The sequence below is a fragment of the Pseudomonas sp. T1.Ur genome (assembly GCF_023516725.1).
GTDB lineage: Bacteria > Pseudomonadota > Gammaproteobacteria > Pseudomonadales > Pseudomonadaceae > Aquipseudomonas > Aquipseudomonas alvandae.
In genome coordinates this window covers 2,161,517-2,276,859 of the sequence record NZ_JAMGSN010000001.1, presented here as the reverse complement: position 1 = coordinate 2,276,859, position 115,343 = coordinate 2,161,517, and the positions used below count along the sequence as shown (strand labels likewise).

Below are 115,343 nucleotides of genomic sequence, written 5' to 3'. Positions count from 1 at the left end.
CTTTCCAAGGGCACTCGGATCTCAAGCGAAAGATCAAAGATCAAAGATCAAAGATCAAAGATCAAAGATCAAAAGATCGCAGGCTTCGCCAGCTCCTACAGAGCCCATCGGGAGCAAGCTCCCTCGCCACGGGTCCATCATGGTTCTCAAGTGCGCAGCGTCACCTACCAAAGCGCCACGTCATAGGTCACGTAGATCCGGTTGCTGTCGCGCCCCCGGGAAAAATCGGAGCGATAGACATAGTTGCGCAGTTTCACGCCCAGGCCTTTGAACGTGCCTTGCTGCACGACATAGGCGATTTCGGCATCACGCTCCCACTCCTTCACGGTGCTGTCGGACTTGCCGTCGTTGCCGCTGAGGTAACGACTGGTCAATGTCAGGCCCGGCATGCCAAGGCGAGCGAAGTCGTAGCCGTAACCGAGCATCCAGGTCTTTTCGTCTTCCTCGATGAACTTGCCGATCCCGACGTTGCTGAAGGAATACACGGTGGCGCCGCTGATGTAGGGCAGCCCCGCTTCGCCGCTGAGTTTCTGGTAGCCCGCGCTGAACGTGTGGCCGGTCACGGCGTAGGACAACAGGCCACTGAGCATCTCGTTGTCGACTTTACCGCCGTAGGCCGAGCCGGAATCGGCGCTGTTGAAATAGCGCAGGTCGCTGGTGAGCACGCCGGGGCCCAGCGGCAAATCGTGTTGGATCCCGGCGAAGTGCTGCCGGTAGAAGTTCTCCAGTTCGCCATGGAAATAGCTCAAGCGCAGGTTCTTTGTCAGCTTGTAGTCGCCACCGGCATAGCTGAAATCGCCTGACTGGTCGCCACCATAACCGTCGGGCACGATCGGCATGCTGTCGCTGGAGTCCCGTAGCTTGAAACGCTCCAGGTGCCCGCCGGTCAGCGTGAGATTGTCGATGTCATTGCTACTGATCTGGGTCCCTTGGTAAGTCTGGGGCAACAACCGCGCATCGTTGTAGATCAGCACCGGAGTTTTTGGCAGCAAGGTGCCGTATTTGACCGTGGTCTTGGCCAGTCGGGCCTTGGCGGTCATGCCCGCGCTGGCAAATTCGTCGGCGGCACGGCCATCGTCGTGAACCGGTAGCAGACCAGTGCCGCTGCGGCCACGCCCGGAGTCGAGCTTGACCCCGAGCAGGCCCAATGCATCGACCCCGAAGCCGACAGTGCCCGGCGTAAAACCCGATTGGTAGTCGAGCAGGAAGCCCTGGGCCCATTCGGTGCGTTCGCTTTTGGCGGTCCTCGCCGCCCGTGGGCTCATGCCGTGCTCATCACGAAAATTCTCGTTGAAGTACACGTTGCGCAGTTGCAGCTTGAGCTTGCTGTCATCGATGAAACCTTCGGCGCTGGCCGTGGCGAGGGGCAACAGCCCAAGGATCGGAAACAAAGCCCCGCGGGTAAGCAAAGTGTTCATGTCTGGCTACTCATTGTTTTTATTGGGTGCAGGCCAGCCCGCACCCGCGTGCGGAGGGTGCGTCAGGCAACGTGATGTCGGGTGAATCAGGCGAACAGCGTCAGCGCCCCGGTCAGCAAGGCCAGCGCGGTAATCACCAAGGAGGTGAGCACGGCCCATTGGATGGTGGCTTTCTGGAAGTCACCGAGGTCGCGGTCGACCATGCCCACCAGCAACAAGGTCGAAGCCACCAGCGGGCTCATCAGGTGCACCGGTTGGCCGAGGATGGACGCCCGGGCGATTTCGACCGGATGGATCCCATAGGCGGCAGCGGCGTTTGCGAGGATCGGCACGACCCCGAAGTAGTAGGCATCGTTGGACAATACGAACGTCAGCGGCATGCTGGTGATTGCCACCACCAGGGGGAACAGATGGCCCCAGGAAGGCGGAATCCAGTCGACCAGGGTTTGCGCCAGGGCGTCGACCATTTTCGTCCCGGAAAATATCCCGGCGAAAATCCCCGCCGCGAATACCAGCAGCACGACGGTCATGGCGTTGCCCGAATGGGCGAGGATGCGCTCCTTCTGGATGTCCAGTTGGGGATAATTGATGACCAGCGCCAGCACGAAGCCGATCAGGAACAGGATTGCCGAGTGCATGATCCCCATCACCAGCGCGACCATCACCGCGACCACCAGCAGCAGGTTGACGTAGGCCAGTTTCGGACGCTTGTGCGGGGTGTCTTCGAGGATCGCCTTGATATAGCAATCACGGCCACCGCTTTGCAGTTGGATATTGCCGATGCGCTTGCGCTCGGCACGGCCCAGCAGGAACGCCGTGAACACCACCCACATCGCGCCCCCGATCATGGTCGGCAGCAACGGCACGAAGTACTCGCCGGCATCCAGGCCCAGTGCCGCGATGGCGCGGGTCGCCGGGCCACCCCAAGGCGTCATGCCGCTCATGATGCTCAGCGACAACATCGCCACGGTCGCCAGGATCATCGGGTTCATGCCGATGCGCTTGTACAAAGGCAACATCGCCGCGCAGGTGATCATGTAGGTGGTCGTGCCGTCACCGTCCAGTGCCACCAGCAGCGACAACAGGGCCGTGCCCACGGCGATTTTCATCGGATCGCCATTGACCCGCTTGAGGATCTTGCGGATCAGCGGGTCGAACAGGCCGGCGTCGATCATCAGGCCGAAAAACAGGATCGCGAACAGCAGCAACGCGGCCGATGGTGCGACCATCTTCAGGCCGTCCAGCATCATCTTGCCGGTGGTGCCGCCAAAACCACCCATCACCGCGAAGATGATCGGCACGATCGTCAGAGCAACGATCGGCGACAGCCGTTTGGTCATTATCAGGAAGGTGAAGACCACCACCATGGCCAAGCCAAGTAAAGCGAGCATATGTCAGATCTCTTGTTGTTATTGAGTAGCTGATGCAATGACAAGGACTGCCTGGGTTATCCGGCCAGGCGCTGGGAAACCGTGGCGTAGACGAAACCTGAAAAGAGCCTGCGAGCGGTACGGACCACCGAGGCGCGGATGGTCTCACCCTTTTCGCCGGTGTAGGACAACACCACATCGATACCACCGCTGGGGTGCTCGATGCGCACCCGCTGCAAACGCGGCTCTCTGGCGCCACCGATGAGATTGGCCGCGACGCTGCCGTCGGTCACGCAGGCGGTCGCCAAGCCGATGGAGCCGGTGATCGCCAAGGCGCGATGACAATTGTGCGGCATGAAGTAGCGCACCTGGATCGTCCCGCCGCACTTTGGCGCCGACACCAGCACCGGCTTGGGAATCACCTTGTCGCTGACATCGCCCAGGCCCATGGCGAGCCCGGCTTTGAGTCGCAGGGATTCCAGGCGCTGCAAAAACGCCTTGTCCGCGTCCAGCTCTGCGGGGTTTTCGTCACCGCGCTTGCCCAACTGGCTCGCCTCGACGATCAGCATCGGCATGGCCATGTCGATACAGGTCACCGGGGTGCCGTCGATCAGGTCCAGGGATTGCCCGGTGGGAAAGAGCTTGCCCGTCTTGCTGCCCGCCGCATCAAGGAAGGTCAGTTGCACCGGAGCAGCCGTGCCCGGCACGCCGTCGATGGCGGTGTCGCCTTCGTAGCTGACCTTGCCTTCCGGCGTCTGGACCTCGGCATTGACGAACGTTCCGGTATTGAGGTTGCGGATCCGCACACGGGTCAGGTCGCCCGTTGCCTTGACCAAGCCTTGCTCGATGGCAAACGGGCCGACGGCGCACAGCATGTTGCCGCAATTGGGTGCGGTATCGACCCGACGCTGGGAAACCATGACCTGGACGAACAGGTAGTCAACGTCGGCATCGGCGTGCAGCGACGGGCTGACAATCGCCACTTTGCTGGTCTGTGGGCTGCCGCCGCCGATGCCGTCGATTTCCAGCTCATGGCCCGAGCCCATCAGATTCAGCAGCAACTCGTCACGTTCAGGGATCGCTGTCGGCAAATCCCACGCAAGAAACACCGGACCTTTGGAAGTGCCGCCGCGCATGAGTACACAAGGAATTCGTTGCATGAACAGTAACTCTTGTTGATCAATCTGGATAATTGATGTTCTGGACACAAGAGTGGCAGGGTTTAAAAAGTGATTCCAATGCAAATATCGGAGCTATTATTGCGTTTCACAAAAGAATTATCTTAGGATCCGACGCCAGTCAATCCCCCCATCCCACCGAGAGAAAACATGGAATACGAGCTCCAGGACATCCGATCTTTCGTGAAAATCGCTGAACTTGGCAGCTTCCACGAGGCGGCCGATGCGCTGCACCTGTCGCAACCCGCCTTGAGCCGACGGATGAAAAAACTCGAAGAGGGATTAGGCACCGCCCTGCTCGACCGCACGACACGAAAGGTCAGCCTCACCAGCGTCGGGCGTGATTTCCTGCCCAAGGCGCGGCGCCTGCTGGACGACTTCGACGATTCGATCCTCAACATCCGCGAACTGGCGGAGCGGCAGATCGGCCGCGTGACCTTGGCCTGCATCCCCACGGCGGCGTTCTACTTCTTGCCTTCGGTGATCCGGCTCTATAACGAGCGCTATCCGAAGATCCGCATCCGTCTGCTGGATCTCAGCGCCAACGAAGGATTGGAAGCCGTGCTACGCGGCGAAGCCGATTTCGGTATCAACATGATGAGCGGCCAACACCCGGACATCGAGTTCGTGCCCCTGGTCAACGAACCCTTTGTGCTGGCTTGCCGCCGGGACCATGAACTCGCAGCGCGCAGTGCCGTGACCTGGTCGGAACTCAGCGATTATCGGTTGATCGGGGTTGGACGCCTGAGCGGCAACCGCATGCTGCTCGACCACGCCCTGTCCGGCCTGAGCTGGCGCCCGCAGTGGTTCTACGAAGTGCAGCACCTGTCCACCTCGCTGGGGTTGGTCGAGGCTGGCCTCGGCGTGTCGGCGATGCCCAGCCTGGCAATGCCCGCCGGGGACCATCCCACGTTGGTCAGCGTGCCGCTGATCGAGCCGGTGGTGAACCGATCGCTTGGCCTGGTCTATCGACGGGGTGCATCGCTGTCTCCCGCGGCGGAGAAGTTTGTTTCGATTCTGTTGGAGCAGTGGCCGCAGTAGGGGCGGCAAGAACAGGACGTACAACGATGGCAACGCCTGCAATTGGGATAGCTGAGCGCTGTTCAGGAACAGTTCAGCCATACCATCACGCTATAGTGAACCGCCCTTTCCCCGGATGCGCATCCCGGATGCCGGATCGCGTCGCTCGATCGAATGTATGAACCTACCAGTCAGGAGACCCCATGAAGCTCAGCCACCTGTTTTATGCATGCGCGTTATCAGCCACCCTGGCGATTGGCAGTGAGGCATCGGCGCAAACCCTGCCTCCCACGGCTGTGGTCCGTATCGCGCAGCTGGAAATCGATCCGACTCAACTGGAGCGCTATACCGAGATCGTCAAGGAGGAGATGGAGATCTCCGCACGGGTGGAGCCTGGCGTGCTCGCTATTTACTCGGTGGCGGATAAAGACCATCCGCATCAACTCCATTTCTTCGAAATCTATGCAGATGAGCAGGCTTACCAGTCCCACATCATGTCTGCTCATTTCAAGCGTTACGTCGAGCAAACGCAATCGATGATCCGCTCGCGTCGGCTGATCGAGACGATGCCGGTCCAACTGAGTTCGAAATAAAACCGTCGGGGCAGCTTTGCTGCGCAGCAAAATCGCCGGGCCCGGACGAACGCCCAGGCCCAGCCAACACTCAATAATCCCAGGACCCCGCCACCCAGCGAAACGCATCACCGTTGACCGCCACCCGGCCCACGGAAGGAAACGAAAGGTGAGTGGCCACGAACAGCTCGCCGCTCGCCGCGGCTTCCTGCATCAGCCGTACGCGAACACGCACTGCCTCTTCGGGGTCATGCTCAAAGCCGTTCTGCCAATCGGGATGGTCGAAGGCCACCGGGAACAAGGCGTCGCCAGCAAACGTGAGCTTTTCGCGGCCAGACGTCACGTGCACGACACTGTGCCCCGGCGTATGCCCGCCCGTGCGCTTGACCACCACGCCCGGTGCCACCTCATATTCCTGCTCGAAGGTGTGCAGTTTGTCGTGGTACGCCTCCATGAATTGCTGGGCGGTCGTATGCAACACTTCCGGTATCGGCGAAGGCATGACGGTGCGCGAGAAATCGGGGTTCGCCCAGAACTCGACTTCGGTCGCACACACATGAATCTTCACATCGGGCCGCAAGCTGTTCTTCACCTCATCGACCAGCAGCCCGCCTATGTGATCCATGTGCATGTGGGTGATCACCACATCGGTGATGGAGGAAAGCTCGATACCGGCCGCCTCCAGCCGCTTGGGAAACAGTCCGGCGCGCGGGAAGCCGGGAAACTGCCCGCCCAGTCCGGCATCGACCAGCAGGGTCTGCTCGCCGCTGCGCACCACCAGCACGTTCAGCGCCCAATCGAACGCGTCGGGGCCCAGGTACATATCCTTGAACCAGGCGGCGCGGGCGGCAGGGTCGACGTTGGTGGACATGGTCGAGGTCGGCAGCGGCAGCACGCCGTCGCTGACCACCAGCACATCGATGTCGCCAACCTTGAGTGCATAGCGCGACGGAACCAGTTCCTCGGTCGCGGATGTTCCCTGGACTGCGTTTTTTTGCGCGGTGTCTTGCTGATGCATCGTCATGATCGCTCTCCTGTCTTGGATGGGGCGAATCCGTTTTTCCATTGCTGGAACAACGGATCACCTGGAGAACGAGTGTGCAGTGGGGGCGGTGCGCTCGATACCATACGAGGGTATGCCGCGCCCACATCTTGGCATGATCGTGTCAGACAAACGGCTGGTGATTTGCAAGATTGGGCAATCATCGGACCGGATCGTGCAAGCTATCGCCCCCAAGGCTTCCTATAGTAATCGGTGCCCAACCATCTGGAGCTGGTCCGACTATGAGCGCCCTCAATATCAATGGCCGTGAGCACACGGTCGACGTAGACCCTGGCACCCCGATCCTGTGGGCCCTGCGCGACACGCTGGGCATGACCGGCACCAAGTTCGGCTGCGGGGCGGCCTTGTGTGGCGCCTGCACCGTTCACCTGGATGGCCAGGCCATCCGGTCCTGCGTGACGCCGGTCGCGGCGGCGGTTGGCAAGAAGATCACCACCATTGAAGCAGCCACCGATGGCAGCGACCCGATCGGCAGCGCCGTACACGAAGCCTGGGTCAAGCACGACGTGGCGCAGTGCGGTTACTGCCAGAGCGGCCAGATCATGAGCGCCACCGCGTTCCTCAAGGCCCAGCCCAAGGGCAAGCAACCGACACCGGCCGAGATCGACTCGGCCATGGCCGGCAATATCTGCCGCTGCGGCACCTATGCCCGAATCCGCGCCGCGGTGGCCGATGCCGCCAAAGCCCTCGCCTGACAGGGAGTTCGCCATGCTCAACGAGATTTTTCCAACCGAACTTCCGCGCGCCTTGCAGCACCTGCTCGAGCGCGATGATGCGGACGGTCCCGCGACCCTGCCTCGCCGCAGCTTCCTCAAGATCGTCGGCATCGGCGGCCTGGCCTTGGGTGCGTTTGCGCATATGGCCCTGGGGCAACAGGCCAATGGCGCTGGCGAAGGACCACTCAAGCCGACCCAGCAACCTTCGGCCTTCGTGCAGATTGCGCCCAACGGCGAAGTGACGGTGACGATCAATCGCCTGGAGTTCGGCCAAGGTGTGCAGACCGGCCTGCCGATGATCCTCGCCGAAGAACTCGACGCCGACTGGAGCCTGGTGCGCACGCGCAACGGCAGTAACGACGCGGCCTACATGGACCCGGCCTTTGGCATCCACCTCACCGGCGGTTCCAATTCGATCAAGAACAGCTACACCCAATACCGCGAACTGGGCGCCCGCGCCCGGTCGATGCTGCTAGCCGCCGCGGCGGCGCGCTGGAACGTCGACGCCGCCAGCCTGACCACGCAAAACGGCACCGTGTTGGGCCCAGGCGGCCGCAAGGCGACCTATGGCGAGCTCGCCGAAGCCGCCATGGCGATGCCCGTGCCCGAGAACGTCACGCTCAAGGATCCCAAGGATTTTCGCATCATCGGCCAGGCCACCACCCGCCTCGACGCCAAGGCCAAGAGCAGCGGCCAGCAGGATTTCGGCATCGACGTGCACTTGCCGGGGCAACTCACCGCAGTGGTCGCCCGGCCACCGGTGTTCGGCGCTCGCATCGCCTCCCTGGACGACAGCGCCGCACGCGCCACCAGCGGCGTAAAAGCCGTGCTGCGCGTGCCGCTTGATGGCGGTGCCGAAGGCGTTGCAGTGATCGCCGACGGTTACTGGCAGGCGAAGCTGGGCCGTGACGCGCTGAAAGTCGAATGGGACGTGACCAAGGTCGAAAAAGTCGACACGGAAAAACAACTGGCCCAGTACCGCGAACTGGCTGGCCAATCCGGCCCCCTCCACTTCGATGCCGACATGAAGCCCCTGGCGTCGGCGCCGCACCAGTTGGAGGCCGAGTTCGTATTTCCTTATCTGGCCCACGCGCCGATGGAACCGCTGAACTGCACCGTCCAGCTGTCCGAGGGCCGCGCGCGGTTGTGGGTGGGCACGCAGTTCCCCGGTGGCGATGGCGCGGCGGCGGCCAAGGTGTTGAACCTCAAGCCCGAGCAAGTCCAGGTGAATGTGCAGACGGCGGGCGGCGGTTTTGGCCGACGCGGTGTGCCCACCAATGATTTTGTCGTGCAGGCCTGCGAAGTCGCCAAGGCCGCCCGCGCCGCTGGGCTCGATGCGCCGATTCGGACCCTGTGGAGCCGGGAAGACGACATCAAGGGCGGCTATTACCGGCCCATGCACCTGCACCGCGCGCGCATCGGCTTCGACGACAGCGGCAAGGTGTTGGCCTGGGAGCACGCCCTGGTCGGCCAATCCATCCTCACCGGCACCCTCTTCGCCGGGCAAATGAAAAACGGCATCGACCCCACCGCCACGGAGGGCATGCGCGATCCGTATCCATTGCCGATGCGATTGACCGTGCATCATCCCAAGCTCAACGTGCCCGTGCTCTGGTGGCGCAGCGTCGGCTCGACCCATACCGCTTTCGTGATGGAAACCCTGATCGACGAAATCGCCCGCACGACGAAGCAGGATCCAGTGGCATACCGGATGAAGCTGTTTGGCGAGCAGAGCCCGCGCCATCGCGACGCGCTGCAACTGGCGGTGGACAAGAGCGGCTACGGCAAGCGCCAGCTATCGGCCGGCCAAGCCTGGGGCGTGGCGGTACATGAGTCATTCAGCTCGGTGGTGGCCTACGTGGTCGAGGCGTCGGTGCAGGATGGCCGTCCGGTGCTCCACAACGTCACGGCAGGCGTGCATTGCAATCTGGTGGTCAACCCGCGCAGCGTCGAAGCCCAGGTACAGGGCGCCGCGCTGATGGGGTTGTCGATGTGCCTGCCTGGTGGCGCGGTGACGTTGAAGGACGGCGTCGTGCAGCAAAGCAACTTTGCCGACTTCAGCGTACCGCGCATCACCGACATGCCGCAGATCGCCGTGCACATCGTCCCCAGCGCCGAGCCGCCGACCGGCATGGGCGAACCCGGCCTCCCCGCCTTGGCGCCGGCGTTTGCCAATGCCATTGCCAGCCTGACGGGCAAGCCGCTGCGGCAGTTGCCGTTCAGCCTGGCTTGACGGTCCGGGGCACTCGATACGATCGTGCAATATCCTCCCACCATCCCCCATGTTGTGATTTGCCTGGCCTGACACTGTCAGGCCAGGCACTGGAGCAACGCTGCCAGACGCCCGACAATTCCATCCCGCTCCCAGAAGGGAGTCGTTGAATACGAGGCTAGAAAAATGCTTCTACACCTGTCGACCTGGTCTGAAATCGAGCAGTTTCTCAACCGCAGCCGCACCATCGTCGTTCCCATCGGCTCGAATGAGCAACATGGCCCGATCGGCCTGCTGGGCACTGACTGGATGTGCCCGCAAATCATTGCCAACCAGGCACAGCAATCGGCCGATATCCTGGTGGCGCCGACCTTCAATATTGGCATGGCGCAACATCACCTTGGCTTTGCCGGAACCATTACGCTTCGGCCATCGACCTTCATCGCCGCCGTGGGCGACTGGGTACGCTCGTTGGCCGCCCATGGCTTCGAGAAGATTTTTTTCCTCAACGGCCACGGCGGCAACATTGCCTCGATTGAAGCCGCGTTTTCGGAGCTTTACGCCGAGGCCAGTTTCGCTCGGCGCCCGGCTGGGTTTGCCTTGAAGCTGTGCAACTGGTGGGATCTGGAAGGCGTGGGTGCGCTGGCGAACCGGCAGTTCCCGACTGGCCATGGTGTCCACGCCACGCCTTCGGAGATAGCGATCACCCAATGGGCTTACCCGGAATCAATCAAGTCGGCACACTACAGCCCCCCAATCGCCCCCTCGGGTCCGATTCGCGAAGCTCACGATTTTCGCCTGCGCTTCCCCGACGGGCGCATGGGTTCCGATCCTGCCCAGGCAACCCCGGAAAAAGGTCGGGAATTGGTCATGCTGGCCGCCCAGGGCCTGGTGCGCGAGCTGGAGGCGTTCAGTCGGGAACCTGCGCCAGGTGGCGCCCCGACTCACAACAACTAACACCGGATAACGGGTGTTCGGCCTCCCCAGGCATCACTCTTGAGTCTCGCAACCGAACCTGGTCCATGGCCGATGAATCGGTTGAATCGATGACTCAAGAGGGATCCGAGCATGACCGAAGGTTATCGCGGTAATTGTCTATGCAGCGCTGACCACCTTGGGAACAGCCAGTTGTGCCAATTGATGGCCGAAGTGGTCAAGCAGGGCAAACCTGCATCCGAGCCGTTGCTGATGACGGTGAAGCCATTGCTCATGGCCTTTTATGAAGGACAAGTGCAAGCCGGGCGCCTAGGGCGCGACGAAGTGGATGACCTGGCCAGGCAGGCATTCAATTCACTTTATCAACGACGCCACCGCTACGACCCGAATGTTCCGTTCCGGGCCTGGCTGATCGAAATCGCACGCAGCACGTTGCTCCGCCACCTGCGCAACCAAAAAGGCACCGGGGTTACCGACCCCATGCCGATGGCCTCGGTGATCAACCTCCACCCAGCGTTGAGCTCGATCTGAATGACGTCTCGCCGTGTCATTTTTCCGGAAAGTACGAATGATCAGCATCGAGAAAGTGCTCTATACCAGCCATACGCACACTACGGGCGGCCGCGAGGGTTCGGGCCGCAGCCATGATGGCCGGCTCGATCTCAAACTTTCAGCCCCCGGAGCCCCTGGAAACGGTACGAATCCGGAACAGCTGTTCGCCGTTTGCTGGTCGGCGTGCTTCCTTGGGGCATTGCGCCACGCTTGCAATGCTCGAAAAATCGCCTTTCCAGCGGCGGCCGCGGTCGATGCGCAAGTCGACCTGGTCCATGGCGAGCACGGTTTTTTCCTTCAGGTACGAATGGAAGTGTCGTTGCCCGACGTCGAGCCGGAGATAGCACGACAGCTGGTGGATGCTGCCCACCAGAACTGCCCTTACTCAAAGGCCACGCGCCAGAACATCAACGTCAGCTTCAGCATCGCTTGACGCCTGAAGGCTGAGCTGGAGTGGCCAGGGAGCCGTACATCCGTATGGCAAAAAGGGGGCGTTTACGCGTAGGATCCTTCCTACAGTCTCGAACGTTTCCCTCCCCCCAGAGAGCCATTCTTGTGGAGATCGCCCCAGACGATTTGCACGACGCCTTGACCCTGCAACTTGCCTTTGGTCCTTTCTGCGTCACGCCGCGCAAGCGTTTACTCACCAGGGATGGCGCCCCCGTGGCGATTGGTGGGCGCGCGCTGGATCTGCTCGTCGCGCTGCTCGAGCGCCCTGGACAAGTATTGTCCAAGCGTGAACTGATCAAACTGGTCTGGCCCGACATGATCGTCACCGAAGGCAGCCTGCGTTTTCATATGACAGGGCTGCGCAAACTCCTGGGCGATGGAGAACAAGGCGCGCGCTACATCACGACCCAGGTCGGCGTCGGTTACGCGTTCGTTGCGCCCATCGAGCGATTGACTCCTGCTCAGCCTGGACCCGCCGCCCCGGTAGAAGTGCTTCACTGCGACAGCAATCGTTTCAGCCGTACCGTTGGAAGCCTGCCACCTCGCGCGGCGCTGATTGGCCGCGACCACGATATCCAGGTGGTCCTGGGTCGCCTGGCGCATCCTATCCTCCTGACCCTTGTCGGACCCGGTGGCGTCGGCAAGACCAGCCTGGCGGTCGAGGTGGGTCACCGGCTGGCCGCCGAACGCGATCAAACCGTGCGTTTCGTTGACTTCGCGCAGGTCGAGGATGCAAGCCTGGTTGCGTCCACCCTCGCAGCCTCGCTGGGCATCCCGGTACAGGCCGAGGACCCGGTGTTTGTCTTGCTGGCTCACCTGCGGGCCAGCCAAATCGTGTTGGTCATCGATAACTGCGAGCACTTGATCGATGCCATATCGACGGTCGTCGAGCAGATCCGCGAGACAGCGCCACACGTCACGCTGCTGGCAACCAGCCGCGAACCCCTGCGCACCCTTGGCGAACAGGTGCACCGCCTCAGCCCGCTGGGCTTTCCGGCCGAGGTGCAGGCCTTGACTGCCGAAGAGCTGCTGTCGTTTCCGGCGGTCGCGCTGTTCGTGCAACGGGCGTTATCGGGCAATGCAGCCTTGCGACTGCAAGCCAATGACGCGCGGATGATTGCCGATATGTGTCGGCGCCTCGAGGGCATGGCCTTGCCTATCGAACTCGCCGCCATGCGCGTGGCCATTCACGGCGTGCCCGCTACCCATGCGTTGTTGGGCGAGCGCTTCTCACTCGGTTGGTCGGGACGACGGACCGCGCTGCCACGCCATCAGACGCTGCGAGCGATGCTCGACTGGAGCTACGCCCTGCTCTCGGTGCAAGAAGAACGGGTATTTGACCGTCTCGCGGTTTTCGTTGGCCCGTTTTCCCATGAAGCCGCTTCGCAGATCCTGGCTGACGACTACATAGACCCGGTCACTGCCGCAGCCACCCTGGACGACCTGGCTTCGAAAGGCTTGGTGACCGTCGACCACAGCGGGACGACGGCAAGTTATCGGCTGCTGGAGATGACCCGAGCCTATGCCCGGGAGAAACTGGCATTACGCCCGGACGCAGAGATCCACACGTTGCAATTCAGGCATGCCGTGTACTTCATGGACCTGCTCAGCCATCTCGGCACGGAGCCCAATGAAGTCTTTGAAAAATCGGCGCGACTCGCCAATCAGTTGGGCAATATCAGGACCGCCCTGGAATGGAGTTTCGGCCCCCAGGGCGATCCGGGCCTGGCGCTTCCGCTGGCGGCGGCAAGCGCACCGCTGTTCCAGCACTTTTGCCTGATGACCGAATGCCGGACTTGGTGCTCTCGTGCGACCGAACTGCTCCAACTGGGTTATTTCGGCACGCCCACCGAAATGGAGCTGCAAGCTGCGCTTGGGCTGGTGCTGATGTTCACGCAGGGCAACAGCGAGTCCGCGCATCAGGCGCTCCTCAGGGCCCTGGAGATCGCCGAGACCCTGGGCGACCATGGGGCCCGCCTGAGGTTGCTCGGCCGCCTGCAGATTTTCGCCGAACGCATAGGCGATTTCCCCTCATCCCTCGCCTGGGCCGAGCGAGCCGTCGAGGTTGGCGAGCTCATCGGCAAGCCCGAGGCTATCGCAGTGGCAGCGTCGTTGTCCGGTATATCCCACCACCTGCTGGGCAACCAGCCACTGGCGCGGCAGGAGTTGGAAAAATCTCTGCGCAACAGCCTGCCTTCCGAGCGCAGCAGCACGCTCCACTACGGTTTCGACCATCGTAACCGCACCGGGCTCGCGCTCGCGCGCACGCTCTGGCTACTGGGTTTCGCCGATCAGGCCAGGCACTGGGCCAGTCAGGTCGAGGACCAGGCCGCCGCGCTGGATCATCCCGTGACTTATTGCATCGCGTTGGTCTGGACACTTGGCATCTATATCTGGACCGGCGACCTGGACCGGGCCAGCGCCGGCCTTGAGACGTTCACCCGTATTGCCGAGGCCAACGCACTGGGCCCCTATGTGGCGGCCGCCATGGGGCTGCAAGGCGCCATCGCGATACGCTCCGGTCAGCCAGGCAACGCGGTTGCATTGCTGGAAGAAAGCCTGGCGCGCCTGCGAGGCATGCGTTACGAACTCTTGACCACGGCGTTCGAAATCGCCTTGGTCGAGGGCCTGATTGCAGGCCAACGGTACGAACAGGCGCGGGCCCAGGTCGAGGCCACCTTGCATCACTGTCGCCAAAGCGGTGACGCCTACGCAGTGCCGGAGTTACTGCGCCTCAAGGCCACCGTCCTGCGGCTGTTGTCACCGGAAAACATTCATGCGGCAGAAGACACGTTGCGCGAATCAATCGCGCTGAGCCAGCAACAAGGCGCCCTGTCATGGGAGCTCAGGGCTTCGATGGACCTGGCCAGCCTGTGGCTGGAACAGACCCGAGCGAGCGAGGCCAGGGCATTGCTGGCTACCTGCAATGAGCGAATAGCGGAAGGCTACGACACGCTGGACCTGCGCCAGTTGCGAGCACTGCAGCAACGCTTGATAGCGGAAACGTTCTAACCCCGATTTCACCTGGCCCCGGGCGCCAACCGGGCTGACATTTTCACCAGATCCGCCAGGGAGCGGGCCTTCATCTTGCGCATGACCTTGCCACGATGGGCCTTGACAGTGATTTCGCTGATGCCCAGGTCCGAGGCAATCACCTTGTTCATGCGCCCCGCCACGACCATCGCCAGGACCTCTTGCTCACGGGGCGTCAAGGTTGCATACGCCGCGTGCAACTCACGCAGCCCCCCTTCCCGATCGAGCCCCGCGCGACTGCAATCGAGGGCCTCGGCAATGGCCGTGAGCAGTACCTCATCGTCGAAGGGCTTGGTCAGGAATTCCACTGCACCGGCCTTCATCGCCCGCACCGAACGCGGCACATCGCCGTATCCGGTGATGAAGATAATCGGCATTAAAGGGCGATCGCGGGCGATGGTGCTCTGCAAGTCCAACCCGTTGAGGTCCGGCAGATTGATGTCGAGGACCAGGCAACTGGGCACGCAAGGCCAGGGCTCGGCCAGGAACGCCTGCGCCGAGTCGAACAGTTGCGGCTGCCACTGCGCTTGCTCGATCAGCAACTCCAGGGACTCACGGACAGAAATATCGTCATCCACGACAAACACGACGGGCCTGTTGCTCGTTGCAGCCTGTCCATGTTCAGGGGCAGATCCAGGGTTCGCGTTCAACGGGACACCTCTTCTTGGCGTATATCGGTCAATTGACCGGGAGCGCGGCGCTGAGCGCCTTGAGCAGGGCCGCTTCGCTGAAAGGCTTCTTCAGGCATTCCACCGCCCCCAGGGCCAGCAGGTTCGGACCCAGGACGGCGTCGCCCAAGGCCGTGATAAAAATAATGGGAATCTCGTACTGTCGCGCGAGGAGCTCTTTTTGCAGGTCCGGCCCGGACATGCCCGGCATGGCGATGTCGAGAATCAGGCAGCGGGTGTGAGTCACATGGCGGGAGTCAAGGAAGGACTGGGCGGACGAAAATGCCTCCACCGCAAAGCCAAACTCCTTGAGCAGGTCCGGCAAGGCTTCGCGTACCGACTCGTCGTCGTCGACCACCGATATGAGCAACGGATTATCCATTGAAAACCTCTCTGGCATGCTCGACATGGGCGCTGGGGCCTGGTTCGTCCAGGCGAGGTACCGCGAAACGAAAGACAGCGCCGGGCCCCGTGTTGCTCACGCTGGCCCAAAGTCGGCCACCGTGCTTCTCGATGATCGAATGACTGACCGACAAACCGATCCCCATGCCTGAACTCTTTGTCGTATAGAACGGGTTGAACAAGCGCTCCGCGTCCTGCGGATCGAAGCCGACGCCATTGTCCCTGACTTCCAGGTAAACCTGATCGTCCTGCTGCCCGGTACTGATCTGCAGTCGCCTTGGGCGGTCGGCCACGGTGCTCATCGCCTCTTTCGCGTTCAGGATCAGGTTAAGGATCACTTGCTGCAGTTGTACTCGGTCGCCTCTGACCTGCGGCAGCCCGTCGGCGAATTCGGGATGCAACGCCACCGCGCTTCGCTGCAGTTCACCCAGCAGCAAGGCCATGACCTCGCGCGCCGCTTCATTGAGGTCGACCTCCTCCAGCGCGATGCTGTTTTTCGAGAACAGCAGCCGTAGCCGATCGATCACATCGGCGGCGCGATTGCCGTCGCGAATGGTACGACGGGCCGTCTCCAAGGCCCCGTTGACGTTCGGCGGATCCGCACCCAGCATGCGCAGGCAGGTGCTGGCATTGGTGATGATACCGGCCAGTGGCTGGTTGACTTCGTGAGCAATCGAAGCCGTCAACGCCCCCAGGCTTGCGACCCGGGCCAGGTGCGCAAGCTCCGAACGGACCTGACCGAGGGCGGCCTCCGAGGCACGTCGCTGTGTCACGTCCTGCAGCGCCGCGATGTATTCAAGCCCGCCCTCGTCGTCCTTCATCGCGTGCGCGACCAGATGCACATGCTTGACCGTGCCATCAGGCAACTGCAAGCGGTGCTCATGCTCGAAATCCTGCGCTTTCTTTCGTTGACGCCGGATCATCTCCTTGTAGATCGAAAGATCGTCGGGATGGATGCGGCTATAGATGAAATCAAAGGTTGGCTTGATCGTCGGGTCCAGGTCCAGGATTCGGTAGATTTCCTCGGACCAGGCGATCTCATCAGAGCTCACCCGCCACGAAAACGTGCCCGTGGAGCTGAGCCGCTGGGCCCTGGCCAGGAAGGCTTCGCTCTGGCGCAACGCCGCTTCGCTGCGAGCCCGATCGATCGCGATGCTCGCAAGATGAGTCAATTGACCGAGCAGGTTGAGCTGCATCGCACCGGGTTCCTTGGGCTCGCGATACAGGAGCGATAACACACCGGTCACGTGCCCGCAGGCAGAGGTCACCGGTATCGACCAGTTAGCCCGCAAACCGCTGGCCAGGGCGTTCGTGCGCCAGTTCCCCCAGCGCGTCTCCCGGATCAGGTCGGCACAAATGACCCGCGCGTTGTGAACCGCAACCCATGCGTCAGGCGATCGGTCGGCATCCTGGGGGTAACCCTCGAGGCCTTCCGCCAAGCCCTTCGGCACGTTCGGCGCGGCGTCCGGCAATAGGGCGGGCTTGGCTGCAGGCGTCGGCTGCCTGTACTTCAGTTCGGCGATCTGCACGACCTTGCACACTGCGTCATCGAAACAGGACTGCGCCAATTCGCACAGGGCTTCCAGTGTCAGCTTGAGCGGCGAACCGCCCGCGATCATGCCGAGCACGCGCTTTTCACCGGCCAGCAGGATTTCGGCGCGCTTGCGGTCTTCGATATCGGTGTTTTCCCCGTACCATCGAACCACACGGCCTGATTCATCACGCTCCGGCACCGTACGGATCAGGAACCAGCGGAACGCGCCGTCGAAACGTCGCAGCCGTGCCTCGAACTCGCCCGGCTCACCACAGGCCAATGCTTGCCAATAACCCGCCAGCGCGCTGCCATCATCCGGATGGATGGCCGCCATCCAGCCACTGCCACAGGCCGCTTCCAGGGCGATACCGGTGTAATCGCACCAACGCTGGTTGACGAAGGTGACATTGCCATCTGGCGCGGCGCTCCAGACAAAACCGGGCACTGCGTTGATGATGCTGCGCAATCGCCCTTCCGACGCACTGATCTCAGCCAGGGCGTTGGCAATCAAGGCCTTGTCGCGCTTCTGTTCGTCGATGTCCAGCGTGATGATCCACCAGCGAACGATGCGTCCCTGGCCATCGCGCATCGGCATGCCGTTGGCGACAAACCAGTGATAGGCACCGTCCGCACGACGAATACGCAGTTCCTGGCGGTAGGGTTCGCCCGTGGCCACCGCCCGTGCCCAGCTGTCGATGACCCCCGGACGGTCGTCGATATGGACGATGTCACTCGCCGCCCAGCCCCTCAGCGCCTCCAGCGTGGTGCCCATGTATTCGAGGTTGTGGACGTTGACGCACTCCAGCTCGCCGGTGGGCGTCATCAGCGAAACCAGCGCCGGGACGCTGTCGATCAGCGCCCGCAGGCCCGAGTCGACTGGGCTGTCGGACCGGGTGATCGCACTGATGTCTTCGATGTCGGCCCACAACCCACACCACTTGCCCTCGGCCAAGGAGCCAGGCAATGGATTGGCGCGAATGACAAATCGGCGATACACGCCGTCGGCGCGCCGCAGCCGTGCGTGCATGGCCAGTGGTTGGCCGCCGCGCAGGGTCGCTTGCCAGCGCTGGATCAGTTGAGGGCCGTCGTCCGGGTGCACGGACGAAAGCCAGCCATCACCCTTGGCTTCGTCGCGGCTGCGGCCGGTGAAGCTGCACCAGTATTCATTCACATAGTCAACACCGCCATCGGCAAGGGCGGTCCAGGCCAACCCCGGCAGACCCTCTATCACGCGGTCGAATGCGTTGTCCATACCGGCCTTGTCCTGCGGTTCCGTGGTGTGAGGATGCCCCGTAGGGACTGACCCGCCTATCATACTTAGGTGTCGCTCGAAGCAATCAGTGTAGCGGGACGCTGGCCAGCATGACGCCCCTCCCTGCGCCCCAACACTGACACCTACGTATAATGGAGGTGGCGCAGTGCTTTTTGATGAGATGGTTTTTCCCAATCTCATTCCAAGAGCGTCCCATGGCAACTTCAACCTCCCCCCAGAACGTCCTGTACACCGCGAACGTCCACACCACCGGCGGTCGAAATGGTCACTCGCGCAGTGATGACGGGCGACTGGACATCGCGCTATCAAGCCCCGGCACCGCCGGCGCCGGCACCAATCCGGAACAGCTGTTCGCCGCGGGGTGGTCCGCCTGCTTCGAAGGTGCGATGCAGCTCGCGGCGCGGCGGCTGAAAATCAACCTGCCAGACACTGTCGCCGTCGACGCACAGGTCGATCTCTGCCTGGAAGACGGCAATTATTTTCTCCAGGCGCGCTTGAACGTCAGTGTGCCGGGGGTCGATCGGGAATCCGCCCAGGCGGTGGTCGACGCTGCGCACCAGACCTGCCCTTATTCGAAACTGTCGCGCAACAACATCCACGTCGAAATCACCCTGGCCTGAACCGTCTCCAGAACATCCGTGCCGGACGGCTGTGTAAAGCGCTTGATACGCGCTGGCCGGCAAACCAAGGAACCCGACCATGAAAAAACTGACAACAGCCGCCGGTGCACCGGTGGTCGACAACAACAATTCACAGACAGCCGGCCCGAGGGGGCCAATGCTCCTGCAGGACGTATGGCTGCTGGAAAAACTCGCGCATTTCGACCGCGAAGTCATTCCCGAACGCCGCATGCATGCCAAAGGCTCGGGCGCCTTCGGCACCTTCACCGTTACCCACGACATCACCCGCTATTGCAAGGCCAGCCTGTTCTCCAGCGTCGGCAAGACCACCGACGTGTTCGTCCGGTTCTCCACCGTAGCCGGTGAACGCGGTGCGGCCGACGCCGAGCGCGACATCCGTGGCTTCGCCATCAAATTCTACACCGAGCAAGGCAACTGGGACCTCGTCGGCAACAACACGCCGGTGTTCTTCTTGCGTGACCCCCTTAAGTTTCCGGACCTCAACCACGCGGTCAAGCGAGACCCGCGCACCAATATGCGCAGCGCCAGGAACAACTGGGATTTCTGGACACTGCTGCCGGAAGCCTTGCACCAGGTCACGATTGTCATGAGTGACCGGGGCTTGCCCAAATCCTATCGGCACATGCATGGTTTCGGCAGTCACACCTTCAGTTTCATCAGTCCGGCCAACGAGCGCTATTGGGTCAAGTTCACCTGGAAAACCCAGCAGGGCATCGCCAACCTCACTGACGAACAGGCCGCCGTCCTGGTGGGCGATGACCGCGAAAGCGCCCAGAGGGATCTCTATACCAGCATCGAACAAGGGCAGTTTCCGCGTTGGACGCTCTATGTCCAGATCATGCCGGAAGCCGACGCAGGGGAATATCCGATCAACCCGTTCGACCTGACCAAAGTCTGGCCCCATGGTGATTACCCGCTGATGGAAGTGGGCACGCTGGAACTCAACCGCAACCCCGACAACTACTTCGCCGATGTCGAGCAAGCCGCCTTCAACCCTGCCAATGTCGTACCAGGCATCAGCTTCTCGCCCGATAAAATGCTCCAGGCGCGGCTGTTTTCCTATGGCGATGCGCAGCGCTATCGAGTGGGCGTCAATCACCACCAGATCCCGGTGAATGCACCACGCTGCCCGGTCAACAGTTATCACCGCGACGGCGCCATGCGGACCGACGCCAACGCGGCGAGCACCATTGGCTATGAACCCAACAGCCACGGCCAATGGGTTGAACAACCGGATTTTCGCGAGCCGCCACTGGCCCTGCACGGCAGCGCCGGGCACTGGAACCATCGGGAGGATAACGACTATTTTTCCCAGCCCAGGCAGCTTTTCCGGCTGATGGATCCCGAACAAAGACAAGCGTTGTTCGACAACACGGCGCGCTCGATCCAAGGCGCGTCGGCCGAGTCCAAGCAGCGTCACATCCAGCACTGCACGCAGGCTGATCCGCTATACGGCATGGGCGTCGCCCTGGCGATTGAACGACTGGGCTGACACCCCCTCCACCACGGCGGGCCTCTCGCAACCGATGGAGGCCCGCTCCTTCAGGCCAGGTAACCGCCATCCACCGTGAGGCTTGCCCCAGTGACAAAGGATGCGTCGTCACTGGCGAGGTACGCGGCCATGCTGGCGATTTCATCGGCGGACCCCAGGCGTCCCAGCGGGACCAGGCCGATGACATGTTCAAGATAGGGCGCGTCGCTCGGGTTCATGTCAGTGGCGGTAGGACCGGGCTGGATGTTGTTGACGGTGATACCCCGTGGCGCGAAGTCCAGGGCCAGCCCTCGGACCAGACCGATGAGCGCGGACTTGGTCATGGAATAGGCGCTCGACCCGGCAAAGCCGCTGCGTTCGCCGGCCACGCTGCCGACGGTGATGATCCGGTCGCCACGGCTCATGACCTTGGAACAAGCTTGTGCCGCTATGTAGGCGGCGCGCACGTTGACGGCGTACATATCGTCCAGAGCCTGGACGCTGAACTCGTCGACGGAGCCCAGGCCCAGGATCCCGGCGTTGTTGACCAGGATATTCAAGGCGCCGAACTGCGCTACGGTGGTTTCCACGGCGCGCTGGATGTCCTGGGCGACTTTGCTGTCCGCCTTGATGGCCAGTGCCCTGCCCCCCTCGTCCTCAATGCTGGAAACAAGCGCCCTGGATTGGCCATCGGAGCTCGAATAGGTGAAGGCCACCGCGGCGCCCTCCCTGGCGAACCGGCGCACGACTGCGGCACCGATGCCCCGTGAGCCGCCCGTGACCAGGGCGGTCCTGCCGGTAAAACGTTGCGATGTGATGATCATGTCCCGACCTTTCAATCAATGGGTATTGCCGGCGACCGGAAATCGATCAAGGCCAGGCCGAAGCCTGCCTTGATCGCTTGCGTCGCTACGGTTTGGCGTTACTTGGCGATAGCGGCCTCTTCGATCAGCCGCGCCACGGGTTCAGGGTGGGACACCATCACCACGTGGGAGGCGCCCTTCACCACTTCCACGTCCTTGGACTCGGCGCGCTTGGCCATGAACGCCATGGCCTGTGGCGGGATGTTCTTGTCCTCGTCACCATAGATGTACCAGGACGGAATGTGCTTCCAGGCTGGCGCTCCGGCTTGCTCGTTCAACGCCGCCTCGGTGACCGGGCGCTGGGTGGCCGCCATCAGGGTCGCCTGGTCGGCTGGAACGTCAGCGGCGAATTGCTCATGGAACTTGTCCTGCTGGATGTACAAGTCCTTGCCGCCGTCCGGCAAGATGACCGGGGCAGCCAGGGTCGGCCCGAGGGTGCTTCCAGGGAATTTCCCGGCCAGGCCCGCGACGGTTTCGCCGGCTTCGGGCGCGAACGCACTGACGTAGACCAGCGCCTTGACGTTGGCGTGATCGTTGGCCGCCTCAGTGATGACGTTGCCGCCGTAGGAATGCCCCGCCAGCACCACTGGCCCCTGGATGCTGGACAGCAATGCCGAGACTGAAGCACCGTCGCCTTTGACGCTGCGCAACGGGTTGGCCGCGGCAATCACCGTATAACCGTCTTTCTCCAGAATCTTCGCCACGCCATTCCAGCTCGAAGCATCGGCAAAGGCACCGTGCACTAGCACAACGGTCGGCTTGGTGGTCTGCGCGAATGCGCTGGCGCCGACCAACAGGCCGGCGCAGGTCAATGCGGCAATGATCTTCTTCATTGGAAACTCCTTGGACAATGGACGTCAGGACGGGTTATGGAGCGAATCGGGTAAAGACGAAATCGTTTCTGCACGCAGGCTTGATGGCAGGCAAAGCACGTCGGGTGCTTCGCCCGATCCCCAGCCAACGCACGTTCAGAGATGGTCCGCGTCGACCACCGCTTGAGCGAAGGCTTGGGGTGCTTCTTGCGGCAGGTTGTGGCCGACGCCGCCGTCTATCACGCGATGCTCATACGGCCCGGTGAATCGCTTGGCATAAGCCGAAGCCGGTGGGTGCGGCGCTCCATTGGCGTCGCCCTCGAGCGTAATGGTGGGGACACCGATGGACGGGAATGCCGCCAGTTTTTTCTCCAGCCCGTCGTATTTGGCCTCCCCTTTGACCAGGCCGAGTCTCCAGCGATAGTTGTAGATCGAGACGGCGACATGATCGGGGTTCTGCAATGCCGCGGCGCTGCGCTCATAGGTGGCGTCGTCGAAGTTCCACTTGGGCGAGGCGAGTTTCCAGATCAACTTGGCGAAATCATGGGTGTTCTTCTCATAGCCCAAGCGACCGCGCTCGGTGGCGAAATAGAACTGGTACCACCACTGCAGCTCGGCCTCCGGCGGCAGAGGCGCCTTGCCCGCTTCCTGGCTGCCGATCAGATAACCGCTCACCGCCACCAGCGCCTTGACCCGCTCCGGCCACAGGGCCGCGACGATATCGGCAGTGCGCGCGCCCCAGTCGTAACCGGCGAGGACAGCCTGCTTGATCTTCAGCGCGTCCATGAAATCGATCAGGTCACTGGCCAGGGCGGAAGGTTGACCATTACGCACTGTCTTGGCGGACAGGAACCGGGTGTCGCCATATCCGCGGGCATACGGAATCAGCACGCGATAGCCTTTGTCGGCCAAGGCCGGCGCCACATCGGCATAGCTGTGGATGTCGTACGGCCATCCGTGGAGCAGGATGATGACCGGCCCATCGGCGGGCCCGACCTCGGCATAGGACACCTCTAGCAGGCCGGCCTTGACATGCTTCAACGGGCCGAACGAGGTGTGGCTGCCGGGTGTGATCGTACCGATCGTGCCTGCCGGTACTTCGGCGGCGCTTGCCGGCGACGATGCAAGTCCCAGGGCACCCAGTTGCATCATCGCGAACACCAGGATCGACGGCGCGAGCAAACGCCGACGCTGCGGTGCGCTGGGGGGATTAGTCAAAGTCAGGTCCATGGTAGATCTCCCTTGGGGAAGGTGGCTGGCGGCGCCGAGGCTGGAGCCGCCGATGAATTTATCGAGTGCCCTGGGCGAGCGTTTTGTTTGCAGCGGCACGCAGCGGCCGGAAGGCCTCGCGCAACTCTTCGCTGAACAGTTGCGGCTGTTCCCAGGCAGCGAAGTGCCCGCCCTTGCTGGCTTCGTTGAAATACGACAGGGACGGATAGGCCCGCTGGGCCCATACCTTGGGCGCGCGGTAGATTTCGTGCGGGAACACCGTGATGGCCACCGGAACCTTGATGTCGGCGGTCTTCTGCGCCGCGGCGCTGAAGTTATTGTTGTTGTTCTCCCAGTAGAAACGGGAGGACGACGCGCCGGTGTCGGTCAGCCAGTACAAACTGATGTCGTCGAGCATCTCGTCGCGGCTGAGCACGCGTTCCGGCTTGCCGTCGCTGTCAGTCCAGGCGGCAAACTTTTCGTACATCCACGCCGCCGTGCCCGAGGGTGAGTCGGCCAGCAGGTAACCCATGGTCTGCGGCCGGGTCACCATCATTGCGCCGTAGGCGGCATTGCGACCGAAGAACGTACTCAGGGCGTTGTAGGCGTTGCGCTCCGAATCGCTCAGGCCCGCGGGGGCCGGGTCACCGCTGTTGATCGGTTTCACCAGTTCAGGCGGCACGGTCGCGGGCATATTCAAATGAATGCCGAGCAACCCTGCGGGGGCCAGGCGGCCCAGCGCGTCGGAAATCACCGAGCCGTGGTCGCCGCCCTGGGAGACGTAATGGCTATAGCCCAGGCGTTTCATCAGCACATCCCAGGCTTTTGCCACGCGATCCGGCCCCCAACCGAGTTCGGTCGGCTTACCGGAAAAACCATGCCCCGGAATCGATGGAATCACCACGTCGAACGAATCTTCGGCCCGCCCGCCGTAGGCGGTCGGATCAGTCAAGGGTCCGATGGTCTTGAGAAACTCGAATTGGGATCCGGGCCAGCCATGAGTGAGGATCAGCGGCATGGCATTCGGGTTGCGCGAGCGCACATGAATGAACTGGATATCGACGCCGTCGATGGTGGTGATGAACTCCGGTAACGCATTCAGCTTGGCTTCGGCCTTGCGCCAGTCATAGCCGTTGCCCCAGTACTTCACCAACGCCTGCACCTGGGCCAGTTGCACACCTTGGGAAACGTCAGTGACGGTCTCCTTGTCCGGCCAACGGGCGGCGGCGATGCGGTTGCGCAGGTCGGTGAGTTTCGCTTCATCGACATGGATGCGGTATGGACGAATGGCTTGCGGTTGGGTCGACGCCGTGCCGGAGGGTTGATCAACCGCCGGGGTGGCTGCCCATACGCCTTGGCTGCTGGCAAGCAATGCGAAACCGAACACGGTGCCTATGGCTGATGACGCCAGGCAGCGATGCCAGGCGGAAATGGAAGTAGCTGCGGGCATGGTGAATCTCCTTGGAATATGGCCCATGGGCCTGGCTCGTTGTCGGAGCCGCTCACCGTGCGCAGCGCATTCCTGGTCACGGTCAGCGGCGTCTGTCCGACTCACGCAAGCCCGATCAAACCACCGCGCCACCCATGCGACGATTGCACCAAAGTGTCGGTCGATACCTAGGTATCACCGGCATTGAGAACCGTCGTCGAGAACACCCTGTGGTGTGCCTGGCGGGAGCCGCCCTTCGCGGGCGGCTGCGGTGTCGAGCCTGGCCTTGCCTCAATTATCCTGGCCGCAATCCTGGGCAATCGCGCTGTAGTCCAGCGCCCGGATCGCGCCGGTGGAATCCAGGTAGGTCATGCGCGACTCGACGACGCCACAACCCGAACCCGCGCCTTGCTTGACCGACAGCACCTTGGCGATGTCCAAGTGATCGCCGTACATGTAGGCCTGCGGCTTGACGGTGTCCTGGGCGTTGGCTGCCACGGCGCCGAGGCTGAGGATGGCAAACAGTGAAGCGATGCTGAGGTGCTTGATGTTCATGGCGATGTCTCCGACGTTTGAGTGAATACCTGGGACGGCGTGTGCTGTCTCGATGGGGCTCATTTGACGCCGGTGAGGTATCTCGGGTGTGTCGCCGATGGGCTTGAAGGAATCGTTTCGTGTCTACAAAGGCTCTGGATACACAGCGATACATTTGCCTCGGGAGGACTTCGATCTTTTCCTGCGGGAAGTTTGCTTTATCATGGCGACCACTCTTTCCCGACCTGATGGAACCACCATGACTTTCGATTTCGACCTGGTGTTCGACCGCCACGGCACCGGTAGCACCAAGTGGAGCCGCTACCCGGCCGAGGTATTGCCGATGTGGGTAGCCGACATGGATTTCGCCGCGCCGCCAGTTGTCATCGATGCCCTGCGCAAGCGCCTGGAGCATCCGATGCTCGGCTACAGCGTGGCCCAGGACAACCTTCGCGCCGCCATCGTCGCCGATCTCTGGAGCAAATACGCCTGGCGCGTCGAGCCCCAGCAGATCCTCTTCCTGCCAGGGGTCGAGCCGGGCTTCAACATGGCCTTGCACGCGCTGGTGGAACCGCAGCAGAACGTCGTGGTGCAGGTGCCCAACTATCCGCCGCTGCGCAACGCCCCGGGGAACTGGGGCCTGAAGAAGGTGGAGCTGTCGTTCAACCCGCTCAACGGTGAATTCCACACGGACCTGACCGGGCTGAAAACTGCGTTGCACGGCGGCGGCGCACTGCTGCTGAGCAACCCGCACAACCCGCTGGGCAAGGTGTTCGGCCACCGCGAATTGAAGGCAGTGGCAGACATCTGTGTCGAGCAGGACGCCTGGATCATCTCCGACGAAATCCATGCCGAGCTGTGCTTCGACGGTCGCAAGCACATCCCCACCGCCACCCTGGGCACGGAGATTGCCGAGCGCACCATCACCCTGATGTCCGCCAGCAAGGCCTATAACATCGCCGGCCTGAAAACCTCCTTCGCCATCATCCAGAACGCCAAGCTGCGGGAACGGGTCAACAGCGCCCGGGCCGGCATGGTCGACAGCGTCAACGCCCTCGGCCTCGAAGCGACCCGTGCCGCCTACAGCGAAGCGGGCCCGTGGCTGGAGGCCTTGAAGGATTACCTGCAAGCCAACCGTGATTACCTGGTCGAGGCGGTAAAGACCCGTCTGCTGGGCATCACCATGACCGTGCCCCAGGGCACCTACCTGGCGTGGCTGGATTGCTCCGGGTTGGGGCTGGACGACCCGCAGGGATTCTTTCTCAAGGAAGCCAAGGTCGGCTTGAGCGCCGGGTTGGATTTCGGCGACGACGCCGGGCAGTTCGTGCGGTTGAACTTCGGCTGCCCACGGGCGTTGCTGGAGGAAGGGATTGCGCGGATGGAGCGGAGTTTGAAGGCTCGGGGCTGAATCACTGCTACCGCCGACTGTAGGAGCTGCCGAGCGCAGCGAGGCTGCGATCTTTTCGCCGATCAAGCCAGAGATCAAAAGATCGCAGGCTGCGCCAGCTCCTACGGTTCAGCGGGAGCAGGTTGCTTCGCCGCAAGGGCAATCCGTTCGACGGTGTCTCAGTCATGCATATCCGGCGTATGCACAAAGCACAACTTGTTCCCCTCCGGATCCCGGCAATAGGCGCCGTAATAATCCTTTGAGTATTGCGGCCGCAGGCCCGGCGCGCCTTCGTCGAAACCGCCCATGTCGAGCGCTATCTTCCAGGCGTCGCGCACGGCTTGCTGTGAGTCGGCGGCGAAGCTGACCTGCATGCCATTGCCCCACGTCGCCGGCAGCCCGTTGATCGGCACCTGGACGAACACCTGGGGCCAATGCCTGCCGGGCTGATGCCAACCTTCCCCGGGTGGCCCCGAGTCATCCTCGCTCGCCATGCGCACCAAGCCCAGGCAGCCAAGCACGGCATCATAGAATGCGACCATTTTCGGCAGGTCCCGCGCGCCAATCTGTATGTGACTGAACATGTTGTTTCTCCTGTTGAATCTTTCCTGGCATTTGAATAGACGGCCTTACCCACGTTCACCCGGACGTAGGGCCAGGCGACGAACCGCTGCCGGTCACGCTCATCGACCGACGGGAAACTCCAACCGAACTCTGCTGGAAAGCCTGAAGTCCACCCTCCATCGCAACCACTCGCCCTGGAGAATGATTATGGCCAATTACCCCACCCCACCCTTCCCCAAGCAACAACAACCCGTACCCGGCAGCCAGCAGAAAATGGACCCGTACCCAGACTGCGGCGAACAGAGTTACAAGGGCTCCGGACGCCTGGCGAACAAGATAGCGCTGATCACCGGCGCCGACAGCGGCATCGGGCGCGCCGTGGCGATTGCCTTCGCCCGCGAAGGCGCGGACGTGGCCATCTCCTACTTGAACGAACATGAAGACGCCAAGGAAACCGCGCGCTGGGTCGAGCAGGCTGGCCGCCAATGCCTGTTGCTGCCGGGCGACCTCGCCGACAAGGCGCAATGCCGCAAGGTCGTCGATGAAACCGTGGCGCGCTTCGGGCGTATCGACGTCCTCGTCAATAACGCCGCATTCCAGATGACCCATGAGAGCCTGGAAGACATCCCTGATGAGGAATGGGTCCGCACGTTCGATATCAACATCACCGCGATGTTCAGGATCTGCCAGGCCGCGGTGCCGCACATGAAAACCGGCGGTTCGATCATCAACACCACGTCGGTCAACTCCGACATGCCCAAGCCGACGCTGCTGGCCTACGCCACGACCAAGGGTGCCATCGCCAACTTCACCGGCGGCCTGGCGCAGATGCTCGGGCCCAAGGGCATCCGCGTGAACAGCGTCGCGCCAGGGCCGATCTGGACGCCGCTGATCGTCGCCACCATGCCCGAGGAAGAAGTGCAGAATTTTGGGTCCCAGACGCCGCTGGGCCGCCCCGGCCAACCGGTGGAAGTGGCGCCGATCTTCGTGCTGCTGGCGTCGGATGAGTCCAGCTACATTTCCGGCTCGCGGTATGCGGTGACGGGGGGCAAGCCGATCCTTTAATGCTCGGCACACCCCTTTTTGGCATGGCCTGGGGTGTAGGAGCTGCCGAGCGTAGCGAGGCTGCGATCTTTTCCTGATGCTTGGGTCTCAAGCAAAAGATCAAAAGATCGCAGGCTTCGCCAGCTCCTACAGAGGTAGCTTGCTAGTCATAGACGCGTTCCTTGCCGAGGATCACTCCTTGGCAATCACCGAGATCTTGCCGTTACGCTCGATGATCGCGAACTTGATCTGGTCCAGGGTCTCGATGCCCTGGCTGGAGCGTGCCGCCTCCATGATGTCTGCCTCGATCAGCCGGGCGTGGCGCATGCGCCCCTCCAAGATGCGCCCGTCCTCGACGATGATGGTCGGGCCGCCGTCGATCAGCCGGGACACCCAATCGGAGCGCAGCTTGAGCAACGAAAACCCGACATCGATGGCGATCAGCGTGACGATGACCATGAATGAGTTGGTCATCGAAAAGTCATCCCCCAGCAGCGCCTGCTGGGTCGCCTCGCCGATGATCATCAGCAGCACAAAGTCGAAGGTGGTGATCTCCGCCAGCGAACGACGCCCGGAGATCTTGAACAGCACCATCAATACCGCATACATCGCGGCGGCGCGCAGTACCGAATCCATACGTCACCTAAGGAAAAATGAATTGATTGAACATGACCACGGCGCCATGGGGCGTGGCGATGCGGGTGTGGTAGGTGCCAAGGCCTTCGCCGAGTAATGACAGGTGCAGGTTGGCCTGCCCCTGGCCGTCCGCCTGCAGCCAGACTTTCATGCCCGGTCCCGCAGCCGCCGAGCGCAGGGGCTGGGGCTGCACGCTCTGCACGTCGAACCCTTCCAGCCAGTCGCCCCCGAGCTCCACCTCCAGCACCGCGCCAGGCGTACCCTTCAGGCGAATGATCATCGGATTGGTCGAACCGTTGCGGTGGAATTTCTCGTATTCGACGCCAATGCCGCCGTCGGCGCTGTGCATTTCGCGACTGCTCAACGGGCCACGGGAAAACAACCCGAGCAAGGTGAGGATCACCAGCAGCACCAGCACGTACCAACCGACCCGCTCGAAACGCCAGACCTTGTGCTGGAACACCATGTCCTCGCGCACCGGGAACTCGCGGCTACGGTGGTCGTCCTGTTCCCATTTGTCGGTCATGAGGCTCCTCCCTATCGACGGTCGCCCGCCAAAGCGCGCTGGTGATAGCCCGGTATCTGCTGCAAGGCGTACTCGCTGGACAGCCGTTGCACCTGGCGCCGGTCACCGAAGAAGCGTTCCCGGCGACTGAACAGCGCGCGCTGCCCGTTCACCTCGAACGCCCAGGCAAAACACACCGTGCCGGCGGGGATACCGTCCTTGTCGTCCGGCCCGAGCAGGCCGGTGGTGGCCACCGCGACGTTGGCGTTGGCGTCGCGCAGGGCGCCGAGGGCCATTTCCTCGGCGACTTCGCGGCTGGTCAGGTTGAAGGTGTCGATGGTTCGTGGCTTGACCCCGAGCAGGCGCTGCTTGGCTTCGGGGGAATACACCACATAGCCGCTCTCGATCAGCGAACCGCTGCCCGGCACTTCAGCCAGCAGCGTGACGATCAGCCCCGCGGTGCAGGACTCGGCGGTGGTCAGGCGCAACTCATGTTCGCGCATGTACTCGATCAGGGAATGGGCAACAGTCATGGCATACAGTCCTTCATGGAGGCTGATGGGTTGACCCCCGCCGTTTCGAATCATTCCCTTTATCGCGCCGTCGCCCGGACCGGCCAAATAAATGAAACCCCTGGCCAATCCTGTACCTCATAACCGTATGAGCCTCATGCAGAGGCTGTCCTGATCAGGAGGTCGTCATGTCCGTGCTTTTCGTCAAACTGTTCACCCATCCCGAATTCGCCTGGGGGGACATTCGCGAGCAAGAGCAGGCTCATCCACACCATTACCTGGCGCATCTGCTGTTGCTCGCGTTGATCCCGGCGGTGTGCCTGTTCATCGGCACCACCTGGACCGGTTGGAGCCTGGCCGAGAACGAAACCGTGCGACTCAGCCACGCCAGCGCGCTTCAGCTATGCGTGCTGCTGTACGTGACCATCGTGGTCGGCGTGTCGCTGATGGGGTTGTTCATCCGCTGGATGTCGCGCACCTTCGAGGCCCGACCGACGGTCAACCAGTGCATCGGTTTCGCCGCGTACACCGCGACCCCGTATTTCCTGGCCGGGATCTTCGGCGTGTACCCAAGCCGATGGCTGGCGGTGGCGGTCCTGCTGGCCGCTTCGGTCTACTCGACGTTCCTGCTGTTCGTCGGCCTGCCCAAGTTCATGGGTTTGAAGAAGGAACAGGGCCTGCTGTATTCGGCCAGCGTCTGGGGTGTCGGCTTGCTGGTGCTGGTGACGATCCTGGTGGAAATGATCCTGCTGTGGTTCAACTATCTGCAGCCGGAATATCTGCGGGTTCCGGTAGGCTGAATGGCTTTTGAAGGTACACAATGTGGGTGGCGGCGGCGTAGCGAAGCGTGAGTTTTCGCAATCTTCGCGTAACCCGACTATCCTGCGACTTTTTGTATCCCGAATCGAGTCGGCAGCGCTGGACCGCCCCGCCGCCCTTAAGGCCAAATTTATATGCCATCTTCAAGCAAACGCTCTCCCAACGTGCCACAACGACGAGAGCTGAGCCCCAGCAGCCTGGATTTCGCCGTGGTCGGCATCGGTGCTTCCGCGGGCGGGCTACAGGCCATCAAGCAGTTTTTCGAACACATGCCCAAGGACAACGGCATGGCGTTCGTGATCGTTTTGCACCTCTCCCCGGATCATCAGAGCATCGCCGACAAGATCATCCAGGAATCGACCAAGATGCCTGTGTTGCAGGTGACCGAGGCGGTGCCGATCCAGAAGAACCATGTCTACGTGATTTCCCCTGCCCATCAGTTGTCGATGAACGACGGTTACCTGAAGGTTTCCCCGGCCGAGCCGCGCCAGGGCGGGCACGTGGCGATCGACCTGTTCTTTCGCGACCTGGCCGATGTGCACAAGGACCGGGCATTCTGCCTGGTACTGTCAGGCACCGGCTCGGACGGTGCCGTGGGCCTGTCGCGGATCAAGGAACAGGGCGGCGTGACCATCGCCCAGTCGCCACAGGACGCCGAATTCGATGGCATGCCCCAGGCCGCCATCGACACCCAAATGGTCGACCTGGTGCTCCCTGTCGTCGAGATGCCGCAAAAGCTCCTGGAGCTCTGGCGCAACTCCCAGGCCATCCGCCTGCCGACCGCCAACGATCCGGAGATCCATACCCAACCGCCTGCCTCCGAGCGTGAGGCGATCGCCGCCGAGCAATCACTGCAGGATGTTCTGGTGCTGCTGCGCGCCGGCACCGGCCATGACTTCAAGCATTACAAGCGCGCCACCGTGCTGCGGCGCATCGAACGGCGCATGCAAGTCACCGCCCAACCGGACCTGGGCGCCTACTACAGCTACCTGCAGAATCATCCGGAAGAAACCAAGGCGCTGCTCGGCGACCTGCTGATCGGCGTGACCAACTTCTTCCGTGATCGCGAGGCCTTCGAAGCCCTGGAGCGTGACGTCCTGCCCAACCTGCTCAAGCCAGTGGAACCGGGCAGCGTGCCGCCGGAGGAGATCCGCGTCTGGTCAGCCGGTTGCTCGACCGGCGAGGAGGCCTACACCCTGGCCATGTTGCTCAGCGACCAGCTGCAACACGACGCCAGCAGCGCGAAGTTGCAGATATTCGCCACCGATATCGATGAACGGGCCATTACCGTGGGTCGCGGCGGCGCCTATCCGGAAGCCATCATCACCGACGTACCGCCCACCCGCCTGCGTCAGTATTTCCTGAAGGAAGGCGCCAGTTTCAGGGTTCGCAAGGAAATCCGCGAACGCGTGCTGTTCGCCAAGCACAGCCTGCTGTCGGACCCACCGTTCTCGCAGATTGACCTGATCGTCTGCCGTAACCTGCTGATCTACCTCGACCGCGAAGTACAGCGGGAAATCCTGCAAATGTTCCACTTTGCCCTGCGTCCGGGCGGCTACCTGTTCCTCGGCTCGTCGGAATCGGCCGACGCCTGCAGTGAGCTGTTCAGCCCGGTGGACAAGCGCAACCGGATTTTCCGGGCCAAGTACGGCACCGCCAGCAGCCGCCGCACCCCGACCATGCCCCGTGGCGGCTACGTGCGCAGCACCTCGTCGCTGGTCCCCGCCCAGGTCCCGGTGCCGCGCAGGGTGTCGTTTGCCGATATCCATCTGCGCGCCATCGAACAGGCCGCGCCACCCAGCATCATCGTCGACAACAATGGCGACATCCTGCACATGATCGAAAGTGCCGGTCGCTTCCTGCGCCATGTCGGTGGCGAAATGTCGCGCAACCTGTTGACCCTGATCAATCCGCAACTGCGCCTGGAAATCCGCACCGCGTTGTTCCAGGTCAACCAGAACGGCCAGCCGGTCAAGTCGCGACAGGTCAACATGGAGCGCGATGGGCGACGTTTCCTGGTGGACCTGCTGGTCCAGCCGTATCGCGACGAACTGTCCGATGGCGAGTTCTTGCTCGTGGTGTTCGAAGAGGAAGAAGTCGACCCCATCCAACAGGTCGACACCATCACCAGCCAGACCGAAAACCAGGTCCTGGCCAATCTGGAGCGCGAGCTGCAGCGGACCAAGTTGCACCTGCAAGACACCATCGAGCAGGCCGAAGTCTCCAGCGAGGAGCTCAAGGCCTCCAACGAAGAAATGCAGGCCATCAACGAGGAACTGCGCTCCGCCACCGAGGAGCTGGAGACCAGCAAGGAAGAGCTGCAATCGATCAACGAAGAACTGCTGACGGTCAACTACGAGCTCAAGACCAAGGTTGAAGAAACCGACAAGATCAACGATTACCTGACCAACCTGATCGCTTCCACCGACATCGCCACGGTGTTCATCGACCGCAGCATGCGCATCAAGTGGTTCACGCCTCGGGCCACGGATATCTTCAGCATGCTTCCGGTGGACACCGGGCGTTCGCTGCTGGACATCACCCATCGCCTGGACTACCCGGACATGGCGGCGGATGCCACCCAGGTGTTCGGATCCCTGAACATGATCGAGCGCGAAGTCAGCAGCAGCGATGCTCGCTGGTACATCGCCCGGCTGCTGCCGTACCGCTCCAGCGAGGACCATATCGACGGCACGGTGCTGACGTTCATCGACATCACCAAGCGCCGGGCAGCCGAGGAAGAGCTGCGCCTGGGGGAGGAGCGCATGCGCCTGGTGGCCGAAAGCACCCGGGACTACGCGATCATCCTGCTGGATGAACATGGCGTGATCACCCGTTGGAACACGGGGGCGGAGCTGATTTTCGGCCACACGAAGGCGGAAGCGGAAGGCAGCTACTACGACTTTGTCTTTACCCCCGAAGACCGCGCCACCGGCGTCCCCGAAACAGAACTGGGCACTGCACGGGCCAACGGCCGTTGCGAAGACGAGCGCTGGCACCAGCGCAAGGACGGCAGCCGCTTCTTCTGCAGCGGCGAAGTCACGCTGCTCAGCGGCGACTATTTGCAGGGCTACGTGAAGATCGCCCGTGACCTCACCGGCCACAAGCGCCTGCACGAGGAACAGACCCAGCGGCTGATGGAAACCCAGAACTCGAACCATCTGAAGGATGAGTTCTTCGCCGTCATGTCCCACGAGCTCAAGCACCCGTTGAACCTGATCCAGCTCAATGCCGAGCTGCTGCGGCGCCTGCCGGTGACCAAGACCGTCACCGCGGCAGCCCGGGCCGTGAACACCATCTGCGACGCGGTCACCAGCCAGGCGCGCATCATCGATGACCTGCTGGACGTGGCCCGGGTCCGCACCGGCAAGCTCAAGCTCAAGCGCCAGCCGGTCGATCTGGCTCGCGTGCTGCAAGACATCTACACCGTGGTGATCAACGACAATCACCCGAACAAAGTCACCCTTGAGCTGCCTGAGGGCTCCAGCGGCGAGCTGGTCGTCAATGCCGACCCGACCCGGTTGGAGCAGATCATCTGGAACCTGGTAAACAACGCGCTGAAGTTCACCCCTAACGGCGGCCGTGTGCAACTGGTCGCCAGTCACGATGACCATATGGCCCGCCTGGACATAAAGGATTCTGGCGTGGGTATCGCGGCGGAGCACCTGAACGAGGTGTTCGACCTGTTCGGCCAGGCCGAGACCCAGCACGCCACCCACCAGCGCGAAGGCCTGGGGATCGGCCTGTCACTGGTCCGGCAATTGACCGAAGCCCACGGCGGCAGCGTCGAGGTCAAGTCCGAAGGGCTGGGTAAAGGCTGCACCTTCACCATTCGCCTGCCCTTGAGCAATGCCGCGATCCTGCCCAAGCCGCAGGCCTGCGACGAACAGTCCGGGCGCCTGGGCGGTTTGACGATCCTGCTGGTGGATGACTCGCCCGACGTGCTCGACACCCTCAAGCTGCTGCTGGAGATGGAAGACGCCGTCGTGGTTGCCTTCGATCAGCCGTTGGAGGCGTTGGAAGCCGCCAAGGATGGCCGTTTCGACGTGGTGATTTCCGACCTCGGCATGCCGGTGATGAATGGCCATGAACTGATGCAGGCCCTGCGCAAGCTGCCCCATATCAAACACATCCCGGCCATCGCCCTGACCGGCTACGGCGCGTCCATCGACCTGAATAAATCCCGGCAATCGGGCTTCGACCAGCACATCGGCAAACCGGTGTCCTATGACGAGTTGATTGAAACGATCGAGCAGTTGCGGCGTTCGCAGGTTTATTAGTCGCGGGCCGGCTGGAGCTAGTTTCTGTGGGTGAGGAAGCTTGCTCCTGCTGGGCTGCGCGGTAGGAGCTGCCGAGCGAAGCGAGGCTGCGATCTTTCCGGCGACACTTGAATCTCAAGCGGAAGATCAAAGATCAAAAGATCGCAGGCTGCGCCAGCTCCTACAGAGCCCAGCGGGGGAGCTTCTGTGGGTGAGGGAGCTTGCTCCCGCTGGGCTGCGCGGTAGGAGCTGCCGAGCGAAGCGAGGCTGCGATCTTTCCGAGGACACCTGAATCTCAAGCGAAAGATCAAAAGATCTAAAGATCAAAAGATCGCAGGCTTCGCCAGCTCCTACAGAGCGCAGCGGGGGAGCTTCTGTGGGTGAGGAAGCTTGCTCCCGCTGGGCTGGCGGTAGGAGCTGCCGAGCGAAGCGAGGCTGCGATCTTTCCGAGGACACTTGAATCTCAAGCGGAAGATCAAAGATCAAAAGATCGCAGGCTTCGCCAGCTCCTACAGAGCGCAGCGGGGGAGCTTCTGTGGGTGAGGGAGCTTGCTCCCGCTGGGCTGCGCGGTAGGAGCTGCCGAGCGAAGCGAGGCTGCGATCTTTCCGAGGACACCTGAATCTCAAGCGAAAGATCAAAAGATCTAAAGATCAAAAGATCGCAGGCTTCGCCAGCTCCTACAGAGCGCAGCGGGGGAGCTTCTGTGGGTGAGGAAGCTTGCTCCCGCTGGGCTGGCGGTAGGAGCTGCCGAGCGAAGCGAGGCTGCGATCTTTCCGAGAACACTTGAATCTCAAGCGGAAGATCAAAGATCAAAAGATCGCAGGCTTCGCCAGCTCCTACAGAGCCGAGCGGGAGCAAGCTCCCTCGCCACAGAAGCGGGTCCTCTTCAGCGAGAAGATGACTTTCCTGTCCACAAAAGCGCTACCGCCAAGATACTATTTGCCGGTCTTCTTCATCCCAACCCGCCGCCGCATGTCGGCGGTGATGCTCTGGCGGGTCTTGCGCAGGTCAGCCCAAGGCTCGTGCCCCACCTCCGCCAGCCGCTCATGGACGTTGTGCACGTTCCACAGGTTGGCGCCCTTGAGCTCGGCCACTTCTTCGCGGTAGATCGGCACCGATACCGGCAGCCCCTCGCGGGTACGGGCGGCGTAGGCGCAGATGGTCGTGGCGCCCAGGCCATTGCGCAGGTAATCGATGAAGATCCGCCCTACCCGGTTCTTAGGCCCCGACACCGCCGAGAAACGATCAGGCAACAGCTTGGCGATGTGGCTGACGATGGCATGGCTGAAGCCCTTTACCTCGTCCCAGCCCAACTTGCGGGTGATCGGCACGACAATGTGAATGCCCTTGCCGCCGCTGGTCTTCAGGAAGGCCTTCAGGCCCAGTTCATCCAGCACCGACAAGGTCAGTTGCGTGGCTTCCACCATGCTTTTCCAAGGCAGTGCCGGGTCCGGGTCAAGGTCCAGGACGAAGCGGTCAGGCTTGTCCAGGTCCACGCAAGTGCCATTCCAGGTGTGCAGCTCCACGGTGCTCATCTGCACCGCGCCGATCAGCGCTTCGGCGTTGTTGATGATCATGATGGGTTGCCCGGTGAGGTCCTTGTCCAGGCTGGTGATGCCGGGGATGGCCAGGCGTTCGGGGTTCTTCTGGAAGAACAGCTCCCCTGCAATGCCGTCCGGCGCCCGGACCAGCGCCACCGGACGGTCGGCCAGCTCCGGCAGGATGAAGTCGGCAACGCCGGCGTAGTACTCGGCCAGTTGCATTTTCGTCGTGCCGCTGCTGGCGTCGATGACCCGATCCGGATGGGTGATGCGGACCTTGCCGTCCAACGTTGGCGACTGCGCAGCCTTGGGCTTGGCTTTGGCTTTCGCCTTGGCCGGCGCCGGTTCGGCCTCGGCCTTGGCCGCAGTCTTTTTCACGGTTTTCGGCAACTCCTGGGTGATCGCCTTGGCCGGCTTGTCGTTGCGCAAGCCATGGAACACGGCATGGCGGACCGAGCCTTCCTTGGTCATTTCGGCGAACGCCACTTCCGCCAGCAACTCCGGCTTGAGCCAGTGCACGCCCTTGGCGTCGTAGCCGGTGGGCGGATTGACCACGGCGGCTTTCTTCGTTTCGAGGGGCAGCAGTTGCTGATAGATGCTTTTGAGGGTGGTTTCGTTGAAACCGGTGCCGACCTTGCCGGCATAGCGCAATTCGCCGCTGTCGACGTCGTGCAGGCCCAGCAACAAGGCCCCGAACGCGCTGCGGGCGCCCTTCGGGTCACTGAAGCCAACCACGACGAATTCCTGGCGATTCTTGCACTTGAGCTTGATCCAGTCACTGCTGCGCCGGGACACATAGGCGCTGCCCTGGCGCTTGCCGATCAACCCTTCCATGCGCATCTGGCAGGCGCTGTTGAGCAGCGCTTCGGGGGTCTCTTCGAAAGAGTCCGAGAAGCGCAGCAAGGGGTCTTCATTGGGTTCGAGCACGGCGGCCAAAGCGGCCCGGCGTTCCTCCACCGGCACTTTGCGCAGGTCCATGCCATTGAGGTACGGCAGGTCGAACAGGTAATACGCAATCTTGCCGCTGCTGCCGGCATCGAAAGCGTTTTGCAGGGCCTGGAAATCCGGCACGCCTTGCTCGTTGGCGACGACCATCTCGCCGTCGAGCCAGGCCGATTCCAACCCCAGCGCCGCCAGGGCCTCGGCCTGTTTCGGCAGCTTATGCGTCCAGTCATGACCGTTGCGGGTGATCAAGCGCACGTCGCCATTGTCGATGCGCGCCATGACCCGGTAACCGTCGAACTTGATCTCGTAGAGCCAGTCGCCGTCCGGGGCGCTTTCCACCAGGGTCGCCAGTTCCGGCTTGAGGGTTTCAGGCATCGGGCCGGCAACGGCGCCGCTGAGGGTGGTCTTTCCAGTTTTTTTCGTCGACTTCGGCTTGGCAGGCTCTTCCGGCTGCTTCACGGCTTTGGCAGCAGCAGCCTTGCCCCGGCGCTTGGGCACGATGGTGCGATCACTGAGCACGCTGTCAGGCTCGGCCTCCACCACGTCGTACTCGCTTTCCGGCCGGGCCGCGTCGTCCTGATGCTTGATCAGGAACCATTGCTCCTGCTTGCCCGGCATATGGGTGCGCACCAGATTCCACAGGCCCGCGAGCTTTTCCCCGCGCAACTCGAACTTGAGCCGGCCCTTTTCGTAGGCGTCGTGCACATCCCCTTGGGGAATCCACACGCCCCGGTCCCAGACGATGACGTCACCGGCGCCATAATGCCCCTCGGGAATGCTGCCCTCGAAGGACGCATAGTCCAGCGGGTGGTCTTCAACGTGCACCGCCAGGCGCTTGACCTTCGGGTCCAGGGACGGACCCTTGGGCACCGCCCAGCTCTTCAGCGCACCGTCCAGCTCCAGGCGGAAATCGTAATGCAACCGCGTGGCGTCGTGCTTCTGGATGCAGTATTGCAAGGCGTGGGCGGTTATCGCCGATTTGCGCGAGCGCTTCGCCGCCGGCTCCGGGGTGGCGGCGAAATCGCGCATGCGGTTGTAATCGTCGAGGGTCTTGCTGGTCATGGGCCACCTGCTACTTGCGCAAGGGTCGGATCGGCGACGGGCATTCCGGCGGTTTCCGACAACAGTTGATCGACCACCCGGCCCAGCGCCTCTTCAGTCGTATCACCCAGCAACAAACCCTGTTCGTAGAGCACCACCTGCCGATCAGCACTGGTGCCCTGTTGAATGATTCGGCGGGCTTGCTTGAACACGTCCTGCACACCCAGCGCCGTCGCGGTTTCGCCGAAGGTCTGCTCGGCGAGGTTCAGCCATTCGCCAATGAGCATGGGTTGCTCCTGGTCCTCGACGATAAACTCCGCGAGGATGCCGTGACGCTTGGCCCGGTAGCGGTTTTCCTTGAGGATCCAGTGGGACATCAAGCTGTAGTGGGCGCCGGGCGCAGGCTGGGCGATGGCGTGGGCAATCATCAGGCGAAACAGCGAAACGAGGCACAACACGTCTTCGATCCGAGGGCAGGCATCACAGATGCGCAGCTCCAGGGTCGGATAACGCGACGACGGCCGGAGCACCCACCAGCAATCGCTCGGCTGGCGGATGGAACCGGTGCGCGTGAGCATGTTGACGTAGCCCTCGAACGCCGGCTCATCCTCGAAGAATTCCGGCACGCCCATGCGCGGCCACTCATCGCAGGCCACCTGGCGATAACTGCTGAAGCCGCTGTAGGCGCCGTTCCAGAAAGGCGAAGATGCGCTCAGCGCCAACAGCATCGGCAGCCAGGGCAACACTTCATTCATCACCTTGACCCGATCATGATCGCCCGGCACCTCTACATGCACGTGCAGGCCCGACAGTACGCTGCGCCGCGCCACGCGCTGGTAATCGTCAAACAGTTGCTGGAAGTGCAGTTCGTCGGTGGGCTGCAAGCCGACGGTCGACATGGGATGGGACCCTGCGCTCAACAGGCCCAGGCCATGGGGCGCCAGCCGCTGGGTCAGGCCACCGCGCACCTGGGCCAGGTAATCGGCGGCCTCGGCCAGGCTGCGGAAGATGGGCGAAGCCATTTCCACCTGGCTCTGGAACATTTCATGGGCGAAATGCTTGCCCAGCTCCTCCCGGCAGGCCGCAACCGCTGCCGCGGGCGGCTGCTCGGGCATGCGGCGGGTGTGCAGGTCGGTGATGAAATATTCCTCTTCAATGCCGAACTTCAGACGCCTGTTCATCGATGTTCCCTCCGATACCCGCACCCGTGCGGGTGACAACCAACGCCACCACGGCGATCCTTTCAACGTCCTGATAACCCGGTGTCAGCAGCTCCTCGCCGAATACGTCCGGGTCCAATTCCCTGTAGGTCCAGGCGAATTCCGCCGAATCGCGCCACGCGCCCAAGGCTTCGAGGAACGGATCGCGACCATCGACCATCGCCACGCCGGTGTAGAGCACCAGCGAGCCACCGGGTGTCAGTCGGGGCAACGCCTGCTCGACGATCCGCAGCGACAACCCGGCGCCCAGCGTTCCGCCGCCATGGCGATAGGCGCGCTCGGCGGGGTCGGCCATGTACGGCGGGTTGGCGACGATCAGGTCGAAACTGCCCTCGACGTCCCGCAGCACATCACTGCGGGCGATCTCGACGTTGGCAACCTCGGCCAGCGCGGCGTTGACGGCACACAGGCGCAACGCCAAGGGGTTGATGTCGACAGCCAGGACCTGGGCCTCGCGGCGGGCACGAGCGATGATCATCGCCCCGACGCCGGCGCCGCAGCCGATGTCCACGGCGCGGTGCACGGCGGTGAAGTTCTGTTGCAAATGGGTATGGATCAGATGGGCGAAACGGTAGCTGTCCGGGCCGAAGAACACCGCGTCATTGGCCTGGGTCGGGAACTGCGAATGGGCGAACAGCATGCCGTCCAGGCTCGACCAGCGTACGCGGCTGCGCAGCAGGCCATCGCGTTCTTCCAACACTTCGGCTTCCTGCAATTGGCGCTGCTCGTCGGCGGAAATCAGCCCCGGTGCGAAGGGCCGGGACCAGCCAAAGACATCCCGCAAGGTCTTCGAGCGTTCGTTGCCGGGCCGTTGGTTGACCCGTTCATGGGTCAACGGCGTCGGCGTGATGAAACGGTAGCCGTCGGCGTGCAGGCGACGGCCCAGTTGCAACAGCGCCAGGTCGGGTTCGGACAGGCGATCTTCCTGATTCATGCAAGGCTCCTAGCGAAGGGCGGACTTGAGTTCGATGAACCGACGGGTCGCGAACAACCCGGCCGGATGGCTGTGGCAACGGGCCGACAGCCAGGGCATCAGCATCTGCATTTGCTCACGGGGGGCCTTGCCCCGCAGCGTCTGCTGCAGGTTCAACACATCCGGGTCTTGGGCCGGTGCCGGCGACTCATGCGCCCCGCCGTGGGGACGGCGGGCGCCGGGGCGACCGCGTTGATCCAGCCAGTCACCCGCAATCCAATCGTGCAGCAACTGCTTTTCATACGGGCTGAAGACGCCGAACATGGCCGCGCCCGCGCCTTCGATCAGGGTCCAGAAGCGGCTGTTCTGCGGGTCTTCGTGGCGCTTGATCCATCCCTTGTTCTGCATGGCGTTCAAGAAACCTTCCAGTTGCCCCGGCTCCGCCAGCCATTGGTTGACGGTCTTGCCTTCGAACTTGCAGTAGTCGGAATGCATGTGCTGGCCGAACGGGCGCTTGCGTTCCAGCATGTCGAGCACTTCACGCTCCAGGTCAAACGATTCGATGATCGCCCGGCTGCCCTGCCCCAGGTCGTTGAGGCGATAGCCCAAGGTGACGCGCTGCCAGAACGATTCACGCCCCGCTTCCATCGGCATCAATTGCAGCAGCGATTGCACGGCCTTGTGGGCGTGACCGGTGCTGGCGTTGTCGATGGTCACGTGGAGGGTGAAGTAATAGGGATCGATGTCGAGTTCGCTCAGCTCATAGGCGCTGATCAGCAGATGCAGCGGCAGTTGCTCGTAGCCCAGGTTGTAGCCGATGACTTCGGGCAAGTATTCGTCGCCGGCATAGCCCAGGGCCAATTGAACCGCGCCTTGCAGGTAGCGTTCGTCATCAATGTCGGGCATATCCTGCAAGCCGTGTTCGGCCAGCAGCTTGCGGTAGAGCACCACATGGTTCTGGGCGGGAACGCCATCCCCAAGCTCTTCCAGATAGGTGCACAGCAACCCTTCGAAACGATGGTCATGCCAGTGCTGGAGCACGCCGTACAGCCAGGCGCCATCTACCAACTTGGTCGGGGCGACGGCCTGGAGAAAATACAAGGCATGGGCCTTGCCACTGAAGAATTCCCGGGGGCCACCGCTCTTGCGCCGTTCCAGGTAGTCGGCGTATTGCCGGGCCACGCTGGCGCTGTGCTGCTCGACCCAGGCCAGCAATGCCGCAGGGTCGTCGGGGATTTCCTGGGGCAATGCGCTCGCCTCTTCAAGGCAGGGTTGCAGGAAGGCTTGGGCCACAGCTTGCTTGTCAGCATCGTCAGGCCCTTGTAGCAGTCGTTCGAAGCATTGGCGCACATTGCCGGCAGCGGTCATCGGTTGCGCAATGGCAGGCCGGGATTGAAGGGGTGTCAGCGCAGTCATAAGGGCCTCTCGGGTTCTCGGCAGGACGCTGAATCAGCACGTCTCTTCCATTGCAGAGCCTTGCGAACGGCAAAAAATTCCCCTGGACCGAAAAGCGGTCGGATAAACGGGACGCAGGCGATTTGCGGCGGAACCCTCGCTTCGCCGAGGCCCTCGAATGAAGCAAGCCCGTCCAGGTGAAGCACCGTTATCCAAGGAGCAACCATGATCTTCACAGTGTGGGTAGCCGTGCTCGGTGCGGTCTTGCTGACCTTGGCCCTGACCTCCTCCTACCTGCGCTGGATGCCCGTGACCACTTCGGCGGTTTGCCTGGCGCTGGGGGTTGCCATCGGCCCGGCGGGGCTTGGACTGCTGAGGCTGGGCGTCGATGACGCTTCGGTGTGGATGGAGCACCTGACCGAAGTCGCCGTGGTGTTTTCGCTATTCGTCAGCGGGCTCAAGCTGCGTTTGCCGTTGAAGAACCGCAGTTGGCGAGTGGCGTATGGGCTCGCCGGTCCGGTGATGATCCTGACGATTGCCGGGCTCTGCCTGGCGTTGCATTACCTGTTTGGGCTCGGTTGGGCACTGTCGTTGCTGATCGGCGCGATGCTGGCGCCCACCGATCCTGTGCTGGCGGCGTTGGTGCAGGTCAACGATGCCCGGGATGATGACCGAGTGCGCTTCGGCCTTTCCGGGGAAGCCGGGTTGAACGATGGCACGGCGTTTCCCTTCGTCATCCTGGGTTTGCTGATGTTGCGCGAGGACGACAGCGGGTTTCTCGGCGAATGGGCGTTGCGCAACGTGCTTTGGGCGGTGCCGGTGGGCTTGCTGATCGGCTATTGGCTGGGCCGTGGCATCGGCAAGCTGACCTTGTCGATGCGCATCAAGAACGCCGACAGTACGCTGTCCCCCAACGACTACCTGGCCCTGGCCTTGATCGCCCTGGCCTATGTCGCGGCGGAATCGGTCCAGGGCTACGGTTTTCTCTCGGTTTTCGCCGCGGGCCTGGGGCTGCGACAGGCAGAGGTCCAATCCACCGATGAAAACGCGCCGCCCGCCGAGCACCTGGTGCAGCCGGTGGTTGGCCACGAAGCCGTCGATCCCGAGCAGGCAGTGTACGGCGACACCCAGGCCTTGGATGAAGGCCAGCTGGCGGCCGGCGTGATGATGGGCGACATGCTCGCGTTCGGCAGTCTGGTGGAGCGTTCGATGGAAGTATTCCTGGTGACGCTTCTGGGGGTGGTCCTGGCGAATCATTGGGACTGGCGGGCCTTGGCCATCGGCGCCCTGCTCTTCGCGGTGATTCGCCCGCTGAGTGTTTTGGCGATGCCATGGGGAAGCCTGCTGGAGCACCCGCAACGGCTGTTGATCGGCTGGTTTGGCATACGCGGCATCGGAAGCCTGTTTTACCTGTTCTATGCCCTGAACCATGACCTGCAGCCCGAGGCCGCGCGCCTGTGCATTGACCTGACCCTGTCAGTGGTGGCCCTGAGCATCCTGGTCCACGGGGTGAGCACTCAACCTGCCCTGGCCTGGTATGAGCGCCAGCAAAAATGAGTCCAGGGATCAGCCGCCGGGATCGGTCACTTGGATAAAGACCGAGTAGACCCCGAGCAACACCCAGAACGCCGCGAAAATCCACGGTGTGCGCACCGAAAACAACAGCGACTTGCGATACCCCTTGTGGGTGGATTCCCGCTCGCTGAACAGTGGCGATTCATCGTAGGCCAGGCCCATCAGCGGTTCACTGCGCAGCAATTCGCTTTGCTTGAAATGCCAGTGGTCGATGATTTCATAGGCCGCGCGAATGCCCGGCCAGGCATTGAGCGAGCTCAGGAACCCGAGCAGCGCCAGGAACGGCGGCACGATCAGCGTAAAGAGCTTGCCCCACTCGGGATTCAGGTTGGCCATGCACGAAGCGAACGCGATCACCAGGAAGGACTGGGCAGCCAGGTAGGCGTCGGTCCGATTCGCCAGGATGCTGGTTTCGTACTGGATTTCCCGGCGATAGAAATCCAGTCGCTCCTTGGGGGATCCGAAGAGCTTGGCCTTGTGCTCGGTCAGTTCTTCTTCCGGAGTCTGCTGGGTAAGGATTCTGGGCATTGCGCAGCGAGGGCCTTGGGTCTGAATGGGTGCATTTGGAACAGGCTATCGGGGGGTGAGTTCAAACCGATGGACCGGAGGTGGTCGGAGTAAAAGTAGGTTCTTTTCTTCATTAATGAAGATGTTGGATGTGCCGGCCTCATCGCGAGCAAGCTCGCTCCCTCAGGGAGGGTGTGGTGTACAGGAATTTTGTCGCTACTTAGATCCAACTGTGGGAGCGAGCTTGCTCGCGATAGCGATGCCACTGCCCACCAAGATGCTGAACGTGCCGGACTCTTCGCGAGCCGGCTCGCTCCCACAGGGTTTACGGCTTGCGGGTAACCCGCCATACGGTATTCGCCAGGTCATCGGCAATGATCAACGCACCACGCGGATCCACCGTCACCCCTACCGGCCGCCCACGAGTCTTGCCATCGGAGCCGCGGAAGCCCGTCGCGAAATCGACCGGTTCACCCGAAGGCCGACCGTTGCTGAACGGCACGAAGATCACCTTGTAGCCCACCGGCTGGTCACGGTTCCAACTGCCATGTTCGCCAACGAACGCCCCTTCGGCGAATTTCTCGCCCATGGCCACCATGGAAAAATCGACACCCAGCGCGGCCACATGGGAGCCCAGGCTGTAATCAGGCTTGACCGCAGCGGCGACTTTTTGCGGATCCTGCGGCTGCGCCCGTGGGTCGACGTTCTGCCCCCAATAGCTATACGGCCAGCCGTAGAACGCCCCTTCGCGCACCGAAGTCAGGTAGTCCGGCACCAGGTCCGGTCCCAACTCGTCCCGTTCGTTGACCACCGCCCACAACTGACCGGACCCCGGCTCGATTTTCAGCGCCGTCGGGTTGCGCAGGCCAGTTGCATAGGGCCGATGGGCGCCCGTCTCGGCGTCGATCTGCCAGACCATCGCCCGGTCGATCTCGACTTCCATGCCGCGCTCGGTGACGTTGCTGTTCGAGCCGATACCGACATACAGCGAGCGTCCGTCAGGGCTGGCGGCCAGCGATTTGGTCCAGTGATGGTTGATCGCCGATGGCAAGTCGGTGACTTTGACGGGCGCCCCGCTCGCCTTGGTCTGGCCGTCCTGGTAGTCGAAGCGAACCAACGCGTCCTGGTTCGCCACGTACAACTGGCCGTTGGCAAACGCCAGGCCATAGGGCGCGTTGAGGTTTTCGGCGAAGACCGTCTTCAGCTCGTAGGTGCCGTCGCCATCGGCGTCGCGCAACAGCGTCAGGCGGTTGCCGCCCTTGACCTGGGTGTTGCCCTTGGCCTTGATCACGCTGGCGATCACGTCCTTGGGCTTGAGCTTCGCCGCGTTGCCACCACGGCCCTCGGCCACCAGGATGTCGCCGTTGGGCAAGACAAGCGTCTGGCGCGGAATCTTCAGGTCTGTGGCGATGGCGGTAATGTCGTAACCCTGGGGCACGGTCGGTTTCTGGTCCCCCCAAGGCACCGGCTCGGCAATTTTCATACTGGGCAACAAGCTGCGCTGAGGCTCCGGCAACTTCGGGTCCGGGCCGCGCGCTTGCGTGGCGTCCCCTTCGCCTCCGCAGGCGCTCAGCAACAGCGCCATGCTCAAGGCCGTCAATGCGATGCGAGGCTTCATTGCTCACCTCCCGAACGCAGGCTGGTCAGGCCGACCCAGGCCGCCACGCAGGCCAGCAAGGTCACGACGACGGACAGCGCCAACCCCTGGGGCATCACGGCCCACGCATCCTTGGCGTGCTCGAAGGCGTTGATCAGCCCCAGCACCCACGTGGCGAGCAACAGCAGGAAATACCCCACCGCACGCCCGGCCTTGCGCTCCGCGCGGATCAGGTTGACCAGCGCAAACAACAACGCCAGCCCACAGAACAGCAGCCCGCCGGCAATCAGCCAGGAGGCAAAGTTGCTCCATTGGATCTGGTAGGTCTTGTAGTAGGCGATGTCGCTGAGCAGGCCGCCGAGAAACAGCGGAACCGTGCTGGCAAGCAGGACCGCATGCAGCGGCCCTGGCGTGCTTCGGTAGTAAGAATGGGCGGTAACGGTCATGACAGCTCCTTTTCGTCCACGTTGATACGCTAGGAAAAGGATCATGCTGCGAGCGCGTTAGTTCCGATACTTTCACCGGGCAGGCGGGCCTTCTACCCGAATGGCTCCGGGCCAGCCATACCCAGAAGCGTAAGCTCGGCAGAGGCGTCCTGGAAACTCCAAAAAATCGGGCACCTTCTAAAATAGCCCGTCAGGCCGGGTTCGCCAGCTTTGGATCCAGTCACCTAAGCCGAGCGGCTCCCTAGACCCTCACCATCAAGGTGCCTTGGGCATCCGCCGCGCCATGCAGCAACTCGATGACCCAGTCGATGAACACCCGGACCCTGGGCGACAGCTGTCGATGGGGTGGGTAGACCACCGAAATCGGCCAGGACGGCACCGGATGGTCGCTCATCACTTGCACCAGCCGTCCCTCGGCCAATTGCCGCTGGACGTGGTAACGCGGCGCCTGGATCAAGCCGAAGCCGGCTTCACAGGCCGCCACATAGGCATCGGCGTTGTTGAGGGTCAGATCCCCCGGCAGCTGCAACTCGCGGACCCGCCCCGCCACCTCGAATTCGAACGGGAAGAACCGGCCATTGCCGGACGCAAAGGCAATCGCGCAATGGGCGTCCAGCTCCTCCAGCCGCTGGGGCGTGCCCGAACGAGCCAGGTAGCCGGGGCTGGCACACGTCACCTGGTGCAACCGCACGACCGGTCGGGCCACCAGCGCCTGATCCGTGATATTGCCGGCCCGGATGGCGCAATCGACGCCCTCGCGTTGCAGGTGTACCTGTCGGTCGTGGAAACCGATGTCCAGCTGGAGCTGCGGATAACGTCGATAGAAATCCGGCAGGTTCGGCACGATCCAGGTGCAACCGAAGGCGATGGGCATGTCCACGCGCAACGTGCCCCGCGGTTGGCTCCGTTGCGCCGAAAGAGAGGCTTCGAGGTCGTCCAGTTCATCCAGCAATTGGCCGCAGCGCTGGTAATAGGCTTCGCCATCGAGGGTGGCGCGCACTTGTCGCGTGGTGCGCTGCAACAGTTGCACGCCCAAATGGCTTTCCAATTGCTGGATCAACAGGCTGACAGTGGCGCGAGGCAGCCCCAGGTCGTCGGCCGCCTTGCCAAACCCGCCCAGTTCGACGATGCGCCGAAACACCTGCATTGCCTGTAATCGGTCCATCGATGCCGTCCACTATTTAGAAATTACGAATAGTTAAACCAAAAATCGCGGGTTTATCCAGAAACTCCCTTGCTTGAGACTGCGCTGGTCGTTCAATCCCAAGGAGTCAAATCATCATGATCACCCGCCAACTCGGCCATCAGGGCCCACACGTCAGCGCGATCGGCCTGGGCTGCATGGGCATGTCGGATTTCTACACCACCGGTACCGACGAGCGAGAATCGATCGCCACCCTCCACCGCGCCGTGGAGCTGGGCGTGACGCTGTTCGACACGGCAGACATGTACGGACCGCACACCAACGAAGAACTGCTCGGACGGGCCCTGCGCGGTAAACGTGAAGGGATCTATCTGGCGAGCAAGTTCGGCCTGGTGCGCAGCGATGATCCCCACGCTCGGGGCGTCAACGGCCACCCCGAGTACGTCCGCCAGTCGATCGAAGGCAGCCTCAAGCGCCTCGGCACCGATTACCTCGACCTGTACTACCAGCACCGCATCGACCCGCAAGTGCCGGTGGAGGAAACGGTCGGCGCCATGGCTGAGCTGGTCAAGGCCGGCAAGGTCCGCCACATCGGCATCTCGGAGGCCAGCGCCGAGACCATCCAGCGAGCCCACGCCGTGCATCCGTTGGCGGCGGTGCAAAGCGAATATTCGTTGTGGTCCAGGGAGCCGGAACACAACGGCGTGCTCGACACCTGCCGACGCCTGGGGATCGCCTTCGTGGCCTACAGCCCTTTGGGGCGTGGTTTTCTGACGGGCGAACTGAAGACGCCGGATGATTTCGCCGCCGACGACTACCGCCGCTTCAACCCGCGCTTCCAGGCCGACAATTTCTATCGCAACCTTGAGCTGGTGGAACGCGTCCGGGCCATGGCCGAGCAGAAGCAAATCAGTCCCGCGCAACTGGCCCTGGGTTGGGTCCTGGCCCAAGGGAACAACGTCATCCCGATCCCGGGGACCAAGCAGCGTCGATACCTGGAAAGCAACGTCACCGCCGCAAGCGTTTTCCTGAGCGACGATGAGTTGAAGCAGTTGGACGCCATTTTCGGTCCTCAAGGCGCCGTGGCCGGCGAGCGCTACAGTGCCGAGGTGATGACCTTGCTCGATGGCTGATTCAACCCGGCCCGAGGGAACTGGCACCCGCTAAGCCCGTATGAGCTGCGTAGGAGCTGCGTAGGAGCTGCGTAGGAGCTGCGTAGGAGCTGCCGAGCGAAGCGAGGCTGCGATCTTTCCAAGGACATTTGAATCTCAAGCGAAAGATCAAAAGATCAAAAGATCAAAAGATCAAAAGATCAAAAGATCAAAAGATCGCAGCCTCGCTTCGCTCGGCAGCTCCTACAACCCAGCCAGCCCTGCGGGAGCAAGCTATGTCGCCACGGGATGATTCGATACATCGAGCTCATCCCGGTGCGCTAACGAGAGTCAGCATCTGATACGACTCATTCTTGCTTACTGAGGATCCTCTGCTATGACTTAACCGGTCACTTTAAGTTTGTGAGGCAAGGGAATGTCAGCCGCCAAGAAAATGAGCGTGGGGCAGCTGACCATGCTGACCGCCGTCAACATGCTGGGATCGGGCATTGTCCTGTTGCCCACCAAACTCGCCGAAGTCGGCGGTATCTCGATCCTCTCCTGGCTCATCACCGCCACGGGCTCGCTGGCACTGGCCTATGCGTTCGCCCGCTGCGGCATGCTCAGTCGCAAGACCGGCGGCATGGGCGGATACGCCGAATACACCTTCGGCAAGTCCGGCAACTACATCACCAACTACACCTATGGTCTTTCGCTGCTGATTGCCAACGTGGCGATCAGCATCACCGCCGTCGGCTATATCCAGACGCTGTTCGGCATACAGCTCGACTCGGTCCAGGTTGGCCTGGCCACCATCGCGCTGTTGTGGCTGACCACCTTCGCCAATTTCGGTGGCGCACGCATTACCGGCAAGATCGGCGCCGTCACCGTATGGGGCGTGATTGCCCCGGTAGTGCTGGTCTCGACCGTCGGTTGGTTCTGGTTCGACAGCAGCGTCTACGCGGCCGGATGGAACCCCCACGACAAGACCTGGTACGAAGCGGCGGGCGCGTCGGTGGCGATCACCCTCTGGGCGTTCCTCGGGCTGGAGTCGGCGTGCGCCAACGGTGACGCGGTGGAAAATCCCGAGAAGAACGTGCCGATCGCGGTCCTTGGCGGGACGCTCGGCGCCGCCGTGATCTACATCGTTTCGACCAACGTCATTGCCGGCATCGTCGATAACGCGGAGTTGGTCTCCTCCACCGCCCCGTTCGGCCTGGTGTTCGCCAAGATGTTCACGCCCCTGGTGGGCAACATCGTCATGGGCCTGATGGTGCTGGCGTGCGTCGGCTCACTCCTGGGCTGGCAATTCACCGTCGCCCAGGTGTTCAAGAGTTCGGCGGACACCGGCTACTTCCTGCCGATCTTCGCCAAGGCCAACAAGCACGGTGTGCCGATCATCAGCATGTTGATCCTGCTGGCGATGCAGACCGCGATGGCGCTGCTGACCATCAGTCCCGACCTCGCCAAGCAATTCGACACCCTGGTCAACCTCGCCGTGGTCACCAACCTGGTGCCATACATTCTTTCCATGGCGACGCTGGTGACCTTGCAAAAGGTTTCCAATGTGCCGGCGAACAAAGCCTTGGTCACCAACATCGTCGCGGGCATTGCCGCGGCCTACAGCTACCTGGCGCTCTACAGTTCGGGCGAACAAGCGTTGATGCTCGGCGGCGTCGCGGTCATCGTCGGCTACACGCTGTTCGGCTACGTCAACACCCGCCTGATTCGCCTGGAATCCATGAACAACAGCGTACCGACCCAGACCGTCGCGGCGCAGCACATCGTGGGCGAGGCGATCCCCGTCAACCACCTGAAGCCGGCTAACCTGGAGGCACTGCCATGACGGAACATCGAAATCTATTGGGGATGCTGGCCCTGCTCGTCTCCAACGCACCCGACAAGCGCAGCGTATTCGGCCGGGCCCTGCTCCAGTTGATCAGCGATGTGGAGGAACGGTCCGTCAACGTGTTGACCTCGGAAACCCTGAGCGACGCCAAGTCGATCCTCAGTTCCGACCCGGCGATCCAGTGCGTGTTGATCAGTTGGGAAATGGACACCAGCGACGACCACCGTGAATGCATCGGCCTGCTCACGGCGCTGCGCGAGCGCAACACCCGTGTGCCGGTGTTCCTGATCAGCGATCGCAGCACGGCATCCAACGTGCCGCTGATCGTCATGCAACACGCCGACGACTTCATCTGGCTGCCCGAAGACACCAGCCGCTTCCTGAGCGGACGGATCCTCGCGGCCATCGAGCGCTATCGCCAGGCGGTGCTGCCGCCGATGTTCGGCGCCCTGCTGAAATTCGCCCGCAACTACGAGTATTCGTGGCATACACCAGGTCACGCCGGCGGCACGGCGTTCTTGAAAAGCACCGCTGGCCGGGCGTTCTATGAATTCTTCGGGGAAAACCTGCTGCGCTCGGACCTGTCGATCTCCGTCGGCGAGCTGGGTTCGCTGCTCGACCACAGCGGCCCCATCGGCCAGGGCGAACGTTATGCCGCCAAGGTGTTTGGCGCCCATCGCACCTACTACGTCACCAACGGCTCGTCGATGTCCAACCGCGTCATCCTGATGGCCAGCGTGACGCGGGACCAGATCGCCTTGTGCGATCGCAACTGCCACAAGTCCGCCGAACATGCGATGACCCTGTCCGGGGCAATTCCGACCTACCTGGTGCCGACCCGCAATCGCTACGGCATCATTGGCCCGATCCTGCCACAGACCTTGAGCGCCGAAGGCGTGAAGGCCGCCATCGCGAGCAATCCGCTGGTCAGGAGCCACATCGACCCGACGCCGGTGCACGCGATCATCACCAACTCCACTTACGACGGCCTGACCTACAACGTGACACGCGTCGAGGAACTGCTGGGCGAAAGCGTCGATCGCCTGCATTTCGACGAGGCCTGGTACGGCTACGCGCGGTTCAATCCGCTGTACAAGGATCGCTTTGCCATGCACGGCAGCCCGGACGACCACGACCCGTCGAAACCCACCGTGTTCGCCACCCAGTCCACGCACAAATTGCTGGCCGCGCTGTCCCAGGCCTCGATGATCCACGTACGCAACGGCCGCAATCCGATTCCCCACGGGCGCTTCAACGAATCGTTCATGATGCACGCCTCGACGTCACCGAACTACGCGATCATGGCCTCCTGCGACGTCAGCTCGGCGATGATGGAGGCGCCCAGCGGACAGATCCTCACCAGTGAATCGATCGAGGAAGCCGTCGCCTTCCGCCAGGTCATTTCCCACATGCAGAGCGAGATGCGCAGCCAGGACGATTGGTTCTTTTCCTGCTGGCAGCCTCCGTCGATAAAAGTGGACGGACAGCCGCTGCCGTTCCACAAGGTCGACCCGGCCCGGCTCAAGACCGACCCGAGCTGCTGGGTGCTGCACCCCAACGAAGTCTGGCACGGCTTCGGTGATATCGAAGACGGCTATTGCATGCTCGATCCGATCAAGGTCTCGATCCTCACCCCCGGGATGGGCGACGACGGCAACCTGCTGGATTTCGGTATTCCTGCGTATGTACTCAGCGCCTATCTGGGCACCCAGGGCATCGTGGTGGAGAAAACCACGGATTTCACCATCCTGTTCCTGTTTTCCATCGGCATCACCAAAGGCAAATGGGGCACGTTGGTCAACGCCCTGCTCGACTTCAAGCGTGACTACGATGCCAACCTGGAACTGGAGCTGTGCCTGCCCGACCTGTTGAGCGCCAACCAACAGCGCTACGCGGGGATGGGCCTCAAGGACCTGGCCGAGGAAATCTTCGCCGCCATGAAGAAAATCAAGACCACGGCGGCGATGGCCAAGGCGTTCGGCACGCTGCCCAAGGCACAGTTCAGCCCGGTGCAGGCGTACGAAAAACTGGTCAGGAACGACGTCGAACTGGTGACACTGGACGAGGCTGCCGGGAGGATCGCGGCAACGGGTGTCGTGCCGTATCCGCCGGGGATTCCCCTGTTGATGCCAGGCGAAAACGCCGGCCCCCTGGACGGGCCAGTGCTGAACTACCTCAAGGCGCTGGAGACTTTCGACCGGTCATTCCCGGGGTTCACCCATGACACCCACGGGATCGAGAACGATTCGGGCACCTATCGGATGCTGGTGCTGAAACAAGGTTCGACGCAACAGTGAGGTCAATCCCGCCGGCCTAGGCCAGCAGTTCGCTGATCCACCGGACCTGCCGGGCAATCTCCTGCGTCTTCTCCTCGGGCACGGCTTGCTGCGCCCGGGCAAAACTCGCCAAGGTTTTCTGCTTCAGGCGCAGCATGCGTTGCCACTTCGCCAGGAACACCGGGCTGCGGGCTTGCAGTTGCAACGGGCCGAAGTACAACTCCTCGGCGCTGTACTTCACGGGCCCGTCGCGCTCGGCGACGATGATTTCGTAGTAGAAGCGGTTCTCCCGCAGCACGTCCTCATGCAGGATGCGGTAGCCGTTGTCCATCAACCACTGGCGCAGCGGTTGTTCGCCGCCGTTGGGCTGCAGGATCAGGCGTTCCCGACCACTGAGGCGAGCCTTGCCGCCGTCGAGGATGTCACGAATCGTCTCGCCGCCCATGCCGCACAGACTGATCGCCGTAATCCCATCGGCCGGTTCGATCGCCGCCAGGCCGTTGGCCAGGCGCACGGTGACCTGTTCTTCCAGGCCGCTTTCGCGCACGGTGCGCTCGGCCGCACGGAACGGCGTCGATGCCACCTCCCCGGCCACCGCCGCCGTGATCACGCCACGCTTGATGAGCGCCACCGGCAGGTAGCCATGGTCCGAGCCGATATCGGCCAGGCGCGCCCCTGTCGGCACCAGCTCAGCCACACGCTCCAGGCGCATGGACAATGTCTGTTCGTTCAAACGTCCCATCCCTCTTTCATCATCTTGGGGCCTTTGCCCTGGCGAGGTTTCACACTGTATCTGCGACAGACGCAATCAAGCCCCGGAACCACCGCTGCGCCGGATGCGTGTCGCTGCGCCTGTGCCAGATCAGGTCGAATTGCATGTGCGGCAGCACAACGGGCGGAGCAAACATCACCAATTTGCGGCTGCCCGATGCGCCTGTCGCCACCCGCTTCAAGACCGTCGCCGTAAAACGGGTGCGGGCAATCAACGCGGGAACGGCAAACATCTGCGGCAGGGTCAACGCCAGCGCCCGTCGCTCACCCAGTTGCGCCAGGGCATGATCCACGACGCCGTGCAGTTCGCCTTCGGGAGAAACCAGGACGTGGCGCAGCGACAGGTACGCTTGCAGGGTCATGCCACGTCGTGCGACTGGATGGTCATTGGCGACGATGGTCACGAACTCGTCCGTGAGCAGCATGCGCCCGAGAATCCTGGCATCGGCGTGGGTAGGCGGCACGCCGATGGCGGCGTCGATCATGCCGGCGTCGAGCATATCCACCGCATGGTCCCGGTCGTTGAACGCATGGACATTCAGCGACACCCCTGGGGCCTGTTCGGCGAGCGCCTCCATCAACGACGGCAACAGCACGTAGGCCGGGTAATCGGACAACCCGAGCTTGAAGACCATTGATGCTTTTTCAGGATCGAACTCCGGCCGACTGATCAAGGTTGTTTCCAGCTGCCGCAGCGCTTGGGAAATCGGCTCCGCCAACTCACGGGCCCGCGGTGTTGGCAGCAGGCCATCGGCGCTGCGGGCGAAAAGCGAATCGCCCAAGAGCGTGCGCAACCGACCCAGGGCGGCGCTCATTGCCGGTTGACTCACGCCTACCCGAGCGGCCGCACGCGTGACATTGCGCTCGTTCATCAGCGCATCGAATGCCACAAGCAGATTCAGATCGATGCCGTGAAAATCCATAAATCAAATAATCATCTATATCGTTTATTTGTTAGACGGATTGTAGCCCGCGACCGGACAATTTCGCCATCGAACCCAACCGCCGCGAGAACATCATGCAAGCGAATCCTGGTCTGACTGAACAATTGAAGCGTGAACGCGTCGCCGTCGAGACACTGTATCGGGCCTTCAACGAACACAATCCCGACCTGGTAGACGACGTGCTCTCACCCGAGTGGGATGACATTCCCCTCGCCCCCGGCCAGGTGCCTGGCCCTGAAGGCATCAAGCCAATCATCCGCAGCTTCGTCCAAGCGTTTCCGGATGTCCGGATCATCGTCCATGACATGGTCCAGGAACCCGGAAAAATCGGCGTGCGCGCGGAAATTACCGGGACCCATCAAGGCGAGTTTTTCGGCATCGCGGCCACCGGCACGAAGGTCGGTTTCCGCATCCATGAATTCCACACGCTGGATAACGCCAAGCTGACCACGACCTGGCACATGGAGGACTGGTTCGGCCTGTTCCTCCAACTCGGCCAATTTCCTGCTCAAGCCTGATAACCCACGGGTTACGAAGTCATGCTGCTCACTTAAGAAAAACGATGGACCTGTGGCGAGGGAGCTTGCTCCCGCTCGATTGAATCGTAGGAGCTGCTGAGCGGAGCGAGGCTGCGATCTTTTGATCTTTCGCTCCAGACTCAATTGGCAGTGAAAAGATCGCAGCCTCGCTTCGCTCGGCAGCTCCTACATAGCTCCTACCGCAGCCGAGCGGGAGCAAGCGCCCTCGCCTCGGGTGCGTAGACGATCTCAAGTGAACAGCGTTACGCATCAAGAGGAGTCTATTGATGAAAACCGCTTTGATTAAAACGTTCGGCAGCCCGGACGTCGTCCAGCATGGTCAACGCACGTTGCCCGCCGTCCAATCCCACGAGGTCGTGGTCCGCGTCGAAGCGGCCAGCGTCAACCCGCTGGACGTGAAGATTGTCGCCGGATACCTGCAAGCTATCTTTCCAGTCGATTTGCCTTACGTGCCGGGTACGGATTTCAGCGGTGTGGTCGAGTCCGTCGGCGAACAGGCGGGCGACCTCCAGCCGGGCGACCGCGTGGTGGGCCGGACCGCGCCGAGCGCCGGTGGAGCGTTCGCCAAGGCGCTGGTCATCGCCGCCTCCGAACTGTGTGTCATCCCACCACAGATGAGTTTCGAGCAGGCCGCCGCCCTGCCCACTGCCTACGGCACGGCGGCGCTGGCGTTGTTCGAGGTCGGCCAGTTGCAACCCCACCAGCGCGTATTGATTCACGCCGGTGCCGGTGGCGTCGGCAGCATGGCCGTGCAACTGGCCCACCTTGCGGGCTGCCATGTGATAGCTACAGCGTCTGCAAAGAACATCGAGCGGGTAAAAAGCCTGGGAGCCGATGAAGTCATTGACTACAGGACCCAGACCCTCGAACACGTGCATGACATCGACCTGGTGCTCGATACCCTTGGAGGCGAAGTCCTCGACGCCTCCTGGCACGTGTTGGCCCCCGGCGGCCGGATCGCCTCGCTGGTGGAGTTCGACATAGCGTCCCGGGACGGGCACGCCGGCGAGTTCGTGTTTTTCTCGACGGCAATTCCGTTCCTGCCCAGGGCGATCGAACAATTCCAGGCCGGCGACCTGCAAATCCTCATTGATTCGACGTTCCCGCTGGCCGAGGCACGTGGGGCCCTGGAAAAAGTGGCCACCGCGCATGCTTGCGGCAAGGTGCTGATTCGTCCTGGCTTTTAAGAAGCTGTTCGCATAACGCGGCGGCGGCAGTCGTCAGGCACGTGTTTGGGTCTATGCTTGTCTTGGGTTCGCTCAGGAACAGCGAACCGCCCATCAGGAGAACACGTGAAGCATTCGATGCCTGCCGCAGCGCTGCTCTGTCTGTTGCTCGGCCCAGCGACCGCACACGAGCAATATCAGGTCGTCACCGAGGAATGGGCGCCCTACAACTATGTCGAGCATGATCAGCTCACGGGCATGACCACGGAAATCGTGCAGGCCATCATGGCCCTGACCGGTGATAAGTTCGAAGTGCTGCTGCAACCCAGCATGCGCGCCACGCAGATACTGAAAAACCGGCCCAAGACCATCATGTATTCGTTGTTCCGCACGCCGGAGCGCGAGCCGTTGTACAAGTGGGTCGGACCGATCGTGGAAGAATCCATCCATGCCTACCAGTTGGCCAGCGCACCGCCGATCAACTCCCTGGAACAATTGCTGCGCGCCCCGCAGATCACCACCCGACATGCAGGCCTGGTGCCGCAGACGCTGCAATCGCTGGGGTTCAACAACCTGGACAAAAGCGCAACCGAGAGCAAGCTGCTCTACCGCATGCTGCTCGCCGGGCGAACCAGCATCATCGTCGGCGACACGGCTGCGGGGGTGGCTTATTACAGCCGGCAATTGGAAATTCCGCCGGGCACCCTGAGGCAGATTCCCATCGAGCTCTACCGCTCGTCCTTGTACATTGCCTTCAGCTCCGACAGTGATGACCAGTTGATTGCCGAGTGGAACCGCGCACTGGAGCAGCTACGCCGGTCCGGCGAGTTGTCCCGCATCCAGCGGCGCTACGAGCAACCTGCCCAGCCATGACCGGCCGGCAATTCACGACTTGCCGGCGACGCGTCTCACCCTGTGGCAAGCCCAGGGCTCCACGACCTGGCCCGTCGATGAGCGAACCTCCATCGGCATCAGGGGCTGTCCGGACGCGTTGTCCAGCAGCACCGAGCGAGTCTCTTGTTCGGCGAACAGAAACCGCTCGCCCCACTGCCTCAAGCTGATCACGATCGGAAAGACCTGCTGGCCTTTTTCCGTGAGGACATATTCCTTGTAGGCGCTTCCGTCCGATGCCGGCTGTACCTGGAATACGCCGACTTCGACCAGGGCCTTGAGGCGCGAGGCGAGGATGTTCTTGGCGACGCCGAGGCTTTTCTGGAATTCGCTGAAGCGGCGGATACCGTCGAAGGCGTCGCGGATGATCATCAGAGACCAGCGATCGCCGATGATGTCCAGTGCCCGGGCTACCGGGCATTCGTTATTCGTTGATGGAGCGTGTCCTGACATCGTGTTGACCTGTTTGAGTTCTTGTAGGAGCGAGCCTGCTCGCGAAGAGGCCTATACATCCAACCTCTTCATCGGCAATGACACCGCCTTCGCGAGCAGGCTCGCTCCACAGGGGACGGCGGTGTAGATAATCCGGTTGCAATTAAAAACCTATTCCAGCAACAATAAAACGGGTTTTTAATTGCAACCTAACCAGGGCACCACACCCATGACCGCCTACACCCACCTCCCACAAGGCCTGTCACCCCGCCTGACGTTCCTCTTCTCCATCACCTGCGCCCTGGCCGTCGCCAACGTGTATTTCGCTCAACCGCTCCTCGCTTCAATGGCCGAAAGCCTCGACGTCGCCGCCGCCTCGATCGGCAGCGTAGTGACCGCCACTCAGCTCGGATACGCGCTGGGATTGCTCTTCATCGTCCCGCTGGGCGACCGGATCGACGGCAAACGGTTGATCCTGACCCTGGTCACGTTATCGGTGATCGCCCTGGCAGCCGTCGGCGCATCACAGCATTGGCTGGTCCTGCTGGGCGCCATGATCGTCACGGGTTTGCTGGCCGTGGTCGTCCAGGTGCTCGTCGCCTACGCCGCCACGCTGGCTGCCCCATCCCAACGTGGGCAGGCGGTCGGAACACTCACCAGCGCGATCGTGCTGGGCATTCTCCTGGCACGGTTGATCTCTGGATTGATCGCCGACCTGGCAGGTTGGCGCGCGGTGTATCTGGTGTCGTCGGGGCTGATGCTGGTCATCGCGACGGTGTTCTGGAAAGTGGCGCCCACCGCCGCGTCATCCCCTGGCCGGCAGTCTTACCCGGCGCTGATCCGCTCGTTGTTCCAACTGTTCATGACCGAACCGCTCTTGCGGATCAGGGGCCTGTTCGCCCTGCTGATCTTCGCCGCGTTTTCCGTGTTGTGGACCGCCATGGTCTTGCCCCTGAGCGCCCCGCCGCTGTCGCTTTCCCACACCGCCATCGGCCTGTTTGGCCTGGCCGGCGTTGCGGGGGCGCTGGCGGCTCGACGGGCCGGGCGCTGGGCCGATCGAGGGTTTGGACAACGCGTCACCGGCCTGTCGCTGGCACTGCTTGTGCTCGCATGGCTGCCCATCTCATTTGCCGAAAGCTCCCTGATCGCCCTGGTCTGCGGCGTGGTCCTGCTCGACTTCGCCGTGCAAGCCGTACACGTCACCAACCAAAGCCTCATTTTCGCCGCACGCGCCGACGCGCAAAGCCGCATGGTCGGCGCCTACATGTGTTTCTACTCGATGGGCAGCGCGCTCGGAGCCGTCGCCGCGACCCAGGTCTATGCGCTCTGGGGCTGGGTCGCGGTCAGTCTGTTGGGTGGGCTGATCAGCGCGGTGGCGTTGTTGGTTTGGTGCGCTTCGACTCGTCTGGCAGCGTGCGGCGAATAAAATCATCACAAATGCTACAGTCGCGCACCAACAACGAGGGAACGCCATGCGCATCATTGGAACAGCCCTGACCATCGCACTGCTGACAGGATGCGCGACGGCCAACGAAACCTTTGGCAACGGGGGGGCCTGCGGCGTCCAGCCTTATTGCGGCACGTACTTCGATTACCAGATTCTCAAGGAAGCAGTGACGGAGGATAACGCGACGTACGCCAGTGCGTTTGCGCCGTTGGCGGCCATCGACCTGCCCCTGAGTTTCGTCGCCGATACGCTGATCCTGCCCTACACCATTTTTCAGATAAGGCCGTCCGAAGAATAAACCCCGCGTCCACGGCCTGCGCTTGCGTGGCTGGCGCAGGCCGGCGAGCCTGATACCCGTCGTAGGAGCTGCCGAGCGAAGCGAGGCTGCGATCTTTTGATCTTGGACAGTCGCAGCCTCGCTTCGCTTGGCAGCGCCTACAACACGCCATGTGCGACCCAAACGGTATGGACGCGGAACGTTCAGCCGCAAGCCCCTCTTCCCCAGGTCATACCAGACCGCTGCCTACAGTCGAAAACGCTGCTGCATGGCCTGGCACAGCAGGTCTACCGCTTCATCGGCGTCGCACGCGGCGGATCGCATGAACACCACCTCGTGGTCCGGAATCACCGGCAGTTCACTGATGATCTGCATATGCTTCGTTACGCGGCCACGGTCTATCAGGCTGATCGCCAACCCAGCCTCCACACAGGCCTTGACGGCTTGGTTGGAGGGGCTTTCGAGGACGATGCGCACCTTGCGTCCGCGTTGCCGAAGCGCTTGCAGCATGGCCTGTCGATAAGGGCATTGCGCCGCGTGCACGGCCAGCGCAAGCGGTTCCGTCGAGCTGACTGTCGTGCCGGTCGCCGCCACCCAGACTGGCGTGGTGGTGACCAGGGCCTGGACCGTTGCATCTGGCTGATCCATCGGCTGGGTGAGCACGGCCGCGTGGAGCTTGCCGCGCTGCACCTGTTCGCGCAGGGCGTAGCTGGGTGCCGTCTTGAGTTCCAGGATCACGTTGGGCCAGGCTGCCGTGAAGGTCGGAAGGATGTCGCGGATGACATGGTCGGCGTATTCGTCCGGCACGCCCAAACTGATGCGCCCCGCCAGTCGTGTGCCTTGGAGGTCAGCCAGCACGCGGTCGTGGGTCGCGAGCAGCTCGGTGGTGGAAACGAGCAAGCGCCTGCCCAGCGCAGTCAGGGAGACTGATTGATTGTCACGGTCAAGCAGGCGACCGCCGGCGACCACTTCCAGGCGCTGGATGTGCACGCTCACCGCCGCCGGGCTTTTATGCAGCTGTTGCGCCGCCGCGCTGAACTTGCCGATTCGCGCCACCGCATGAAAGGTCCGGATCAGTTCGATATCCAGTATGGCTGTCATGATTCAATCTTCGTGAACGAGTGCTGCAGGATATTTTGATTTATTAGATTAGTCGGCCTTCGTAGCCTGTGACCATGAACTCGCCCAAATCGATCACTTGCGCCTCGTCCCCCCGTTGCTACGGGCTGATCCCTTTGCCGCTGCTCGAAGCCGCGTTGTTGGTGGCCTGGAGCTCCGGCTTCGTCGGCGCGCGATTCTCCATCGATTACGCGCCTCCGTTGCTCGTGGTGTTCTGGCGCTGCGTCCTGGTCACGCTCCTGCTGTTTCCTTTTGTCGCCAGGCAACTGCGGCAAACTTCACGGGTCACGCTGCTGAAAAATGCCGGTATCGGCCTGCTGGCCATGGCCGGCTATCTCGCCGGTATTACCCAAGGCATTGCCCTGGGCGTGCCGGCGGGGTTGGCGGCGTTGTTCGCCGACTTGTTGCCCTTGGGCCTCGCGCTGCTGGCCGCCGGTGTGTTGGGGCAACGCCTGACGTCGCGGATCTGGGTTGGCTTGCTTATCGGCGTGGCCGGCGTCGCCCTCGGCACCCGTGGCGCGTTGGCGTGGGGCAGCGCGCCCTTGTGGGTTTACGGCTTGCCGTTGCTCGGCATGCTGTCGCTCGCCGCCGCGACGCTGTGGCAAAAGCAACTCCCGGCCTCGCAATCCATGGGTCTGTTGCCCAACCTCTGGCTGCAATGCTGCGTCTCGGGCCTGGCGTTCGCCCTGATCGAAGGCACCCAGGGCGGCCTGGCGCCGATAGCCAATACCGGATTTGTATTGAGCGTCTTATGGACGGCGGGTTTGTCGACGATGGGCGGATACGGTCTTTACTGGCTGTGCCTGCGCCGGGCCTCGGCGACCCGCGTCGCCAGCGTCCTGTACCTGAGCCCGCCCATTACGATGCTGTGGGCATGAGCAACGTTCGATGAGCCGTTGTCATGGCTCATGGCGTTGGGGATGGCGGTGTCTGCCGTCGGGATCTGGCTGGTCGTGCGCGAGGAAGCGCGTGAGGCGCGACGCAAACCACCTCACGGAACGGCAGCCGGGTCGGAGCCTGCCGGATAGGTCAATTTCAGTCCGGACCGCCGTGCCGCCGGATTCAAGACCGCTTGGGTCGCCTTGTCTTTGTCCATGATATGGAAGACGTCGACGTCGCGAAGCAACAGGTAGTCGGTGATGATCCGGCGATGGCAGCGCCACCAGACCGCTTCCGCGCACATGATGGCGCATCGTCGCGTCCGGCTGAGCGCCAGGAGGCGATCCAGGCCCGCCTCGAATTCGTCCGACAATGCGTAATCCGCGTAATTGTGGAAGCTGCGGTTCTCCCAGAATCCATTGACGTCATCGGCGACCGTCACGGATTTCTTTCGCAGCCCGCCCAGCTCTCGGAGCTGCTCATGCTGCAGCCCAAATGGCGCCAGCAATCCAGGCAGCGTATCGAGGTTGTAGTGAGGATTGGTCCGCGACCTTGGAACAGTCCTCACGTCGACGATCATCTCGACATCGAAGCTTTTCACAATCTCCACGAATTGCTCGAGCGTCCGGGTCGAGTGGCCGATCGTGTATAGGCGGGTTCTTTCCATGGGGGATCCGAATTCAACGAGGTGCCTTCACTAGGAACCGCCCTGCGACGGGTTAGTTTCCTCAAAATGTGTATTGCACATCGGCGTCTGGTTCTCCCGGTCGACCTCCGATCCAACTGTGGGAGATTGCTCGCAAAGACGGCGGTACAGCCAACCGAACCATCGCTATCGCGAGCAAGCTCGCTCCCACACTGGATTTCGCCTCATCACGAGTCCGGCATACACACCGATCCCTGTGGGAGCGAGCTTGCTCGCGATGACGGCATCACAGTGGATGCAACAATCACGAAAAAGCCCGGCCACATCAACGTGCACCGGGCTTGGCAAAGCGCAGGATCAGGCTGGTTGCTTGAGCGTGTCGTACGCCTCCAGCGACCGCAGCGAGTAGATATATGCCGCACCCGCATTCAACGAGATGGCGGTTGCCAGGGCGGCGGCGACTTCCTCGCGACTGGCACCGGCCTTGATGGCCGCGTCGGTGTGGACCCCGATGCAACCGTCGCAGTGGGTGGTGATCGCCACCGCGAGGGAGATCAGTTCGCGGGTCTTGGCATCGAGTACGTTGTTTTCGCTGGCGGCTTCTCCAAGGGCCATATAGGCCTTGACCATTTTCGGGTTGCTGCGGCCCAGGGCACCAAAGGCTTTCTGGATGGTAGGCAACAATTCGGACCAATTATTGAACATGGCATTAACTCCTGAGTGGGTTGGGTGTACTGTTTCAACGCCCTCAGTTTTCCACTTGGGTGCGGGCCGGGTTTGTTCGATCCGCTCAGCTTTTGTCGCGAAACGCTCAAATGAATGCCATCGATAAACTCATCAGCCTCGCCAACGTACGCGGCAGCCTGGACCTGCGTTGTCAGTTCCAGGGTGATTGGGCCCTGGAACATGAACAGGAGACACTCGGCAACGCGCCCTACCACATCGTGCTGGCGGGGGAATGCCGGGTGGAGTTTCCCGACGGCCAACGCTTGCCCATGCGTGCCGGCGACATCCTGTTATTACCTCGCGGCGCCCCGCATGTCATGCACAGCCCCGGAAAAACCGTGGCGCCGACCCCACCGAAGATCATCAGCGGCGGCACACTGCCGATCCATCGCATCGGCGGTGCCAGCCCGGAACTGGACATGCTCTGTGGTGGATTCCACTTCAATCGCGCCTCGCTGCTGTTCGCGTCCCTGCCCGAATACCTGGTGATCCCCAGCGGAGCGCTGCCGGCCAATGGACCGTTGCCAGCACTGGTCGATGTCATTCGTGCCGAAGCGGACGCGAACAAAGTCGGCGCGCGCTTCCTGCTCGATGCGCTGTCCCAGGCATTGTTCACCTTGATCCTGCGGGCCCACCTGGCGAACCACGGCCAGGACAGCGGATCGCTGGCGCTGCTGGGCGATAAACGCCTGGGCCGCGCCTGGCAATCCATGTTGGACGACCCGGCCCATGAATGGACCATTCAAAGCCTGGCGGACCTGGCGAGCATGTCCCGGGCCAACTTCATGCGGGCGTTCGTCAAAGTGGCCGGCGTCTCGCCGTGGGTGCTGCTGACGCAGGTGCGCATGGAGCTGGCGTTCAGCCTGCTGAGCCATTCCCATTTGGGCCTGAGCGATATAGCCGTGCAGGTCGGCTACCAATCCCAAGCGGCGTTCAGCAAGAAATTCAAGGAAATCTATGGCGAGGCGCCGGGGCGCGTGAGGCGGGCGATTTAGTCCGCCTGGATCGCCGGTTTCAGACCTCCAGCACCAAAGGCTCGCTGCCCTGGGCCGGTACCGCGCAACAGATCAGCACTTCACCATCGGCCACCGGCTCGGCGGGTTGGGTCAGGTAATGCACCTGGCCTTGGGTCATGCGGGTTTTGCAGGTGCCGCAGGAACCGCCGCGGCAACTGAATTCCGGGTTCAGCCCGCGGGCCTCGGCCAGCTCCAGCAACGTCCCGCTGCCCGGTTCCCAGCGGGCTTCCTTGGCCGAGCTGGAGAACAGCACTTTCACCGCCTCACTCGCCGCCGGCACCTGTTCGGCGGCCGGTACGCTGACCTCGATATCGCGCACCAGCGTAGACGGGCCGAAGGTTTCCGCATGAATGCGGTCGTCCGGGATGCGCAGCTTGCGCAGTCCGTCGTACAGCGCCTGGGTAAAGGTGCCCGGGCCACACAAGTAAAAATCGTAGTCGTCCAGGGGCAACAGTTGCTTGAGCAGCGCCACATCGATCCGACCGGCCACGTCATAGCCCTGCCCGGCCTTGCCGTCGGTAGGCGGTTGGCTGACCAGGCGCAGCACCTTCAGCTTCTCACCGGCGCGCGCCACCAACTCATCGATTTCCTCGCGAAAGGCCAGGTCGGCCACGTGGCGGGCGCTCTGCACCAGCCAGACTGGGCGCATTCGGCTGATGCGTTTCCCTTGGTAGACGACCTCGCGCAGCATCGACAACAGCGGCGTGATACCGACGCCCGCCGCCAGCAGCACCAACGGGCGGCGCTCGGTGGGGTTCACGGTGAAATGCCCTTGTGGCGCCCGGGCCTCGATACCATGGCTCGCCTGGATCTGTTCATGCAAATGCGAAGACACCACGCCATCGCGCTTGACGCTGATGCGCAGGAAATCGTCCGAGGGCGCGCTGGACACGCTGTAGGTGCGGATCGACGGCACCTGCTGCCCTTCCAGCAACACCCGCACGGGCAGATGCTGCCCGGCTTCGAACCGGGGCAAGCCGGCACCGTCGGTGGTTTGCAAGTAGAACGAGCGGATGTTGTGGCTTTCATCCACCACGCGGGTGACCTGCAGCGCGCGCCAGTGGGTCCGCAGCGCTTCGGCCTGCAAACGTTCGGTGGTCTGCTCCCAACTGCCGGTCATCAGTGAATTGGGCGAGTCGCCTTCGGCCTGGTCCTTCCAGCGCAACGGTATCGCCGCCGGCCGGTAGACAATGCGCTGCGGGGTAAACCGCAACAGCCGCTCGGCGCCCTGGAACGCGGCGATCTGCGGGTCGTCCAGCAACACCTGGGCCGAACCGCTCATTTGCAACAAATCGCCGGTCTGGAAATCGACGAAGACCAAGCCTGCGCGAGGGTTCAGCAGGATATTGCCCAGGGTGTTGAAAAACAGGTTTCCGGAAAAATCCGGGACGGTCAGCGTCCCGTCCTCGTCCATGCGCACGAAACCGGGCTTGCCACCGCGATGGGAGGCATCGACCTGGCGCTCGCCGTCGCGTACCACGTAGGTTGCGATATAGAACGAATCAGCGGCTGTGACCAACCGACGAACCAGCGGATCCGCCACCGCCAGTTCCCGGGACACGGCTGGCTGCTCATCGACAAAGCTGTATTGCCGCAGATTGATGTAGCGCGGGCAGTTGCCATAGGCCTGGCTCACGGAAATCTCCAGGCCCTGGTCGAGCTGGCGGCGCACCACGCCATTCATGCGGTTGCGCCGACGGGTGTGCAACTCGATACCCAGCATGCCGATGGCATCGCCCTCGCCCATGCCCGCCTGGGCCGGGTCCTCGGGCTGCGGATCGAAATGGATATGCAGCGTTTCAGGATCCGGTGAATTCATGAAACCGGGCTGGCCGGTGCGCAGGGTCGCCCAGACATCGCCCTGGCGATCTACGGCCCCCAGCACCACGAACGGCAGTTGCGCATAGAACTCACGGTGCTGGTCCGGCATCCAGGTCCGCGCCAGTTGCCGCTGACCGACACCGGCCATCATCTCCACCGCCCCGACGGAGCGCTGCAAGGTCAACTCACCTTCATGCCAGGGCGAAGATTGTGCTTTCGTCGCTTCGTTCATCAGCTACTCCTTGCGCCCCCGGGCTTTGCAACGGGGTGAATGCGCTGTGGTCAGGGAGGTCCATCACACCGTTGGCGAACCCTGTGTGCGGTAGAGCCATCTTCTGCCCAAAGCGGCGGCGCAGGAATACGCACGGATTGAAATCCACTGTTGCATAAAATGGAATGACCCGCGGCGCTGGCGGCCTGGACGGTGCGTGTCAACGGGATGTGCGCATAGGCAGGCACCACGATCGTCGTGACGATCAGGGTGAGAAACAGGAACGGCTGGCCGCGCCAGAACGGCGTTAACAGGAAAATCGCCACCAGTGTCGCCAAAACAATCAACGTTGCGATCATCAGGTAGCGCGTGCCGAAGCGCATGCCATTGCCCAGCGTGACCCACAGCACCGCTGCGTAAAGCGGCAGCGCTTGCCCGAACAGACGCGGAGATTGATTCACTGGTACTCGACTTGCGTTTCCCGGGCATCAAGTCCCTGGAAGTCATCCGCCATTGACGACACGGCAACGGGAAGTACTTGGCCTGGTTGCCGCCGGCAAGACCAATAAGGAAATCGCCAAGGCATTGGGGATTTCACCGTTTACGGTTCATATCCATGTTTCAAGCTTGCTCAAGGCGCTGGATGTCCCTACCCGCACGGCGGCTGCCGCTCAATTTTCCAATTATTCGACCGCAAGCCAACGGCCTGGCAAACACCAGACATGAAGCGTCGGATAACCACAACTTTCCCTTAGTGTTTATCCGTCCTGCGCCCCATCGAAGCCATAGTGACGTGGTGAAATATTACCGGGTCTATTGAGGCAGCCTGTTTTATTGAACCGTCTGGGGAGCAGTCCCTCTTGGATCCCCCCCAGACGCAACCGCCAACCTAGCCGACCCAGCCAATCGCCGTTTTAGGGATCACTTCCGACTCGTCGAGCTTGGACGCAAACATGCTCACCGCCTCCAGCGCATCGGTCGTCCCCGCCCGGATCTGCACGATGACCGATCCCGCCTGGTCCGCCAGGGTTACGCCGCGCAGCGCGCCCTCGTGGGTCACGCTCATGCTGGCCACCGCATCGCGGGTTTCGGAGAGGATCATGCCGATCATCTCGGCGATTTCCGAAGTCGAGCGGCTGGTGCGCCCGGCCAGTTGCCGGACTTCATCGGCCACGACCGCAAAGCCCCTGCCCTGGTCGCCGGCCCGCGCGGCCTCGATGGCGGCGTTGAGCGCCAGCAGGTTGGTCTGGTCGGCGATGCCGCGAATGGTATTGACGATGGCGGTGATCTCCTCCGAACGCGCGCCCAGTTGCCCGACCAGGCGCGCGGAGGCGCCGATGTTTTCGGCGATCTGGCGCATCTCCTTGGCGGTTTGCTGGATCACCTGGGCGCCCTGTTCGGCGACTCTCTCTGTCTCGGAAGAAATGTGGTACGCACGGGAAGCACCGCGTGAATCTTCTTCGAACTTTTCCACCCGTTCAGTGATGTCACTGGCGAACTTGACGACCTTGCTCAGTTTGCCTTCAGCGTCGTAGACCGGGTTATAGCTGGCCTCCAGCCAAACCACCTTGCCGTGTTTGCCGAGGCGCTTGAATTGGCCGCTGAAGAACTCGCCGGCATTGAGACGACGCCAGAAGTCGCTATATTCGGAAGAGTTGACCAGGCTCGCCTCGCAGAACAAGCGATGGTGCTTGCCCTTGATCTCCCCCAGCGAGTAATTCATGGTCTGGAGGAAGTTTTCATTGGCGGTCAAGATATTGCCGCCCAAGTCAAATTCGATCACCGCCATGGCCCGATCCAGTGCCGCCAGCCGGCCACGGATTTCCGCATCGCTGGCCACCCGGGCGGTGACGTCCAGTGCGTACTTGACCACCTTCACCACCTTGCCCTGCTCATCCAGGACAGGGTTGTAACTGGCCTCCAGCCAGACATGGCGGCCTTGGCCGCTGATCCGCTGGAACGTTCCGGAAACGAATTGACCGGCACGCAGCCGGTCCCAGAACTCACGGTATTCGGCACTGCCGGCCAACGCAGGGCTACAGAAATTGCGATGGGACAAGCCCGCCAATTGGTCTTCGCGATAACCCATGGTGTTGAGAAAGTTCTGGTTGGCCCGAAGTACTTTTCCATCCGGGCTGAACTCGATCACGGCCATGGACCGCTCCAGCGCACCGACCAGTCCCTTATAAGTTGCCAAGTCGGCCGTCCTGGCCGTCAGTTCATTTTTTAGTGTTGTATTAAACATGACGTACCCTCGACGAACCCAAGAAATTCACCGGACCTCAAAGGGCTATCGGCGAATAATTCAAGGACTGAAATGGTTCGACGGAATTATCTTTTGACGTCAAGAAAGACTATATCGGCTCATTTAATGGATTATCGCCAAAGGAAATATAGCGCTCATGCCGCGGTCTGAAAAAATGCTTATCGCGTGGAATATTTCATATTGATGATTTCACTGATTCTTTCCGGGACACCGTTGAACGCAGGCGTGACCGAGCGAATCGACTGGCCGCGATAAGGACCGTCCACCGCGAACCAGTTATGCACCACGACGACCTGCCTGGCGGCACCGCCCGTGGTGATTTCATTGGTGAACTTGCAGGTGTCGAATGTCCCGAGCGCGGTCGTGATGGTTTCGCGGCCGTTGTAGGTCAGCTTCTCGGAAATATCGAACTCAACCGTCCCGCCGGCACTGTGCGCCTTGTTCTTGTAGCTGACGGTGACCGTCTGGCCAGGCTGCAGATCGATCGGCGTGGCGGGCGGCGGGCTGTATGTCGAAGTCACCAGCGACGCCCCATCGCCATGTCGGTCGCCGTAGCGAATCAGTTGGCCATCCTTGATTTCCGCATAGGTCTTGGTGAGGTAAAACGGCACGTTGTTCAGATACGACGTGTGCAGCGACACCACCGGATCGGCGCCCGCAAAGGCTTCACGGGCCAGGGTCTCGGTTTTACTGCGACTGGTGGTTGGCGAAAGATTGTCGCGACTCTCCGACATCACCACGGTGCCGGGCTGGAAATCGGTCTCGCGGGTGCAGGGCGCGGACGACGAGTCTGCCGCGCATGCCGCCGACGCAGCGATCATGACGCTCCATGTGCAGGCGACAAGGGCGAGGCCCTCGGCGATACGCTTGCAACCATTTGCGTTCACATCTGGATGGCTTGACGGTGTGTTATTCAAAAGCAGCTCCCTGTCGATTCGACTCATATTGCCCACTGCCCTTGTCTGCCTGACAGAGCGCCCATAGATTAGAGTCCATGTCTCGACGCGAGCCATAGCGCAAATGTGCTATGGCTTCGTCCCGGAACACATGCATTCAACGATAAGGTACGTTTCATGAGCCAAGCGTCTTACGTTCCGCCCAAAGTCTGGAAACATGAGGCCCCCTCGGGTGGCCAGTTCGCCAGCATCAACCGGCCCGTCGCCGGGCCGACCCATGAGAAGCCGTTGCCGGTGGGCAAGCACCCGCTTCAACTCTATTCATTGGCAACGCCCAATGGCGTGAAAGTCACGATCATGCTCGAAGAGCTGCTGGCCCTCGGGCAAGCCGGCGCGGAATACGACGCCTGGCTGATTCGCATCGGCGAAGGCGACCAGTTCTCCAGCGGCTTCGTGGAGGTCAATCCGAACTCCAAGATCCCGGCCCTGCTGGACCGCAGCGTCGAGCCGCCGCTCCGTGTGTTCGAGTCCGGTTCGATCCTGCTTTACCTGGCGGAAAAATTCGGTGCCCTGCTGCCCAGCGATCCGGCCGGGCGCACTGAAACCCTGAACTGGCTGTTCTGGCAGATGGGCTCGGCGCCTTACCTGGGCGGCGGTTTCGGCCATTTCTACGCCTACGCGCCAGAAAAAATGGAGTACCCGATCAACCGCTTCACCATGGAAGCCAAGCGCCAACTGGACGTGCTGGACCGTCGCCTGGCTGAAAACCGCTACCTGGCCGGCGACCCATACACCATCGCCGACATCGCGGTTTGGCCGTGGTACGGCCAACTGGTGCGGAACAACGTCTACTCGGCGGCCGAGTTCCTGTCGGCCCACGAATACACCCACGTCCAGCGCTGGGCCGAGGAAATCGCCAATCGGCCCGCGGTCAAGCGAGGGCAACGTGTCAACCGGACCTGGGGCGATGAGGCGAGCCAGGTGCCGGAGCGGCATCGGGCTGAGGATCTGGAGTAGCCGTGACCTGACACGTCGTCATCGGCTACCCCGGCTGCTTCACTTCAAGCCATTGGACAGGAATTGCTGCAGGCGCTCGCTGCGCGGGTTGTCGAGGATCTCGGCCCCGCCCTGCTCCTCGACCTGGCCCTGATGAAGAAACAGTAGTTGGCTCGAGACCTTGCGGGCGAAGCTCATTTCATGCGTCACCATGATCATGGTCCGACCTTCCTCCGCCAGTCCCTGGATGACCTTGAGTACCTCTCCCACCAACTCAGGGTCCAAGGCAGAGGTCGGCTCGTCGAAGAGCATGACTTCGGGCTCCATTGCCAGCGCGCGGGCAATGGCGACCCGTTGCTGCTGGCCACCCGACAGAAAGGCCGGAAATTGCTCGGCCACCCGTGCCGGCAACCCGACCTTTTCCAGGTAATGCCTTGCCCGCTCCTCCGCTTCTTTCTTACCGACACCCAGCACCCGGCGCGGCGCAAGGCTGATGTTGTCGAGCACGGTCATGTGCCCCCACAGATTGAAATGCTGGAACACCATCGCCAAGCGCGTGCGCAGGCGCTGCAACTCACTGGCGTCGGCCACGTGCAGGCCCAGGTGATCCTTGACCATGCGAATCGGCTTGCCGTCCAGGCTCATGGCGCCATCGTTGGGGGTTTCGAGAAAATTGATACAGCGCAGGAAGGTACTTTTACCGGAGCCGCTGGCGCCGATCAGGCTGATGACATCGCCGGTGCTGGCTTTGAGCGACACGCCCTTGAGCACTTCGTGGTTGCCGTAGCTTTTGTGCAGGTCTTCAACGGTCAGTTTGTACATGTCGCAATCTTCTTATTTAAGCGGATCGGGATGAGCAACGTTCAGGCAGGCATGACTAATGAGCCGGGCCGAGGAAAGCCAGCCAGCGACGCTCGGCGAGGCGGAACAGGCCGACGAGTGCGAACGTCACCGCCAGGTAGATCAGCGCTGCTATGCCAAACGATTGGAAGGTCAGGAAGGTCGCGGAGTTGGCGTCCCGGGCTACTTTCAAGATGTCCGGCACCGTGGCGGTGAAGGCCACCGTGGTGGAATGCAGCATCAGGATGACTTCGTTGCTGTAGTACGGCAGCGAACGGCGCAGTGCGGAAGGCATGATCACGAAAGCGTAGAGCTTCCAACCGGAGAGGCCATAGGCTTTGGCCGCCTCGACTTCGCCGTGGGCCATGCTGCGAATGGCGCCGGCGAAAATCTCCGTGGTGTAGGCGCAAGTGTTGAGGGCAAACGCCAGGATCGTGCAGTTCATCGCATCGCGAAAGAACGCATCCAGCAACGGCTGCGCCCGTACCGCCGCCAGGCTGTAGATGCCGGTGTAACAGATCAGCAACTGGATATAGAGCGGCGTCCCGCGAAACAGGTAGGTGTAGAACTGCACCGGCCAGCGCACCAGGCAACGGGACGAGACACGGGCAATGGACAGCGGGATCGACACGATGAAGCCGACGAAAAGGGAGGCGCTGAGCAGCCACAATGTCATCGCCAGGCCCGTGATCTGCTGCCCATCGCTGTAGAAAAACGGCTCCCCGTACATCTTCAGGAGTTCGATCATCGCACGGCCTCCCGGCAACCCGTTGCATAACGCCGTTCCAGGTGACGCAGGGCAACGTTGGAGACGCTGGTGATGACCAGATAGGCCAACGCCGCCAGCACCAGGAAAAAGAACAGTTGGTAGGTACTCTTGCCCGCGTCCTGGGCGGCCTTTACCAGGTCAGCCAGGCCGATGATCGAGACCAGCGCAGTGGCCTTGAGGATGACCATCCAGTTGTTGGCCAGCCCCGGCAGGGCAAAGCGCATCATCTGCGGAAAAACCACCAGGCGAAAGCGTTGCGCCCGGCTCAAGCCATACGCAGTGGCGGCTTCCAATTGCCCACGGGGAACCGCGAGCATCGCGCCGCGAAAGGTCTCGGTGAAATAGGCACCATAGATGAATCCGAGGGTGAGGATCCCGGCCGCGAACGGGTTGATCTCGATGTAGTCCCAACCCAGCGCGACCGTGAGCATCGTCAGCCAGGTTTGCAGGCTATAGAAAATCAGCAGCATCAGCACCAGGTCCGGTACGCCGCGAATAAGCGTGGTGTAGAGCTGCGCCGGCATGCGAAGCCATTGCTTGCCGGAGAGCTTGGCGCTGGCCCCGGCAAGTCCCAGCAGCACACTGAGCAGCAGCGAAGCGACGGATAGTTTGACGGTCATCCAGGCACCGTTCAGCAACAGCGGCCCGAAGCCCTTTAGGCTGAACCCTGCGAGCTCCAACGCGTTTGATAGTGTGTCGATCATGGTCAGCAACCTCAGGCGAAAAGACGCCCATCCCCGCGGACGAGCGTCGGAGGGTCATTTGCCGCTGTAGAGATTCAGATCGCCGAAGTAACGCTTCTGGATCGAATCGTAGGTGCCATCGTCATGGAGCGCCTGGATGGCCTTGTTCAACAGGGCCTTCAAGTCGCCGTTGCCCTTGGCAATGCCGATGGCTGTCTTGGCCGGCAGGTAGGGGCTGTCCACGGTGTTGCTGAGTTCATAACCGGCACTTTGAGGCGACGCCATGAAGCCCAGTTTCGCTTGCAGGGTGTCCTGGATGGAGGCGTCCAGGCGCCCCGCCACCAAGTCGTAATAAACCTGATCCTGATTCTGGTAGGACTGGGTTTTCACACCCGCCTTCTCCAAGACGGATTTTGCGTAGGCCTCCTGGATGCTGCCCTGGAAATAACCGACGGTCTTGCCTTTGAGCGAAGCCACCTCCTCGCTCAGCCCCGAGCCTTTCCTGAAGACATAGGAGGTCGGTCCGGAGAAGAGTTCGTCCGAAAAGTCGATGGCTTTTTCGCGTGTGGGGGTCACGGTCATGGAAGACAGGATGCCGTCGAATTTGCCGGCCCTCAGACCAGGAATAAGACCGTCGAAATCGCTCTCGACCCAGACGCACTTGACTTGCAGCCTGGCGCAAATGGCGTTGCCCAGATCGATATCAAATCCTTTGAGGTTGCCATCGGCCGATTTGGATTCGAAGGGCGCGTAGTTGGCATCGACGCCAAAGCGCAGTGTCGTGTAGTCCTTGGCCGAAGCCACGCCCACACATAACGGTAAAAGCAGGACCGCACACAACTTTCTCAACGAAATCATAAGTACATCCCTAACTATTGTAATTGGATTAAGGGCAATCGATGTCTGGCGCTGTTGTTCCACGAGCGCAACGATTTCGACTTGAACATTACCGGAGCGTCGCTGTTTTACGAATATGGCAAAGTGAACGATATTACGAGCAGACTGCTCGCCTTTCAGGCAGAGACCAACTTCATCATCAACAAACCACTGACAATCAGGACCGCAGCCACGACGCGCGACAGGCTGGCCGGTTCGCCCAGGAACATGATGCCTGCCGCGAACGCTCCGACCGCGCCAATGCCGGTCCAGATAGTGTAGGCGGTGCCGAGCGGCAAGCTTTTCATCGAATAGGACAGCAAGGCAAAACTGGCAATGACCGTTATAAAGGTAATCACCGTCGGGCCGACCCGAGTCAATCCATCGGACTGTTTCATTGAAAACGCCCAGACCACTTCAAGTAAACCTGCAATTATTAAACTCAGCCAAGCCACGATCCAACTCCATTAAATGCATAGGCAATTATCCAGGGGCACCCAGCAATGACTGAATGAGATAACTGCTCATAATCTTATTAAAAGAACCCCCGCTGGTACGGGGGCAAAGACGGGTTGACCAAACCCTGTTGCGCGACCTGATCAGCCAAGTTACTTGAATGTTTCATCCAGCGCGGCGGTGATGTCGCTGATCAGATCTTCGGGATCTTCCAAACCGACCGAAAAGCGCAAATGCCCGTACTGGCGAAACTCTTCAGGGTACTTGTCGAAACCGCCCCGGCCTTCCGCGCCGACGTGCACGATCAGCGACTCATCATGCCCCAGCGATACCGCTGACGTGATGATGCGCAGGTTCGAGACAAAGCGGTTTTGCGTGTCCGGATCGCCTTTCACCGCAAACGCCATCATGGCTCCGTACCCCTTGCCGGCGAACTGTCGGCGCGCCAATTCGTGCTGGGGATGAGACGCCAGCCCGGGGTAATAGACGTAGGCGATGCGATCGTCGGAATCGAGAAATTCAGCGACCCGCTCGGCGTTGCTCAGCAGCTGCTTCAGGCGCAGCGGCAGCGTGACCGAGCCGCGCATGATCATCCAGGCGTTGAATGGCGAGATGGTCGCGCCGAGGTCGACGAGCGCATCGTTCTTGATCTTGTCGATCATCCGTTGGGTGCCGATCACCACGCCACCCATGGCATCGCCGTGGCCGTTGATGTATTTGGTCAACGAGTGCACGACAAAATCGACACCCTGTTGGCTGGCGCGGAAAAATGGCGGGGGCGTGAACGTCGCGTCCACGCTGATCAACGCGCCATGGGCATGGGCAATTTCAGTCAGCGCTCCGATGTCCGCCACCTTGGTGGTCGGGTTGGCGATCACTTCGGTGTGGATCAGCCGGGTATTGGGTCGTAGGGCCTGGCGCACCGAATCCAGGTCGCCCACGTCGACGAATGTCGCTTCAATGCCGTAGCGCTCAGGCAGCAGTTCCGCAAAGAGCCGCCAGACCGCCTGATAGGTAATATCGCTGACGATGACGTGATCGCCGCTGTTCAGGAATGAGAAGAACACCGAATGCAACGCCGCTACGCCGGTGGCGAATACCACAGCCGCTTCACAACCTTCGAGTGCGGCGAGTTTTTTCTCCAGGCACACCTGGTTATGACCTTGGTTGCGCGTGTACACCAGCCCGTCCGGACTCGACCAGTCCATGGTGGCCGGGTCTTCAGGCAGCAGATAAGAGTTGGCCATCACCAAGGGCGTGCGAACCGCGCCACTGGTGGCGTCGGCAACGTTGCCACCGTGCACCGCCAGGGTGGCCGCAGACAGCGAGGACAGATTCTTTTTATCAGGACGCATCGGTATTTCCTCAGAAGGATGTTGTTGTCTTGCCGGCTGAAATCACGCTTGCACCGGTGCCCGTGTGGTTAAGGCAGACAACCTTGGGCTGGGTCATCTCCTCGTAGGCAAAACGCACGCCCTCGCGGCCCATGCTGCCGTATTTGAAGCCGCCGAACGGCATCGCATCAAAACGGAAGTCCGACGAATCGTTGATCATCACACCGCCCGCCTCCAGCCGTTTGGCGGCGCTCAGGGCAACGTTCAGGTCGCGGGTGAAAATCCCGGCGTGCAGGCTGTATTGCGGCTCGTTGGCCAGCGTCAACGCCTCATCCAGCGAGCCCACCGATTGCAGCATCACCACCGGGCTGAAGACTTCCTCATACCAGAGCGGACAGTCGCCGCCGACGTTTTCCAGGACCGTTGGCGAATACAGCGATCCCACGCGCTGGTTGCCAAGCAGCAACGTGGCGCCGTGATCAACCGCTTCGTTGACCAACGCTTCAGCGCGCTTGGCCGCCGCTTCGCTGATCATGGGGCCGACGTCCGTGCGCTCATCCGCAGGATCGCCGACGACCAGTGCGCGGGTCTTTTCGACAAAGCCTTTTTTGAAGGCGTCAAAGGCCGGCGCCTCGATCAAGATGCGTTGAGTGCCAATGCAGTTCTGCCCCGCTGCCCAGAACGCACCCGACACGCAGGCGTCAATGGCAGCGGCAAGGTCGCTGTCGGCCATGACGATCACCGGCGCATTGCCGCCCAGGTCCATCGCCAGTTTCTTCAGGCCGGCGATACGGGAAATCTGCTCACCGGTGACGAAGCCCCCGGTGAACGAAACCATGCGCACCGCGCGGTGCGCGACCAGGGCCTTGCCCAACGCAGCGCCACCTGTCGCAACGCTGACCACGCCGTGCGGCAAGCCGGCGTCGATCAGGCAACCCACCAGTTTGATCGCCGACAGCGGCGTCAACTCGGAAGGCTTGAGCACGACCGCGTTGCCCCCTGCGATGGCCGGTCCAAGCTTATGGGCCACCAGATTCAGCGGATCGTTATAAGGCGTGATGGCGACAATGACGCCGAGCGGCTCGCGGGTGTACCAGCCCTGGCGGGACTCCGACCCGGGGTAGGCATCGAACGGGATCACCTCGCCGGCATTGCGCCTGGCTTCCTCGGCGGAGAGTTTCAAGGTGTTGATGCAACGCGAGACTTCCTTCCTCGCTTGCTTCAAGGTTTTCCCGGACTCGGCCACGATAAGCCGGGCAAACGCGTCCTTGTCGGCTTCGACACCCGACGCGGCGGCTTCCAATATCCGCGCCCGTTCATGTCGCGGCAGGTCCCTGGCAACCAGGGCCCCCAGCAGTGCCGTGTCAATCAACGGGGTCGCCGATGAAGCCGGCATGTCCATCACCTCACCCACCGGCGAACCGTCAAAGGGGTTGCGAACGACCATGGCCTTATAATCAGCGGCAAGCGAAAGACTCAAACTATTCATGATGATTGACCTGTAGTTTCAAAGCCACGCAGGTCATTGCACAGTCAGTCACGGCACGTTCTCGTTGTTATAGTTAGGTAGTGACGATAATAATTCCGCCATTGATGTTTACGAAGATGGCAAACAGCGCGTTATTACGAGCAATTTGCTCGCGCATCGGCACACTTCGCTTTTCGGCTTACTTGGTACAAGACAAGACAAATGACGTGACGGTATTCAACACGCCCGGCAATGCCGAGATCTCGCTCCAGACTTTGTGAATGCGATCCGAATTCATCGCCTCCACGGTCAGGACAATGTCGAGGTCGCCGCTCATCACGTTGCAGGACGTGACTTCCGGCATGGCGGCCACCGACCGGACCACCTCGGCATCGCGCATCCGGTCCTTTCGATAAACGAAGACCAATGCCCTGATAGGCCCTGCTTCCGCCGCCGGCGTGCCCTTGATGATGGTATATCCGCGGATATAACCATCGCGTTCCAATCGTTCGATCCTGAGTCGCACGGCATTGCGCGACAAATTGACTTTCAAGCCAATTTCATTATGGGCAAGCCGTGCATGACGGGTCAGCTCATCCAGTATTTTTTCATCAACTTTATCGAGAACACGTTTCATCGCTGACTCCGGTTTTATAACGAGCGAGACTCCGTGTCTTTGGACAAGTCATCAATAAACTGCACCAGCGCGGTTATATCATTGGGTATTGAAATACAACTTCGGTCGGACAAACGCTGCAGCCCTGCATCACTGATCGACGGGTGGGTGGTCGCCAGGCAAATCATCGGAATCAGCAAGCTGCGCCGGCTGACACGCGCCGCACGCAAGCCGATGGCCGTGGGTGGACTGACCAGGTAACCGCTCTGCACGAAAACCTCATGGATGCTATTGAAGGCATCCGCGTCCTCCACAGCGAGGGAGTCGAACAACTTGCGCGCTTGCAGCCACTCGTCCTGTTCCAGCTGGATCCGCCCGTCTTCCTCCAGCCGCTCCATGTTCCTGGCGACTTTGTTGCCGCAACCATTGAGCACACTCCATTGCAACCGCTCGAAGTTCGAAGCCACGGAGACGTTCATGCATGGCGTCTGGGTGGCGCGGATTTCATGGCGGCGGTAGAGGTTGTTCTGCAGGAATTCGTGCAGGCCCGCATTGGCGTTGGTGGCCACGATCAATTGCCTGATCGGCAAGCCCATTTCCCTGGCCACGTACCCTGCGTACAGCGCACCGAAGTTGCCGGTGGGCACGCTGAAAGCCACCTCCCTCTTCGGTGCCCCGAGTTGAAGCGCCGAATAGAAAAAGAACGACAGATGCGCCAGTACCCTTACCCAATTCACCGAATTGAAGGAGATGAGCGATTTGCGGGTTCGGTGGCTGCCCTTGAGAAACTTCTCGCATAACCGATGGCAATCGGCATAGTCCCCATCGACTTCGATGTTGATGACGTTGGCTTGCCCGGTGCTCAACAAACGCCGTCGATGCGCTTGCGTCATGCCCCGTGACGGGTGCAGTACGACCAGCGTCACGCCTTGCACGCCGTTAAAGGCCTTGATCGCCGCCGCACCGGTGTCGCCGCCGGTACAGCCCACCACCAGGGCCTCCTTGCCACGCTTGGACAAGGTGTACTCAATCAGACGGGCCATCAGCTGTAGGCCGAAATCCTGATAGACGCTGGCGGGCCCGTGAAACAACTCCAGCACCCACTCGTGCGTCGCCGTCTGGTAAAGCGGCGCGACCGCCCTGCTCTTGAAGCCGCAATAAGCCTGCTCGACGATTCGGGACAACTGCTCCCGAGGTATCCAGTCTCCCAGGAAGGGACTGATCACCTGGCAGGCGAGCTCATGGAAAGGTAGCCACTCCAGCCTGGAAAGCGCCTGCTCCGTAAACCGAGGCATCTTGCCAGGAACGAACAGTCCGCCATCCGGGGCATACGCGCCCATGAGCACTTCGCTGAATGCGTAGGTCTTGCCGGGTGTCCGCGTGCTGACGTAGTTCATGAATGAGACACCCTCTTGCCCCCTGCGGGACAACCTGTTGTTCAGTGAGCGCCAGGACCGACCAATGCACTCTCGATCTGTACACCCGGCATCATCTCCTGCAACCCTTCGATCAGCCGGTCGCCCGCCTCGGTCAGCGCTTCGAGCGGCATTGCCGGCAGGCTTTCGAGGATGAACCACATGTGCCTGGCGTCCGCATCGAGGCGAGTCCTGACACCCTGTCGCCAGTTCCAGCGACGGCACGTCACACCCTGGTCGTCGCGCCAGACCACTTCGCCGGCCTCTGGGAATTCATGGGCAGGCGCGCCGTCCTTCAGGGTGTCGAACGGTTCGGAGCCGTCGGCGATCACGAGCCGCGGCGAGCCCACGTATGCCTCGATGTTTTCGCCGCCGACGGGGATCGCGTACTCGATGCTGATGGCGTTGTAGAGATCGACGACGGGATCCAGGCTCGGCAAGCTGCCGTCCCGCAGCACGCGCTTGCGCAGTGCCTCGGCCGAGCACGGCGTGCGTTGTGGCTTGGCGCCGAACTGTCGAAACGTATCGGCCCATTGCTGCAGGTGGGCCTCACCCCAGGCGGGACCGCCGGCCAGCGCCGATTGGCAGGCCCGATCCAGGGCCGTGCGGGCGACGTCCGGCTGGGTCAGCGGCGCAGCCTGCACCACGATGCTCAGGGCCCTGAACCCGGGCGCCAGCTCGGCAACGGCTTGGTCGATCAACGGCAGTACTGACAACATCAAGGTTCTCCAGCGATCCAAATTGCCTTTCATGCTAGTCACCGCCGACCAGCAAAGTCAATATATCGACTTTTCTGGTCGATAAACTCCGACGAGCTGATTGACGACGCCACCGGCAACCGTCGAGAATCCTGGCCTATCTTCCTCACGATGCTTTGGTGATGACCCTGAATACCAATATATCGACCACGCCTGGCGCGGACGCCCACGCGGTGAGCCTGGCCGTTGCCCGCACGCTCAAGCAGGCGCGCAAGGCCCAGAAAATCACCTTGGACGAACTGTCCCGGCGCTCCGGCGTCAGCAAAGGGATGGTGGTCGAAATCGAGAAATGCACGGCGAACCCGAGCATCGGCATCTTGTGCAAGATCGCTGCGGCGCTGGGCCTTTCGGTGGCGGACATCGTCAACGTGGCGGAGCCACCGTCAGCCCACATCATCGACAGCCAGGACATCCCCACGCTCTGGACCGGGGAATTGGGAGGCACTGCACGCCTGCTCGCCGGGACGAGCGGCCCGAACATGATCGAGCTGTGGCGCTGGGAGATGTTCCCGGGCGAATCCTTTTCCTCAGCCGGTCATCCTCAAGGCACGCTTGAGCTGTTCCACGTCGAAAAAGGCACGTTGAGATGCGTGGTAGGGGAAACGGAACTGGTGATTCCCGCCGGAAGCTCGGCGGTCGCGAAAACCGATGTCGCCCACGCCTATTCCAACGCGGGCAAGTCGAAGCTGGTCTTCACCATGTCGGTTGCCGAAATACATCAATAGGCATGCGGCGCGGCGATCGTCGCCAGGACGATCGGCGCGTGGGCAAGATCAATCGTAGAACGGCTCGACCAACGTCCGGCTACCGACGAAAAAGCTGTCCGCAACCAGGCGTAGCGGTTGCAGGTCCATATCGCTGGCCTTGTCACCGATCAACTGCTGGAAATGCCGGTACACCGCCGCGTATTCGCCCTCCTCCGACACCGCCTGGCGCACACCGTCGATGCTTAACAGCGCGCCGCCGTTGTCCAGGCGCAAGGTGCCTTCGGCGCAACGAATCTCGATGCTCCAGAGCTCGTCATGGCCATGGTCGAAATCGAACTCCGCGCGGATGTCGAGATGGCCGGCGTCGGACATCTTGATGCTCGCGGCAATCGGCGACTGGCAGTTATCGGGGACGCGCAGTTCGGCGGACTCGACGAACAGGGAACGCGGCAGCAGGTGGGTGGCGATGGACAAGGCATTGATGCCCGGATCGAACACACCGAGGCCGCCGGGTTGCCAGATCCACGCCTGGCCGGGGTGCCATTTGCGCACGTCTTCCTTCCAGTCGATCCGGACGCTTTGCAGCGTGCGGCTGGCGAGCCAGTCGCGGGCAGCCTCGATGCCCGGCGCATAACGCGAATGCCAGGCGAACAGGCCGCTGACGCCCTTTTCGCGCGCCTGCTCGACCAATTCCATCGCTTCGCCCAAGGTGGCGCACGGCGGCTTTTCCACGAGCACATGCTTGCCCGCTTCCAGCGCCTGGCGAACCAGGCCAAATCGCCCTTGCGGCGGCGTGCAGAAGGCAATCGCATCGACGCGAGGACCGTTTTCCAGCAACTCGCCCAAGGACTGGAAGTTCTCCACGCCGGCGCACGGCTGCCCTTGCGTGGCGACCGCCACCAGCTCGAACGCAGGGTTGGCGCGGATGGCGGGGACGTGTTGATCCTGGGCGATCTTGCCGTAGCCCACCAGGCCGAGACGAATCGGTTGCATCGATGACTCCTGACTTTTGTAGTTGTGATGGGGCAGCAAACTAGACGTAAATCGGCTGGCGGACAATGGGCTTGTATCCCATCGTTTCACCTCAGGCCTTGGCGGGCACCCTCACGACTTTGGATATCCGCGCCAAAAAAGGATCGAGTCGTTCGTTCGGCGCATCGTGCTCCACCACCAGCGCGGTGACTTCTTCGCAAGATGCCACCTGGTAATGCGCAACGCTGGACAGCTTTTGATTGGTGACCGCCACCACCACCTGACCGCTCGCAGCGACCACCGCGCGCTTGAATTCGGCGTCGTCCAGGCCAAACGCCGTGACGCCGTTGTCCGGGTCGATGGCGCAGGCACCCACGAAACACACATCGAAATTGAACTGGCGCAATTGCTGGACCGCCGCCAACCCGATCGCGCCGCCCGCCACAGGGTTCAGGCGGCCACCCAGCAGAATGACTTCGGCGTTGGGCAGCTTCATCAGTTCCACCGCGATCAACGGCGAGTTGGTGGTGAGGGTCAAGCGCAGGCCTGGATCGATGGCGCGGGCGATCGCCAGGTTGGTCGACCCGGCATCGAGAAAGACGTGCTGACCCGCGCCGAGCAGCGACACCGCGGTCCGGGCGAGATTGTCCTTGCGGGCCGAGTCCTGATGGATTCGGACGTCTATTGGCGCTTCGGCCGCCGGCAAGCGGATCGCACCGCCATAGACGCGCTTGCACAAACCGGCCGCAGCCAACGCGCCCAGGTCGCGACGTATCGAGTGTTCGGAGACATTGAATTCACTGGCCAGATCAGCCGCGATGACCCGGCCATACAGGGCAAGCCGCTCGCTGATCAATCGTTGGCGTTCGCCGGGGAATACTTCGAGGGGGGTACTCATGGGATCCACAACCTGCATAAACGAGCACAAATAGACACAACCGAGCGCAATATGCCCCGTCTCTGTCGGTTCGTCAAACCGGCTCGGCGCTCAAACCATCCCACCGTCCGGCGCGTCAACGCTCGTTCTGGAACCACTCCCTGAGCTGTTCAAACGCCGCGCGAACCAGAGCTGCCAGCCGGGTAACCTCGTCCCTGTGAGCTTCATCGCGGTGTATGGCCATCCAAACCTGCATTGGCATTCCTCGGTCGAACAAGTCGGGCAAAGGCTGCAGCGTCTTGTCGAGTGCGCAAACGTAATGCGGCAGCAGACCGACGCAGGCGCTCCATTGGATCATCTGGCGCATCAGCTCATAGGAGTTGACCTGCGTCACGCCGGAGCGACGCGTGCCGACCGTGCTGTTCCAAGGTTGCAGGGAAGGCATTTTCGCGTAGTCGTGCAGGCTCACCAGCATGTAGTCCTGCAGCTCGGCCAGACTGCGTGGACGGCTCGCTTCCCGTGAATAACGCTTGGCGATGTGCGGGATGTACTCCAGTTCGGCGAGACAGCTGAGTTCTACGACTGGAAACGATAGCCCCGGCGCTTGCGCCTGCGGGTTGGTAAGCCAGACGACGACGTCCGCCTCGACCGGCTCCTGGTCGGGGTTGCTGTCGAGACGCAGCAAGTCCAGGCGGACATTGGCGTGTTGACGCACGAAACCGAGCAGCTCGCGATTGAGGATGTCATGCAGCAAAGGCTCCGCCACGGCCACGCGAACCAATGCCTGATCCTCGACGAAAGCATCAGGCAAAGCCAGCAAGGCTCGGTGAGCCAACAGTTGGTTGCGCAGATGGCGACCGTCCTGGCTGAGCACCAGCGCATTGCCTCGGTGCTCGAACAAGGGACTGCCGTAATGGATCGACAACCGCGAGAGCTTTTTTCGCAGCAACGACGCTTTGACATTCAGGCTCCGCGCCGCCTGCATGAAGCAGCTGCAGCGCGCCGTTACCAGAAAAAACTCCAACGCCTGGAGATCCTCGAGGTTATCCAGATGCCGATCATCGCTATTGATCGAGGGTGGCAACCGCGCACAATCGTGAAACTGGCCAACGTCCTCCAAAGCCATACGCCCTCCTCCCTAAGGTGTCCCAAGCGACCTCACCGCTTAACGAACAGACTCCAATGCCTGATTCAGTTGCGCGCCATCGATGCTCAGCGTTGCCTTGCTCACCAGCCCTTCCATATAGGCCCTGGCGACCTGTTCCTGGCGTTGGCTGCGCAGCGCTTCGCGCAGTTGCCCACGAACTTCATCCAGGCTGGCGGCGCGTGCCGGCTGCCTATCTGTCAGTTTGAGAATGTGAAAACCCGCCTGGCTACGCAACGCGTCGGAAACGCTGCCGACCCGTTGCTGGCTCAAGACCTGGCGCATCTCCGGCACATATTGCTGCAACGGTTGCAAGCCGCTGTCACCGCCGCGTTGGGCCGTCGCCTGGTCCTCGGAAAACTGCCGGGCGAGCTCGGCGAAATCGGCGTTGGCGGCCTGGGCACGACGAGCCAGCTCGGTGGCTTTCTTGCGGAGCGGTTCTTCGTTGGCTCCCGGCTCAACCGCGATGAAGATCTGGCTGACGCGGTACAGCGCCGGGCTTTGCAGCTTGTCCTTGGCGCCCTCGTAAGCCTGTTGCAGGGCTTGCTCATCCGGATAGTCGGCGGGGACCTGGCTGACGGATTGCAAGTAGGTGCGCAGCAAAATCTGTTCGGTGGCCGCGCGGGTCATCTGTTGGATGTCCGGACGCTCCTGCCAGCCTTGGGCGTCGGCCTGCTGCAACAGGGCTTTCTCTGCCAGGCGCGCTCGGATCCAGCCCTCCAGTGCGCCACGATTGCCGCGCAGTTGCTCGCGCACCTGCGGCGTGAGCGAGCTCAACACAGCGTTGAGCTCGGCGCTGCTCAGTTGCAGTTCGCCCAGGCTGGCCACGGTCGGCGCCGCCTCGTCGGAGGTTCTGGCGGGTTTCGGTTGTACCGCAGGCACCGAGGCTTGGGACACGCCGTCAGGGTTGGAGATCACCGTCAGGGCAATGCCGCCGAGCACCAGGACAGCCGCACTGAAGCCAGCCAGTTTGCTAAACCTGTTCATCGTAATCAGGCCTCTTCAACCGCAGCTTCCTGCGTTGCATCCGCACCGTCCTTTTGCTGCTCGCGTGCGTGCTGGCTGTAGTCGCGCAGGTACACCACGAATTCTTGCAACAGGCGGTCCCAGAGTTCCAGCACGCCACGCACATGGTCTTCACTGACACCGGCGGCAACGATGGCATCCATTTCCATCACCAGGAAATCACCCTGGCGACTCAGGCGGGCAAAGCGGCGGCTGGCATTCCATACCTGGACCAGGCCTTCGGGCAATTCGCCCTCGATGCGCAGCGCGCAACTGAACGTGAAATCCAGAAAGCTGCCCTCGGTGGCGGCCGGGTTGCCGAAACGCACGGCAAAGCCAATGCCCTGGCTGGCGCTCAACAATTGCACCACGGCGCCCTGTTCGGTGCGATTGACGCGGTAGCCGGCGGCTTGCAGCAGTTCGCCCAGTTGCTCGGGAGTGATGCTCTGGATCAGTGTTTGTGCGGTCATGACAGGATTTCCCTTGTGGTCATTTGATCAATGGTTATTTGCCGGCGGTGGTCTTGGTGGCATCGAACTGGGTCTGGTACAGCGCATCGCCATAGCGCTGCGCCAATTCTTCGAACTTCACCCGCGCGCCACTGGCAAAAGGCTGACGAATCTTCAGCACGTCGCTGACCTCGATATTTTCGTAGGCCGCGAGGATCTCTTTGGCGATGCCGTACATCTGCTGGTTTTTCGCCGTGCATTGCTGCACTTCACTGTCCCGACTGGTCAGGCTGGCTTGCAACGTGGCACGCGCCGCCTCTATACCCCGCGCACGACCCAGCAGTTCTTCGTAGGCCTGCTTGAACTTGCCGACCTGTTCGGTACTGGCCGCGATCTGCGCCTGGGCGCTGCTGCGTACAGCGTCTTGCTGTGCGCCCAGTTGTTCGCTCTGGCTGCGCGCCTTGGCGAGTTCGGCGGTCAGTTGCTTGATTTGCGCTTGTGCCGCACTCAGCTCGGTTTGCGCCGCCTGGCGCGCGGCGGTGCCTTGCGCCTGTTCGCTCTGCAAGGCTTGCAGCTGTTGAGTGGTGCTGCGCAACTGGGCGCGCAAGCGTTCCTCCATGGTCTCTGCCGAAGCGCCGAGGGCTGCGCCGAGCCCCAACAGCAACACCACGGCGTGGATAGCGGGATGAAATGACTTTTTCATGCTGTCTCTCCCGGCGCTAGAAGCGCGTGTTGAGCTCAAGTTGCAGAACGTCGATATCGAACGGCGCGCCGTAGACTTCTTCGCTGCTCAACCAGCGCGCGGTCGCGAAGACGTTGTCTTCGATGCCGTAGTTGCCGCCGAGGAAATAGCCCTTGGCGTTGGTCCCGCCGAGGTGGAACGAGGAGTCGTTGAAGCCGTCCGGCAAGGCGTCCGGCTCGATGTATTTGTAGCCGGCGAACAGGTTCCAATCGCCGCGCTTCTTCAGGTCCAGGGAACTGCCCAGGGTGAACTGCAGCATCCAGGCGGTATCGCCGCTTTCGATGTCACCGTTTTCGTCCACGTTGTTGACCAGCGCACCAGCCGAGCGCTTGCGCATCTTGCCTTCGTCGTAGCCGAGGTTGACCAGGTAGTTGCCCTGGCTGCGCAACTTGAGATCGTCGAACAGCAAGGTGTCCCAGACCAGATTGAGGTCAAGCACGTTGAACTCCGAGGCCAGGCCCACGAATTGTGGTTGCGGCGACGTGGTCGGTGCGGACGGATCCGGTACCAGGTTGCGCAACTCCATCAGGGTGTTGCCCTTTTGCATGAACGCCGGGCGCGTTTCGTCGCTGTCACAAGCCGGTGCGCCGTCGTAGATGGCGCAGGGATTGGAGCGTCGCCCTTCGATGTCGTCAAATTGGTAGTAGGCCAGCGCGCCCTTGATGCTGTTGTCCGGCGCAAACGCCCAGCTCGCACCGAGTTGCGCGCCGTAGAGCCATTTGTTCTCGCTGTCTTCTTTGTTCAAACCATCGCTCGACGCGCTGTCGGAGCTGTATTCCACCGGGAACGCGCCCAAGGTGCCGAATACCGCCAGGTCGCGGTTCAACGGATGATTGAACGAGCCGGCAAGGCCGTCGAAGTTGAGGTCGTTGGAATACAGCAGATCGGTGGACATGAACGGGTTGGGCATGCGCCCACCGGTAAAGCTCCACTCCTTGGTCGGGCGATAGTTGAGGTAGCCCTGGTCAAGCCACAGGTCCTTTTTGTCGAAGCCGCCGCCCAGCGTCTGGGTGGTGGACACCGGACTGCTGTCCGAGCCCGTGCCCAGCCGGATGGCGGCGGTCCATTGAGGGGAAAGCGCGGCCCGCAAGCCCATCCGGGCACGCAAGCGCAGCATGTTCTCGCGGTCTTCGCGGGTGTTGAGCAGCGGTGGGTATTGCGTACCGCTTCTAGGGTTGACGTCATAGGGCCCGCTGTTATTGAGCTCGGCGAAATCGACAATCTCGTTGCTGTTGCTGTCCGAGTAATAACGCGACTCGTTGCGCAAGCGCACATCACCTTCAAACGTGATGCGCGACACCCAGTCGGGAAAGGTATTGGGCTGGGCCCAGTTTTCCTGTTTGGCCTGGGCGATCACCTCGGCCTTCACCTGGTCGCGAATCTGCTCCCGAACGATGGCCGGCACGTATTGCACCCGCACCTCACCCGGTGCGCCGGGGGCGGGCACTGGCGCAGTCGTCGCGGCGGCCTGCCGGGCTTGCACGGCCTCGGCTTCGGCCTGGTCGATCAGCGCTTGCGCCTGGTCCTGCTTGAGCACGCCTTGTTGCACCAGCAGGCGGATCAGGTTGACCGTGGCGTTCTGCGACGGCGTCTGCGCCAAGGCACTGCCCGTCAGGCTGGCGATCACCAGGCCGACACCCAGCGCCAATCGATTGATTTTGCAGATCATGAACACAACTCCTAATGGTCTCTTGGCGACCCGGCTCAGCCCGGTCGGCGTCCTTGTAGGCGGATACGCACCGGCACCTGCAACGAGGCGGGTGGACGTTCCAGATGGGGTGAAGCGCGCAAGGTCGCCAGGACCTTGGCGTCGAGTTCGGCATCGCCACTGCTGCGTCCCAGCTCCACGCGCGTCACGCGACCGGCCTGGTCCAGCCAGACGTCAGCCTCCAGGCGAAACGCCAGGTTGCGAAGCTCGGGCGACTCGCGCAGCAAGCGCTGGAAGCTGTAGGCCAGGAATTGGCTGTAGGTGCCGTTGCCGAGGCGCCCGCCGCCGGTGCCGGCCATGCCGCCGCCCTTGCCTGCGCCAATGTTGAAAGCGTCGGAACCCGCCTGGGCGTCACTGTCCATTTGCATCGGGTCGGCCAGGTCTTCGGCGGGCGAAGGCGGCGCCTCTTCCTCTGGCTTGACTTCCTCGGGCTCCGGCGTGGGCTCGGGCTCGACGATCTTTTCTTCCACCGGTTTTTCCGGCTCCGGCGGTTTTTCCGGTGGCGGAGGCGGAGGTGGCGGCAACGGAATGATCGCCGGAATCTTTGGCGCCTCGCGGCGAATACCGCTCATGTCATTGGCCCATGTCCACAGCAGCCAGGCCAGGCCCGCGCCCGCCAGCAGGCCAACGCTCCACAGCAGTACTCGACGCACCGTCTTGGTGACGTCGCGCTGTCGCTCCAGATGGCCGTTCTGCGGCTGTTCAGGAAAAGACGTCATGGCTCAGCCCTGGCTCGGTTTGCCGGTGACCAGGCCGACCTGGGACAGCTCCAGGCGGCGCAGCAGGTCCAGCACTTCAATGACTTTCTGGTACTGCACCGTCGAGTCCCCGCGCACGATCACCGGGAAATCCGGGCTCTGCGCCTTCTCGATGCGCAAGCGGTCCTCCAACTCGTTAAGGGTCACCGGGTAGGCATCGAGGAACACCTGGCCGCCATCATTGATGGAAATCGCCTTGGTCTTGGGCTGCGACAGCGAGATGGTCGAGCTGGCCTTCGGCAGGTTGATCTGGATGCCGGAGACCTGGGCGGTGGCGGTGAGGATGAACATCACCAGCACCACCATGAGCACATCCACCAGTGGCGTGATGTTGATGGTGTCGACGGCGGCGTCTTCGTCATCGTCCAGGGCGCTGTTGAGGTTGGCCATGGTCTTCCCCTCACACCGTCAACGACGGACTGGCGACGTGGTTGCCCCGTCGATGCGCCGTTTCGCTGGATTGGCTTTCACCGTGGACTTCGGCCAGGCGGGTAATGAACTCATCCACGAAGACCCGCATGTCGGCGCTGACTTCCTTGTTGCGCGTGGTCAGGCGGTTGTAGCCAAACAGGGCCGGGATCGCGACGAACAGCCCCATGGCCGTCGCCAGCAAGGCCGCCGCCATGCCCGGGGCGATGGCGTTGATGTTCACGTCACCGGCCATGGCGGTGCCGAGGAAGACCACCATGATCCCCAGCACCGTGCCGAGCAGGCCGATGTAGGGGCCACCGGCGATGGCATTGGACAGGGTCGACAGCTTGGCGCTGAGCTGCTGGTTTTCGCGTGTCCTTACGCCGTCCATGGAGCAACGGATGGCTTCGATGGTGGCGGCGGAAATCGACGACGTATCGGCGCCCTGGTCGCGGCGGGTGCGGATCTCGGCCACCGCCACCGTATACAGGCGCCACAGCGACGAGTCCGCCAGGCGCTGCGCCAGGTCGCGTTCATCGGCAAGCATTTCCAGCCGTGTCCCGACCTTGGCGAAGTGACTGCGGAACAATTCGTTGGCACGGCTGACACGGGCGACATTGCGACTCTTGCGCACCATGATCACCCACGACTGCAGCATCATCAGCACCAGGATGGCAATGATCACCCAGGCGTCCAGCGGCACCGCGTTAAGCAGGAAACCCAGGCTGCCGAAGCCGAAGCCAGACTGTTCTTCGTCCACGCCATAGACCACCAGGCGTGACTCGGCACCCTGTGCGGTGGCGTCGGCCAGGATCAGCTCGGGCGAGCGAGCGACGCGGGACACGCGCAGTTCATCAAGGACGCCGGTGAAGGCCTGATAGGTCGCGGTCGGCGCGCCGACAGCCACCGCTGCCGGTGCGTCGCCACCGATCGCGATTGCACTCTGCAAGGCTGGCAGCGGCTGCGCCAGGTTGGCCGCCATTCTGCCGTTGACGTACAAACGCAACCCACTGGCATCGGCTGTCAACGCCAGGTGTTGCCATTGCCCAAGGGCCACGGCCTGGTTCGCCACTGCGCGCTGGCCGTTCACCTCGACGAAAGGAACGCCCTGGGTCATGCCCACCAACAGCGAGTTGCCGGCGTCACGACGCGCCAGCAACAGTTGCTCCCCTGCCCCCTGCTCCATCCGCAACCAGGTGCTGAACGTCATCGCGCCACCCGCGTTGACGCCCAGGGACGCGTTGGCCGGCAGCAACAGCGATTGGCCGTTGAACTGCGCCGCGCGGCCGATCACCCCGTCAAGGATCCCTGCCGGTGCGTTCTGTGCGTGGTTGGCAAAGGCGCTGGCATCACGGGGTGGCGCGCCAACGGCACCATCGAAGTGATAGACCAGGCTGTAATCGGCATCGAACGCCAACTGGGGATTGCTGGTGGCCGGTGCTTTCGGGTTGCCGTAGTACATCCAGATGTCCGAGCGCTTGCCCCCCTCCACCATGGGCACGTCCACCCAGATCAAGGCCATGCCCATCAGCGGATCGAAGCTTTCAATCTGGTGGTTGAGCACGGTGTGGTCGTCGGCGGCGACAAAGCGAATGTCCGAGCCGTTTTCGTTGACACCGTCAAAGGTGAAATTGCCGGTGTGCAAACGCACCAGCAGCGCAGTACGCCCCACCGCCTCGTTGATCGCCGCGCCCTGGGGGGTGGTGTCGATACTGATCTGTTTGCGGTAATGCCAGTCGTCCTGCCACCAGGCGTTGGCCGTTGCCGGCAGCGCAAGGCCCAGGCAAGCGAGAAGAATGAAAATCAAGCGATGCATAACGGGTTGCTCCAAGGTCTGTTGCCTGCCGGTCAAAAAGTTGCCTGCACGTTGAAGTGCACGCGTGAGTCGTGTTTGCGGGTATTGGGGCCGTCCTTGAGCGGCAGGCCCCAGTCGAGGCTGCCGGACAACCACTCACGCAAGGTCGCGCGAGTGCCGAAGCCAACGCTCGCCAGGCTGTAGTCGGCTTCCTGGTCGGGTAACGCGTCTTGCAGAGCCATCTGCGCGCCCTCGGCAAAGACGTACCAACGCCAGCTGTCGACGTAACTGCCGAGGCCTTTGCCCAAGTGCTTGCTCAACGACGGCGTGCGCAGTTCCTGGGAAAACAGCACCCCGTCATCACCCGTGCGTTCCGCCGCCAGGTAACCCCGAACGCTGGTGGCGCCACCGGCGGAAAACTGCTCGTTGGAGACCAGCGGCCCGGAAGCCAGCTGGAAGCTCAACTTGCTCGCCGCTTGCCAGTCACCGGCAAACGTCTGGGTAAAGGTGCTGTCGCCCTTGAACACCGCGAAGCTGGGATTGGATTCATAGCGCTTGGCACGAAACTCATCGGCGTCGCTGCCATAACCGAAGAAGCTGCGAGTGCCGGCGACGATGCTCAGGCCCAGGCCGAACTGCGAGGTTTCGGTGTAGCGAAAGCCGTTGTAGGCCAGGGTGATGGGCGCGTACTTGATCGGCACTTCATCACTCGAACCGCCGAACTGCAGGACTTCATCGAAATCCTTGAAATCCACGCCCACCGACAACGAGTTGGCCCAGACGCCTTGCGGGGGCACGCTGTAGATCAGTGACACGCCGTAGGAATGGCCCTTGCCCAACACGTTGCTGCCACCGATGGTTGCGACGTTGCTGTCGGATTGATAGCCGGCGAACTGCACGTTCCAGCGCTCACTCAAGGGAGCGTTATAGGAACCCGACCAGACCTGCGCGTTGTCGCGGTCCTCGGGGGCGGTGAAATAGGTCAGCGAAGCCGAATGGCCGCGTTGCCAGAGATTGGTGTGGCCGAGCGTGACCACCGAACGCAGCTTTTCGGTGTCGGCGCTGTAGTCGTTGTTCAGGCCGACGCTCGCCTGCCAGGGATTTTTATCCTCGACTTGCAAGTCGACATCCATGGTTCCCGGGCGTTGTCCTTCGCGTACAACCGGTACCACCTGGCGTCCCGGGTTGCGGTTGGCAACCGCCAGCTGGGTTTGCACCGCCGTGAAATTGGCCACCTTGCCTTCCGTCAGCGCCGGTACTTCTTCGCGCACATTGACGGGAGAGTAGTGCTGGGTGCCAACCACGCGCACCCGGCCGATCCGGGTTTCGCTGACTTGCAGGTACACCACGCCGCCTTCGACCTGCTGCTCCGGCAGTTCGACGAACACCGACTGGTAACCCTTGGCCTGGTAGCGTTGTTGCAACGCGTCGCGGGCACCTTCGATATCGGTGAGGCTGCGTTGCGGCCCGAGGAACGCGTACACCGCTTCTTCGATGTCGCGCGCGTCGAGCACGGTATTGCCGCGCACGACGTATTCGTTCACATCTACCAGCCGCGCAGGCGTTCCGGCGTCAGCCTCGATCGGCGTGGCAGCCTCTTCGGCGAATGCCGGCGCTTCGAAGGCCAGAGCGAGCATCAGCACCGTGGGCAGGAAAGGCCACGGCCTGCGCTTGCTGTTGAAATCCCAATGATCCACACATCCCCCTCGATTCATTTGCGCCGCCCGTGCAGCGCCTGCTGCCAAGCCGCGCGCTGCCAGGCCCGCAGCGTTGGCAGCGTGTTGTCCTGTGACGGTTTATTTGTGTTTCGAATGCCTGGAGAGCCAGGTGTGCAACAAGGCGAAGTTCAACGAGAATTCCGGCATGTGCATCAAGTCGCCGCAGAACACTTCGCTGACGATGCGCTCGAGCAATTTCGCCGCGTGAGGGCTATCCAGCAGTTCGCCGATATCCCGCACGAAGACGGCGAACGTCCAGACCCGCTGGTTCAGCTCGAGGCCGACAAACCAGCGGAACAGCAAGTTGTAATTGAGCTGCTCGTACAGCTGCTTTTCGCTGGGCAGCGAGTACAACAGTTGCAGCAACAAGGCGAGCATCAACGCCGGCACCGGCACCTGAATCTGATGTTCCCGTGCCCATCGCTGCAGGGGTTCGGACGAGGCCTCCAGCAACTCTTCGATTTGTGGGCGCAACATGACCAGGGAATGGCCTGGCGGCACGTAGCTGGACAACTCCTTCAAGGCGCTCTGCCAGTCGTCCTGGGACACGATCCACACCCAGGGTGCGCCGTAGCGATAAACCGAAACCGGCTTCTTGCGTGCAGCCTCGACGATCTTCGACAGGCGCTGGTCCAGCTCCTGCATGCCCACTTTCGAGTAACTTTCCATAGACCCCATAGCCCCTGTCACACCTGGCATCCAGCGCGAAATAGCGCAAAAAAAGTTGTCCGGGCGTCCCTGCCAAAAGCTTCTTTTATGAACGGCAATCCAGTGCCGTTGCCCTTTCACACAACCTTGACCGAGGCCACCGGCCACTACCGAACTTTTGTCATCGAATCTTCATGAACGGCTACCGACAGCGGTCCTGCGCGCAAAAAAAAGGGCGACAGTTGCCTGTCGCCCTCGGGCCTTGATGACGATGCCTACAGCGTCAGGCTGCGGCGCTCCTCGGGGGTCAATTGATTGCGTGCCTGGTCGTCCAACCGTCCAGCCCCCAATACCCGCACGCTGTTGCTCGGTTCCTGGGCCGGCGCACGGCTGGCGCCTTCCTGGGACGGCGCCAGACGTTCGTTGCCGAAGCCCAGGACCTGCACGCTGAACACCGATGGCATGCGGTTGCGCGACGCGGCCTGTTGCTCGCGTGCGACGCCTTCCGCGGCATCGCTCGCCGACGCTGCGGCGGAGCTGGCGTTGGTCAGTGCGCCAGTGTTGACCACCGCGCTGACCGGCACGCCGTTGGACTTGCCTTGCACCTGGATGTTGGCGGCGTTCACTACATGCAACGCGGCAATGTTGATGTTGCCCGAGACCCGGATGCCCGCCTCTCCCGCGTCGATGGTGCCGAGCGGCGCGAGCAGGTCGATGTCCCCCGGTGCGACCTCGGCGATGGGGTTGAGGGTGGCAATGCCGGCGCCTGTGCTCGGCACCGACGGCGACAGCGTGACGTTGCCCCAGTCGTCGTAGACGCGCTTGGGCGGCGTGTACACCAGGGTGGTTTTCGAGCCGCGACCGGCGTTGATATCCCCGGTCGCCGACCAGGCGAGAATGTCGCCGCCGAAGGTGGTCATGATCCGGCTTTGTCCCAGCAACACGCTGCCGTTGCTGAACAACTGGATGTCACCGGCACCTTGGGTGATGACCCCGGCACTGGACGGCGGGGCCTCGCCTTCGATACCAAACACCTGCTGCCCGCCGGGTGTCAGCATCTGGATATCGCCGCCGAAGTTGGTGTGCACCCCGGCGCCGCCGAACATCGTGATGTCGCCCTGGTAAGCCAAGGCATTGCCGGCCACGTCGTGGGTGGGGAACAACGCGGCGATGGCGTTGCGACCGCGCAGGTAGCTGCCGGAACGCGGACTGCTGGCATCGTTGTACTCGCGGCCACCGGCACGCAGTTCAGCGAAGTACACCTGGCGGGCAAACACCCGTTGTTGTTCGGACGGCAACGCGGCGAAATAGGCCTGTGCCTGCTCGCTATCGCCGTCGAAGCCATACCGCAATGCCAGCCACGCCACCAGCTCGACCTCATAAGTCTTCGCCACCTTGCCCGGTTGTTGGGCCAGGCCGGCACCGGCGTCCGCCAGGTTGGCCGGGTCCAGGTATTGCCGCACGAAGCCCAGGTAATCCGGGCCCGCAGCGCCCACGCCGGCCTGCATCACAATGCTTGCGCCGGGGCGATTGTCACCGGCTTTCACCGGACCGAGGCTGGTCACGGCGGCCTGGTCTTCCATCAGGATGTTGCGCCCGGCGCTGATCTCCAGCGTACCGGGGCCGGCGACATTGAAGGTGCTGTAGAGAATGTCGCGGCCGGCGGAGACAATGGAGATGTCGGTGGGGTCATCGTGGACGAACAGGTTGCCGGTGCCTCTCGCATCGCCAGGAAGCTGGGGCACGCTATTGCTGGTGAGCTGTCCGCTGTTGACGATGTCGCGACCCGCCATGATCCAGGCCGGCCGAGCGGCTTCGTACCAGATATCACCCTCATAGGGTTGAACGGAAAAGGACAGGATCTCCCCCGTGCGCAGCCCCACGATATCGCCATTCACTGCGTAGAAGCGTGTCGGCTGGTCGGCGCCACGATAGCTGCCTTCGGTGCCGGAGCCGCCGAAAGCGAACAGCGATCCCGTGCCATTCGTGCCGGTGTGCAGACCGAGACTGTCCATGTAGCTGAAGCCCGGATGCGCCACCGTCGCCAGGTTCGCCTGAGGGGCATTGGTCGGAGAGATGGCGTAGCCTCCCGCGTAGATCGAATCGGCGGCCAGGAACTCCAACTGAGCCTGCGCACCCGGGGCCAGTACCAGCGAATACGGTACGATCGGCAACACCGAACCTCCCGTCCAGGTCCCGGACGGCCCGTAGTAAAGGCTTCCGTTGGCGGCAGTGGCTCGCAGGATGGACGGGTAGACGAAACGACCGTCGGTGGGTGCCGAGTCGCCGGACGCGGGAGCGGAACTGCCTATCGCAACCTCGCCGACTTGGGTGGACGGCGTCAGGTTGCCACCCGCCGCCAGCAGATCGATGGCGGTGTGATCGGTCCACAGGCTGAACCACGAGGATCCCGCTCCCTTTCCAGCGCCCCCCAGGTTCACGAGCTGCGAGCCTTGCGAGAGCAGGCGCCCGGCATCGGCGGCGCCACCCAGTACCAGGTCACCGCGGGCGTCCAGGGTTACGGTGGCGTCCCCCGGCACCACGATCATGCCTCCGGTGGCACTGGCCGTGGTGGATTGGAATGGATCGTAGGCTCGGGTTTCCCGCGTGTCCTGCCACAGCGCATGGGGACCACTGACCAATTCGATACCGCCAAAAGAACCGGCATGGGCCCTGACCGTACCGCGCAGGTTGATCAGGCTGCCGTTCAATGCGTGACGCTGGATGAGCGGCCCGGCGGCGCCCTCCAATGCTCGTGCATTCAACGATGGGTTGAGCCCCCCACCGACGCGCAGGCTCAGGTCACCGCCGCCGGTCATCTGCAATTTTCCATCGACCATGCGCCCGGTCGACCCCACCGCCAGCACCAAGCCCTGGCTGCGCGTAGCGAACTGCTCGCTGGTGTCACCACGGGGCATCAGCATGCCGGCATCGCCCGCCACGTCCACGGCCAGGTTGCCGCCGCCCAAGGTACCCAGGCCCGTGAAGCCGACCAGCGCCATGTTCTGGTCCTCCGCCACGAAGGTGCCGAAGTTGATCCACCAGGCCGTAGGGGTGGTGCCGTCGACGCCACCGCCCTGGCGCCACAGCCAGTTGCCGACGCTGGAACTCGCATTCTGTCCGGTCCGGCTGATGACGTCGCCGGTCAGGTCTGCACCGACGGTCAACGAAAGATTGCCGCCCTGGTCGGGATACCAGGCGCGATAGAGGCTGCCTGGGCCTCCGTCCACCAAGGATTCATAATCACCGGCCCCCCACGGCAGCACCCGGTCCGTCAGTTGGTCGGTCTTGGAATCTTTCCAGACCCCTCGTGCCGGGTTGTAGGCTGCCGATTGCGCCTGGGTCAGGGTCGAAGTACCCGCCGTGTAGATGCCGAACAGCGATTGCAGGTTCAGGTCGCCAGCGCTGATCAGGTCCAGGTCGCCGGTACCGGTGCGCAGCACGCTGAAGCTGCTGGCCTCGGGTTTGTAGGCGTATTGGTACTCCGCCTCGGACAACTTCGCCAGGCAGGCATCGGAGGACGCGCAAAGCATGTCCACGGTCTGACCCAACTCAGCCGCCAGTTCGCTCGCCGAACGTCCTTCATAAGCCGGATTGCCCAGGGCGCCGGCACCGTTAGCGGTGATGAACAGCGGACTGTTCGTGCACCACGTTGGTCCCAACGAACAGAAGTCTTCCACGCTCATGCCAAGCTGCGCCGCCATCGCTGCCGCTGAAATACCTACAGCTTCGAGATTTCCGTTGAACTCCATCGAGAAATCCACCGTCGTCACTAGTGGATCGCTCGCGGTACCCGGCACGGGCGCGCCTCCCCCAGCTTGGACACGTGTGCCCACCATCGCGTAATGGGTGTCCGCCACCGTCAGCTTGCCATTTTGCGCATAGGGGTCCGCCAGACGTGGGTCGGCCGCCTGCAGGTCGGCGCCCGCCACGGCACGCACCGACCACGACTGTGAGCCTTCGGCAAGCATCGGCGCAATCGCCCAGTTACGGCCCTTGCCGTCCCCGCCACGCAAGTTGATTTTCTCCACGCCGTCGGCGAGCTTCACGTCGGTGCCCGCCGGAATCAGCGCGCCCAATGCGAGCTGCAGCGGGCCCGCTTGCACCATGACATTCGGGTTGGCCATATCGACCATGTTCAACGGACGGCTGGGCAACGCCACGCCCTTGGGCCACACCAGCCCGGTCAATGCCATGTCACCCGCCAGCACCGAGCCGGCATCGAGGATCATCCCTGGGGCCAGGGTGAGATCGGCACTCAGCCGGGTGCCGGCGGCATGGGCCAACGTGCCATCGGCGTTGCGGATATTCGCCGCCAGTACCGTGCCGGCCGGCAGGTTTACGGCTTCGGCCACTTCGCCAGGCACCGGCAAGCGAGTACCCGCAGCCAGGGTGACCGTCTGCAAAGGCAAGTCGTAGTTGAGGGTCACGCCGGACAGGAACGTGGTGCCTTCCTGCAATTCAATACCCGCTCGCGGCACGATTACGTCGCCGTTGAACAGCTGCTTGCCCGGCGTCAGCACCCAGCCATCGTCGTCCGGCGTTGCCGGCGGCGGTGCGAAACCGTCATTGATGCTGCCATACACGCTCAGGTCGCCCCCGGCGCGCAGTACCAGGCTGCCGACTTCGCCGGAACCGTATACGGACGTTTGGGGTGTCAGCGGATTTAGGCTGGCGTAGCGATAGCCGGACAGGTCCAGGTCGCCCTGCACCACCAGGTCACCGTCGGCAGTGGCACTGACAATTTCGACGCCGGGGCGCAGGTGGAACGCGTTGCGGTACGTCGCATTGTTGAGGCCGGCCAGCTTGCCGTAGCGCAAGGCATTGTTGTTCAAGGCATTGTCAATGAAGTCCCGGTTGTCGTCATGGATACCGTTGAGGTAGTCCTGATCGATGAATTGATACGGCCGACCACTGGCCGCCGGATCGCTGCCGTAGTGGGCATTGTCGTAACGCTGCACACCATTGAGCGCTATCAGCTTGGCGCCCTGGATATTCAGGTTGCCGCTGGCGTCGATGGCGATATCGCCGGCAGTCGCCCCGCCCAGTCGAGGCGCGTTCAGTTCCAGGGTGCCACGGGCCTTGCCGTCGTGGCCGGTCTTGGCGGCGGTACCGTGGCGCAAATCGATCCGAGCGCCGTCGGCCAAGGTCAGCAGGCCATCACCGGAACTGAGCTCAACCATGGCGCGGTTCGGCGAATCGATGATCTGGCCGTAGCTGTCGACCCGCAGCACGCTGCCATGGGCGTCGAGCACGGCGTTGCCGCCGAGGGTCAAGCCTTGCTTGCCGGCCAGGCGGATGGAACCCACCCGCTCGCCGCTGGCGTCCACGGTGCCATTGACCGTGAGCTTGCCGCCGTCCACCGACACGCTGACCACGCCGGCCTTCAGGCCATCACCGATCACCAGGTCGCTCTGCTTGAGCTGGAAGCTGCGCCCGCCGAATACCAGGCCCTGGTTCAACCGTTGATTGAGGGCGGCGAAATCCTCGCTCAGGCTTGCGTCACCCAGGCGTTGGGCGCGGATGTCCACGCTGCCGGCCTTGTAGGGCACAGCAGTGCCACCCGCATCGTAGTAGCCGCTGCTGCTGCCGAGAACAGTGCCCGCCAGGTCGACCTTGCCGGCAGCCGCCGCCAACGCGGTGGCCTTGAGCGTGCCGGCCTGGTTGTTCACGGCGGAGAGGTCGATCACCGAGCCGACAGCCTGGCGGATATTGCCGTTGCGGCTTTCGAGAATCAGGTCACCGCCCCAACTGTACTTGCTCACATCATTGAACGTGATCTTGCGCCCGGCCAGGTCGAGGCGCGCGGCGGCGCTCAAGGTCAACTCGTCCTCTGCGCTCAGGGTCAGCTTGCCGCTGGGCAAGACCACGTTGCCGTCGACCCGCACGTTCTTGCCGTTCAACGCCAGCTCGGCGCCGAGGCTATCGGCGCTGACCACGGGCACGCGGCTGCCCGCCGGAGCGCTGACGCGGATATTGCCGCCCGCGGTGATCCGGTTGACCGAACCGGCTTCGCCAGTCAGCAACGGCGTCAGGATATTCAAGTTGCCACCGCTGTACTGGAAACCTTTGCCGGTGATGTATTCGCCCTGGCTCTGGTACACCGAAAAGCCGCCCTTATGGTTGGCGGTGATGCGCTCGCTGGCATTGAGATTGACGTTGGCGAATCCCAGGGCCAGACGGTCATAGGCCTTGGCCACCTTGGGCTCGGTGGTCGGGGCGTAACCGAAACCGATGCGTTCGGCGTCGATTTGCAGGTTGCCCGCGCCCGTGCCGGCGCTGCCGTTCACGATACTCCCGGCCTCGTTCTGCGCGCCGTTCCAGATCAGGTCGCGGGTGCGGATGCGCGCGGTTTCACCCGCTTCGCCCTTGCCGTAGATCGCGGGCGTGGTCAGCACCAACTCCTTGAGCCTTGATTTGCCGGTCACCGCGTCAAAGGTATCGAGGCTGGCGTTGCCATAGAAATTCAGTGAGTCGCGAGCCCCCAGCACCAGGGTTTCGAGCGCCGGCGCGCCGACACTGGTGTCGCCGAGCAACAGACGGTCGAGCACCTGTTGGTTAAGTGTCAGGCCACTGGGCAACAGGTTGCGTGACGCCAGGTCCGCCAGCGTATCGGCGTTGCCAACGTTGATCCCGCCGACCGCCAGCGTCAGGTTGCGGGTGCCGAAACGCACGGCATCGGTCAACTCGAAGCGATTGTCCGTGGCCGAAGCGATGGTGCCTTCGGAATACAAACGGGTTGTACCGCTGCAAACACCATCGCATACACCGATGCGGATACTCCCAGGTGCGCTGTCCGGCTCTTGCGGGTTGGGCGCCGAAGGCGCCAGCATGTTCACGTAGCCATTGGAGACGGCGAGCACGCTGTTGCGGCCGGGGTTGTAGAGATAGCCATCACGCGAGTCACGGGCCACGGCGCCCATGCCCAGGGTATTGATCGAAGCCCCTTGCTCCACGGTGATCCCGCCATTCGGACCGGATGTCACCAGGAACACCTCCGGCGCCCGCAAGGTCGCACCGCTGCGCAAGGTGATGCTTTGGGTCCTGGAGACGGAGCCGTTACCGTCACCAAACTCAAGGAAGTTACCGCCCTGGCCATAGCGGGCAAGGGCATAGCCACCGATGTACAGGCTGCTGGCGCCGATGGCATTGACCGCATCGTCGGTCAGGGTCACGCCGTCCAATCCAGCATTGGCTGCCTGCCCGGCCTTGATGATTTCCAGGTTTCCGGCCTTGACCAACGTCAGCGTGGTGGTGCTGCCGCGACCCTCCTCAGCGGCTTTGCTGAGCAGTTTTCCAGCAAAACTGAAGCTCGGCTGCCCACTCTGGTTGCTGTCGAAGATAACGTTGAACGCCTTCGCGTCCCGGGGCAGCAACACCGCGGGTACCCCCAGGCGCGCCGCATCAGCCAGGGCAAACTGACTGAAACTGGTCTCGTTGTATTGCGAGTATCGGCGCAGCGTATCGGCCGCCGTGACGATCACCTGGCTCGCCAGGCTGTCGCGTACACCCGTGCCGGCGATGCCCAGGATGCCTGCGGTTGCCCAGGAACCGTTGCGCATCGCCTGGGTCGGCACGATCCCGCCCTGCCCGGCCAGGCCGTTGACCTCGACGCGGAATGCACCGGGCAGCAGCGCGTATGTCGAGGGCAGCAATGTGTAGGTGCCGGCCGGCAAGCCGGGCACACCGGCGCCGAGGGTAATCTGCTGGCCCACCATGGGCGCGACGGCACCGGCTTCGCCGCCCGAGGGCGCATAACTGGTCTGCACGCCAGGAACGATGGCATAGACCGGATTACTGCCCAGTGCCGGCAACAGGAAGCCGTCAGGACCAAACTGCACCAACGGGTTGAAGCGCGCATCGGTGGAACCACCACGCCCCGAGATAAAACCGGCCCCCGTCAGGTTACCGCCACCGGAGACATCCACCACGGCGCCCGCTGCGACGTCGATGGTCTCGCCCACCAGATCGACCTTGCCGGGCACGCCATTCACAGCCGGTAGCAACAGACTCTTGTCGAGCGCCACGCCATCGAACACGTACGACTTGCCATCCGCTGTTCCGCCATACGGCATGACCAGCCCCGCGCCGCTGACGGAGGTCAGGCTGCCGGCTAGCAGGTTCACGTCACTGCCGGGTCGCGACGCCGTTTCCAGGGCCGTCTGGCCGATGATCAGGTTGCCCAACGGCGCCCGCAGAATGCCACCTTGATTGATGACATCCGCTTCAAGTCGCAACTCGCCAAACGCGGAATAGGGCACCGAGGGAATCGCCGCGCCATTTCGACCTATGTCGATTCGCTTGGCGGTCAGCGTCCCTTGCCCGCCGGTGCCGGGATAAATCTGCGCAGCGGTGAGCCCCAGGACACCCGGGGTACGGACCAGCATTTTATGATCGGCCTGGCTGCTGGCCATCCGAATGTCACCCTGGCTGTTGAGCTGCAGGTCGGCAAAGCCGCGGCGGTCAACCTGTCGGACGTCACCCTGGGACATCGTCAGCGTTCCGCTGCCGCCGATCCTCACCGCGTCGCGAACCTCGAGAAGCCCGGTCGCGGTCAATGACAACTTCCCTGCCGCAGGTCGCGCCGAAGGTGTCAGCCCTATGCCGGTGCTGCTGTTGTCAGCGCCAGCAGCGGTTTTATCCACGGCACCGGCCAGGCGCACAAAGCTACCGCGCAGGTTGACCACCGAGTCCGCGGCCGCCGTCTCTGCCATGCCGTAGGCACCTGCGTAGAGCTGAAGCGCATTGGCCATGGTCAGGCTGACTTTGCCGTCGAAGGTCAACAGGCCCGTACTCAGGAGGGACAAGCTATCAAAGCCGCCGCGCTCCACCTGATCCACCGAGAGCCTCGCATAGCCGTGCTCCAGCAAGGCGGCGCCCTGCTCTGGAGCGCTCCCGGCGGCCAGGCCCGTCGGGGTATGGTGTTGCTCGATAATCAATTCGCGAGTCTTGCGCTGGTCATCCGGCAAATCCGAACTGTTCAAGTAAGCAGTAGCCCCCAGCCCTACCGACAGGCTGCCGCCCGCCGCGCCGGCGCCACCTGCGGCAGCCTTGATCTGACCGTCCAGGTAGAGGCCGCTGGTCGAGCCCAGGCTGATGCTGCCGCCGTGGCTGGCAACCCTTCGGCTTTGCCCACCGTCATCAAGGACGGCACTGGCCCCCGAAGCGTCGAGCAACGCGCCTTCGCGCACCACGATGAACTTGCCGACACCGCCGCCGTCGCCGGTCGCATGGTCGATTTCACCACCGATGACGATGCTCCCACCGTTGCGCACGAAGCCGTATTGGGTCCCCCTGGCCCCCGTCGCGGTGGCGGCACGCGCCGCTACGTCAAGTACCGCGTGCTCACCGATCCAGATCGACTTGAAGTTATCGCTCGGCGGAATGACCGCCGCTTGCGGCCCAGGCGCGGAACCGACCGTGATCGAGCCGCCCCAGGCATTCAAGGTGCCGTCCACGGTGATCTGGCCGATACCTCTCAGGCGGATCGCTTGTCCGGGGTCGACATTCAATACCGCCGACTTGCCCACCAGCAGGTCAGCCTTGGCGACATTCGCCGCGCCGGTTTGCTGGCTGCCGGCTTGCAAGGACAGGCTGGCACCCTGGCGTTGGGTCAGCACGCCCTTGCTGGCGTCTTCGAGGTACAGCGGCGGCGTCCAGGTTTCCAGCGCGCTGCCCGGGGCACCACCGGTGGCGACCCCAGGCGCGCCAGCGCCTTGGCGATAAACCGGCAGGGTGACATCGACCCGAGTGCCCTCGGCGACCACCAGGCCGTCGTTGCCGATGATGTCGTAGGCGGAAAAGCCTTTCTTGAAGAAGCCGCCATCGAGCAGCAAGGTACCCGCTGCCGCGGAGGTCGCGGTGTCGCTGATCAGGACTTTACCGGCCTGCAATTGCAAGGTGCCGCCGCCCTTCACACCCTGGCCGCGCAATTCGCCGCCCAGGCTCAATTCGCCCGTGAGAGTGCTCAAGGTGACATCGCCGCCCTTGCCGCCCTGGAACTTGCCTGAGTTGAGCAGTGCCGCTCCGGAAGAAACGTCCAGCACGCTGCCGGCGCCCAGCACAATTGCGCCGCCGGTTTTCAGGGCGATGCTCCCGCCGTTCTGGTAAGGCAAGGCGCTGATATCGCCAGGGTCCAGTTGCAGGTTACTCCAGAGTCCGCTGGCATCCAGGCGTACCCCGTCAGCCACCGTGACCGAGGACGCGCCGGCCACCGGCATTGAGCCGTCGACCTGGACGAAATCCCGGCCTACCTGAATGGCGCCACCGTGGGCGGTGAGGTTCGCATTCACGGCCACTTTCGGCCCAAACAGGCTGATGGAACCGGCCGGGGCGACCTGCAACGCACCGTTGACAGTGATGCCTTCGCCGGCAGCGACTTTGACGGCACCCAGCTTGAAGCCGCTGAGTTGATGACTGTCCAAGTACAAGGTGCCCTGGCGATCGGCCGGCAAATCGCCGTCCAGACCGATGCCATTGGCGACGCCCGCGGCACCTTCGCCAATCGTCACGTTTTTCAGGGTATTGGCCGTGGCGCCAAGGGCATATTCGAGGGTGCCGCTTTCCTTCACGTAGAACGGCACGTACGAGCCGACCACCAACTGCCCGCCACGGGCCACGGCTTTCTGCGACTGTTGGTAGCCATCCAGGCCGGCCTGGGCGGCGCGGGTCTGGCGGTCACCCTGGAAGGTATCGCTGGCGAGCGTGCCTTCGAGCACCGCGTTTTTAGTCCCGATCACCAGGGTGCCGGCATCGCGGCCGACCGTGTAGCCGGCCTCCTGGCGCGAACGTGGTGCAATCAAGGGATTGTAGTAATACTTCGTTTGCCCCCAGCGCTGGGTGTGATCTTCGTATCCCTTGTAGATCCCGGTGTAGAGCATGTCCCCGGGCGCGCTGTTGAGTTCATACAAGCGGCCATCGGCGCCCTTGAGCCAGGTCTGCTTGACGGTGCCGCTCTGCACATCCAGCGTGCCGCCGGACAGATTGATCTGCGAGCCGGCCTGGGTCACCACGTCGTTACCGGTAAAACTCACGGTACCGCCCTGGGCCATCCATTCGCCAGCGCTGTGGCCCTGGGTACCGAGATAGCCGCTGACCTCCAGCAGGCCACCGGCGGTGTACCAGCGATCAGTGGCGTAGCCGTTGGTGCCGGCGGGTACGAATACCAGCTCACGCGCATCCACCCACACATCGTTGTTGTTCAACGCACCTTCATCCCGGTTGCCGGCGGCGTCGCGCTGCTCGTTGCCCTGGATGTTGACCTTGATGCTGTTGGCTTCCATCGCCACCTTGACGCCGGTGGCGCCGGAGACGTCGATCACCGCACCGTCGCGCACCAGGCTGCGGGTGCCGGCGTTCACCGCCACCTGACCGCCCGTGGCGAGGGTGATCGATCCCTTCTGGAAATCGACGCTGCCAGCGCTGTCGATCTGCACCAGGGACAGGTCACGGCGATAGGTGTCCGCTGGAATGACTTTGCCGTCCTGGCTGACGATCGGCTTCAAGGCACTGTCCCGTTGGCTGTCCAGGGCCGTCGCGCTGGCATCCACCAGAATCGCCGTGGTACTGCCCTCGCCCAGGGTCACGTTGGCATCGCTGCCTCGCGCCGTGAGGTGCAGCGTGCCACGGGTGTCCGCCGAAGTGCTGGCCACGGCCACACCGTCCTGCCGCACCTGGTTGCCGGTCAGCGTCACGTCACCGCTGGTCGCCATCAACAGCCCGGTGTTGCTGACGGTCCCGGCGCCGCTGGTGCCATCCTGATGAGCGATGACTTCATTGCCACGCGTGGTCGACGTCGAGTTGCCGTCGCTGGCGAAGCCCTTCTTGATGGTGAAGCTGTCACCGGCCGCCAGCACGGTTTGTCCACGCGGGGTACTGAGGGTGCCGGCGTTGTCGACGTTTTTGCCCAGCAACAAGACATAGCCACCGCCGGCGGTCGATTTGCTCGGGGCGGTCGTGGAAATCTGCGCGCCCTTCTCCACCCGGATCGCGCCCTGTGCATTGGTAAAGCTCGCCGCGTTGGCGTTGTAGAGGCCACCGGTCTTGAACTGTTCGTCGCTGAAATCCGTAGCGGCCGCCACCAGGTTACGCACGTTGACCTGGCTGCTGCCGCTGAACACCACGCCGTTGCTGTTGAGGATCATCACCGTGCCGTCGGCCTTGATCTGGCCCTGGATCTGGCTCGGCGCGGTGCTGTTGTTGACCTTGTTCAGCGCGGCCCAACTGGCGTCCTGTTGAAACGACAGGGTGGTGTCACGACCGATGTTGAACGTGTCCCAGTTGAGAATGGCCTTGTCGGCGGTCTGCTTGATCGTCACCACGACCTTGCCGTTGGCATCTGTCTGCACCGGACCGTTGGCGTTGAGAAACAACGGCTTGCCATCCGGCCCGATGACCGCGTTCAAGCCATTGCCGCCCAAACCGTTATGAATGGTTTGCGGCACGCCAAAACTGGCCGCTCGCCCCGCCGCCTGCGCAGCCTGGCTGGCGGCGATCGCGGCCACCGTGCTGTTCATGTTCGCCAGCGAGCGGCCCAACTGCTTCTGTACCCGCTGTTGCTGCGCCAGCGGCGGAGGCGTTCCAGGGCGCGGCGCGCTGGGGCTGGCCGGGCCTGCGGCAGGTGCCGCGCCCTTGGCCGCGAACCAGGCCGAACTGAAACTGGTCGCTGCGTAGGCGGGGTTGGCCAGCAGCAGCAAGGCGATGGCCTGGGCCAAAGGCTTGAGGCATGGCACAGCGGTGGAATCAGCATTACGGCGAGTGGCTTTCTGGGGGCGGCAACGCATCACTACGGATCCTTTTTACGCAGGGCGAATTCGATAGCGCCCTCTGGACGAGGCGCGCAAATGACTAATCCCAAGGCAGGTTGAAGCCGTCGCGACCGAACTTTTGTCACGCAATGTTCATCTGCCGGGCGGTTGCCTGAAATGAAAAACCGGCAACAGCGCGAAGCTGGTGCCGGTTCATGGAACGGACCCTTGGTCAGGGCTTAGAGCGGACGACCAATACCGTTGCAAGCGGTGGTGTTACCCACTGACAGCGAGCTGGTGGCGGTGTAGAAGGTGTCGCGGATAGCGGTTTTCCAGGTGTCGGTGATCGGGATCAACTTGGCGGCGATGATTTCGTCGTCGTTGTTGGCCAGGTCGGTCAGGGTGTAGTGACGGTTGATGAAGCTGCGAACAGCCGAGGTATCGGTGCTGTCCTTGTAGCACTGGTTGAAGACCAGGAAGGTGTAGCCCACGATGCTATAGCCAGTCGTCGGAGCAGGCAGGACCTTGGCCCAGTTTTCCGGCAGGCCACGATCAGCGGCGGCTGGCGGAGCGATGGTGCTCAGCGCGGTCGTCACGTTGCCGATGGTCGGCAGGTTGCCGTTGACGCGGGCGACCACGGCGTTGCTGCTGGCATTGACGTCTTCCGGCCCGACGTAGCCGATGGCGCCTTCGGTGGACAACACGGTGCTGGCCATCGCGGCACTGCCAGTCACGGCAGTGGCGTTCGCCGGAACGGTGCCGACGGCCGTGGTGAAGGTGCTGTTGGTGGTGAACTTGGTCGGGCACTGGCTGTTCAAGTGGCGGGTGAAGATTTCGCTGGTGCCACTGCTGCCGGCGCGGTAGTAGACCTTGATCGGGGTGGTCGGGTAGGTGCTGTTGACCTGGTTCCAGGTGGTGACGGTGCCCGAGAAGATGTTGCACAGCTGGGCGCTGGTCAGGTTCAGGTTGTTGACCGCGGTACCGTTGGCCAATGTCAGCTTGTACGGAACGGTGACCGAAGTGGCTTCAGCGGGAATCTGGACGATAGGGCCCCAGTTGGCAGCGTTGCCAGTCGGCACGGCTGGCGACTGGTGAGCGGCGCGATAGGTGCTCAGTTCAGTGGCGGACAGAATCGAATCACTGCCAGCGTAGTCAACGGTCACGGCCGGAACGTAGACCTTTTCCAGGGCGGTGGCCGAGTTGCCGTCGAGGTTCCAGACCAGCACGTCCGAGTTGTTGGTCAAGAAAGCAGTCTTGCCGCCGCCGCTGCCCACGCCCACGTAGTTGGCGAAGGCGGGTTGTGGCGCTGGGCCGTTGAGGATGCCGACGGGCGCTGCGACGCCACCCGTCGGTGGCACGCCGTACAGGTTTTGCGGCAGGGTGGCACCGCCACCGACGACAGCAGCCATGGCCTGGGCGGAGCAAAGGCCGGCGACGGCCATGGAAACGGCGAGAACGTTGCGCTTGAACATGAAGAATCTCCTTTCATCGTGTCTGGACGTTGGTAGTTCGCTTGTGCATCTCATCGCGACCGCTGCCCCGAGCGGACTTCCGGCGCTCGTTTGAAGGGGTGGCCACGGCGTAGAAACTCTCAATTTCCAGTGACAGAGAAAGGAAAAAATCTCGGGTGTTCGACCTTGTTTTTCCTAAATATTCTCGGGAGTTACCGACACCTTCCTGACATTTTGCTCAGTTTTCCCAGCGTGAGCGTAAGTCCGTGGCATGCCCTCCCCCGTGCGCCGTAGCCTGGCGCAGCGTAGATGTCGAACGGATGAACCCGAGTGGCGCTCAGGAGTGGGATCGCGCAGGTGTCATTGCACCAGCTGATTGATCTCGATGATCGGTAGCAACACGGCCATGACAATGGTCAGCACCACCCCGCCCATGATCACGATCATCAGCGGCTCCAGGAGTGCCGTCATGCCCATGGCCCGGCGCTCGATGTCGCGCGACAAGGTTTGCGCGGCGCGCTCGAGCATGGGCGGCAAGGCCCCGGTTTTTTCACCACTGGCGATCAGGTGAATCAGGATCGGCGGGAACACCTTGCCGACCCGCAGCGCGCTGGCAAGGCCCACGCCTTCGCGCACCCGCAAGGTGGCGTCGGCCACGCAATGGGCCAGGCGATCATTGGCCAGGGTCTGCCCGGCGGCATCCAGGGCGCGCAACAGCGGCACGCCAGCGCTGCCAAGAATCGCCAGGGTCGAGGCGAAACGCGCGGTATTGACCCCCAGCACGAAGCGGCCGATCAGCGGCAGCCGCAGCACCCGGCTATGCCAGGCCAGGCGTGCATCGGCGTTACGCAAATAGCGCCGCCATCCCCACCAGCATCCGGCAAGCCCGGCAAAGCAGGCCCAACCCCAGGCGCGCAGGAAGTCGCTGGCCTGCAACATCACCCGGGTCAGGGTGGGCAGATCCTGGCGCGCCTGGGAAAAAGCGCTGACCACCTGTGGCACCACGAAACCCAGCAGGAAGATGACGATGACAATCGACACCACGCCCACCACCGCTGGGTAGATGAAGGCCGTGAGGATCTTGCCCCGCAGGTTGTTGCGCTCTTCGATGTAGTCGGCCAGGCGCTCCATCACCTGGGCGAGATCGCCAGACTCCTCGCCAGCGGCAATCATCGCCCGGTAGATCTCGGGAAAATCCCGTGGTCGCGCGGCCAACGCATCGGCCAGGCGCATGCCATTGCGCACATCGCCGCGCACCGCACCAAGGGTTTCGGCGATGTGGCGTTTCTCGGCTTGGTCAACGGTGGCCGACAGGGCCGCTTCCAACGGCAGACTGGCGCCCAACAGGCTCGCCAATTGGCGGGTAGCCCAGGCCAGGTCGCTGTCCGACAATTTTGCGCTGAACAGGCCCGAGGCACCGGCGCTGCTGACGTGCAACTGCTCGTCGATGCGCAACGGCGTCAGCCCACGGCCGCGCAGTTCACTCATTGCACTGCGCTGGTTGTCGGCCTCCAGCACGCCTTGCTCGATGTTCCCCGAGGCATCGGCGGCCTCGAAACGGTAGCGGTTCATCAGGCGTCCCGGGTCACGCGCAGGATTTCTTCGCGGGCAGTGGAACCACTGCTCACCCAGCGCTCGCCGTCCTCGCGCATGCTCAACATGCCGGCCTGTCGCGCACAGGTGCGCAAGGCCTGCTCGCCTTCACCCTGATGGATCAACCGCCGCACCTCATCGTCCACCACGAAGAGTTCGTGGATACCGGTACGACCGCTGTAACCGGTGTGGTTGCAGTGGGGGCAGCCATGGGGACGCCATTGGCCCGGCGCGGCTTCGTCAGGCTGTTTGCACGCCGGACACAGTCGACGCACCAGGCGTTGCGCCAGGACGCCGAGCAATGACGACGCCAACAGGAACGGCTCGACGCCGATGTCGGTCAGCCGCGTCACCGCCGACACCGCATCGTTGGTATGCAAGGTCGCCAGCACCAGGTGTCCGGTCAGCGAGGCCTGGACCGCGATCTGTGCGGTCTCCTGGTCGCGGATTTCACCGATCATGATCACGTCCGGGTCCTGGCGCAGGATCGCCCGCAGCGCCAGGCCGAAGCTCATGTCGATCCGCGTGTTGACCTGGATCTGGCTGATGCCCGGCAGGTCATATTCCACCGGGTCTTCCACCGTCAGGATATTGCTGGTACTGGCATCCAGGCGGGCCAGGGCGGCATACAGCGTGGTGGTCTTGCCGCTGCCGGTGGGGCCGGTGACCAGCACGATGCCGTGGGGTTGGCGGATCAGTTGATCCAGTTGGGTGAGCACGGCGGGCGCCATGCCCAGGGTTTCCAATTGCAGGCGCCCGGCCTGTTTGTCCAGCAGGCGCATCACCACCCGTTCGCCGTGGCCGGTGGGCACGGTGGACACCCGCACATCAATGGGCCGTCCGGCAACACGCAGGGCGATGCGGCCGTCCTGGGGCAAGCGTTTTTCGGCGATGTCCAATTGCGCCATGATCTTGATCCGCGACACCAGCGCCGCGTGCAGGGCCTTGCGCGGCGCGACCACATCGCGCAGGGCTCCATCGACGCGATAACGCACCACGGAATGGCTCTCGAACGGTTCGATATGAATATCACTGGCCTCATCCCGCGCGGCCTGGGTCAGCAATGCGTTGATCATGCGGATGACCGGCGCGCCACCCTCACTGTCCAGCAAGTCGGTGACTTCCGGGATGTCCTGCATCAGGCGATCAAGGTCGACTTCATTTTCCGCCGCGCCAACGATCGCCGCGGCGCTGCCGGTGTCGGCATAAGCGCTGGTCAACAGCGCTTCGAGCTCTTCGTCGCGTATCCGTTGCAACGCAGTGGGACCATAACGCCGGCGTACCTCGTTGATGGCCCAGCCCGGCGTCGCGGCACTGACCAGCAACACGTTGCCCTCCTCACCTGCCTTGAGGAGTAGCCGCTGGGCCTTGGCCCACGCATAGGGCAACGCGCCCGCACCGGTTTGCAGGGAGGGGCTCATGGCTGCCCACCTGGTTCCAGCGGCACGGCGCGCATCGCTCGGGGTGGCCGATTGAGCGGTATCGGCTGGCGTGGGGACGGATTGAGCGGCATCGCCTGGGCGGCCGGCGGCAACTGCGGTGCTTGCATATCAGTGAGCGGCCATTTGTGCGCTGGCTGCAGATTGCCTTGGGCACGGCGGATAAAATCGTAGCGATTGAGCGTAATGCTGCGGCCGACGTTGCTGTCGCGAATGATGTAGGGGCGCAGGAAGACCATCAGGTTGGTCTTGGTCCGCGAGCGGCTGTCGCTGCGAAAGAGCGCGCCAATACCCGGGATGCTGCCCAGCCCCGGAATCGAGTCGGTACTTTCGGTAAAGCCATCTTGCAGCAGGCCGCCCAACACCATGATTTGTCCGTCGTCGAGCAGGATGCTGGTGTCGATGGCGCGCTTGTTGGTCACGGTGCCGGCGTCGCTGGAGGCGCGCGGGTCCACGCTGCTGACTTCCTGATAGATGTCCAGCTTGACCGTGCCACCCTCGGAAATCTGCGGGCGCACGTTCAGGCGCAGCCCCACTTCCTCGCGCTCGATGGTCTGGAACGGGTTGTTGCTGTTGCCGCCACCGTTGGTCACGTAGTTGCCAGTGACGAAGGGGATGGTCTGCCCTACGAAAATGCTCGCCGCTTCGTTGTCCAGCGTCAGCAGATTAGGCGTGGACAACACGTTGGTTCCGCCCTTGCTTTTCAGGGCGCGGGCCAGCACCTTCAAATCGAGCACCTGGCCGATGCCGGGAATATTCACCGTGCCCGAAACCTTGCCGATGCTCAGGCCGCCGGGCAGTGCATCAATGCTGTTCTTGGCCGAGGTATTGATGCCGGCGCCGCCCAGGTTGGCGCCGCCGATCCAGCCGTTACCCGCCAGATCGCCAGCTTGCCACTGAATGCCGAACGCACTCGCATCGTCTTCGCTGACCTCGACGATCAGGCTTTCGATCACCACTTGCGCGCGGCGCTGGTCGAGCAGATCGATGACTTCGCGCAGGTTGCGATACAGCGGGTCGGGCGCAGAGATCAGCAAGGTGTTGGTGGTGGTATCGGCCTGCACGGTGACGCCGTTGGCGGAAAACGCCACGGCGCCTTCGCCTGCCTGATGGCTGCCCTGGCCGCTCGACATCTGCAGCCCTGCACTCTGCCCATTGTTGGTTTGCGAACTGCTGCCGGTAGTACTCGACGAATTATTGCCGTTGCCACTCGTACTGCTGCCCGCTGGGCCACCCAGGCCACCGCCGTTCAACAGGTTCCGTGCGCTGTCGGTGGACGCGCCGGCCATTTCCCCTTCACCGGTGAGCAAGCCGCGCAAGGCTTGCGCCAGCTTGTTGGCCTGGGCGTTGCGCAGGTACACCACGTGGAGATTGCTCGGGTTGTTCTGGGCATTGTCGAGCTTGTAGATCAGTTGCCGGGCCAGCTCGGTGCGTTCGGGGCTGCCGGTGCGCAGGATGATGCTGTTGGATCGAGGGTCGCCGATCACCGACACCTTTTGCGTCGCATCGGCGCCCTGCACGTCGAGCAACTCGGACACCATCGTCGCAATGTCGACGGCAATGCCGTTCTGCACGGGGACTACATCGGTGTCGATGGCGCCGGGTATATCGATGTTGGCGATGATCTGCGCGACCCGGTTGAGGTTTTCCGCATAGTCGGTGACCACCACCGTGTTATTGCCGGGGTAGGCATTGATGGGGTTGTTGGCCGATACGATGGGCCGCAGTGCCGGAATCAGGTTGACGGCGTTTTCGTATTGCAAGCGAAAGGTCCGGGTGATCATGCCGTTGCCCGCCGCGCGATCGGCGTCCCCTACTGGCCCGCCCAACAACTTGGCGTCGGCTTCCGGGACCACCTGGCTGACGCCTTCCACTTCGACCACGGCAAAACCCTGCATGCGCAGGGCCGCGAGCAACATGTCATAGGCCGTGCGGGCCGGCACCTCGCCTTCGGACACCAGGGTCAATTGGCCTTTGACACGTGGGTCCACCAGGAACTGGCGACCGGTGGCGCGGGACAGCGCACGCACCACGGCGGGAATATCGGCCTCGACGAAATTCAACTGCACCGGTTGATTGCCCAGTCCGTTGCCAGTCGGGCCGGCATCGAGCGGACGGAGGGTTGAGCGCGGCGATGCCTTGCGCGTGACCTGGCGTCGTTGCTCTGCCTGTGCCTGCACGCGCTGGCGCTCGACCAGCGCGTCACCGCTGCCGGTCTGTGCCAGCGGCTGGCCCAGCTCACTTTGAGCGGGAATGGGCTGCGCCTGCTCGCTGCCCAATTGGCTACAGGCGCTGAGCAACAGCGCCAAGGGAATTGTTGACGCATACGTACCAAACCGCTTCATGAGGATTCCTTAGCGCCGGGCGCCTGTTCCATGCCAACGACCCCGGAAATCCGCGCGGCCGTCTCAGTGCTTTGCGAGGTTGCCCGTTGCAAATGAGCGTCGCGCACTTGCAGGCCGAGCCTGGGTGCGTCGTCCAATAACCAGTTCAACAAGGCATCGGCGGGCGCGTTGTCGAGGGTCAGCCGCCAGGTTATGGCGTCGGCCTCGACCCGGTGCTCCAGGTCGTAGGCGCCGGCCAGGCCGATGCCATCCAAACGCTCTTTCACAAGCTGTGGCGTGATCGCGCCGGGCACCACGCCGGCGCCCTGCACCTCGGCCAGCACCCCATCCAGCGCTGCCGCCTGGGAACGCAGGCGCGGCAGTTCGGCTTGCCAATGGTCGATGCGTTGCAGTGGCGGCTGGATCAGGCCGTACCACAGCACCACCACGGGGAACACCAGCGCGGCAATCCGCAGGATGCGTTTATCTCGGGCGCTGCTGCGTTGCCAGAACTGCTGTGCACTGGCTCGCTGCGCCTGCCAGCGGGCGCGGTAACGTGCCAGGCTATTCATCCGTGCCTCCGGCAACGGGCGCTGCCGCGGCGTGCGCTGGCAAACGCTTCAGCGTCCATTGCCCATTGGCGAGATCGGCCACGATGCCCGCTTGCGCCAGGCTGGTTTGCCAGTTGCTATCGGCCGGTGGCTTGCGGGCAGGCGTGCGCGGGGTCAGGTGCAATTCGCTGCCATCGAAGTCGAGTTTGTCGACCGCGCCCGCCATGAACGGCAACTGCCCAGCCGCCTGCTGCACCAGGGCAGCGAAGCTGACCGGACCCTCGGCCAGCGCGCCATTGCGCCGGGCATCGCGTTGCTGGCGAGCCTGCTGCAAGGGATTGAGAATCACCGGCAGTTCAGGAAAAGCCTGCTGGACCCGGCTGGTCATCTGCCCCTTGATTGCCTGGCCCTCGCCGGCCAACCGCATCGCGTACAGGTTGAGGCCCAGGGTCCAGATCAACGCCGCCACCGCGCAACAGCCGACCGCGCGGCCCCAGCGCTGATTGCCCCGGACGCTTTGTTCGATCCCGCTCAGTAAGTTCCACGCCGGGGCCGGACCGATCCAGCGTTGGTTTTCCGGCCATGGATCGACGGATTCCGCTCCCGCGCCGACCCAACGCACCGTCCGTTCGCGCAACTGTTCGGCGCCTTCTTGCATCATGGGATGCACCCAGGCGCGCTGGAGATCCTCACGGACCAGCAAATGACCTTCCACGCTTGCCGCCGTGCACGTGCCCGGCTCAGCCAGCGGCAGAAAACAAGGCGCCGCATACACACCACGCGGCTGCAGCTTGAGCCCCTGCAACAGTTGCGAAAGACGCAACAGGGCCGCACGCTCGAACCAGGCCAGTTGAACCTGGCCGCCCGTATCGCGAGGCCCGTGCACCAGGTGCACGGAATCGTCGCAGCCCAGCAGAAGATTGTCTGCCGCACAGCGCACGGCATCGCCTAGGCGCGCCGGTGGCAGTGGCGGCAATTCGATGCAGGCGAGCAACGAGTCTTGAGGATGCAAGCAGAGCTCCAGGGCTTTGCCTTGGGCCGCGCCGCCCAGTTCGCGCAGGGGTTGCCGCCCCTGTTCGACCAGCGTGCCCTTGCGATCGAGCCAGGCGAAGTCCAACGGGCTGTCGGCCGTCAACTGGGCCAACGGCGCCAGCGCTATCCGCAGCAAGGTGCTCATGCGCCCACCCGCGACCAGACCACTTGCGGCCTGCGCTGCTCGCTGCGATAAAACAACGCTTCGACACCGAAGCGGCGTTGTTCGACCGTGGCCTCTCCCCGCAATAGAAACCACTCGCTGGTAATGCCCAGGCGCAGCTGCTCGGTGTTCATCTGCGGCACGCGCAAGCGGTTGAGAAAATCCCCGCTGTTGACAAACCACTGGCCGCGGTCGCGCTCGGCAATCAGCGCCTGCGCCTGCGCCACGCTCATGCCGGGCACTCGTGCGGCCAAGACCTGGGCCGTGGTGGTATTGCCGTTCACCCAAGTGAGCGCCGGCAGCACCGTGACATAGGGGCGCAGGCGCTCAAGGGCAGCGAGGTCGATCCCGGGCAGGCCGGCCAGGTCATCGAGACCGCGCAACATCGGCCGGGTGGCGGGCAGCGGCTGGTTTTCGGCGTCCGGCGATGTCAGGCGGCCGCTATCGAACCCGGGAGCCGCGCTGGAGACTGACGGCGGTGGACGCAAGCGCTTGGGGTAGGCCTCCACCACGCGTTGGACGATACGGTTGCCCTGGGCCATGGGCACGCCCAGCTCAGCGCACAGGCGTTCGAATACGGCAACTTCTATTGTGTCGAGCTGGCCGTCGAGGATCAGGTTGCGCAGATTGAACTTGCTTTGTTCATCGCTGATATGGCCGTCGAACACCCCGTTTTCGGCGCCCAGGCGCACCCCACGCAAGGGCTGCGCCCACGCCTGGTCCAAACGCGTCATGGGCTCGCGCAGGCGTTGCTGCCAGAGCGCCTGGCGGGTCCATTCCAATACGCCATTGGACAACCAGGCGCCCCGCACCCGCTGGCTTTCGCTTTCCACGCCACGAGTCACCTGGACCTGTCGGGCGATCATGCCAGCGGCGATCACCGCGACCACGGTCGCCACCAGCAAGGCGCTGATCACCGCCATGCCGCGCTGTGCTGAGCGATTCACGACTAGAGCTGCCAGGAGCCGATATCAGCGTTGACACCTTCGCCGTCGGGCTGCCCATCGGCGCCGAGGGAAAACACATCGACCTCACCGTTGGTGCCCGGGTTGAGGTAGTTGTAGGCGCGGCCCCAAGGGTCCTTGGGCAGCCGTTCCAGATACGCGCGCCAATTGCCGCTGGTGGCGTTGGCGGGTTTTTCCGCCAGGGCCTTGAGCCCTTCATTCATGGTCGGGTAGCGACCCTGGTCGAGACGGAACAGCTTGAGCGCCTGCATCAGCCCCGCAACATCCTGGCGGGCCGCCGTGGCCCTGGCCTGGTCCGGGCGGTCAAGCACCTTCGGCACGACCATCGCGGCAAGAATGCCGAGGATGACCACCACGACCATGATCTCGATCAGGGTAAAACCTCGCTGCCGGCGAGGGCCACGTGTGGGACGGCCAGACGATGCGACACCCATCTCGACACTCCTTGGCTGGCGCCGCGTTCTGGCGCTGGTTGAGGTTTCCATTCGCTGCGGATTGTTCCAGCGGCATATGTCACTGGTATAAAAAATCCTCAGGAGCTTTGGTCAGCAATCCGTCAAACGCGGGCATTAGGCTGAAGCACATTTCCCCGACGATGCTCATTGCCATGACCCCACAGGTACTCCGGCAACGCGGCTTTACCCTGATCGAAGTATTGGTGGCGCTGCTGATCGTAGCGGTGGCGATGTCAGCGGCTGTCCGCGCCAGTGCACAAATGAGCCAGAGCAACGCGCTGTTGCGTGATCGCTCGATGGCGCTGTTGGCGGCCCAGAACAGCCTGGCCGAACTGCGTCTGCGCGGGACCGCGGATAAAGGCAACGCCATGCAACGCTGTGATCAAGGGCGTCTGAAACTCAGTTGCGAGCAGCAGGTAACCCGCAATGGCGACCTGCTGAGCGTGAAAGTGCTGGTCCATGAACGCGAACATGACGGACCGCCGCTGGCGCGCCTGGAAACGCTGTTCAGCCGCCCTGTCACCCAGCCATGAATCAGCGCAACGACGGCAGCGCCACCGGCACCGGCAGACGGGCCATCGACAGGCGAGACTCAACGCCGGCCCGCTCGATGACCACGGCATCAGCCTCGACTCCGCGCAGTCGCACACCTTCGCCCAATGGCTCACCCGCACGAAAAGCCCGCGGCGGCGAATCCTCGATGCTGAGAATCGCCACCGCGCCATGGGGTCCGGCCAGCAGGCCACTGAGCTTGATCTCCAGGTTCTGCGGGGAACTGGCGAACCATTGCGCCGCGGCTAGGCCAGTGG

General features: G+C 62.5%; 91 protein-coding genes and 5 pseudogenes (1 of these 96 cut by a window edge). 29 read left to right on the top strand and 67 right to left on the bottom strand.

All coding sequences use genetic code 11. From position 1 onward, the window contains the following. Window positions 1-164 precede the first annotated feature (164 nt). The 3 genes from M8Q45_RS10305 to M8Q45_RS10295 form a co-directional block, all read right to left on the bottom strand. Window positions 165-1,418 (bottom strand): OprD family porin, encoded by a 1,254-nt coding sequence (locus tag M8Q45_RS10305; RefSeq protein WP_249874632.1) that lies wholly within the window; start codon window positions 1,416-1,418, stop codon window positions 165-167. A gap of 86 nt (window positions 1,419-1,504) precedes the next feature. Beyond that, window positions 1,505-2,809 (bottom strand): CitMHS family transporter, encoded by a 1,305-nt coding sequence (locus M8Q45_RS10300; RefSeq protein ID WP_249874631.1) that lies wholly within the window; start codon window positions 2,807-2,809, stop codon window positions 1,505-1,507. Window positions 2,810-2,865: 56 nt separating this feature from the next. Then, window positions 2,866-3,948 (bottom strand): 4-oxalomesaconate tautomerase, encoded by a 1,083-nt coding sequence (locus M8Q45_RS10295; protein ID WP_249874630.1) that lies wholly within the window; start codon window positions 3,946-3,948, stop codon window positions 2,866-2,868. Window positions 3,949-4,116: 168 nt separating this feature from the next. On the opposite strand from M8Q45_RS10295, the gene M8Q45_RS10290 reads away from it, so the two are divergent. After that, a complete protein-coding gene (locus M8Q45_RS10290; protein WP_249874629.1) occupies window positions 4,117-5,007 on the top strand; it encodes a LysR family transcriptional regulator in 891 nt (296 codons plus the stop codon). Window positions 5,008-5,189: 182 nt separating this feature from the next. Then, window positions 5,190-5,579, top strand: coding sequence for a putative quinol monooxygenase (locus M8Q45_RS10285; protein ID WP_030140627.1), 390 nt, complete (start codon window positions 5,190-5,192; stop codon window positions 5,577-5,579). A gap of 70 nt (window positions 5,580-5,649) precedes the next feature. Here M8Q45_RS10285 and M8Q45_RS10280 read toward each other — a convergent pair whose 3' ends face one another. Beyond that, window positions 5,650-6,582: an MBL fold metallo-hydrolase gene (locus tag M8Q45_RS10280; protein WP_249874628.1), complete on the bottom strand. Its 933-nt coding sequence runs from the start codon at window positions 6,580-6,582 to the stop codon at window positions 5,650-5,652. A gap of 260 nt (window positions 6,583-6,842) precedes the next feature. Here M8Q45_RS10280 and M8Q45_RS10275 point away from each other — a divergent pair, with 260 nt between their 5' ends. From M8Q45_RS10275 to M8Q45_RS10250, 6 genes are all read left to right on the top strand, one after another. Continuing rightward, window positions 6,843-7,316: a (2Fe-2S)-binding protein gene (locus M8Q45_RS10275; protein WP_249874627.1), complete on the top strand. Its 474-nt coding sequence runs from the start codon at window positions 6,843-6,845 to the stop codon at window positions 7,314-7,316. Window positions 7,317-7,329: 13 nt separating this feature from the next. Further along, entirely contained in the window at window positions 7,330-9,570 is a 2,241-nt protein-coding gene (locus tag M8Q45_RS10270; protein ID WP_249874626.1) for a xanthine dehydrogenase family protein molybdopterin-binding subunit, read from the top strand. A 165-nt stretch (window positions 9,571-9,735) separates the two neighbouring features. Further along, complete coding sequence (locus M8Q45_RS10265) at window positions 9,736-10,506, top strand: creatininase family protein (protein ID WP_249874625.1); 771 nt, start codon at window positions 9,736-9,738, stop codon at window positions 10,504-10,506. Between the two features lie 111 nt (window positions 10,507-10,617). After that, a complete protein-coding gene (locus tag M8Q45_RS10260) occupies window positions 10,618-11,016 on the top strand; it encodes a sigma factor (RefSeq protein WP_249874624.1) in 399 nt (132 codons plus the stop codon). A 37-nt stretch (window positions 11,017-11,053) separates the two neighbouring features. Continuing rightward, entirely contained in the window at window positions 11,054-11,470 is a 417-nt protein-coding gene (locus M8Q45_RS10255) for an Ohr family peroxiredoxin (protein ID WP_249874623.1), read from the top strand. A 122-nt stretch (window positions 11,471-11,592) separates the two neighbouring features. Continuing rightward, window positions 11,593-14,499, top strand: a complete 2,907-nt coding sequence (locus tag M8Q45_RS10250) for an ATP-binding protein (protein ID WP_249874622.1) — start codon at window positions 11,593-11,595, stop codon at window positions 14,497-14,499. Between the two features lie 8 nt (window positions 14,500-14,507). On the opposite strand, the gene M8Q45_RS10245 is transcribed toward M8Q45_RS10250, so the two are convergent. The 3 genes from M8Q45_RS10245 to M8Q45_RS10235 all read right to left on the bottom strand — a co-directional run bounded on the left by M8Q45_RS10245 (window position 14,508) and on the right by M8Q45_RS10235 (window position 18,376). After that, a complete protein-coding gene (locus M8Q45_RS10245; RefSeq protein WP_249874621.1) occupies window positions 14,508-15,098 on the bottom strand; it encodes a response regulator transcription factor in 591 nt (196 codons plus the stop codon). 100 nt (window positions 15,099-15,198) lie between these two features. Continuing rightward, window positions 15,199-15,570 carry a response regulator gene (locus tag M8Q45_RS10240; protein WP_249874620.1) on the bottom strand — a complete coding sequence of 124 codons (372 nt, stop codon included), beginning with the start codon at window positions 15,568-15,570 and terminating at the stop codon, window positions 15,199-15,201. Then, a complete protein-coding gene (locus tag M8Q45_RS10235; protein ID WP_249874619.1) occupies window positions 15,563-18,376 on the bottom strand; it encodes a PAS domain-containing protein in 2,814 nt (937 codons plus the stop codon). Before M8Q45_RS10235 ends, M8Q45_RS10240 begins: the two co-directional genes overlap by 8 nt. 215 nt (window positions 18,377-18,591) lie before the next feature. Here M8Q45_RS10235 and M8Q45_RS10230 point away from each other — a divergent pair, with 215 nt between their 5' ends. Both M8Q45_RS10230 and M8Q45_RS10225 read left to right on the top strand, forming a co-directional pair. Then, entirely contained in the window at window positions 18,592-19,017 is a 426-nt protein-coding gene (locus M8Q45_RS10230; protein WP_249874618.1) for an organic hydroperoxide resistance protein, read from the top strand. A gap of 79 nt (window positions 19,018-19,096) precedes the next feature. Further along, window positions 19,097-20,530 carry a catalase gene (locus M8Q45_RS10225; protein WP_249874617.1) on the top strand — a complete coding sequence of 478 codons (1,434 nt, stop codon included), beginning with the start codon at window positions 19,097-19,099 and terminating at the stop codon, window positions 20,528-20,530. A 50-nt stretch (window positions 20,531-20,580) separates the two neighbouring features. On the opposite strand, the gene M8Q45_RS10220 is transcribed toward M8Q45_RS10225, so the two are convergent. The 5 genes from M8Q45_RS10220 to M8Q45_RS10200 all read right to left on the bottom strand — a co-directional run bounded on the left by M8Q45_RS10220 (window position 20,581) and on the right by M8Q45_RS10200 (window position 25,377). Beyond that, complete coding sequence (locus M8Q45_RS10220; protein ID WP_249874616.1) at window positions 20,581-21,333, bottom strand: 3-oxoacyl-ACP reductase family protein; 753 nt, start codon at window positions 21,331-21,333, stop codon at window positions 20,581-20,583. Window positions 21,334-21,431: 98 nt separating this feature from the next. Continuing rightward, window positions 21,432-22,205: an alpha/beta fold hydrolase gene (locus M8Q45_RS10215; RefSeq protein WP_249874615.1), complete on the bottom strand. Its 774-nt coding sequence runs from the start codon at window positions 22,203-22,205 to the stop codon at window positions 21,432-21,434. A gap of 135 nt (window positions 22,206-22,340) precedes the next feature. Continuing rightward, the gene (locus M8Q45_RS10210) at window positions 22,341-23,414 is read right to left on the bottom strand and encodes an alpha/beta fold hydrolase (RefSeq protein ID WP_249874614.1); all 1,074 of its coding nucleotides are present in this window, start codon (window positions 23,412-23,414) and stop codon (window positions 22,341-22,343) included. Between the two features lie 58 nt (window positions 23,415-23,472). Continuing rightward, window positions 23,473-24,843: an epoxide hydrolase family protein gene (locus M8Q45_RS10205; RefSeq protein ID WP_249874613.1), complete on the bottom strand. Its 1,371-nt coding sequence runs from the start codon at window positions 24,841-24,843 to the stop codon at window positions 23,473-23,475. A 270-nt stretch (window positions 24,844-25,113) separates the two neighbouring features. Next, window positions 25,114-25,377, bottom strand: coding sequence for a DUF2790 domain-containing protein (locus M8Q45_RS10200; RefSeq protein WP_249874612.1), 264 nt, complete (start codon window positions 25,375-25,377; stop codon window positions 25,114-25,116). 238 nt (window positions 25,378-25,615) lie between these two features. Here M8Q45_RS10200 and M8Q45_RS10195 point away from each other — a divergent pair, with 238 nt between their 5' ends. Continuing rightward, the gene (locus tag M8Q45_RS10195; RefSeq protein ID WP_249874611.1) at window positions 25,616-26,764 is read left to right on the top strand and encodes a MalY/PatB family protein; all 1,149 of its coding nucleotides are present in this window, start codon (window positions 25,616-25,618) and stop codon (window positions 26,762-26,764) included. Between the two features lie 158 nt (window positions 26,765-26,922). On the opposite strand, the gene M8Q45_RS10190 is transcribed toward M8Q45_RS10195, so the two are convergent. Then, window positions 26,923-27,327: a VOC family protein gene (locus M8Q45_RS10190; RefSeq protein ID WP_249874610.1), complete on the bottom strand. Its 405-nt coding sequence runs from the start codon at window positions 27,325-27,327 to the stop codon at window positions 26,923-26,925. A 187-nt stretch (window positions 27,328-27,514) separates the two neighbouring features. On the opposite strand from M8Q45_RS10190, the gene M8Q45_RS10185 reads away from it, so the two are divergent. Further along, complete coding sequence (locus tag M8Q45_RS10185; RefSeq protein ID WP_249874609.1) at window positions 27,515-28,372, top strand: SDR family oxidoreductase; 858 nt, start codon at window positions 27,515-27,517, stop codon at window positions 28,370-28,372. A 171-nt stretch (window positions 28,373-28,543) separates the two neighbouring features. Here the strand turns inward: M8Q45_RS10185 and M8Q45_RS10180 are convergent, their stop codons facing one another. From M8Q45_RS10180 to M8Q45_RS10170, 3 genes are read right to left on the bottom strand one after another with little or no spacing between them, the layout of a single operon-like run. Beyond that, window positions 28,544-28,987, bottom strand: coding sequence for a DUF421 domain-containing protein (locus M8Q45_RS10180; RefSeq protein ID WP_249874608.1), 444 nt, complete (start codon window positions 28,985-28,987; stop codon window positions 28,544-28,546). Window positions 28,988-28,994: 7 nt separating this feature from the next. Beyond that, on the bottom strand, window positions 28,995-29,513 hold the full coding sequence (locus M8Q45_RS10175) for a hypothetical protein (RefSeq protein WP_249874607.1): 519 nt from the start codon (window positions 29,511-29,513) through the stop codon (window positions 28,995-28,997). Window positions 29,514-29,524: 11 nt separating this feature from the next. Beyond that, on the bottom strand, window positions 29,525-30,025 hold the full coding sequence (locus tag M8Q45_RS10170) for a CinA family protein (RefSeq protein ID WP_249874606.1): 501 nt from the start codon (window positions 30,023-30,025) through the stop codon (window positions 29,525-29,527). A gap of 167 nt (window positions 30,026-30,192) precedes the next feature. Between M8Q45_RS10170 and M8Q45_RS10165 the strand changes: the two genes are divergently transcribed. Together M8Q45_RS10165 and M8Q45_RS10160 are read left to right on the top strand one after the other, a co-directional pair. Next, window positions 30,193-30,804 carry a Yip1 family protein gene (locus M8Q45_RS10165; protein ID WP_249874605.1) on the top strand — a complete coding sequence of 204 codons (612 nt, stop codon included), beginning with the start codon at window positions 30,193-30,195 and terminating at the stop codon, window positions 30,802-30,804. Window positions 30,805-30,957: 153 nt separating this feature from the next. Next, window positions 30,958-35,103, top strand: a complete 4,146-nt coding sequence (locus M8Q45_RS10160) for a CheR family methyltransferase (RefSeq protein WP_249874604.1) — start codon at window positions 30,958-30,960, stop codon at window positions 35,101-35,103. Between the two features lie 915 nt (window positions 35,104-36,018). Here the strand turns inward: M8Q45_RS10160 and ligD are convergent. Genes ligD through M8Q45_RS10140 form a run of 4 tightly spaced genes read right to left on the bottom strand, consistent with a single transcriptional unit; the run spans window position 36,019 to window position 42,159 of the window. Continuing rightward, a complete protein-coding gene (ligD, locus tag M8Q45_RS10155; protein ID WP_249874603.1) occupies window positions 36,019-38,631 on the bottom strand; it encodes a DNA ligase D in 2,613 nt (870 codons plus the stop codon). Continuing rightward, on the bottom strand, window positions 38,628-39,791 hold the full coding sequence (locus tag M8Q45_RS10150; RefSeq protein ID WP_249874602.1) for a carboxylate-amine ligase: 1,164 nt from the start codon (window positions 39,789-39,791) through the stop codon (window positions 38,628-38,630). Before M8Q45_RS10150 ends, ligD begins: the two co-directional genes overlap by 4 nt. Further along, window positions 39,763-40,764 carry a methyltransferase gene (locus M8Q45_RS10145; RefSeq protein WP_249874601.1) on the bottom strand — a complete coding sequence of 334 codons (1,002 nt, stop codon included), beginning with the start codon at window positions 40,762-40,764 and terminating at the stop codon, window positions 39,763-39,765. The genes M8Q45_RS10150 and M8Q45_RS10145 overlap by 29 nt, the downstream gene beginning before the upstream one ends. Window positions 40,765-40,773: 9 nt before the next feature. Continuing rightward, window positions 40,774-42,159 (bottom strand): iron-containing redox enzyme family protein, encoded by a 1,386-nt coding sequence (locus M8Q45_RS10140; RefSeq protein ID WP_249874600.1) that lies wholly within the window; start codon window positions 42,157-42,159, stop codon window positions 40,774-40,776. Between the two features lie 204 nt (window positions 42,160-42,363). Between M8Q45_RS10140 and M8Q45_RS10135 the strand changes: the two genes are divergently transcribed. Beyond that, window positions 42,364-43,695, top strand: a complete 1,332-nt coding sequence (locus M8Q45_RS10135; protein WP_249874599.1) for a cation:proton antiporter — start codon at window positions 42,364-42,366, stop codon at window positions 43,693-43,695. Window positions 43,696-43,704: 9 nt separating this feature from the next. Here the strand turns inward: M8Q45_RS10135 and M8Q45_RS10130 are convergent, their stop codons facing one another. The 4 genes from M8Q45_RS10130 to M8Q45_RS10115 form a co-directional block, all read right to left on the bottom strand. After that, the gene (locus M8Q45_RS10130; protein ID WP_181289642.1) at window positions 43,705-44,241 is read right to left on the bottom strand and encodes a hypothetical protein; all 537 of its coding nucleotides are present in this window, start codon (window positions 44,239-44,241) and stop codon (window positions 43,705-43,707) included. 304 nt (window positions 44,242-44,545) lie between these two features. Continuing rightward, a complete protein-coding gene (locus M8Q45_RS10125; RefSeq protein ID WP_249874598.1) occupies window positions 44,546-45,838 on the bottom strand; it encodes a PQQ-dependent sugar dehydrogenase in 1,293 nt (430 codons plus the stop codon). Then, window positions 45,835-46,263 carry a DUF2231 domain-containing protein gene (locus tag M8Q45_RS10120; protein WP_249874597.1) on the bottom strand — a complete coding sequence of 143 codons (429 nt, stop codon included), beginning with the start codon at window positions 46,261-46,263 and terminating at the stop codon, window positions 45,835-45,837. The genes M8Q45_RS10125 and M8Q45_RS10120 overlap by 4 nt, the downstream gene beginning before the upstream one ends. Before the next feature lie 241 nt (window positions 46,264-46,504). Continuing rightward, window positions 46,505-47,428 carry a LysR family transcriptional regulator gene (locus M8Q45_RS10115; protein ID WP_249874596.1) on the bottom strand — a complete coding sequence of 308 codons (924 nt, stop codon included), beginning with the start codon at window positions 47,426-47,428 and terminating at the stop codon, window positions 46,505-46,507. Between the two features lie 116 nt (window positions 47,429-47,544). Here M8Q45_RS10115 and M8Q45_RS10110 point away from each other — a divergent pair, with 116 nt between their 5' ends. The 3 genes from M8Q45_RS10110 (at window position 47,545) to M8Q45_RS10100 (ending at window position 52,644) form a co-directional block, all read left to right on the top strand. Beyond that, a complete protein-coding gene (locus M8Q45_RS10110; protein ID WP_249874595.1) occupies window positions 47,545-48,540 on the top strand; it encodes an aldo/keto reductase in 996 nt (331 codons plus the stop codon). A gap of 394 nt (window positions 48,541-48,934) precedes the next feature. Beyond that, window positions 48,935-50,344, top strand: a complete 1,410-nt coding sequence (gene potE / locus M8Q45_RS10105; RefSeq protein ID WP_249874594.1) for a putrescine-ornithine antiporter — start codon at window positions 48,935-48,937, stop codon at window positions 50,342-50,344. After that, the gene (locus tag M8Q45_RS10100; protein ID WP_249874593.1) at window positions 50,341-52,644 is read left to right on the top strand and encodes an Orn/Lys/Arg family decarboxylase; all 2,304 of its coding nucleotides are present in this window, start codon (window positions 50,341-50,343) and stop codon (window positions 52,642-52,644) included. Before potE ends, M8Q45_RS10100 begins: the two co-directional genes overlap by 4 nt. 16 nt (window positions 52,645-52,660) lie before the next feature. Here the strand turns inward: M8Q45_RS10100 and M8Q45_RS10095 are convergent, their stop codons facing one another. Further along, window positions 52,661-53,356, bottom strand: a complete 696-nt coding sequence (locus tag M8Q45_RS10095) for a tRNA (adenine(22)-N(1))-methyltransferase (RefSeq protein ID WP_249877303.1) — start codon at window positions 53,354-53,356, stop codon at window positions 52,661-52,663. A 49-nt stretch (window positions 53,357-53,405) separates the two neighbouring features. Then, window positions 53,406-54,317, bottom strand: coding sequence for a LysR family transcriptional regulator (locus tag M8Q45_RS10090; protein ID WP_249874592.1), 912 nt, complete (start codon window positions 54,315-54,317; stop codon window positions 53,406-53,408). 95 nt (window positions 54,318-54,412) lie between these two features. Here M8Q45_RS10090 and M8Q45_RS10085 point away from each other — a divergent pair, with 95 nt between their 5' ends. The 3 genes from M8Q45_RS10085 (at window position 54,413) to M8Q45_RS10075 (ending at window position 56,916) form a co-directional block, all read left to right on the top strand. Beyond that, a complete protein-coding gene (locus M8Q45_RS10085) occupies window positions 54,413-54,856 on the top strand; it encodes an ester cyclase (RefSeq protein ID WP_249874591.1) in 444 nt (147 codons plus the stop codon). A gap of 287 nt (window positions 54,857-55,143) precedes the next feature. After that, window positions 55,144-56,064 (top strand): NADP-dependent oxidoreductase, encoded by a 921-nt coding sequence (locus M8Q45_RS10080; protein ID WP_249874590.1) that lies wholly within the window; start codon window positions 55,144-55,146, stop codon window positions 56,062-56,064. Window positions 56,065-56,181: 117 nt separating this feature from the next. Continuing rightward, a complete protein-coding gene (locus tag M8Q45_RS10075; protein ID WP_249877302.1) occupies window positions 56,182-56,916 on the top strand; it encodes a substrate-binding periplasmic protein in 735 nt (244 codons plus the stop codon). A gap of 12 nt (window positions 56,917-56,928) precedes the next feature. On the opposite strand, the gene M8Q45_RS10070 is transcribed toward M8Q45_RS10075, so the two are convergent. Continuing rightward, entirely contained in the window at window positions 56,929-57,387 is a 459-nt protein-coding gene (locus M8Q45_RS10070) for a winged helix-turn-helix transcriptional regulator (RefSeq protein WP_249874589.1), read from the bottom strand. A 208-nt stretch (window positions 57,388-57,595) separates the two neighbouring features. Here M8Q45_RS10070 and M8Q45_RS10065 point away from each other — a divergent pair, with 208 nt between their 5' ends. Further along, window positions 57,596-58,792 (top strand): MFS transporter, encoded by a 1,197-nt coding sequence (locus M8Q45_RS10065; protein ID WP_249874588.1) that lies wholly within the window; start codon window positions 57,596-57,598, stop codon window positions 58,790-58,792. A 46-nt stretch (window positions 58,793-58,838) separates the two neighbouring features. Beyond that, on the top strand, window positions 58,839-59,111 hold the full coding sequence (locus M8Q45_RS10060) for a YceK/YidQ family lipoprotein (RefSeq protein WP_249874587.1): 273 nt from the start codon (window positions 58,839-58,841) through the stop codon (window positions 59,109-59,111). Window positions 59,112-59,336: 225 nt separating this feature from the next. Here M8Q45_RS10060 and M8Q45_RS10055 read toward each other — a convergent pair whose 3' ends face one another. Beyond that, on the bottom strand, window positions 59,337-60,191 hold the full coding sequence (locus M8Q45_RS10055) for a LysR family transcriptional regulator (protein ID WP_249874586.1): 855 nt from the start codon (window positions 60,189-60,191) through the stop codon (window positions 59,337-59,339). Between the two features lie 74 nt (window positions 60,192-60,265). Here M8Q45_RS10055 and M8Q45_RS10050 point away from each other — a divergent pair. Beyond that, window positions 60,266-61,237 (top strand): annotated as a pseudogene (locus M8Q45_RS10050) (DMT family transporter). Here M8Q45_RS10050 and M8Q45_RS10045 read toward each other — a convergent pair. Both M8Q45_RS10045 and M8Q45_RS10040 read right to left on the bottom strand, forming a co-directional pair. Further along, a complete protein-coding gene (locus tag M8Q45_RS10045; protein ID WP_249874585.1) occupies window positions 61,201-61,755 on the bottom strand; it encodes a DUF488 domain-containing protein in 555 nt (184 codons plus the stop codon). The pseudogene M8Q45_RS10050 and the gene M8Q45_RS10045 overlap by 37 nt on opposite strands. 336 nt (window positions 61,756-62,091) lie before the next feature. Then, the gene (locus M8Q45_RS10040; RefSeq protein ID WP_030140590.1) at window positions 62,092-62,439 is read right to left on the bottom strand and encodes a carboxymuconolactone decarboxylase family protein; all 348 of its coding nucleotides are present in this window, start codon (window positions 62,437-62,439) and stop codon (window positions 62,092-62,094) included. A gap of 110 nt (window positions 62,440-62,549) precedes the next feature. On the opposite strand from M8Q45_RS10040, the gene M8Q45_RS10035 reads away from it, so the two are divergent. Then, entirely contained in the window at window positions 62,550-63,455 is a 906-nt protein-coding gene (locus M8Q45_RS10035) for an AraC family transcriptional regulator (protein WP_249874584.1), read from the top strand. A gap of 19 nt (window positions 63,456-63,474) precedes the next feature. On the opposite strand, the gene M8Q45_RS10030 is transcribed toward M8Q45_RS10035, so the two are convergent. Both M8Q45_RS10030 and M8Q45_RS10025 read right to left on the bottom strand, forming a co-directional pair. Further along, window positions 63,475-65,529 (bottom strand): 2Fe-2S iron-sulfur cluster-binding protein, encoded by a 2,055-nt coding sequence (locus M8Q45_RS10030; RefSeq protein ID WP_249874583.1) that lies wholly within the window; start codon window positions 65,527-65,529, stop codon window positions 63,475-63,477. 170 nt (window positions 65,530-65,699) lie between these two features. Further along, window positions 65,700-65,936 (bottom strand): annotated as a pseudogene (locus M8Q45_RS10025) (hybrid sensor histidine kinase/response regulator); the annotation flags it as partial. 82 nt (window positions 65,937-66,018) lie between these two features. On the opposite strand from M8Q45_RS10025, the pseudogene M8Q45_RS10020 reads away from it, so the two are divergent. Further along, a pseudogene (locus M8Q45_RS10020) lies at window positions 66,019-66,234 on the top strand (response regulator transcription factor); the annotation flags it as partial. Between the two features lie 163 nt (window positions 66,235-66,397). On the opposite strand, the pseudogene M8Q45_RS28615 reads toward M8Q45_RS10020, so the two are convergent. The 3 genes and pseudogenes from M8Q45_RS28615 to M8Q45_RS10010 form a co-directional block, all read right to left on the bottom strand. Beyond that, window positions 66,398-66,874 (bottom strand): annotated as a pseudogene (locus M8Q45_RS28615) (methyl-accepting chemotaxis protein); the annotation flags it as partial. A 111-nt stretch (window positions 66,875-66,985) separates the two neighbouring features. Continuing rightward, window positions 66,986-67,663: pseudogene (locus M8Q45_RS28610) on the bottom strand (PAS domain-containing protein); the annotation flags it as partial. 269 nt (window positions 67,664-67,932) lie between these two features. Continuing rightward, window positions 67,933-68,595 (bottom strand): DUF3108 domain-containing protein, encoded by a 663-nt coding sequence (locus M8Q45_RS10010; RefSeq protein WP_249874581.1) that lies wholly within the window; start codon window positions 68,593-68,595, stop codon window positions 67,933-67,935. Window positions 68,596-68,847: 252 nt separating this feature from the next. Between M8Q45_RS10010 and yghU the strand changes: the two genes are divergently transcribed. Beyond that, window positions 68,848-69,687: a glutathione-dependent disulfide-bond oxidoreductase gene (yghU, locus tag M8Q45_RS10005; RefSeq protein WP_249874580.1), complete on the top strand. Its 840-nt coding sequence runs from the start codon at window positions 68,848-68,850 to the stop codon at window positions 69,685-69,687. Window positions 69,688-69,726: 39 nt separating this feature from the next. Here yghU and M8Q45_RS10000 read toward each other — a convergent pair whose 3' ends face one another. The 10 genes from M8Q45_RS10000 to M8Q45_RS09955 all read right to left on the bottom strand — a co-directional run bounded on the left by M8Q45_RS10000 (window position 69,727) and on the right by M8Q45_RS09955 (window position 78,842). Then, entirely contained in the window at window positions 69,727-70,488 is a 762-nt protein-coding gene (locus M8Q45_RS10000; RefSeq protein ID WP_217859611.1) for an ABC transporter ATP-binding protein, read from the bottom strand. 55 nt (window positions 70,489-70,543) lie between these two features. Further along, window positions 70,544-71,254 carry an ABC transporter permease gene (locus tag M8Q45_RS09995; protein WP_030140581.1) on the bottom strand — a complete coding sequence of 237 codons (711 nt, stop codon included), beginning with the start codon at window positions 71,252-71,254 and terminating at the stop codon, window positions 70,544-70,546. Next, window positions 71,251-71,979, bottom strand: a complete 729-nt coding sequence (locus M8Q45_RS09990) for an ABC transporter permease (RefSeq protein WP_249874579.1) — start codon at window positions 71,977-71,979, stop codon at window positions 71,251-71,253. Before M8Q45_RS09990 ends, M8Q45_RS09995 begins: the two co-directional genes overlap by 4 nt. A gap of 54 nt (window positions 71,980-72,033) precedes the next feature. Further along, window positions 72,034-72,816, bottom strand: a complete 783-nt coding sequence (locus M8Q45_RS09985; protein ID WP_249874578.1) for a transporter substrate-binding domain-containing protein — start codon at window positions 72,814-72,816, stop codon at window positions 72,034-72,036. Between the two features lie 155 nt (window positions 72,817-72,971). After that, window positions 72,972-73,289, bottom strand: a complete 318-nt coding sequence (locus M8Q45_RS09980) for a DMT family transporter (RefSeq protein WP_249874577.1) — start codon at window positions 73,287-73,289, stop codon at window positions 72,972-72,974. Window positions 73,290-73,442: 153 nt separating this feature from the next. Further along, window positions 73,443-74,645, bottom strand: a complete 1,203-nt coding sequence (locus tag M8Q45_RS09975) for a trans-sulfuration enzyme family protein (protein ID WP_249874576.1) — start codon at window positions 74,643-74,645, stop codon at window positions 73,443-73,445. Between the two features lie 10 nt (window positions 74,646-74,655). Beyond that, window positions 74,656-76,113 carry an aldehyde dehydrogenase family protein gene (locus M8Q45_RS09970; protein ID WP_249874575.1) on the bottom strand — a complete coding sequence of 486 codons (1,458 nt, stop codon included), beginning with the start codon at window positions 76,111-76,113 and terminating at the stop codon, window positions 74,656-74,658. A 178-nt stretch (window positions 76,114-76,291) separates the two neighbouring features. Beyond that, on the bottom strand, window positions 76,292-76,729 hold the full coding sequence (locus M8Q45_RS09965; protein ID WP_249874574.1) for an Lrp/AsnC family transcriptional regulator: 438 nt from the start codon (window positions 76,727-76,729) through the stop codon (window positions 76,292-76,294). A gap of 14 nt (window positions 76,730-76,743) precedes the next feature. Then, window positions 76,744-78,105, bottom strand: a complete 1,362-nt coding sequence (gene thrC, locus M8Q45_RS09960; protein ID WP_249874573.1) for a threonine synthase — start codon at window positions 78,103-78,105, stop codon at window positions 76,744-76,746. A 41-nt stretch (window positions 78,106-78,146) separates the two neighbouring features. Continuing rightward, entirely contained in the window at window positions 78,147-78,842 is a 696-nt protein-coding gene (locus M8Q45_RS09955) for a B3/B4 domain-containing protein (protein ID WP_249874572.1), read from the bottom strand. Between the two features lie 161 nt (window positions 78,843-79,003). Between M8Q45_RS09955 and M8Q45_RS09950 the strand changes: the two genes are divergently transcribed. Further along, a complete protein-coding gene (locus M8Q45_RS09950; protein ID WP_249874571.1) occupies window positions 79,004-79,606 on the top strand; it encodes a helix-turn-helix domain-containing protein in 603 nt (200 codons plus the stop codon). Between the two features lie 48 nt (window positions 79,607-79,654). On the opposite strand, the gene M8Q45_RS09945 is transcribed toward M8Q45_RS09950, so the two are convergent. From M8Q45_RS09945 to gspG, 21 genes are all read right to left on the bottom strand, one after another. After that, window positions 79,655-80,581 (bottom strand): Gfo/Idh/MocA family protein, encoded by a 927-nt coding sequence (locus tag M8Q45_RS09945; protein ID WP_249874570.1) that lies wholly within the window; start codon window positions 80,579-80,581, stop codon window positions 79,655-79,657. A gap of 91 nt (window positions 80,582-80,672) precedes the next feature. Continuing rightward, on the bottom strand, window positions 80,673-81,458 hold the full coding sequence (locus tag M8Q45_RS09940) for a DeoR/GlpR family DNA-binding transcription regulator (protein WP_249874569.1): 786 nt from the start codon (window positions 81,456-81,458) through the stop codon (window positions 80,673-80,675). A 115-nt stretch (window positions 81,459-81,573) separates the two neighbouring features. Then, window positions 81,574-82,563, bottom strand: coding sequence for a LysR substrate-binding domain-containing protein (locus M8Q45_RS09935; RefSeq protein ID WP_249874568.1), 990 nt, complete (start codon window positions 82,561-82,563; stop codon window positions 81,574-81,576). Between the two features lie 39 nt (window positions 82,564-82,602). After that, on the bottom strand, window positions 82,603-83,568 hold the full coding sequence (locus tag M8Q45_RS09930; RefSeq protein ID WP_249874567.1) for a peptidylprolyl isomerase: 966 nt from the start codon (window positions 83,566-83,568) through the stop codon (window positions 82,603-82,605). Between the two features lie 5 nt (window positions 83,569-83,573). Beyond that, the gene (locus tag M8Q45_RS09925) at window positions 83,574-84,056 is read right to left on the bottom strand and encodes a YbjN domain-containing protein (RefSeq protein ID WP_249874566.1); all 483 of its coding nucleotides are present in this window, start codon (window positions 84,054-84,056) and stop codon (window positions 83,574-83,576) included. Window positions 84,057-84,090: 34 nt separating this feature from the next. Then, window positions 84,091-84,738 carry a coiled-coil domain-containing protein gene (locus M8Q45_RS09920; RefSeq protein WP_249874565.1) on the bottom strand — a complete coding sequence of 216 codons (648 nt, stop codon included), beginning with the start codon at window positions 84,736-84,738 and terminating at the stop codon, window positions 84,091-84,093. A gap of 16 nt (window positions 84,739-84,754) precedes the next feature. Then, window positions 84,755-86,446, bottom strand: a complete 1,692-nt coding sequence (locus M8Q45_RS09915) for a putative porin (protein ID WP_249874564.1) — start codon at window positions 86,444-86,446, stop codon at window positions 84,755-84,757. 35 nt (window positions 86,447-86,481) lie between these two features. Then, on the bottom strand, window positions 86,482-87,204 hold the full coding sequence (locus M8Q45_RS09910; protein WP_502940262.1) for an energy transducer TonB family protein: 723 nt from the start codon (window positions 87,202-87,204) through the stop codon (window positions 86,482-86,484). 3 nt (window positions 87,205-87,207) lie between these two features. Further along, on the bottom strand, window positions 87,208-87,633 hold the full coding sequence (locus M8Q45_RS09905; protein ID WP_181289694.1) for an ExbD/TolR family protein: 426 nt from the start codon (window positions 87,631-87,633) through the stop codon (window positions 87,208-87,210). Between the two features lie 10 nt (window positions 87,634-87,643). After that, on the bottom strand, window positions 87,644-89,470 hold the full coding sequence (locus M8Q45_RS09900) for a DUF2341 domain-containing protein (protein WP_249874563.1): 1,827 nt from the start codon (window positions 89,468-89,470) through the stop codon (window positions 87,644-87,646). 32 nt (window positions 89,471-89,502) lie between these two features. Continuing rightward, complete coding sequence (locus M8Q45_RS09895) at window positions 89,503-91,086, bottom strand: ShlB/FhaC/HecB family hemolysin secretion/activation protein (protein WP_502940555.1); 1,584 nt, start codon at window positions 91,084-91,086, stop codon at window positions 89,503-89,505. A 159-nt stretch (window positions 91,087-91,245) separates the two neighbouring features. Continuing rightward, window positions 91,246-91,836 carry a transposase gene (locus M8Q45_RS28405; protein ID WP_502940261.1) on the bottom strand — a complete coding sequence of 197 codons (591 nt, stop codon included), beginning with the start codon at window positions 91,834-91,836 and terminating at the stop codon, window positions 91,246-91,248. Window positions 91,837-92,090: 254 nt separating this feature from the next. Continuing rightward, complete coding sequence (locus M8Q45_RS09885) at window positions 92,091-104,597, bottom strand: filamentous hemagglutinin family protein (protein WP_249874561.1); 12,507 nt, start codon at window positions 104,595-104,597, stop codon at window positions 92,091-92,093. Between the two features lie 203 nt (window positions 104,598-104,800). Continuing rightward, complete coding sequence (locus tag M8Q45_RS09880; RefSeq protein WP_249874560.1) at window positions 104,801-106,033, bottom strand: substrate-binding domain-containing protein; 1,233 nt, start codon at window positions 106,031-106,033, stop codon at window positions 104,801-104,803. A gap of 339 nt (window positions 106,034-106,372) precedes the next feature. Next, window positions 106,373-107,584, bottom strand: coding sequence for a type II secretion system inner membrane protein GspF (gene gspF / locus M8Q45_RS09875; RefSeq protein WP_249874559.1), 1,212 nt, complete (start codon window positions 107,582-107,584; stop codon window positions 106,373-106,375). Continuing rightward, a complete protein-coding gene (gene gspE, locus M8Q45_RS09870) occupies window positions 107,584-109,026 on the bottom strand; it encodes a type II secretion system ATPase GspE (RefSeq protein WP_249874558.1) in 1,443 nt (480 codons plus the stop codon). Before gspE ends, gspF begins: the two co-directional genes overlap by 1 nt. Further along, the gene (gspD, locus tag M8Q45_RS09865; RefSeq protein ID WP_249874557.1) at window positions 109,023-111,389 is read right to left on the bottom strand and encodes a type II secretion system secretin GspD; all 2,367 of its coding nucleotides are present in this window, start codon (window positions 111,387-111,389) and stop codon (window positions 109,023-109,025) included. Before gspD ends, gspE begins: the two co-directional genes overlap by 4 nt. Continuing rightward, a complete protein-coding gene (locus M8Q45_RS09860; protein ID WP_249874556.1) occupies window positions 111,386-111,940 on the bottom strand; it encodes a type II secretion system protein M in 555 nt (184 codons plus the stop codon). Before M8Q45_RS09860 ends, gspD begins: the two co-directional genes overlap by 4 nt. Beyond that, window positions 111,933-113,096: a type II secretion system protein GspL gene (gene gspL / locus M8Q45_RS09855; RefSeq protein WP_249874555.1), complete on the bottom strand. Its 1,164-nt coding sequence runs from the start codon at window positions 113,094-113,096 to the stop codon at window positions 111,933-111,935. The genes M8Q45_RS09860 and gspL overlap by 8 nt, the downstream gene beginning before the upstream one ends. Beyond that, window positions 113,093-114,037 (bottom strand): type II secretion system minor pseudopilin GspK, encoded by a 945-nt coding sequence (gene gspK / locus M8Q45_RS09850; RefSeq protein WP_249877301.1) that lies wholly within the window; start codon window positions 114,035-114,037, stop codon window positions 113,093-113,095. The genes gspL and gspK overlap by 4 nt, the downstream gene beginning before the upstream one ends. 26 nt (window positions 114,038-114,063) lie before the next feature. Continuing rightward, a complete protein-coding gene (gspG, locus tag M8Q45_RS09845; RefSeq protein ID WP_249874554.1) occupies window positions 114,064-114,513 on the bottom strand; it encodes a type II secretion system major pseudopilin GspG in 450 nt (149 codons plus the stop codon). A gap of 173 nt (window positions 114,514-114,686) precedes the next feature. On the opposite strand from gspG, the gene gspI reads away from it, so the two are divergent. Next, a complete protein-coding gene (gene gspI, locus M8Q45_RS09840; protein ID WP_249874553.1) occupies window positions 114,687-115,067 on the top strand; it encodes a type II secretion system minor pseudopilin GspI in 381 nt (126 codons plus the stop codon). 1 nt (window position 115,068) lies between these two features. On the opposite strand, the gene M8Q45_RS09835 is transcribed toward gspI, so the two are convergent. Then, window positions 115,069-115,343: the 3' portion of a type II secretion system protein N gene (locus tag M8Q45_RS09835; protein ID WP_249874552.1), read on the bottom strand. 154 nt of this gene lie beyond the right edge of the window; the window shows 275 of its 429 coding nt (coding positions 155-429); its start codon lies beyond the right edge, outside the window; its stop codon occupies window positions 115,069-115,071.

Bases quoted from the DNA above. Each gene is read 5' to 3' on its own strand.
- M8Q45_RS10305 (WP_249874632.1), bottom strand. From the start codon at position 1,418: ATGAACACTTTGCTTACCCGCGGGGCTTTGTTTCCGATCCTTGGGCTG.
- M8Q45_RS10300 (WP_249874631.1), bottom strand. From the start codon at position 2,809: ATGCTCGCTTTACTTGGCTTGGCCATGGTGGTGGTCTTCACCTTCCTG.
- M8Q45_RS10295 (WP_249874630.1), bottom strand. From the start codon at position 3,948: ATGCAACGAATTCCTTGTGTACTCATGCGCGGCGGCACTTCCAAAGGT.
- M8Q45_RS10290 (WP_249874629.1), top strand. From the start codon at position 4,117: ATGGAATACGAGCTCCAGGACATCCGATCTTTCGTGAAAATCGCTGAA.
- M8Q45_RS10285 (WP_030140627.1), top strand. From the start codon at position 5,190: ATGAAGCTCAGCCACCTGTTTTATGCATGCGCGTTATCAGCCACCCTG.
- M8Q45_RS10280 (WP_249874628.1), bottom strand. From the start codon at position 6,582: ATGACGATGCATCAGCAAGACACCGCGCAAAAAAACGCAGTCCAGGGA.
- M8Q45_RS10275 (WP_249874627.1), top strand. From the start codon at position 6,843: ATGAGCGCCCTCAATATCAATGGCCGTGAGCACACGGTCGACGTAGAC.
- M8Q45_RS10270 (WP_249874626.1), top strand. From the start codon at position 7,330: ATGCTCAACGAGATTTTTCCAACCGAACTTCCGCGCGCCTTGCAGCAC.
- M8Q45_RS10265 (WP_249874625.1), top strand. From the start codon at position 9,736: ATGCTTCTACACCTGTCGACCTGGTCTGAAATCGAGCAGTTTCTCAAC.
- M8Q45_RS10260 (WP_249874624.1), top strand. From the start codon at position 10,618: ATGACCGAAGGTTATCGCGGTAATTGTCTATGCAGCGCTGACCACCTT.
- M8Q45_RS10255 (WP_249874623.1), top strand. From the start codon at position 11,054: ATGATCAGCATCGAGAAAGTGCTCTATACCAGCCATACGCACACTACG.
- M8Q45_RS10240 (WP_249874620.1), bottom strand. From the start codon at position 15,570: ATGGATAATCCGTTGCTCATATCGGTGGTCGACGACGACGAGTCGGTA.
- M8Q45_RS10235 (WP_249874619.1), bottom strand. From the start codon at position 18,376: ATGGACAACGCATTCGACCGCGTGATAGAGGGTCTGCCGGGGTTGGCC.
- M8Q45_RS10230 (WP_249874618.1), top strand. From the start codon at position 18,592: ATGGCAACTTCAACCTCCCCCCAGAACGTCCTGTACACCGCGAACGTC.
- M8Q45_RS10225 (WP_249874617.1), top strand. From the start codon at position 19,097: ATGAAAAAACTGACAACAGCCGCCGGTGCACCGGTGGTCGACAACAAC.
- M8Q45_RS10220 (WP_249874616.1), bottom strand. From the start codon at position 21,333: ATGATCATCACATCGCAACGTTTTACCGGCAGGACCGCCCTGGTCACG.
- M8Q45_RS10215 (WP_249874615.1), bottom strand. From the start codon at position 22,205: ATGAAGAAGATCATTGCCGCATTGACCTGCGCCGGCCTGTTGGTCGGC.
- M8Q45_RS10210 (WP_249874614.1), bottom strand. From the start codon at position 23,414: ATGGACCTGACTTTGACTAATCCCCCCAGCGCACCGCAGCGTCGGCGT.
- M8Q45_RS10205 (WP_249874613.1), bottom strand. From the start codon at position 24,843: ATGCCCGCAGCTACTTCCATTTCCGCCTGGCATCGCTGCCTGGCGTCA.
- M8Q45_RS10200 (WP_249874612.1), bottom strand. From the start codon at position 25,377: ATGAACATCAAGCACCTCAGCATCGCTTCACTGTTTGCCATCCTCAGC.
- M8Q45_RS10195 (WP_249874611.1), top strand. From the start codon at position 25,616: ATGACTTTCGATTTCGACCTGGTGTTCGACCGCCACGGCACCGGTAGC.
- M8Q45_RS10190 (WP_249874610.1), bottom strand. From the start codon at position 27,327: ATGTTCAGTCACATACAGATTGGCGCGCGGGACCTGCCGAAAATGGTC.
- M8Q45_RS10185 (WP_249874609.1), top strand. From the start codon at position 27,515: ATGGCCAATTACCCCACCCCACCCTTCCCCAAGCAACAACAACCCGTA.
- M8Q45_RS10180 (WP_249874608.1), bottom strand. From the start codon at position 28,987: ATGGATTCGGTACTGCGCGCCGCCGCGATGTATGCGGTATTGATGGTG.
- M8Q45_RS10175 (WP_249874607.1), bottom strand. From the start codon at position 29,513: ATGACCGACAAATGGGAACAGGACGACCACCGTAGCCGCGAGTTCCCG.
- M8Q45_RS10170 (WP_249874606.1), bottom strand. From the start codon at position 30,025: ATGACTGTTGCCCATTCCCTGATCGAGTACATGCGCGAACATGAGTTG.
- M8Q45_RS10165 (WP_249874605.1), top strand. From the start codon at position 30,193: ATGTCCGTGCTTTTCGTCAAACTGTTCACCCATCCCGAATTCGCCTGG.
- M8Q45_RS10160 (WP_249874604.1), top strand. From the start codon at position 30,958: ATGCCATCTTCAAGCAAACGCTCTCCCAACGTGCCACAACGACGAGAG.
- ligD (WP_249874603.1), bottom strand. From the start codon at position 38,631: ATGACCAGCAAGACCCTCGACGATTACAACCGCATGCGCGATTTCGCC.
- M8Q45_RS10150 (WP_249874602.1), bottom strand. From the start codon at position 39,791: ATGAACAGGCGTCTGAAGTTCGGCATTGAAGAGGAATATTTCATCACC.
- M8Q45_RS10145 (WP_249874601.1), bottom strand. From the start codon at position 40,764: ATGAATCAGGAAGATCGCCTGTCCGAACCCGACCTGGCGCTGTTGCAA.
- M8Q45_RS10140 (WP_249874600.1), bottom strand. From the start codon at position 42,159: ATGACTGCGCTGACACCCCTTCAATCCCGGCCTGCCATTGCGCAACCG.
- M8Q45_RS10135 (WP_249874599.1), top strand. From the start codon at position 42,364: ATGATCTTCACAGTGTGGGTAGCCGTGCTCGGTGCGGTCTTGCTGACC.
- M8Q45_RS10130 (WP_181289642.1), bottom strand. From the start codon at position 44,241: ATGCCCAGAATCCTTACCCAGCAGACTCCGGAAGAAGAACTGACCGAG.
- M8Q45_RS10125 (WP_249874598.1), bottom strand. From the start codon at position 45,838: ATGAAGCCTCGCATCGCATTGACGGCCTTGAGCATGGCGCTGTTGCTG.
- M8Q45_RS10120 (WP_249874597.1), bottom strand. From the start codon at position 46,263: ATGACCGTTACCGCCCATTCTTACTACCGAAGCACGCCAGGGCCGCTG.
- M8Q45_RS10115 (WP_249874596.1), bottom strand. From the start codon at position 47,428: ATGGACCGATTACAGGCAATGCAGGTGTTTCGGCGCATCGTCGAACTG.
- M8Q45_RS10110 (WP_249874595.1), top strand. From the start codon at position 47,545: ATGATCACCCGCCAACTCGGCCATCAGGGCCCACACGTCAGCGCGATC.
- potE (WP_249874594.1), top strand. From the start codon at position 48,935: ATGTCAGCCGCCAAGAAAATGAGCGTGGGGCAGCTGACCATGCTGACC.
- M8Q45_RS10100 (WP_249874593.1), top strand. From the start codon at position 50,341: ATGACGGAACATCGAAATCTATTGGGGATGCTGGCCCTGCTCGTCTCC.
- M8Q45_RS10090 (WP_249874592.1), bottom strand. From the start codon at position 54,317: ATGGATTTTCACGGCATCGATCTGAATCTGCTTGTGGCATTCGATGCG.
- M8Q45_RS10085 (WP_249874591.1), top strand. From the start codon at position 54,413: ATGCAAGCGAATCCTGGTCTGACTGAACAATTGAAGCGTGAACGCGTC.
- M8Q45_RS10080 (WP_249874590.1), top strand. From the start codon at position 55,144: ATGAAAACCGCTTTGATTAAAACGTTCGGCAGCCCGGACGTCGTCCAG.
- M8Q45_RS10075 (WP_249877302.1), top strand. From the start codon at position 56,182: ATGCCTGCCGCAGCGCTGCTCTGTCTGTTGCTCGGCCCAGCGACCGCA.
- M8Q45_RS10070 (WP_249874589.1), bottom strand. From the start codon at position 57,387: ATGTCAGGACACGCTCCATCAACGAATAACGAATGCCCGGTAGCCCGG.
- M8Q45_RS10065 (WP_249874588.1), top strand. From the start codon at position 57,596: ATGACCGCCTACACCCACCTCCCACAAGGCCTGTCACCCCGCCTGACG.
- M8Q45_RS10060 (WP_249874587.1), top strand. From the start codon at position 58,839: ATGCGCATCATTGGAACAGCCCTGACCATCGCACTGCTGACAGGATGC.
- M8Q45_RS10055 (WP_249874586.1), bottom strand. From the start codon at position 60,191: ATGACAGCCATACTGGATATCGAACTGATCCGGACCTTTCATGCGGTG.
- M8Q45_RS10045 (WP_249874585.1), bottom strand. From the start codon at position 61,755: ATGGAAAGAACCCGCCTATACACGATCGGCCACTCGACCCGGACGCTC.
- M8Q45_RS10040 (WP_030140590.1), bottom strand. From the start codon at position 62,439: ATGTTCAATAATTGGTCCGAATTGTTGCCTACCATCCAGAAAGCCTTT.
- M8Q45_RS10035 (WP_249874584.1), top strand. From the start codon at position 62,550: ATGAATGCCATCGATAAACTCATCAGCCTCGCCAACGTACGCGGCAGC.
- M8Q45_RS10030 (WP_249874583.1), bottom strand. From the start codon at position 65,529: ATGAACGAAGCGACGAAAGCACAATCTTCGCCCTGGCATGAAGGTGAG.
- M8Q45_RS10010 (WP_249874581.1), bottom strand. From the start codon at position 68,595: ATGATCGCTGCGTCGGCGGCATGCGCGGCAGACTCGTCGTCCGCGCCC.
- yghU (WP_249874580.1), top strand. From the start codon at position 68,848: ATGAGCCAAGCGTCTTACGTTCCGCCCAAAGTCTGGAAACATGAGGCC.
- M8Q45_RS10000 (WP_217859611.1), bottom strand. From the start codon at position 70,488: ATGTACAAACTGACCGTTGAAGACCTGCACAAAAGCTACGGCAACCAC.
- M8Q45_RS09995 (WP_030140581.1), bottom strand. From the start codon at position 71,254: ATGATCGAACTCCTGAAGATGTACGGGGAGCCGTTTTTCTACAGCGAT.
- M8Q45_RS09990 (WP_249874579.1), bottom strand. From the start codon at position 71,979: ATGATCGACACACTATCAAACGCGTTGGAGCTCGCAGGGTTCAGCCTA.
- M8Q45_RS09985 (WP_249874578.1), bottom strand. From the start codon at position 72,816: ATGATTTCGTTGAGAAAGTTGTGTGCGGTCCTGCTTTTACCGTTATGT.
- M8Q45_RS09975 (WP_249874576.1), bottom strand. From the start codon at position 74,645: ATGCGTCCTGATAAAAAGAATCTGTCCTCGCTGTCTGCGGCCACCCTG.
- M8Q45_RS09970 (WP_249874575.1), bottom strand. From the start codon at position 76,113: ATGAATAGTTTGAGTCTTTCGCTTGCCGCTGATTATAAGGCCATGGTC.
- M8Q45_RS09965 (WP_249874574.1), bottom strand. From the start codon at position 76,729: ATGAAACGTGTTCTCGATAAAGTTGATGAAAAAATACTGGATGAGCTG.
- thrC (WP_249874573.1), bottom strand. From the start codon at position 78,105: ATGAACTACGTCAGCACGCGGACACCCGGCAAGACCTACGCATTCAGC.
- M8Q45_RS09955 (WP_249874572.1), bottom strand. From the start codon at position 78,842: ATGTTGTCAGTACTGCCGTTGATCGACCAAGCCGTTGCCGAGCTGGCG.
- M8Q45_RS09950 (WP_249874571.1), top strand. From the start codon at position 79,004: ATGACCCTGAATACCAATATATCGACCACGCCTGGCGCGGACGCCCAC.
- M8Q45_RS09945 (WP_249874570.1), bottom strand. From the start codon at position 80,581: ATGCAACCGATTCGTCTCGGCCTGGTGGGCTACGGCAAGATCGCCCAG.
- M8Q45_RS09940 (WP_249874569.1), bottom strand. From the start codon at position 81,458: ATGAGTACCCCCCTCGAAGTATTCCCCGGCGAACGCCAACGATTGATC.
- M8Q45_RS09935 (WP_249874568.1), bottom strand. From the start codon at position 82,563: ATGGCTTTGGAGGACGTTGGCCAGTTTCACGATTGTGCGCGGTTGCCA.
- M8Q45_RS09930 (WP_249874567.1), bottom strand. From the start codon at position 83,568: ATGAACAGGTTTAGCAAACTGGCTGGCTTCAGTGCGGCTGTCCTGGTG.
- M8Q45_RS09925 (WP_249874566.1), bottom strand. From the start codon at position 84,056: ATGACCGCACAAACACTGATCCAGAGCATCACTCCCGAGCAACTGGGC.
- M8Q45_RS09920 (WP_249874565.1), bottom strand. From the start codon at position 84,738: ATGAAAAAGTCATTTCATCCCGCTATCCACGCCGTGGTGTTGCTGTTG.
- M8Q45_RS09915 (WP_249874564.1), bottom strand. From the start codon at position 86,446: ATGATCTGCAAAATCAATCGATTGGCGCTGGGTGTCGGCCTGGTGATC.
- M8Q45_RS09910 (WP_502940262.1), bottom strand. From the start codon at position 87,204: ATGACGTCTTTTCCTGAACAGCCGCAGAACGGCCATCTGGAGCGACAG.
- M8Q45_RS09905 (WP_181289694.1), bottom strand. From the start codon at position 87,633: ATGGCCAACCTCAACAGCGCCCTGGACGATGACGAAGACGCCGCCGTC.
- M8Q45_RS09900 (WP_249874563.1), bottom strand. From the start codon at position 89,470: ATGCATCGCTTGATTTTCATTCTTCTCGCTTGCCTGGGCCTTGCGCTG.
- M8Q45_RS09895 (WP_502940555.1), bottom strand. From the start codon at position 91,086: ATGCTCGCTCTGGCCTTCGAAGCGCCGGCATTCGCCGAAGAGGCTGCC.
- M8Q45_RS28405 (WP_502940261.1), bottom strand. From the start codon at position 91,836: ATGGAAAGTTACTCGAAAGTGGGCATGCAGGAGCTGGACCAGCGCCTG.
- M8Q45_RS09885 (WP_249874561.1), bottom strand. From the start codon at position 104,597: ATGCGTTGCCGCCCCCAGAAAGCCACTCGCCGTAATGCTGATTCCACC.
- M8Q45_RS09880 (WP_249874560.1), bottom strand. From the start codon at position 106,033: ATGTTCAAGCGCAACGTTCTCGCCGTTTCCATGGCCGTCGCCGGCCTT.
- gspF (WP_249874559.1), bottom strand. From the start codon at position 107,584: ATGAACCGCTACCGTTTCGAGGCCGCCGATGCCTCGGGGAACATCGAG.
- gspE (WP_249874558.1), bottom strand. From the start codon at position 109,026: ATGAGCCCCTCCCTGCAAACCGGTGCGGGCGCGTTGCCCTATGCGTGG.
- gspD (WP_249874557.1), bottom strand. From the start codon at position 111,389: ATGAAGCGGTTTGGTACGTATGCGTCAACAATTCCCTTGGCGCTGTTG.
- M8Q45_RS09860 (WP_249874556.1), bottom strand. From the start codon at position 111,940: ATGAATAGCCTGGCACGTTACCGCGCCCGCTGGCAGGCGCAGCGAGCC.
- gspL (WP_249874555.1), bottom strand. From the start codon at position 113,096: ATGAGCACCTTGCTGCGGATAGCGCTGGCGCCGTTGGCCCAGTTGACG.
- gspK (WP_249877301.1), bottom strand. From the start codon at position 114,037: ATGGCGGTGATCAGCGCCTTGCTGGTGGCGACCGTGGTCGCGGTGATC.
- gspG (WP_249874554.1), bottom strand. From the start codon at position 114,513: ATGGGTGTCGCATCGTCTGGCCGTCCCACACGTGGCCCTCGCCGGCAG.
- gspI (WP_249874553.1), top strand. From the start codon at position 114,687: ATGACCCCACAGGTACTCCGGCAACGCGGCTTTACCCTGATCGAAGTA.